Consider the following 113,523-nt stretch of genomic DNA (forward strand, 5'->3'; position numbering starts at 1 on the left):
CCGGTCTCGTCCTGGATCTCGATGTCGTGATGGGCCTCGGCCCAGTCATCCCCGACGAACAGCAACCCGGTTCCCTTCCCAGCTGTCGATCATTCAACAGAGCCTTCGGGAAGGATCGCGCACACCCTAATGGATCAGTGCTCGACGGCACGACATCCCACCGGTCGTCTCACCCTCCCAGCGAACCAGCGGCGACACGATCTAGGACTAGACCTCGATCATCAGGCCTGGCGAAACGAGTGCTCGACCGCTGGCGGCTCGGACACCAATCCATCACGGATAGAACCGGTGCAGCCCCATTAGGCGAAGACGATTGTCGTGTTGCTGTGGACGATGACGCGGTCCTGGAGGTGCCAGCCGACGGCGCGCGCCAGCACCGCCCGTTCGACGTGCCGGCCGATCCGGCGCAGGTCGACGACCTGGTGGCGATGGTCGACCCGTTCGATGTCCTGCTCGATGATCGGCCCGGCGTCGAGATCGACGGTCACGTAGTGCGCCGTCGCGCCGATCAGCTTCACTCCTCGCCGGGCGGCCGCGCTGTACGGGTCCGCGCCGACGAACGCAGGCAGGAAGCTGTGGTGGATGTTGATGATCCGGTCGGGGAACGCCGCGACGAACCGTGGCGTGAGGACCTGCATGTAGCGGGCCAGCACCACGAGGTCGACCTGGCCCGCCAGTAGCGCCAGCGCCCGCCGTTCCGCCTCGTCCCGGGTCTCCGGCGACACGGGGACGTGGTGGTACGGAATTCCCCAGCCCGCCGCGGTGTCGCGCAGGTCAGGATGGTTGGAGACCACCATCCGCACGTCCATCTCCAGCTCGCCGGAGTGGGTCCGCCACAGCAGCTCCTGCAGCGCGTGATCTGCCTTTGACACGAAGATCGCCACCCGTTGCCGCACCGCCGGCGTGGCCACCCGCCACCGCATCTCGGCGCCCGTCGCCAGCTGGGCCAACCCTTCCTCGATCGCCGGCAGCCCGGCCGCGAGATCCTCGCGGTGGAACTCGATCCGCAGGAAGAAGGTGCCGCCGAACGGGTCGGTGGAGTACTGCTGCAGCTCGGTGATGTTCGCGCCGTGCCGGAAGAGCAGGCTCGAGATGGCCGAGACGATGCCCGGCCGGTCGGGGCAGGTGACCAGCACCCGCCCGACGTCCCGGTACCGCTCGGCGTGCGCGGCCACCGCCGCCGGCGTCACCAGCGGCCCGCCACCGCCCGGCGCGCCCGCCCCACCGCCGCCACCAACCTCCGCCCGTTCGGTCACGGCCTCATCGTCGCCCGTCCCGCCGCCGCGGCCGGGGTTCCCACGCCGCCAGTGCCCAGGACGGCCGACAAGTGCTGACGTTCCGCCGCGCCCCGGGCCGGGTGGGCCATGGCGCCAGGGCCGTGGTCCCCCGTTTGCCGCCGTCATCGCGGGTTAGGTGGTCAGGAGACGGAACGTCAACGGGGCCGAACCGGGAGGACACGCATGACCACAGGCGGCGAAGTGGGCCGGGGCGAAACGGGGCGGGACGAAGTGAGCCGGATCGTCGTCGGCATCGACGGCTCGGAGGGATCGCGCGAAGCCCTGCGCTGGGCGATGCGCGAGTCCGAGCTGCACGGCGCCGAACTGCTCGTGCTGCTGGCCTGGCAGCTGCCGGCCGTCGGGCCCTACCTGCCGGCCATGCCGCTGGACGCGGGCGTCTGGGAGGAGAGCGCCCGCCAGGGGCTCAGCGAGGCGCTGGCCGCGGTGTTCGGGGACAAGGTGCCCGACGGGGTGCGCGCCGAGGTGCGTCCCGGCCCGCCGGCGTCGGTGCTCGTCGAGGCCGGCCGGGACGCGGACCTGGTGGTCGTTGGCTCGCGTGGGCACGGCGGATTCGTCGGCGCGCTGCTCGGTTCCGTGAGCACGGCGGTCGTCCATCATACGACCTGCCCGGTTCTCGTCGTACGGCCGCCATCCGAGCACGACGCGGACACGAAGCACGCGGACACCAAGCACTGAGCCGCCCGGAGCCCGGTGCGCCGAGCGACCCGGCACCGAGGCAGGCGCACCGAGCGGAAACCGGGCACGGAGACCGGCGACGACCGGACGAGACCCGGGGGTGGCGGCCCCGCCCGACGCGCGCCACAACCGGAGTGGGCATTCCGCGTGCGCCGGAACCGCCGCCGCCCGGACCGCCCGGCTGTTAACGTGACCGTCGTCACAGCCATGCCAGGGGGTCGCCGTGAATCCCGCTTCGCACGCCGCCGTCGCACCGGACAAGCCCGCGGTCATCATGGCCGGCTCGGGAGTGACGCTGACCTACCGCGAGCTGGACGAGCGCTCGGCCCGGTTCGCGAACGTCCTGGCCGCCGCGGGGCTGCGGCGCGGGGACGGCATCGCGCTACTGGCGGAGAACGACCAGCACTGTTTCGAGGTCTACTGGGCGGCCCTGCGCAGCGGGCTCTACGTGACTCCCGTCAACTGGCACCTCTCCCCCGCCGAGGTCGCCTACATCGTCGACGACTGCGAGGCCGCGGCGCTGATCGTCTCCTCGCGCCAGCGCGAGCTCGCGGCCCGGATCGTGGAAGCGACCCCCCGGGTCCGGCACCGGTATGTCTTCGCCTCGGCGGATGAGCCCGCCGCCGCCGACCAGCCGGGCAGCCAGCCTGCCGGCAACGTGGATGATTGGCTCGCCGCCCACGAAAGCTACGAGCGGGCGGTCGCCGGCGCGCCGGCCGAGCGGCCCGAGGTCGAGTGGGCCGGCGCCGACATGCTCTATTCCTCCGGCACCACCGGCCGACCGAAGGGCATCCGCCCACCGCTTCCCCAGTACCGCAGCGGCGAGCCCGGGATGATCCTGCCGCCGATGCTGCAGATGCAGTACGGGATGGGCCCGGACGCGGTCTACCTATCGCCCGCGCCGGCCTACCACGCCGCCCCGCTGCGGTTCGGCGGCGCGGTGCAGGCCCTCGGCGGCACGGTCGTGATGATGGAGCGCTTCGAGCCGGTGGCCGCGCTCGCGGCGCTGGAGAAGTACCGGGTGACGCACAGCCAGTGGGTGCCGACGATGTTCGTCCGCATGCTGAAGCTGCCCACGGCGGAGCGCGAACGTTTCGACCTGTCGGCCCACCGGGCCGCGATCCACGCCGCCGCGCCGTGCCCGCCCGACGTGAAGCGGGCGATGATCGACTGGTGGGGGCCGATCCTGTACGAGTACTACGCCGCCACCGAGGCGTCGGGCATCACGTTCGTCTCGTCCGAGGAGTGGCTCCAGCGGCCGGGGACGGTCGGCCGGTCCGCGCTCGGCGTCGTCCACATCTGCGCCGAGGACGGCCGGGAGCTGCCGACCGGCGAGGACGGCGTCGTCTACTTCGAGCGGGAGGCCCTGCCGTTCACCTACCACGGCGACCCGGCCGCGACCGCCGCCGCCCAGCACCCGGCGCACCCGACCTGGACGACGGTCGGCGACGTCGGCCACCTCGACGCGGACGGCTACCTCTACCTGACCGACCGGGCGACGTTCATGATCATATCCGGCGGGGTGAACATCTACCCGCAGGAGATCGAGAACGTGCTCGCGCTGCACCCGAAGATCCTCGACGTCGCGGTCATCGGCGTCCCCGACCCGGACCTGGGCGAGCGGGTGCACGCCGTCGTCGAGCCGGCGCCCGGCGTCGAGCCGGGCCCGGGCCTGGCCGACGAGCTGATCGCCTACGTCCGGGACCGGATCGCCCACTACAAGGCGCCGCGTGGCGTCGACTTCGTCGACGAGCTGCCGCGGACGCCGACCGGCAAGCTTCGCAAGAACCTGCTCCGTAAACGCTACTGGCCCGCAACCGCGGCCACCGGTTGAGTCAACCATGTGCCCGTGAGTTGTCGATCGACTACGGTTGTGCCGTCCGCACCGGAGATCGGCGACGGGGTGATGGTGAATGACGTCGGATGGACAGGCCCAGCAGGCCCGCAAGACCGTGGCCGAGCCGGCGGTGGGCATCGACTTCGGTACCACCAACTCGGCCGTCGGCATCTTCGAGCGCGGCCGGGTCCGGCTCGTGCCGAACGCCGAGGGAACGCTGACCACGCCCAGCGTCGTCGCGTTCGTCGCCGACGGGCCGCCGCTGGTCGGGGCCACCGCCCTGCGCCAGGCGGTCACCAATCCCGCGCACACGATCCGGTCCGTCAAGCTCCGGCTGGGCAGCGACTGGTCACACGAGCACGACGGCACCCGGTACTCGGCCGAGGAGGTCGCCGCGCTCGTGCTGAAGCGGCTGCACGCGGATGTGCGGGAATACGCCGGCAGCAGCATCGGCACCGCCGTCCTGACCGTTCCCGCCTACTTCAGCCACGTGCAGCGGCGGGCGCTGGAGGACGCCGCGCGGATGGCCGACATCGAGGTCGCGAGGATCGTCAGCGAGCCGACCGCCACCGCCATCGCGCACGGCCTGCACCGCGCGCAGGAGGAGCGGAGCCTCGTCTTCGACCTCGGCGGCGGCACGTTCGACGTCTCGCTCGTCGAGATCGGCGCCGGCGTCTGCGAGGTGAAGGCGACCGCCGGGGACAACCACCTCGGCGGCGACAACTGGGACCAGGCGATCGTCGAGCACTTCGTCGCACTGCTGCGCGAGCAGCACGGGCTGGACATCAGCCAGGACCTGACGGCACTCGCCCGGCTGCGGGAGGCGGCGGAGACCGCGCGGGTCGACCTGTCCGCGGCGACCTCCGCGAATGTCTATCTTCCGCACCTCGCCCGCACCGGCGACGGCTACGCGCACGTGGACGTATCCCTGACCCGGGGCGAGCTCGAGACCATCACCCAGTCCACCCTGGAACGCTGCCGCGGGCCGTTCGAGCGGGTGCTGCGCGACGGCGCATTACGGGCCAGCGAGATCGACCACGTGATCCTGGTGGGGGGCGCGGCCCGGATGCCGGCCGTGGGCGGGCTCGTCGAGAAGCTCGCGGGCAAGCCGCCGTTCCGCACCATCTCCGAAGGGGTCGTGACGGGCGCCGCCCTCCAGGCGGCGGGCCTCACCGGCCAGGTCAAGGACCTCCGCCTGCGCGACGTCATCCCGGCGTCGGTGGGCGTCGAACAGGTCGGCGGGCTGTACCTCCCCGTGATCCAGCGCAACACGACCGTGCCGACGCGGCGCCATCAGCTGCTCACGACCGCCGTCGACAACCAGTCCTCGGTCACCGTGCTGGTGGTGGAGTCCGAGGAGGACCGGGCCGGCCGGGACGACGCGATCGCCCTCGCCAGGCTGGACATCACCGGGCTGGCCCCGGCACCGGCGTTCGCGCACCGGATCGACGTCGCCTTCGACGTCGACGCCGGTGGCACGCTGCGGGTGACCGCCACCGACCTCGGGACCGGGCGCGTCGAGTCCCGCGTCATCGACCGGGCCAGCGCCCGCGCGGCGGCCCGGCCGCGACGCCTCCACGCCATCGACGGCGGCCCCGCCATCGAGAACCTGCCCATCGTGACGACGACCGTCGCCTACCCACTCGGCATCGAGATCGCCGGAGGCAGGTTCCGCGAGGTCATCACGGCCCGCAAGTCCGTACCGGTCCGCGAGACGGTCCTCGTCACGAACGCCGCGGACGACCAGGACGCCATCACCGTGCACATCGTGGAGGACGGCGGCTACTTCGTGCCCGGGGGTACCTTCCGGCGCGTCCGGCAGTTCGAGCTGACGGGCCTCGCGGCGACCGCGGCGCGCACGGCCCGCGTCGAGATCGTCCTGGCCGTCGACCGGCGCCGCCAGCTCACCATCCACGCCCGCGACCTGGCCGGCGGCAGCGAGCACACCGAGCGCGTCGATCTCGCGACGACGTTCCAGGAGCCGATCACCCTCGGCCCGACCGGCTCGGCCGGCAACCTGCCCCTCGTCTTCTGACGCGGGCGTCCTCTAACGCGGGGCTACGAGCAGGGCCTGGGCACCGACGCCGACCGGGCCGTCGAGGTCGGACAGCACGGTGGTGGCCAGGCCGGCGCCGCCGGGACTGATCGTCGTCGTCGCGTCGACGCAGATCCACTCGCCGACCGGCTCGCGGTGCAGGTGCACGGTGAGCTCCGGATTGATGAAGTACGTCGTGAGGAAATCCGTCTCGCTGGAGATCCCGTTGCCGTTGTCGGCGAGCGCCAGCACCCGCTGCAGCGGGCTGGTCTCCTCGCCGGCGACCAGCGGGTGACACAGCCGTCCCCACAGCGCGGCCGGCCCGGGCACGCTCATCCGGCCCCGGCCGGCCGAGCGCCATTCGATCGCGCTCGCGAACCCACGCAGGCGTCCCGGCCCGGGCACGCGCGGCGGCGGCGCCTCCGGCAGCGGCGGGGGCGGCGGGTGGCGCGGCGGCACACCCGTGCCATCGGCGCGCCTGACCCGCCAGGCGGTGGCGCGGGCGACGTCCCGGCCGCCGGCGGTGAGCACCGCCTCGACCAGCTCGACGCTGCGCCCCGGCCGGGCGACCTGGGAGCGCAGGCTCAGCTCGCCGACGGGAACCGGCCCGAGCAGCTCGGTGGTGAACCGCGCGATCATCATGTCCGGGCGCGGCGCGGTCCGCTCGACGGCCCGGACGAGCAGCGCGCTCGGCGGCCCGCCGTGCTGGGCTGCCGGGTCCCACGGCCCTGCCGTGTGCTCGGTCGCGAGCCAGCGCCCGTCACCCAGGTCCACATACAGGCTCGCGGCCGGTGCCATGGGCGGCGGACCACCCGGCGCCAGGGAGGGCTCGCTCGTCGTCGACACGCCACCGTCAGACACGGCCCGACCTTAGGCCGCTTCCACCCGACCCGTCCGGTCGGGTGATCCGCATCACAGCCGAGTGGCCAACCACGCGCGGGCCCTACCGGTCGGGCGCACCAGCGGCCGTCGCGACCACGGCGGAGGCGGGCAGCGGCGGCAACGGCAGCGGGAGGGCCGGGAGGCCGTCGATGCTCTGGCCGTTGAAGTCCTTCGCCGCGCAGTAGGCGGCGAACTCCTCGTCGGTCTTGCGGCCGAAGTACTCGCCATGCAGCGCACGGTCCCCGACCGGCTCCATCAGCGGCACCTTGTACCCGCAGCTGTCGCTGACCTGCTCGGCCGTCACCACGACGACGGCGCGCACCGACGGCTGGTCCGGCCGCGGGAAGCGGGCGAGCAGCGCGCCGAACCGCGGGTCGTCGCGGAACACCACGTCTCCGCGCCCGTGCACCCGCACGATCTTCGGCGGTCCCCAGAACGCGCACCACATGAGCGTGATCCGCCCGTTCTCCCGCAGGTGCGCGATCGTCTCGGCGTGGCTGCCGCCCAGGTCCAGATAGGCCACGGTGTGCTCGTCAAACACCGCGAACGTGTCCGCGCCGCCTTTCGGGGACAGGTTCACGTGCCCTTCCCCGGACAGCGGCGCCGTGGCCACGAAGAACACCGGCTGCGCCTCGACGAAGTCCCGCAGCCGCCCGTCGATCCGCTCGTAGACCTTTCCCATGCTCCGATCCTCGCTCCGCCGCGCGGCGCCGTCGCCCCGATTTTCGTAACCGCCGACACCTTTGACAGAGCTGTCGTCGTCGTGACGTTCATCGGGGGGCGATGTTGGGCATGGTCAGTTCGCACGGTCGATCGACCTGGCGCCGACGCGGCGCCGGGGCACGGCCGGGACAGCTCTCGGAAGGGGCGCAGGCGGCGTGGACCACGACACCTTCAGCACTGTGGCACTGGTCATCCTGACCGTGTTTGGTCTGGTCGCCCTCGCCCTCACGGGCGCGGGCGCGTACGTGCTCGTCAAGTACCGGGTACCGCTGCGCGGCGTCGTCACCGCCGTCGGCGCCCTCGTCTACCTCGTGTCCCCGGTCGACGCCGTGCCGGAGGCCCTGTTCGGCCCGTTCGGGCTCGTCGACGACGGCGGTGTCCTGCTCGCCGCGGCGCTGTATGTCGCCCGGCTGGTCGCCGCCAAGCGCGCGGCGGCGCCGGGCTCGGTGATCGACGGCGAGGTCGTCCACGGCACCGGCCGGACGCCTCGCGACCGCCGCCGCATCGGGAACTGACTCCCGGTTCGGCCCTACCGGCTCACCCTCCGCGGTTCAGGGGCGGGGCGGGCGGGAGCGCGGCCGGGCGAGGCTCGCCAGGTAGCGGTTGTAGGCCTCGAACTCGTCGTCCTCGCCGCTGTCCATCCGGGCGTCCTTCGCGCGGCCGTGGCGTTCCTCGGTCCGCGCCCACTGGAAGAACAGGGCGGCGAGCACGGCCAGCGACGGCAGCTCCCCGAAACTCCACGCCATGCCGCCGCCGACCTGCTGGACGTCGAGCAGCGAGCCGCCCCACGGCCGGTCGAGCAGCCGGTAGTACGACTCGCCGATCACCTCGTTCGACACCATCAGGATCACGCCGAAGAAGGTGTGCACCGCCGAGGCGAGGAACAGCAGCATGATCCGCGCCGGGTAGGGCGGCCGGCGCGGGCCCGGGTCGACGCCGATGAGCAGCCAGAAGAACAGGTATCCGACGACGAGGAAGTGGCACATCATCGCCAGGTGCGCGAGATGGTTGCGCAGCACCCAGCCGTACAGCGGCGTCAGGTACAGCGCGTACAGCGACACCGAGTACAGGACGAACGTGACCACCGGGTGGGAGACGAACGCCAGCCAGCGGCTGTTCACGACCCGCAGCAGCCAGGCCCTGGCGCTGCGGGTGGTGCCGGTGACCCCGGTCGGCAGCGTGCGCAGCGCGAGCGTCACCGGCGCGCCGAGCACCAGCAGCACCGGAGCCAGCATCATCAGCAACAGGTGCTGGGCCATGTGGACGCTGAACAGCACCCGGCCATAGGGGCCGAGCCCGCTGCTGGTCGCGAACGCGATGACGGCGAGTCCCAGCAGCCAGCTGACGGTGCGCCCGACCGGCCAGGACGCGCCCGCACGGCGCAGCCGGACAACCCCGGTCAGGTACAGCCAGGCGCCGAGCAGGACCACCGTGAGGAACAGCAGGTCGGGCCGGGCCTCGGTGACGATCCGGCCGGCGGCGAACGGCGGTGGCAGCGGGTAGCCGAGCAGCGAGACCACCGGATCATCGGCGGCACCGCCGTCGGCGGACGCCGGCGTCGGGGTGCGCGACAGGCCGGCGCCGAGCGCGACGGCCACACCCATCAGGGCGACCTCGGCGGCCCCGAGCCGCAGGAACGGCCGGCGCCGCGAGGGCGACGCGGTGAGGCGACGGATCGTGAACCGCCGGTGCGCCGCGCCGAGACCGGCGAGCGCGACGAGGGCGACCACCTTCGCGATCACCAGGTTGCCGTAGCGGCTGTCGACCAGCGCGCTCCAGCTGCCCACCCGGACGTAGGCGTTGACGACCCCGCTAAGGGCAACGACGACGAGGCACAGCCCCGCGAGCCCGCTGTAGCGGGTGACGGCGGTGACCAGCTCGCGTCCGGCGAGCCGGCGGCCACCGGCGAGCAGCGCCGCGAGCCCGCCCACCCAGGCCGCGACCCCGAGGACGTGCAGCCCACTGCTGACCGTCGCGAGATCATGGCCGCCCGAGCCGTGGGCGTGCCCGGTCATCGCGACCGGCAGCAGTGCGCCGAGCGCCAGCACGGCGAGCCATGCCGCCGTGTCCAGCTTGCGGGCCACCCCGGCCGCGACGGCGATCGCGAACGTGAGCCCGGCGACGATCAGCAGCGCCCGTGGCTGCGGCACCGCGTCGAGGACGTTGCCGACGTTGTGACGGCTCAGCGCGGCCGGCAGGGGACGCCCGATGAGGTCCGAGACGGTGAACGCGAACTGGGCGAGCGAGGCGACGCACCACACCCAGGCGGCGACGGACGCCCAGCGCAGCAGCCGCGTTCCCGCGACGCCCGGCTTGCCGCCGGCGGCCGGGAACAGGAACGCGGCCGCGAGCAGCGCCCCGACCGTGGCGACGCCGGCCGTGTCGCACAGCAGCCGGCTGATCGGCAGCCCCCAGCCGGTGAACAGCCCGGGGTCGGCCCCGGCGAGCTCGGCCGGGAGCCGCTTCGGCGCGCCGCCGCCGGCCTCGAGCACCACGACGAGCGTCACGAGCATCGCGACGGCGCCCGCCACCACACCGGCGACCACCGGCCACCGGCCCGAGCCGCCCTCGGCACCGTCCTCGGCTTCGGCACCGCCGTCGTCCTCGCCGACCGTCCCGGGCGGCGTGTCCGCGGTCATGGGCGTGCCAGCGGGCGAAACGGCGGGGACGACGGGTAGCTCGGCCGTCCCGGCCGTGGTGGCGCCCGGCGGACCGGCGTCCGGCGGACCGGCATCCACCGCGGCGGCGTCTGCCGGGCCAGCGTCGGCCAGGTCTGTGCCGGCGACGGCCGGCGCTCCCTCAGGTCCCATCGGAACTCCCCTGCCTGCGCCGGACCAACACCGCGAGGACGGCGCCGCCGACGGCGGCCAGCACGCCGGCGCCGACCGCGACCCCGACGATCAGGCCGGTGGACCATCCGTCGTCCGTATCCGTGTCCACCCACGAGATGATCACGCCGGTCGGTTCACTGACCACCACCGGCGTCGCGGTCGGTAGGGAGGCCGGGCCGGCGGCGGCGCTCGCGGTGGAGGACGGCGACGCGGGCTGTCCCGTCGCGGCCGTCGCGGTGAAGGAGATCTCGCCGTTGACCGGGTGCCCGTCAGCGGAGACCACCCGGTAGGCGAGCCGGTAGGTTCCCGCGGGCCGGTCGGCCACCAGCGGCTGGGTGACGATCGCGCCGTCGAGGACCGGTTCGCCGGCGGCGACGCTGGCGCCGTCAGGACCCTGGACCGCGACCGCGCCGAGGCCCAGCAGGTGCTGGGCGAACACCAGCTCGACGTGGTCCGGCGCGGTCGGCACGGTGGCGCCATTGGCGGGAGTGCTCGACTTCAGCTGCGTGTGCGCGCTCGCGGGCGCCGCGCCAGCGAGGACCGCGAGCGTCACCAGCCCGCCGACCAGCGCGGCGGCGAGGACGCCCGCGCCGGGAGCCGGCCGCCACCGGGGTGGTCTCCCGCTAGGGGCACCGGCGAGACCTGCCCGCCGTCCGGCAACCACTGCGCGCATCGGCGACTCCAGCCCCTGCCCCGCCGGGCGCGGCGACGGTCGACCCGGCTCCAGGACCGTGCCGCCAACGTTCACACCCACGCTCGCTTCTACGTCACGTCGAAGATACCTGGCCCACCGTCGGTCCTCCGGCTACCGCCAGCGGACGGCGATCAGCACGTTGACGAACGCGAGGCCCCCGGCCAGGTTCACCGGCGCCCGCCAGTCGGCCGCGCGCGCCACCCGCGGCGCCGCCACGCTACCGACGGCGTCGGCGGCGGCCAGCACGGCCAGCACGGCCAGCACGGCCAGCGCGGCCAGCGCCCGACAGTCGTTGTCGCGCCGCAGTCCAAGGTAGGCGACGACGAGGACCGCCGGTCCGACGACCAGCCTGACGCCGATCTTGGCGTCGTCGACGTCAGCGACGCGGGCCGGCGCGCCCGAGCCAGCCGTCGGCGGCCCGGGCCGGGCCCACCTCGATGACGTCGACCTCCATCGGCCCGACGCCCGACGAGTTGGTAGCCGACGTCCGGGCACCGGGCGCCACGGCTCGGGCTGGCCGGGGCCGGGCAGCGGTCCCGGAACGCACCGTGCTCGCGATACCGCCAGCGGCGGCCGCCAGGGTGACGACCGCGAGCAGAGCCAGCCCACGCCGGCCAGCCCGCACCGGCTCCTTCACGCTCTCCACCGGAACGGGTGTGGCACGCGGCGCCCTCCCAGCCGCCGCGTCAAGGGCGGCGGGCGGCGGCGTGCCACCGTCCCACGGTGTGCCATCGGCCCAGATGTAGCGAGAGCCTTCCGGGGCCATGGTCATCAGGACCAACGGCCGCTCCTCGGCCAGGCCTCCGCGAGTCCCGCCCGTATAGTCCGTCGTCGCGGCGGGGCCGGAGCCCACCGGTTCCGACGGCAGGTCACGCACCGTGAACAGGGTCAGCGGCGCGCACGCGCCTACCACCAGCAGGGCGCCGACCCAGGCGACAACCCGTCTCCGGGCGGCGGAGAAGGCGGCGACCACCAGCGCGCCGAGACCGAACGCGGCGATCACGACAGGCACCGTCGCGGCGTGGACGTTGGTGACGGGCGCCCTTTCGACCGCGTACGTGAGCGTCGCGCCGCCGATCAGGAGGCAGCTGGCATGGACCAGCACGGCGCCGCGCCACCAGCGCCGCGCCACCAGCGTGGTGCCGACGCCGAGCGTGGCCGCGACCGCCTGCGCGTAGAGCATTCCCCGAGTCGTGGGAAGGTCGCCCTGCACCAGCCGATCGAGGAACGCCACCCGCGCCGCGAGCGCCCCCGCGAGCCCGAGCAGCACCACAGCCGCGGTGGCGATCCCGGCACGGCGCCGCCCGGCCGCCGACACTCCCGCTCCCGCCAGCGGCGGTGCCGCGGCGGTCGATGGCGGCTGAGCGCCGGGACCCATCGTGACGTCCCTCAACGAATGTCCTCTCGAGATGTCGTCGGCCACGGATGATGGCGGCGGGGCGCCGTAGGTGCCGTCGGGCCTCCGCGTCGGGCGGGCCGCACGACCCGCCGGAACACGTCGGCCAGGTGTCGTACGGTCGCCCGTGCGCCACAGTCGCCCGCCCGGGGCGCCGATTGTGCCAGGAATACAACGTCCACCGACAACAGGGGTGAGAGAGGACGATCTGACCCGATGACCACGCTGCCTCCGGTGGCCACGGTCGTGGCGCGGACGCCGTGGGGGGACGCGCGCGGGGTGGATCTGGGCGCGGTGCGCGTGTGGCGCGGGCTCCCGTACGCGGCGGCGCCGCTCGGGCCGGCGCGCTTCCGGCCACCACGGGCGCCCGAGCCGTGGGCGGGGGAACACGACTGCTCGGCGTTCGGCCCGACGAGCCCGCAGCTGCGGCTGCCGGGGCTGCGGGGGCCAAGACGGCGCGCCCGGGCGCCACGCGGCTCCGAGGACTGCCTTTACCTGAACGTCTGGTCGCCGGGGCCCGGCGGGCCGCCCCGACCGGTGCTGGTGTGGATCCACGGCGGCGGCTTCGTCAGCGGCGCCGGCAGCTCGTTCGACGGGGCGCGCCTGGCCGCCCGGGGCGACGCCGTCGTCGTCACGATCAACTACCGGCTCGGCCCATGGGGCCACCTCGACCTGGCACCGGACGACGCCGACCCCACCGCGCCCGCCAGCATCGGGTACAACCTGGCACTGCTCGACCAGATCGCCGCGCTGCGCTGGGTGCGCGGCGCGGTGGGCGCGTTCGGCGGCGACCCTGGCCGGGTGACCGTCTTCGGGGAGTCCGCCGGGGCGATGTGCATCGGCGCCCTGCTGGCGGCACCCGCCGCCCGTGGGCTGTTCCACCGGGGGGTGCTCCAGAGCGGCGTGGCTCACCACGTCCGGAGCCTCGCGGCCGCCGAGACCGCCCGCCACCGCTTCGTCGGGCTGCTGGACCACCCACCGGCCGAGGCGTCGACGGCCGAGCTGGTCAGCGCGGGCGAGGCGCTGCTCACCGCACTGGCGGACCCGTTCCTGCCCACCCTCGACGGTGTCGTACTGCCCGAGGCCCCGATGGCCGCCGTCGCGGGCGGGTCGGGCCGGGACGTGCCGCTGCTGGTCACGTGGTGTCGCGACGAGATCGAGCTGTTCCTGGCGCTCGCACCGGGCGTGGTGCCGGTGGCCGAGGAGGCGCGGGCGCGGGCAGTGCTCGGCGACGACCGGTGGCGGCGGCTCCTGGCCCACTACGCCGAGCACCACGGCGCCCGCGCCCGCTCCGCGCTGCTGACCGACGTGGCGTTCGCCAGGCCGGCGGCGCGCCTCGCCGACGCCGCGCACGCCGCGGGCGGCCGCGCCTGGATGCTGCGCTTCGACCACCCCGGTGCCAGCGGGCACGTCGCGCACGGCGCGGACCTGCCGCTGACCTGGGGCCGGGCCGACGCCGCGAGTCCCGACCAGGACCGGCGGGTGGCCGCGCTGTGGCAGGACATCCTGCTGGCGTTCGCCAGCTCGGGCGACCCGGCGACCCCAGCCCTGCCGCCCTGGCCCCACCACGACCCCGGCCGCCGCCCGGTCCTGCTGCTGAGTGCCTCGCCCCGGGTCGCAGAGCGCCCCGACGAGCGCCTCCACGCCGCCTGGTCCACCCTGCCGCGGCCCTAGCCAGCTCCCGCGCCGCGAACTGTGGCCGACCGCGGTGCCCCAGGACACCACCATCGGCCACGCTAGGTGATCGACGATTGAACTGTGGTCGACTGCGGTGTCCATTCGGTCGATCACCGACCACGCTTCTCCACCCGGGGCGGCCCGTTGTTGCTCGTGTGTGACAGGTAGCTCAAGACGCGATAAATCCTGCCCGCCAGGTGCATGGTGCCGAGGGTGGCGGGCGTTGTCCGTGGGGTCGGTGCGGTCGTGGGCGGAAGGAAGATCGTGAGCTCCAGGTATGTGATCATCGGCGCCGGCGCGGTGGGCGCGAGCGTCGCCGCTCAACTGACCGAGGCCGGCGTCCCGGTGCTGGTGGTCGCGCGCGGCGCGAACCTGACCGCGCTGCGTGAGCACGGGCTGCGCTACCTGCGGCCCGAAGGGGAGCGGCGGGTGGCGCTCGACGTCGCGGCCGGCCCGGACGAGGTCCGGCTGCGCGCCGGCGACGTGCTGGTGCTCGCGACCAAGTCGCAGGATGCCGAGGCGCTGCTGGCCACCTGGGCCTGGCAGCCGGTCGACGGGGTGGAGCCGGGACCCGGCAGGGCCCCGGGCGAGCCCGCCACGGCGGCCGAGGTGCTGCCCGTCGTCCTGCCGCAGAACGGGATCGACAGCGTCCGCGGCGCCCTGCGCCGGTTCGTCACCGTGATCGACACGGTGGTCGTCATTCCCGCCACGCACCTGCGTCCCGGGGAGGTCGTCTCGCCGGGGACGCCGCAGGTCGGCGGCTTCGTCCTCGGGCGGGCGCCGCGCGGTGGCGGGCCGGGGTCGGCGCACCCGGGTGACCGGGTGGCGGAGCAGGTGGCGGCCGACCTGCGGCGCGCCGGGTTCGCGACGACGGTCGTCGACGACATCGGCCGGTACAAGGCCGGCAAGCTGCTCGGCAACCTCGCCTACAACCTGGACGCGGCCGTCGGACCGGGCCCGTTGCGCGACGCCGCGGTCGCCGCCGTCGCCGACGAGGCGCGCGCCGCGTTCGCCGCGGCCGGCATCGAGCCCGCCGAGCCGATCACGGCTCCCGGCCTGGACCTGTCCGGCTGGTCGATCAAGGAGATTCCTGGCTACGAGCGCTCCGGGAGCTCCACCTGGCAGAGCCTCGCGCGCGGTGCGTCGGTCGAGTCCGACTACCTCAACGGCGAGATCGTGCTGCTCGCCCGCCTACACGGGCTCGAGGCCCCGGTGAACGCGGCGATCGCCCGCTGGATCGCCACCGCCGCCCGCACCGGCGCGGCACCGTCGTCGCTCGGCGAGGCCGAGCTCGCCGCCGTGCTCGCCGCCGCCGGCCGCCCGCTCCCCGTCACGACGGCGACATCGGCCGCGGCATCGGCGACGGTGGGTGGCGACGCGGTCGGCAGCGACGCGGTCGGTGACGGCCCGGCGCCAGTCGCCGCCGTCCTCGTCGACCCCGAGCGGCTGCACAAGGAGCTGACCGCCGCCGACTCGCCGCTGCTGCTCGACGTCCGCTGGGCGCTCGGCGACCCGAACGGGCATGACCACTACCGCGCCGACCACCTGCCGGGCGCGGTCTACGTCGACCTGGAGACCGAGCTCGCCGCGCCGGCGGCTGTCCCCGGCGGGCGCCATCCGCTGCCCGACGCGGCGGCGCTGACCGTCGCCGCCCGCCGCTGGGGCCTGACCGCCGGTCGGCGGGTCGTCGTCTACGACGACAACGGCGGTCAGTCGGCCGCACGGGCCTGGTGGCTGCTGCGCTGGGCCGGCGTCGGCGACGTGCGCATCCTCGACGGCGCACTCGCTGCCTGGCGCGCCGCCGGCCTGCCGCTGGAGACCGGGGATGTGGTCCCGGCGCCGGGTGACGTACTGCTGCGCGGCGGCGCGCTGCCGACGCTGGACGCCGCGGGGGCGGCGCGGGTCGCCGTCGAGGGGATCCTGCTCGATGCCCGGGCCGGCGAGCGCTACCGCGGTGAGCTCGAGCCCGTCGACCCGCGCGCCGGCCACATCCCGGGCGCCCGCAGCGCCCCGACCGCGGCGAACCTCGACGAGCACGGCCGGTTCCTGCCGGCGGAGGAGCTGCGTGCCCGGTTCGCCGCCCTCGGCGCCGGCGAGGGCACAGGTGTCGTCGGTGTCTACTGCGGCTCCGGCGTCACGGCCTCCCACGAGCTCGCGGCGCTGGCCGTCGCCGGGATCGACGCCGTGCTCTACCCCGGGTCGTGGTCGGACTGGTCGTCCGACCCGGACCGCCCGGTCGCGACCGGAGCGAGCTGACCGGACCGGGACCGCCCATCCGGACGCGGGCGGCGGAACCGGGCGCGGGCGGCGACGGCGTGAACGAAGGAAGCGGAAGGCGATTCCGGTTGTCGTATCATCCGGAGCGCGATTCCGCTTGTCGCCCGCCTCTCGTCCGCCCGCGAACGGAGCCCCATGTCCGCCGAACCCGGCAGTCGCCGCCCTGGCAGCGCCGCGTCTTCAGGCCCCGACGCCGCCGCAGGCGAGCGCCCAGCCGCCGGCGCGCACCCGCGTCCGCGCACCCGCGGGCGCGGCAACACAACGGTGATCTTCGTCACGCTCGCGCTCGGCGCGTCCGCGTACACGGTGCTGCAGTCGCTGGTCCTCCCAGCGCTGCCCGTGATCCAGCACGATCTGCACACCTCGCAGGCGACGGTCTCGTGGCTGCTGACCGCGTTCCTGCTCTCCGCGTCGATCGCCACGCCGATCCTTGGCCGCATCGGCGACCTGTTCGGCAAGCAGCGGATGCTGCTGGTCGTCTTCGCCGCGCTCAGCATCGGCTCGCTGATCTCGGGGCTGACCGACTCGATCGGCCTGCTCATCCTCGCCCGGGTCATCCAGGGCTTGGCCGGCGGGATCTTCCCGCTGGCGTTCGGCATCATCCGCGACGAGTTCCCGCCCGCCAAGGTCCCCGCCGCGATCGGCCTGATGTCCGGCATGCTCGGCATCGGCAGCGGCCTGGGCGTCGTGCTCGCCGGCCCGATCGTCGAGGGGCTGGGCTGGCACTGGCTGTTCTGGTTCCCGCTGATGGTGTCCGGGCTCTCGCTGATCGCCACGATCTTCTTCATTCCCGAGTCGCCGGTGCGGGCGACCGGCTCGGTGAACCTGCCGGCCGCGGGCGCGCTCGCCGCGTGGCTGGTGGCGTTGCTGCTCGGTCTGTCCAAGGGCTCCACCTGGGGCTGGGCATCGAGCGGCACGATCGGTCTGTTCGCCGCCGCGGTCGCGCTGTTCGGTGTGTGGGTGCTGGTGGAGAGCCGCTCGGCGGTGCCGCTGATCGACCTGCAGGTGATGCGGATCCCGGCGGTCTGGTGGACGAACGCCGCCGCGCTGCTGCTCGGCATCGGGATGTACGCGACGTTCATCGTCGTACCGCCGCTGATGCAGACGCCGAAGAGCGTCGGCTACGGCCTCGGCGCGTCGGTGACGCTCTCCGGCCTGTACATGCTGCCGGGCACCGTCGCGATGCTCGTCCTCGGCGTCCTGATCGGCCGGATCACCGACCGGTTCGGCTCGAAGGTGCCGCTGGTGGTCGGCTCCGTGGTCGCCGCGGCGGCCTGCGCGCTGCTGGTCGTCGATCACGGCTCGCCGTGGAACTTCATCGTGATGTCGGGCGTGCAGGGCATCGGCATCGGCCTGGCGTTCTCCTCGATGGCCAACCTGATCATCCAGTCCGTCCCGATCGAGACGACCGGCGCCGCCACCGGCATGAACGCCAACATCCGCACCATCGGCGGGTCGATCGGCAGCGGCATCGTCGCGAGCGTGCTTGCCTCCGGCGGCCTGCCCGGCGGGTACCCGAAGGAGTCCAGCTACGTCACCAGCCTGGTGCTGCTGGGCGTGGCGACGCTGGTCGCGGCGCTGGCCGGCGCGCTGGTCCCGACCATGCGGGCCAGATCGGGCCGAACCGGGGGGACGACGAGCTCGCCGGTGCCCGCCGGGGCGGCCGGCGAGGCCGTGGCCGCTTCGGCGGCGAGTTGATCGGGCGCGGGCCTAGGCTGGTGGCATGAGCTCGGTGGCCTCCGTGGCCTCGCTGACGCCGGCCCCGGCGTCCGGCACATCGGGACCGGGGGCGGCGTCGCCGCGGGCCGAACGGCTGCGCTGCGACGCGGCCCGCAACCGGGAGCGGGTGCTGGCCGCCGCGATGGAGCTCTACCGGGAGCACGGCGGCGCCTTCACCGTCGAGGAGGTCGCGAGCCGTGCCGGCGTCGGGATCGGCACCGTCTACCGGCGCTTCCCGACGAAGAACGCGCTGCTCGACGAGCTGGCCCGCCCGTTCTTCGAGCAGCTGCTGACGACGGCGCAGGTCGCCTACGCCCACCCGGAGCCGGCCGAGCGGCTCGAGGTGTTCGTCCGGGCGATGGCCGAGCAGCACGCCACCGACGGCATCCGCTCGGGCCGGCTGTGGGACCCGGCTGTCGCCCGGCCGCTGCGCGACGAGTACGTGCGCACCGTCGAGCTGATCCTCGCGGACGGGCGCGCCGCCGGTCGGGTCCGCTCGGACGTCGGCCCCTATGACGTCGGCGTGCTCATCTGGACGCTGCACGGCCTCATCGACGCCACCCACCACGCCGCCCCGGTGATCTGGCACCGGTACCTGGAGCTGCTCCTCGACGGCCTGCGCCCCGGTGGCGAGCACCCGCTGGCGACCCGCCCCATCGCGCAGGCCGACTGGGAGGACCTCGTCGCGGCCGGCCCGGTCCTGCGCCTCGGCTGACGCCACCGGCCCCGGGCCAGAGCAGGCGGCGGGCGGCGGGCGGCTGGCAGGGGTCAGGGGACGGCGACGACCTCCTTGCCGAGCGGGAGGAGCGACACCGGGATCAGCTTGAAGTTGGCCAGGCCCAGCGGGATGCCGATGATCGTCAGGCAGAGCAGGAACCCGGTGACGAGGTGGCCGAGCGCCAGCCACCACCCGGCGAAGATCACCCACAGCACGTTGCCGACGAGCGACGGCGCGCCGGCCTCCGGGTCGTCGACCACCGTCCGGCCGAACGGCCAGAGCGCGTAGTTCGCGATCCGCAGCGACGCGATCCCGAACGGGATCGTGATGATCAGGATGAAGCAGATCAACGCGGCGACCGCGTAACCGATCGCCATCCACAGCCCGCACAGCACCAGCCAGATCAGGTTCAGCACGAGGCGCATCGCGTCCTCCTCTCCCCGGCGTTCCCCGTCATGGGTGTTCCCCCGCGTCCCGCCGGCCGCCGCGACCATCGGTCCGACTACGGCGGCCGGTCCGACTACGGCGGCCATTCCCGACGCGGTCGTCACTATTGTGGCCACCGATCGCGACGTCCACACCGATGTCCGGCATCCGTCAGTGAGTCCGCCCGGCGGGCGCCCCCAGGATGCCGTCCGGCGGTATGTCCGGGCCGTCGCGGGTACAGGGGAATCATGAGCGACTCGTTCACCCCGCCGGCGGCCGAGCGGGAACCGAGAAGCCGCGCCGGATCGAGGCCCATCCGACCACGGCAGAGCCCCGCGCCGCGCCCGTCGTGGTGGCTCGCGGACTGGCGAGCCTCGCCATCGGCCGCGCGCGCCCGCGCGGAAGCCGTCGAGGACCGCGCCGTCCTGGACCTCGACGTCCAAGACTTCGACGTCCAGGACTTCAGTGGCAACGACGTCGACGGCGAGGACTTCGACGCGCCGCTGTTCGCCGTGACCGAGCCGGCTCCGGTCGCCGTGACCGAGCCGACTCCGGCCGAGCCGGGACCACACCCCGATCCGGGCCCCCACCTGCCGCCCGACCCCACACCGCCGCAGCCGCCGCACACCCGGCCCACGCGCCGCGGCCGCGGCGGCACCCGGTCGGCCAACACCAGGTCACACGGGACGCGGGCCACCCTGTGATGGCCGGCGCCTCCACCGGCCGAGGCGCCGGCGACCCCGGTTCGTGCGATGTCTGCGTCGTTGGCGCCGGACCGGCCGGGCTGCTGGTGGGGCTGCTGCTCGCCCGCGCGGGAGTGCGGGTGACGGTGCTGGAGAAGCACGCCGACTTCCTGCGTGACTTCCGCGGTGACACCGTCCACCCGTCCACCCTCGACGTGCTCGACGACCTGGGGTTGGGCGACCGGGTCGACGCCCTGCCGGGCCGGCCGGTGCGCGAGCTGACCGCGACCTTCGCCGACGGCACCTACCGGGTCGCCGACTTCTCCCGGCTGCGCGTCACCCACCCTTATGTGCTCTTCCTGCCACAGTGGGACCTGTTGGAGATGCTCGCCGCGGCCGCCGCGGAGTATCCGACCTTCCTGCTGCTGCGGTCCCACGAGGCCACCGGCCTGATCTTCGACACACCGGGAGGACCGGCCCGCGGGGTCGTGGCGGCCGCTCCCGCCGCGCTGCCGGACGGGCCGGGGGCCGCGCCCCGCCAGGTCGAGATCCGCGCCCGGCTGGTCATCGGGGCGGACGGGCGGTATTCGACGGTGTGCGCGGCTCTCGACGCGGCCGGGCGGCCACTCACCCGCCAGGAGTTCGGCGCGCCGATGGACGTGCTGTGGTTCCGGCTGCCGCGCTGGCCCGACGACCCGGAGGGAGTCGCCGTACAGGTTGGCGCCGGCCGGCTGCTGGTGCTCATCGACCGCGGCCACTACTGGCAGACGGCGTACCTCATCCCGAAGGGCGGCAAGGAGGCGACGCTCGCGACCGGTACGGATGCGCTACGCGCCGGCGTCGCCGCGCTCGCGCCCTGGCTCGCGGGCCGGGTCGGCGCGCTCGTCGAAGCCGACGACGTCGCCTTCCTGCCGGTGCGGGTCAACCGGCTACGCCGCTGGCATTCCCCCGGCGTGCTGCTCATCGGTGACGCGGCGCACGCGATGTCGCCGGTCGGCGGGGTCGGTATCAACCTGGCGGTGCAGGACGCGGTCGCGGCGGCGCGGATGCTCGCCGCCCCGCTGCGTTCCAGCGTCGGGACGGACGAGATGACGAGGGTGCTGCGCGCCTTCCAGCGCCGCCGGTGGTTCCCGGCCGCGGGCACCCAGCTGTTGCAGCGCGGACTCGGCCGCGGCCTGATCGGCCCGGCACTCGCCGCCGACGTGCCGGTGCGAGCTCCGCTGCCGGTCCGCGTACTGGATCGTCAGCCGGTTCTGCGGAGCCTCGCCGGTCGCCTGGTCGGCGTCGGCCTGCGCCCCGAGCACGTAGACACACCCGTGCCGCGCGACCTGCCAACGTCCGTACCAGCCTCGCCGCGCTAGGCCAGGAAGCGCGGCGATTGACCGAACCTGCGCAGATCTTGTGGCCGGGCCGCCGTCGGCAGGGGCCTGATCGCCATCTGTGCACTCCAGTGGTCGTGATCCGGTCCCGCGGACAGCCATCGGAGGGCGGAAACCGCGATCAGCGACCGGCGCGGCAACCTGCTCAGGCTAAGCGCCGGGATCACCGGCAGGGGTAACACGGTCGGAGCGCGGCGGAGGTAGGACCAGGTCTGCTCGCTACACGCACGCTCACCCCGGCTGCACGGGCAACCTGGCCGATGGTCCACGTCTCGGCGGGCGGCTTCATGCTTCGACGCTAGAGCCTGACACAGTGACAGGATCAAGCGCGCGCAGCCCGGGCGAAGGTAACGATCCGGCCACCGTGCCGTCGGTCCCCACGATGGGATCCGAGTCACCATCTGGTACGTAGTTCGCCATTTCGGCGCGGGCACTGACCGACCAAGGCGCGGAGGTACGGCACCGCATTCCGCGGCTACGCAGGCCGCGCCACCTCGCCACCTCGCCGCCGCGCCGCCGCGCCGCCGCGCCGCCGCGCCGTGGCTGCTCGCGGCCAGCGGCCAGGACCCTCGCGAGTCCGGAGGCGCGCGTCTCGTTGGGCTCCGCCGTCGATGCCATTTGCCGGCCGTCGACGTCAGCTCACGGCCGTCGACGTCCGTTCACGACGTCGGATCGGCTTCGCCGATCGGGGAAGGGTCCCGGGCCGTGTCGGCGGGGGTCATGTCGTCGCGCAGGCCCTTGAAGGACGGGTGGCGCAGCCGGGCGTCGGGGGTCCAGTGCGCGTACTCGACCTCGGCGACCAGCTCGGGGCGCACCCAGACGGCCTTGCGGGCACGCGGCGCCGGCACGTCGAGGAACGGCGGGGTGTCCTGCCGCAGCGGCTCCAGCAGCCCGGCGAGCAGATCGAGGATGGCGTCGGAGAAGCCCGTCCCGACATGTCCCGCGTACCGGAACGCGATCCCGGCACCGACCTCGGCACCGGGCTCGCCGCCCTCCGCCCCGCCGGCATCCGCCCGGCCGGAACCCGGGCCGCCGGAGTTCGGACCGCCGGGGTCCGCGATGCCGACGAGCAGTGAGCCGATGCGGCCCTCCCGCCTGCCCGCGCCCGGCTCCCAGCCGCCGATCACCACGGTCTGGGTACGGATGTTCTTCGTCTTCACCCAGTCCGCGCCGCGCCGGCCGGGCTGGTAGACCGACGAACGGCGCTTGGCGATGACGCCCTCCAGGCCGGCGGCGGCGCTCGCGCGCAGCACCTCCGGCCCGTCGCCCGGCAGCGTGTCCGACAGTGTCAGCCCCGGGGACTGGCCGGCCGGGAACTGGGCAGCCGCGAGCTGGGCCAGCAGCGCGCGCCGCTCGTCGAAGGACAGGCCGGTCGTGGGGTGCCCCTCGAGGAAGAGCAGGTCGAAGACGAGGTAGCTCACCGGGATCTGGCGGGCCAGCCGGCGGGCCGCGGCCGCGTCGGCGACGTGGATCCGGTGTGCCAGCAGGGAGAAGTCGGGCCGGCCGTCGGGCCCGAAGGCGACGATCTCGCCATCGAGGACGGCCTGCGTCGCGCCGAGCGCGGCCCCGACCGGCCGCAGCTCCGGGAACGCGGCGGTCACGTCGCGCCCGGTCCGGCTGCGGGCCCGAACCCGGCCGCCCTCGACGAACGCGAGCACCCGCATCCCGTCCCACTTGACCTCGTACGCCCACTCGGGCCCCGACGGCAGCGGGCCGGCGACGGCGTACATCGGCTCCAGCGCGGCCGGCATCGGCTCCCGGGCCGGATCCTCGGGCGGGTCCATCCGGTGCACCATCCAGTCGTCCGGCCCGTACGGCGCGCCGCGGCGCCGGCTCCCCGCGCCGGCCTCCCGCCCCGACCGGCCTCCGGCACGGAAGAAGACGTAACGGCCGCGCACGCGTTCGCCGCTCAGCACGACCCTCACCTTGTCCGCGTCCCAGCTCTCCAGCTCATAGGTGCCGCGGTCCCAGATCTTCACCGCCCCGCCGCCATACTCTCCACGCGGGATGTCGCCGGCGAAGTCCGCGTACTCGATCGGGTGGTCCTCGGTCTGCTTCGCCAGGTGGTTGGTGTGCGGGTCGACGGGCAGGCCCTTCGGCACCGCCCACGAGACGAGCACCCCGTCGCGTTCCAGTCGCACGTCCCAGTGCAGCGCCCGCGCGTGGTGCTCCTGGATGACGAAGGTGTCGCCCCGCCCCGCCTGGTCGTCACCCGTGTGGTCGACCGCGTCGCCGTCCTCGTTCCCACCCGCGGGCGTCTCCACCGACTCAGCCGACGGTGCCGACTCAGCCGACGGTGCCGACTCGGCCGACGGCGTCGTCCCAGCCGGCGGTGCCGTCCCAACCGGCGGCGGTGACTCGTCCTGATCCGCCGGCGGCGTGGACGCGTCCAGCGAGGGAGCGGTGGGAATCGGCTCGGGGGTGCGCGCCGGGTCGCGCCGGGCGCGGTAGGCGTCCAGCGAACGCGGCTTCTCCGGCGTCACGCGCCCCACCCGTCCTTTCCCGGCGCCACCGCCGTCACCCCCGATGGCACCCGGCCACCTCCCGCGGGAACGCCCGTCGAGAAGCACGCCTTCTCCCCGCACCCGGCAGGGAAACGCGCTTGGGCACCACGTCCCCACAAGGAAACACACCGCGACCGGGCAGGCGGGCCCTGGTGCGCGGCCCGCCGCGGCGGGCCGCACGCGGGTTCCGGTACAAAGACGCGGTCCGCTCTTTGTCGTGGCAAATGCGAACGAGGTCTGTCATGTCGGACTCCGCCGTTCTGCAGGTGCTCATCGGGCTTGCCCTGGTGTTCGCCGTCTTCAGTGTCGCCGTCTCCCGGGTGAACGAGGCCGTGCTTGGCTTCTTCAACTACCGGGGACGCCAGCTGGAGGCCGAGCTACGCCGCCTCGCCTCGGAGGCCGTCCATCCCCGGGCCCTGCCCCAGGACGGCGCGGGGCGCGCGCGTGACATCACCGCCGAGCTGCTGGACGGCCCGCTGCGGGCCCTGCGGGCAGGCGGGGGCTCCAGCGTCTCCGCCGTCGGCGAGGCGCCACCGGCCCGCGGCTGGTTCGGCGCCGTTCGGCGAGCCCGCGACCTGCGGCTGCCGACCTACGTCTCGTCGACGGCGTTCGCGCGGGCCGTGCTCGAACTTGTCGAGCCGCCGGCGCGCGCCCTGCTGCACCGCGCCAGTCCCGCCGAGCTCGCGAGCGTCTTCCCCAGCGACGTCACGGACGAGCAGCGCGCTGCCTACACGGCCGCCTACCGCGCCGCCTACGACAGCCTGACCCCGGCGACCGCCCAGGCGCTGAACGCGGCCATGCCCGCTTCCAGCGAGGCCGGCCGCACGGTCACCACCGCGATCGTCGCGCTCCTGGCCCAGTCGCCGGACACGGCGATGCTGCCGCTGGGCGCGGAGATCGCCCTGCTGCCGGAGTCACCGCTCAAGATCGCGCTGACCGCGACCGCCGCACGGGCGGGCGCCGACCGGGACAAGTTGGTCGCGGAGCTCGCCCAGTGGTACGACGGCGCGATGGACCGGCTCTCCGGCTGGTACAAGCGCCGGATCGGCAAGTTCCTGCTGGTCTACGCCGTCGCGCTGACCGTCGCCTTCAACCTGGACGCGATCGGCCTGACCCGGGCGCTCTGGCAGGACAGCGCGCTGCGCGCGGTCGCCGTCTCCTCCGCCGAGACCCACGTACAGGCATCCACTCCCGCCGGTGGGGACGGCCCGTCCGGCGACGGCGCCGACGAGACGGCGGTCGAGGCGGTACGCGACATCGGCGCACTGCAGCTGCCGTTCGGCTGGACCCGGGCCGACGCGGCCACCGATCCCCGGGCCCTTCCCGACGACGCCGGCGGCTGGGCGCTGAAGGTGCTCGGCTGGCTGGTCGCCGCGGCGGCCCTGACCGTGGGGGCGCCGTTCTGGTTCGACCTGCTCGGCCGCCTCGTCAACATGCGCTCGGCCGGCCCCAAGCCGAAGCCCGCGGCCTAGCCTCCGAAGCCGAGCACCCCGGCCGGGCCGAAGCCGGTCAGGCCGGGGTGAAGGTGACGGGCAGGCTCGCCAGTCCCCGCATCCAGAGGGACTCCTCCCAGCGCAGCTCGGCCGCGGGTACGGCCAGGCTGAGGTCGGGGAGCCGGTCGAGCAGGACCTCGATGGCGGTCTCGGCGATGACCTCGGACAGCTCCTGCGCCGGGAACGGGCAGCGATGCGGGCCGTGGCCGAACGCCAGGTGCGCCTGGTTGCCGCCGACGCTGGCCGCCTGGTCCGGGCGGATGTGCGGGTCGGCGTGCGCGGCGGCGATGCTGAGCACCAGCATGTCGCCGGCCTGGACCTGGTAGCCGCCCAGCTGGCAGGTCCGGGCGGCCCAGTACGCGCTCAGGTTCGCGAGTGGGGGATCCTCCCAGAGGACCTCGCCCATCGCCTGTCCGACGCTGCGCCGGCCGCCGGCGAGCGTCATGGCGAACCGGGCGTCGGTGAGCAGCAGCCGCACCGTGTTGCCGATCCAGTAGGCCGTCGGCTGCTGCCCGGCGGTGAGCACGTACTGCATGTCCTCGACGAGCTGGTCGTCCGGCGCCGCCAGCGGGTGGTTGACCATACCGGAGGCGACGTCGAACGTCGGCCGCTCGCGCCGCTGCCGGATCAGGTCCTGCATCCGGGCCAGCAGCCGTCCGTAGGCGACCGGCGCCTCGGCCGTGAGGTCCATCAGCACGATGAGGTCGCGCACCACGGCCGACGCCTCGTCCAGCGGGATGCCCAGCAGCCAGCACACGACGTGCACGGGCATCCGCAGGGCGAACTCGCTCATCAGCTCGGCCCGGCCCGTGGCGGCGAACTCGTCGATCAGCAGGTCGGCGATCCGCTCGCAGCGCGACCGCAGCTCGAGCTGGTCGACGGCACCCAGCGCGTCGTGCAGCACGGTCGAGCGGCGTTCGTGTTCCTGGCCGCCCGACCTCATCACCGCCGCGCTGCCGAGGATCCACTGCAGCGACCAGTCCGCCGGGACGAGGTCGAGCGCGTTCCACGGCGTCTGCCGGTCGAACACCTCCGGGCGGGTCAGGACGTAGTGCATCTCCCGGTAGCTGAGCACCAGCCAGACCGGGAGGTCGCCCTCGAGCAGCGCCGGGGCCACCGCGCCGTGCCGGGCCCGCAGCTCGCGGAAGAACCCGGCCGCGTCCCGGTGGAACTCGTCGCCGTAGAGCCGGGCGGCGCCCACGTGCGCCGGGTAGCGGCTGGCCAGGACGGACGCGCGGTCCATGGCGGTGGTCAGATCAGTCATCGGGTCTCCCCCAACCCTCGAAGAGCCCGTCAGGAACCGAGGCCGGCCGGCGCACCATGCGCGGCCGGCGCACCATGCGCGGCCGGCGAGCCGTGCGCGGCGGTGGACAGCGCCAGCACATGGTCGACGAGCCCGATCAGGACCGCCTTGCTCGACTCGCGAGCACGGGCGTCGCAGTCGATCAGCGGCACCTCGGGACTGAGCGACAGCGCGTCGCGCACCTCGTCGAGCGAGTGGGCCGGCGCGCCGAAGTTGTTGCGGGCGACGACGAACGGCACCTTCTGGTGCTCCAGCCGGTCGATCGCGTACCAGGAGTCCTGGACCCGGCGGGTGTCGACCAGCACGACGGCGCCGAGCGTGCCGGCGAACAGCCGGTCCCACAGGAACCAGAACCGCTCCTGGCCCGGCGCCCCGAACAGGTAGAGCACAAGGTGGTCGTCGAGGCTGATCCGGCCGAAGTCGAAGGCGACCGTCGTGGTGTTCTTGCCTCGCAGCCCCGCGGTGTCGTCGATGCCGACGCCGGCCTCGGTCATGACCTCCTCGGTGGACAGCGGGCGGATCTCGCTGACCGCCCGCACCATCGTGGTCTTGCCGACACCGAACCCGCCGACGACGACGATCTTCAGGCCTTCGCGGACCGTCTCGCGCAGCGGCGCCAGCATCCGCGGCTCGGCGGGCTCGCCGCGCCCCGGGAAGAAGGCGGACCCGGCCCGCGGCGAGGCGGCCGTCCTAGAGCCGGCGGAGTCCAACGAGCACCTCTCTCAGCAACTCGGGGTGGGCGTACGGGAGTTCGACCGCCGAGCGGCGCGGCGCGGACCTGGCCGGCTGGCGGACCATGATGCGGCCGGCGTCGAGCAGGTCGCACAGCAGGATCCGGGTGACGCTGATCGGCAGGCGCAGGTGGGCCGCGATCTCCACGACGGCCCGCGCGGAGCGGCAGAACCGCAGGATGCCGGCGTGCTCCGACTGCATCCCCGGGCTGGGGTCGCACTCGGCGATGACGAGGGTGACCAGGTCGAAGGTGTCGACGTCCGCCCGGCTGCGCCCACCGGTGATCGTGTAGAGCCGGTCCGGGTTCTCCCGGTCGATGTTGCCGCGGGTCACGCCGGAGCCACCGTGGCCCTCAGGTCGCGGGCCGGCGCGCTGAGGTACTCGCCGATCTGCTCGACCAGCTCGTTCATGTTGTGGCCGATCACGCCCGCGTCGGCGTCCTCGGTGGCGATGACCGCGAGATGGGCGCCCTCGCCGGCCTCGACGATGAACAGCAGGCCGCCGTGGAACTCCGTCATGGACTGGCGGACCCCGCCGGTGCCGTCGCCGAACTCGGCGGACGCGCCGTGCGCGAGGCTCTGGATGCCCGACGCGATGGCCGCCAGTTGGTCGGCCGCGTCGACGGTGAGCCCGGAGGTGCGGCACATCTTCAGACCGTCCCGCGACAGCACCAGCGCGTGCCGGGCGCCCGGGGTGCGTTCGAGGAGGCTCTCGAGCAGCCAGTCGAGGTCGCGTTCGTTGGTCTTCATCATCGGGTCGCGGGGCCGCCGCGGGTCCGCTGCCCACGGCAGGTCGGCCCCTGCCTCCTATCTGGCTGGGTCGGTTGCTGGGTCGGCGGTGCCGGTGTCCTGCGCCGGCGGCTGGCCGGCGGTGCCGGCCGGGCCGGTGTCGGCGGACCGGGCCCGCGCGCCCGCCTGCTGGAAGGCGCCGAACCGCGCGCCGGGCGACGTCGTGGCCGCGGTCGGCCGGCTGGCCTCATCGGCGGGAGGGCCGTCCGGGGGAGCCGTCAGTGCCGCCACCGTGCGCGCGGAGCCGGCGAGCGTCTCGCCGCGGCCCCGCTTCGGCAGCGGATCCGGCTCGCCCGGCTGGCGCGCCGCCGCGCGCGCCGGAAGCGCCGCGGGTTCGCTGGGCTGCGCCGCCGCCGGCTGCCGGCCACTCTGCCCGGCGCCCGCCTGCCCCGCCGCCGCCGGCGCGTGCGCCCCGGGCAGCGGCGTGCCCTCCGGTCGCGGCTGGGTGATGAGCTGGCGGGGGACGATGACGATCACGCCGGTGCCACCGCGGGACGAGGGGCGGAAGGACACGGTGAGCCCGTACTTGCGGGCGAGCGAGCCGACGACGGCCAGGCCCAGGCGGGTGCCGGAAAGCGTGGTCAGGTCGAGCGCCTCGGCCGAGACGGCCCGCTCCGCCCGCCGCAGCGCCGCCGGGCCCATGACCAGGCCGCCGTCCTCGATGGTGACGACGATGCCGGCCTGGACCTCTTCGACGTAGACGTGCACCTCCTCCGACGGCGGGGAGAAGCTGGTCGCGTTGTCCATCAGCTCGGCGAGGGCGTGCATGACACCCTCGGCCGCGTAGCCGGCGACGGCGGCGGTGCAGGTCGAGTGCAGCCGGACCCGCTGGTAGGCGCTGATCCGCCCGAGCGCGCCGCGCAGGATGCTCTCCATGACGATCGGCTTGGTCCAGCGCCGGCCGGAGCGGGCGCCGGTGAGCACCGCGATGGAGTCGGCGAGCCGGCCGGCCTGGGAGACGCTGTGGTCGAGGCGCAGCAGGTCACCGAGGACCTCCTCGCTGTGCCGGTCCTCCATGTCCCGCAGGTCGGCGAGCATGCTGGTGGCCAGCGCCTGGACCCGGCCGGCGGCGTTCGCGCAGGCGGCCATCGCGGCGGCGCGCATCCGTTCGCCGCGGCCGACCTCCTCGGCCAGCGTCCGCAGGATCCGCTGCTCGGCGGCGTCGGACGGCGCCGGCCCGCCGCCCGCCAGCGCCTCCTGCGCCGAGATGCCGTCGCGCAGCTGAGCGACGATCTTCGGCAGGGTGTCGTCGGCGAGCTGGGTGAGCTCGGCTGCCCGTCGCTCGGCCTGGGCGTCGAGGGCCGCCACCCGGTCGGCGAGCCGCGCCGTGCCGGCCGCCTGGCGGATCGCGAGGACGACGGTCACGGCCGCGGCGGCCAGGCCCACGAGCACCGCGACACTGACCGAGGCCCGCGCGGACGACGGGGTCATCGCGATCGCGCACAGCGCGGCGACGGCGATGACCAGCAGCGCGGTGAGCAGCACGGTGCGGTTCGGGCCGGCGACGGGCTGGCGGCGCGCGGACGTGCCGGCCGAGAAGGTGTCGGCCCGCCCGCGAGCGGGCCCGAGTACACGTGGCATCGCGATCAGTTCCTCGTCCACATCGTCGTCCCGATCGTCGTCCCGGCCGCCCGGGCGGCCGCGCCGGCGGCGCACGCCCGGACCGGCGCGGCAGTGAGGCCGCCCGTCAAAAACTCTGGATTCACGGCCTCTGGATTCACGGCTGAGCGCGGCGGGTGCGCGGGCCGGCGCGGAATGCGCGACAGAGGCACAGCGCGCCCCGCAGGCTTTCTCGACACCGCGACCACTCCTCGGCCATCCCCCCGGACACGCAATGGAGCCGGCCGGCCGCGTGGGGCGTTTGACCCGGTGCGGGCGTTGGTCCCCTGTGCCGTCCGTCACCCGATGCTAGGGAGACCACGCGCACGGGCCCCATTCAGCCAGCGCCGCCACTGGCCGGCCGACCAGGGCCGAGTGGGTGACATGTGTTCACGTTGTTTCGCCGATGGACGCCGCGTTTCGATGCCCATCTCGCGGGGGGCCTGGATTTGGCAACCGGTAATAATCGGGTGATTACTCTGAACATCAGCACCGACTTGCCCCGGAATAGTCGTCGTGGGTGATCCTCGACGCGCATCCGGGACATTTCGCCAGCACCGCCGCGGCGCTCGCGCACTTGAACCTGGACAAATCGGGACCTTTGGTCTTAAGCGGCGTTCCCCGTCCGCCGGCCGCGCTGATCCCCGCCATCCAGGGCGCCATCGTCACAGGCAGCGACTGTCGGCGGGCGCGCCCACGGTCGCGAATGAACGATCTTGGGTCGCGCCACAACACCGAAGGCCACGCGGGAGACACGTCCGGTGTGCCGAGGTTTTCTCCTCGTTGCGTCGACGGCCAACCGTCGTCCCGGGGCGGTCGCCGAGCGCGGCCGGGCGCCTGAAAGCCCCGGTGGGCGGCCACTCGGACGAGCGGGCGGCCCACTCCGCCTCGGTGACGGTGAGTTCGGACGACGTGGCTTCGCGGGAGCTGGTGCGGCGGACTGTGGTTCGGCGGAATGGGTTCGGGCGTCAGCGACGCAGCAGGCGACCGGGGCCGCCCGGAACGACACGCATGGCGTCGGCCGGGGGGCGCCGGCCCGGCGGGAAGAGCGCGAGGACCGACCCGCCGAACCCGCCGCCGACCATCCGCGCGCCGGCCGCGCCGAGGTCCCGCAGGCGGGCCACCGTCTCCTCCACCTCGGGCACCGACACGTCGTAGAGGTCACGCAGGCTGGCGTGCGACGCGTCGAGCACCCGGCCGAGCTCCGGCAGGTCGCCAGCGCGCAGCGCCGCCACCGCGCCCCGGACCCGCTCGTTCTCCGCCAGCACGTGGCGCACCCGGCGGCCCAGGGGCTCGGGCAGCCGACCGGGCGCGTCCGGGTCCGCCTCGCGCAGCGAGCTGATCCCGAGCAGCTCGCAGGCGCGGGCGCACTCGGCCCTGCGGGTGTTGTAGCCGGACGCCGCGATCGCGTGCCGGACCCCGGAGTCGACCGTCACGAGCCGCCACCGGCCCAGGTCGAGACGCACCGCCTCGACGCCCGCCGGCACCGCCGCCGGACCGCCGCCCGTCCGGCCGGCACCGACCTGCCAGCGCCCCGGCGGGCGAGGCACGGCCCGCGCGGAAGGCGCCGCGGGCGCGGGCGGCGGTGCGGACGCGGGCGGCGGCCCTGGAGCGGGTGCCACCGCGGGGTCGGGAGCGGGCGCGCCGACGGGCGCCTGATCACCCGTGGGCACCTGACCGGCGGCCACGCCGGCGGCCGGGTTGGCGGCCACGTCGGCGGCCAGGGCCTGGATGTCCAGGCACAGGGCGTGGCCGGGCCGGCCGAACAGCGACGCGGTCTGGTCGAGCAGCCCGGTACGCGCGCCGACCCACTCGTTCTCCACCCGGGACAGCAGCCGGGCGAGCTGGCGGCGGTCCGGCTCGTCGTGCCCGCTGTGCGCCAGCAGCGCGAGCGCCAGCGCGACCTCGAGCGCCGCCGACGACGACAGGCCCGCGCCCCGGGGCAGCGTGCCGGTGACCGCCAGGCGCGCGGGCCGGACGGGGTATCCGGCCTCGGTGAGCAGGGCGACCACTCCGCGGGCGAACGAGCGCCAGCCCTCGGCGCGCGGGGGCACGGAGGCCGGGAACACGTCGTGCGAGCCGATGTCGACCGCGTGCACCCGCATCATGCCGTCCAGCGAAGGCCGTGCCCGCACCGTGACACCCAGCTCGATCGCGAACGGCAGGCACAGGCCGTCGTTGTAGTCGGTGTGCTCACCGACGAGGTTGACCCGGCCCGGCCCGAAGGCCACCGCCGTCACGGCCCCCCACCCGCCCCGGCCGGCGGGCCGGCCGCGGCGCACCCGGGACCGGCGCGGCGCGTCCACCGGCCCGTCCAGCTCGTCAGGCCCGTCCAGCTCGTCAGGCCCACCCAGCTCGCCCGGCCCACCCAGATCGCCCGGCTCCTGGCGAGAGGGCGAGCCGGAACCGGCTGACGCGGCACCCGCTGTCCTGGCGCCACCTCCCCCGGCGACCTGGCCGTCCGTCACGCATATGCGAACGCCCGGCATCCGCGAGACGATCCGCTGGCCCACCTGCGTGCGTCTCGCCGCGCCTCCGAGCCCGCCTAACCGGCGGCGCGCAGCAGGGCGGCGGCGCGCTCGGGCTCGACGTCGTTGATGTAGACCCCCATCGCGGACTCGCTGCCAGCGAGGTACTTGAGCCTGTCCGGGGCGCGCCGGTTGGAGAACACGCGCAGCCGCAGGTGTGCCCAGCGCCGGCCGGCCCGCACGGGGGCCTGCTCCCAGGCGGCGACGTAGGGCATCTTCACGCCGAGGACCCGGTCGAAACGGCGCAGGACATCCAGGTAGAGCGACGGGAACTCGGCCCGCTCGCCCTCGTCGAGGGCGGGCAGATCGGGAACATGCCGGCGCGGGTAGATCGACACCTCGAACGGCCAGCGGGCGGCGAACGGAACGAAGGCGATCCAGGCGTCCGTCGAGGCGACGACGCGGGCGCCGGCGGCCTCCTCAGCGGCGACGGCCTCGCAGTGCTGGCAGCATCCCCGCCGACGTGCGACGCGGATCATCGTCGCCAGCGGCGTCGGGACGAACGGGTAGGCGTAGATCTGGCCGTGCGGGTGGCCGAGCGTCACCCCGATCTCCTCGCCGCGGTTCTCGAAGACGAACACGCTCGCGACGGCGGGCAGGCGGCCGAGCGCCGCGGTGCGGTCGGTCCAGGCCGCGAGGACCGTCCCGGCCCGGCGCGGTGTGAGCGCCGCGAACGAGGCGTCGTGGTCGGTGGTGAAGCAGACGACCTCGCAGCGCCCCTCGCCGGGCCGGGCGGCGAACGGGCCGGCCAGCTCCCTCGGCCGGCCCGCCACCGACGCGGGCGGGCCACCCTCGCCGGGGCTCGGCGGGCCCAGCGCCGGCAGGCCCAGCGCGGGCAGGCCGAGCGCGGGGAATCGGTTCTCGAAGACCGCGACGTCGTAGTCCTCGGGAACCTCGGTCTCCCGGCCCGGCCGGCTGGGGCACAGCGGACAGTCTGCGACCGCCGGTAGATGCGTCCGCCCCTGCCGGTGCGCGGCGATGACCACCCACTCGTCGGTCAGCGGATCGTGGCGCAGCTCGGACGGCGGCCGGGCCACCGGCACGAGGCCGCGCCGGTCGGGATCGCCGTGGTGGCGGCCCGGCTCGTCGTCGAAGTAGATGAGCTCCCGGCCGTCGGACAGCAGCACCGCCGTCCGGCTGGCGCCAGCCTCGGTCACGTCCGCCGCCGTCACGCCGCCGTCACGGCCTAGACGGTACCGGTGCGCCCGATCACATCGACCGGTAGACCTCGGCCCGCGCGGCGCTGACCAGCCGGCGCCGAGCGAGCAGCCCGGCACCCGCGCACGCCAGCAGAACGATCAGGACAACTGGGCCTTCCCGCGCGAACCACGACGTCACCTCGGGCTCGCCGACGAAGAGCACCTCGGGATGCGGGACCGACAGGAACGCCCCGGCGGCGCCGACGACCATGAGCACCCGAGGGCGCGCCACCCCCCTGGCCATCACCAGCGGGACCATGCCCCAGACGAGGTACCACGGGTAGAGCACCGGCCCGAGCAGGGCGAGGCTGAGCAGCGCGAGGCCGCAGGTGGCCGGAACGTCCCGGTGGCGAACCGTGATGAGCAGCCAGCCGATCAGCAGCGCGGCCCCGGCCATCCCGGCGGCGCGGGCGAGGCCGAGCAGGTCGCTGCCCGGCAGCGCGGGGCCCGGCGTGTCGGTCACGATGGCGAGCAGGTTGGCGAGCGCCGAGACCGGCGAGTAGAGGCTCAGCCCGTGTGACGGGGTCGACGTGGCCCTGACCCAGCCCAGCCCGTCGGGCACCAGCAGCAGCGACAGGGCGGCCGCCGTCGCGGCGATCACGGCGAGGTCACGGATCACCGCCGTGAGCACCCGCGCCACAGGCCCCCGCGCCGGCCGGCCGGGCAGGGCGCCCGACCGCGGCCCACCCAGAGCGGCGCGCGCCGCCGGCTCCGGTTCCGCCGCCGGCTCCGCTGGCCCCTTCATCTCCGCCGGCTCGGCCGGGCCGACGGCCAGATCGGCCCACCGGCGGGCCAGCACCACGACCATGATCATGGCGGCCGGCCACTTGGTCAGGGCGGCGGCGGTGAGCAGGGCGAGGCCGAGGCCGACCCGCCCGCGCAGGGCGGCCAGCAGCCCCGCCGCGGCCAGCGCCATCATCACCGCCTCGAGGTGGACGGCACCGAGCAGTTCCAGCAGCACGATCGGCCCGCCGACGCCGGCGGCGAGCGCCCACGGGCGACGCTGGGCGGGCACCGAGCGGACCAGGCACCAGGCCAGCGCCGCGACCGCGACGGCGGCCACGATCCGCAGCAGGATGACCGACCGGACGACCTGGCCACCGGTCAGGGCGGCCACCGCGTGGAAGAGCCCCAGGCCGACGGGGCCGTAGGGCGACGGGGTGTCCCGCCAGATCGGGTCGGCGGCCAGCGCGGCAGGGTGGCTGCCGAGCAGCGCCGGCCCCGCCGCGTAGGGGTCGAGCCCGTTGGAGAGCATCGCGCCCTGGGCCACATAGCTGTACACGTCCAGGCTGAGGATCGGCGGGCCCACCAGCGGCGCGGCCGACCAGCAGCAGATCAGCACCGCGACGCCGCGCAGGGACAGCTCGCCGCGCTGGCTGCGGCGGCACGCCCACCACCAGGCCCCGACGAGCAGGGCCGCGCCGAAAAGCAGCACCACCGGCAGCAACGACGGCTTGTCGACCGCGACCGGGTCGAGCAGCCCGAACCAGGCCGTCGGCGGGCGCACGACGGGCCCGAGCGCGAGGCGCCCACCGGTGACGACGACGAGGGTGGCGCCCAGGGCACCGACCGCGCCGCCGAGCGCGAGCGTGCCCAGATGCCGCGCCCGGCGGCCACGGGGGCTCGCCCCGCCGGTCCGCGGGCCGTCACTCCGCGGGCCGTCCGCCGACTCGTGGCCGGCGGTACCGTCGTCGGTTCCGCCCGCGTTGGTCGCGCCAGCGTCGGTTCCGCCGGCTTTCGCCGCGTCATGGACCTGGCGGCGCCTGGTTTGCCTGTCCGGCCTGGTATCTCCCATCGCGACGTGGACGCTGCCAGCCGTGTCGCACACGCAGACGGACCCGGAGCGGACCCCGAGTGAACAGCGCGGTACCGGAGAGGTCGCCAGCGCCATCGACGTGATGCCAGTCACATGGATCGTGAAGCTGCCAGCGAGCCGTCACAACGCGGTCACAGGCCGCAGGGATCTCGCCGCGAAGGTCACAGTGGAAATACGGAGCGCGATATCGGCGCCCCCTGGCTCCTCTAACCTCGGTGTTGGACGTCGAGAACCAGCCAGCGCGCCCAGGCGACGCACGGCGAAAGGAGACGCCACGTGACGAGGGCCTCGGCTGCCGCGGGCGACATCCCGGCCCCCAGGACGGCGCCCGCGACGGTCATCCCGGCCGGCAGGGCGCCATGCCCGCCTCCTACCCGGCCCGCCGTCGTCTCACCCAGCGGCGCCAACGCGGCCGGTTTCGATCCAGCCGGTTTCGACGTGTGTGAGTACCTGGACGGCCTCGGCGCGTTCCTCGCCGGCGTCGCGAACGTCGTCATGCAGCTGAGCTGGGCGCCCGTCGGCCACGGCGTGATGGAGAGCCAGGTGCCGACCGGGCGGCTCACCCACCATCCGGTGAAGCGCTTCCGCACGACGCTGACCTACATCGCCGTCGCCATGCTCGGCACCGACGAGGAGCGCGCCCAGTACCGGGACGCGGTGAACTCGGCCCACCGGCAGGTCCGTTCCACCTCCGCGAGCTCCGTGCGCTACAACGCGCTGTGGCCGGAGCTGCAGCTGTGGGTGGCGGCCTGTATGTACCGGGGCGCCGTCGACGTCCACACCCGGCTGCACGGACCGATCGAGCCGGCGGCCGCGGACGCGTTCTACCGGCACGCCGCCCGCTTCGGCACGACCCTGCAGATGCGCCAGCGGATGTGGCCCGCCGACCGGGCCGCGTTCGACCTGTACTGGGAGGAGGCGCTCGGCCGGGTCGCCATCGACCCGGCCGTCCGCGCCTACCTGCACGGCCTCGTGACCGGCCGGGGGATGCGCTGGCCGTTCAGTCTTGGCCCGCGCCGGCTGATGATGTTCGTGACGACCGGCTTCCTGCCGCCCAGGTTCCGCGAGGAGATGCGGCTGGCCTGGTCCGCGGCCGACCAGGCCCGGTTCGACCGGACGCTGCGCCAGCTCGGCACCGTGCAGCGCCGCCTGCCCCGGTTCGCCCGCCTCTTCCCCTACAACCTGCTGCTCCTGGACATGCGCCTGCGCCGCCGGCTGGGCCAGCGGCTGGTCTGACCTCCCCAGCCGCTGGCCGTCCGCCACTGCGCCGACCCGCACAGCGCCGGCCTGCGCTCAGCCGACCTGCGCACTCAGCCGGCGTGGACGGGGGCGCCGGCGGCGGCCACGTCCGACTTCTTTGCCTTGACCAGGATGACTACCGTGACGAGCGCGGCCGCCATCAGCACGGCGCTCCAGAGGAAGGCCGTGGTGTAGCCCTCGATCTGGGACTGTGCCTGCGCGGCCGGGCCGATGCCGTGGCTGCCCAGGTAGTTCGTCACGACGGTCGCGTAGACGGTGTTGAGCAGCGCGATGCCGAGCGAGCCGCCGACCTGCTGGGTCGTGTTGACCAGGGCGCTCGCGACGCCGGCGTCGTGGTCCGACACACCGATCAGCGACAGGCTCGACATCGGGACGAACGCCATGCCCATGCCGAGGCTGATCAGGAGCTCCGCCGGCAGGACGTGCGAGGCGTAGCCGGTGTGCAGCCCGACCTGGGTGAGCAGCAGCAGGCCGACGACGGCCATCACGCCACCCACGACCATGGGCGACTTCGGGCCGACTCGCGGCAGCAGCTGGCTCGCGATGGCCGCCCCGAAGATGATCCCGCCGCTGAACGGCAGGAAGGCGAACCCGCTGCGCAGCGCGCTGTAGCCGAGCGTCTGCTGGAAGTAGAACGTCATGAACAGGAACATCGCCAGCAGCGCCGCGCCGAAGAACAGCGACGCGAGGAACGAGCCGCCGCGGTTGCGCTCGAGCACGACCCGCATCGGCAGCAGCGGCTTCGCCGTGCGCAGCTCGATCACGACGAACACCGCGCACAGCACGACCGCCGCCACCAGCAGGGAGACGGTCACCGCCGAGCCCCAGCCGTCGTCGGCCGCCTTGGTGAACCCGTACACCAGCGCGACCAGGCCGAGGGTGATCGTCGTCGCGCCCGGGATGTCGTAGCTCGGCTTGCCCTCGGCGCGGCTCTCACGGACGACCGAGATCGCGGCGACGGCCGTGACCACCGCGATCGGGACGTTGACGAACAGGCACCAGCGCCACGAGGTGTACTCGGTGAGCAGGCCGCCGACGATCAGGCCGATCGCGGCGCCGCCGCCGGAGATGCCGCCGTAGACGCCGAACGCGCGGGCGCGCTCCTTGCCGTCGGTGAACGTCACGGTGATGAGGGAGAGCGCGGCCGGCGCGAGCACCGCCGCGCAGGCGCCCTGCAGGGCGCGGGCGCCGAACAGCATCGCCGCGTTCGGGGCGAACCCGCCGAGCGCGGACGCGGCGGCGAAGCCGAACAGGCCCCAGATGAAGGCCCGCTTGCGCCCGGCGAAGTCGGCGATCCGCCCGCCGAGCAGCAGCAGGCCACCGAAGGCGAGCGTGTAGGCGGTCATCACCCACTGCCGGTTGGCGGTGGAGATGTCCAGCGCGGCCTGCGCGTGCGGGAGCGCGAGCGTCACGATCGAGCCATCGAGCACGACCATGAGCTGGGCGACGGCGATGACGGCGAGCGCGATCCAGCGGCGCGGGTCGGGTTCGCCGGCCGCCCCGTGGACCGATGCGTCGGCGGCCGGCGAGGCGGCGACCGCCGCGGCCGGCGCCACGGGCTGGGCCGGGATCACCGGCGCGGTGGCCCTGTGGTCGCCACCGTCACCCGAGGGTGTGACGTCGGTGGTTGTGGTCACTGTGTCTCCGTGTCTTCTGGGGAGGCTCCGGAGCCGCGAGGGGTGCATCGTCGCGTCTTCTCGGCGTGGGGTCTGGAATGCCGCCATGGACGTCGGTGGTTGCCAGTGGTCGGGAGCGGACGCCGGGTCACGGGCCGCACGCGGATCAGGCGAGGCGGTAGTTCACTCCCAGATAGTACGGCATCGAACAGAGCTGGCATCAAACTATCGTGATCAACTACACTCACGCCATGAAGGCCCGCACCCACGGCGCCGACGCGGGCACGCGCACCGAAGCCGCCCCGACCATCGACGTCCTCCCAGTCATTGACGACGCTCCAGCCACGGATGTGACAGTCGACGCCGGCGCGGCCGCCCTGGACTACGCGGCCGAGCCCGCCGAGTTCTGCACCGTCCCGGAGGGCGCGGCCCCAGAGGATGGACCGGACCAGGTCGACGAATTCATCGAAGGCTGGTCTCGGGAACGCCCGGACCTGGACGCCGACACCATCAGTGCCCTCGGTTGCTTCGGCCGGATGAAGTGGCTGACCAAGAACCTCGCGACCATGGCCGAACAGGTCATCCGCCGGCACGGCCTGAACGCCGGCGAGTTCGACGTCCTCGCGGCGCTGCGGCGTTCCGGCCCGCCGTGCACGCTCATCCCGTCGCAGCTCTCGTCGCTGCTGATGATGTCACGCGCCGGCATGACCAACCGGTTGGACAGGTTGGAGAAGAACGGCCTGGTCGAACGGACCCTCGACCCCGAGGACCGGCGCAGCTTCCGGGTCCACCTCACCGACAAGGGCCGCGCCGTCATCGACGCGGCGGTCACCGAGCACGCCCAGATCGTCGGCCGGTTCAGCGCGGTCCTCTCCCCCGACCAGCGCGCCAGCCTCGACGAGGCGCTGCGGACGCTGCTGCGCGCCTTCCCCTGAACACCCCACGGTTCTAACTGTCAAAAGGCGATCTTCTGGTCGTCCGACCCCTGGTACCTCCGAGGACAGGGGCCGCCAGCCCTCTATAGTGCGGGCGGTGGCGGAACAGCTGGACGGCACGGTGGCGCTCGTGACCGGCGCGAGCAGCGGCATCGGTGCGGCGGCGGCACGCGAGCTCGCCCGCCAGGGAGCGGCCGTGGCGCTCGCCGCGCGCCGGGCCCACCGGATCGGCTCACTCGCCGCCGAGATCACCGCCGCCGGCGGCGAAGCGCTCGCGATCGAGACCGATGTCACAGACCAGTCCCAGGCGATCGCCGCCGTCAAGCGGACCGTCGCCGAGCTCGGCCGGCTCGACACGGTGATCAACAACGCCGGCGTGATGCTTCTCGGCCCCGCCGTCGGCGCGCCCACCGAGGAGTGGGACCGGATGGTCCAGCTGAACATCCAGGGCCTGCTCTACGTCGCCCACGCCGCGCTGCCACACCTGCTTCGGGCCGCCGAGAGCGAGCCGCGGCGGGTCGCCGACCTGGTCAACATCAGCTCGGTCGCCGGCCGGCGCGCTACCGCCTTCTCCGGGGTCTACAACCTCACCAAGCACGGCGTGAACGCCTTCACCGAGGCGCTGCGCCAGGAGGTCACCGAACGGCACGTCCGGGTGTCGGTCGTCGAGCCGGGCGCTGTCGAGACCGAGCTCACCCACCACCTGCGCCCCCAGATCCGCGAAACCGCCCGGCAGCGGTTCGCGAACGTGGAGATGCTGCACGCCCAGGACATCGCCGACGCGATCTCCTACATCGTGACCAGGCCGCGCCGGGTCTCCGTCAACGAGATCCTCATCCGCCCCACCGACCAGCCCGGCGCCTGAGCCTCCGAGCCCGGTCCCCTGCGCCGCCAACCGGCTGCGGGTGGCGACCGACTGACTACTCGATGCGCTGACCGCCCGCCAACCCGCCCAGCCGAGCCTCCTGCCGGCCGGAACCGCCACCATCGCCCTCGCAGGCGACCCAGATCTACGGCTGACCGCCGCGGCGGCTCCCCCGGCCCGCCGCCGCGGCTCCGGGAACAGCCGGGCCATCGAGACGACCCGGGCGATCGAGCGGTGGGCCGATGGGCCTCGTCGTCTCGGGGTCGAACGGCGCCGGCTCATCGCTCCCGGCCTCCTCGACGTCAGGCCCTGGCACGTCGACCTCGTCCATGTCGGCTTCGTCGGCGCCCGCTTCGTCGACATCGTCGGCGGCGGGCTCGATCTCAAGCTCGTCGACGCCGGGCTGGTACGCCTCGGGGCCGCCGTGGGCCCACTCGATGAGCTCGCGCGCCAGATCGTCGAGCGCTTCCTGCCCGCCGGCGAGCCGGACGAGCCGACCGCGCAGCTCCTCGAGGCTCGGCCGCGCGGCCGGGTCGGCGGCGATCATCGCCGCGAGCAGCCTGACCAGCTCCTCCGGGACGCCGGACAGGTTCGGCGGGGTGTACGGATCGACGATGGCCTTGAGCAGCGACGACGCGGCCCGGTCCGGGTAGAGAATGTGCCCGCTCGCCGCGTACACCAGGGTCGCGCCCAGCGCGTAGACGTCAGCCGCCGTGGTATCGGCCTGGCCAGCCACCTGCTCGGGGGCCCGGTAGGCCGGCCCGAACGGCTCTGTCAGCACGGCGAGCCCAGCATCGATGGTCTTCGGCCCGTCCGGGCCGAGAATGACGTTGCGTGGCTTGAGGTCGCGATGCAGCGACCCGGCGTCGTGCAGCTCTCCCAGCGCGTCCGCCAGCATGATCCCGAGGGCGGCGGTCAGCGGCGCGTCCAGCGGGCCCTCGCGCAGCACGTGCTCGCCCAGCGTGCGGCCCGGGACGTACTCGGCCGCGAGCCAGGGCGGGTCGCCGTGCAGGTCGGCGTTGTCGAGCCGGGCGGCCCGCGGGCCCGTGACCCGGTACAGCGCCCGGACTTCGGCGGCCAGCCGCCACCGGGCGTCGGCGCGCGCCAGCAGGTCCCGATTGATCACCCTGAGCGCGACGCACTCCCCGGCCGCCGACCGGGCGAGATAGACCCGTCCCGCCCCACCGACGCCAAGCCGCGCGTCGAGCCGGTACCGACCAACCACCTCCGGGTCGGACGGCAGCAGCGGCTCCGCCACCATCTCCTCCGCCACCGCGGCCCCCCGGACCGCCTGCCAACGATCTGCGCCACCCACCATGCCACGGACCCCGGGGCGGAGCTGCAAATAGGGCCAAATAGGGCGATGAAGTCCGCAGCCGCGTGCGGGTGACTAGCGCTGTGCTGCCGGGACGCGGGCGAGCCGGTCCGACAGGGTGGCGATCTCCTCAGCGGAGTACGACAGGTGGATCCTGGTCGTCGACGCCGGGCGGGTGGCCAGCGACAGACCGGGGCGCCACTCGCCGGCCGGACGGATCGGGCGTGGGGTGAACCCGCCGCCGCAGTTCGGACAGACGTCGCGCAGCCTGCCGACGCAGTCGGCGCAGAAGGTGCACTCGTAGCTGCAGATCATCGCGTCCGGGGCGCCGGCCGGCAGATCCTTGTCGCAATACTCGCAGTTTGGTCGCAGTTCGAGGGCCATCAGCCGATTCTTGCCGAGCACATCGCGCTCGCAAGGTCCGGCCGCACTCAGCCGAACACCCAGCCGAACACCCGGCCGGACACGCGGGCGGCCGCGGCAGGCGAGGGCAGGTGTGGGCGCACGCGCCGCACGATTCCGACGGCGGCAGTCGGAATCCCGACTGTCCGCACCCCCGCCGGGCGGCGACGCTGAGGCCATGCCGCTCGCGACTCCATCGACACCGGCCACGCCGGCCACGCCGGCACCGTCCACGCCGCCTACGCCGTCCAGGCCCCTGCTCGTCGACGTCGTCGTGTTCGACGGGGTCGACGAGCTGGACGTCGTCGGCCCGCTGGAGGTCTTCCGCGACGCCGAGCGCCGTGGCTGCCCGCTGACCAGCCGGCTCGTGACCCGCACCGAGGCCGGCGAGGTCGTCGGGAGCTTCGGGCTTCGCTTCCGGTCGGACGCCGTGCTCGAGCCCGGCTGCGACGTCCTGGTCGTCCCGGGTGGGAACTGGATCGCCCGTGGCGAGACCGGGGCCTGGGCGGAGGTCCGCCGCGGCGAGCTGCTCCCGCCGTTGCGCGCCGCGGCTGGGCGGGCGTCCGTGACGGCGGGCGTCTGCACGGGCACCCTCGTCCTGGCCGCGGCCGGCCTCGTCGGCGGCCGGCCGGCGGCCACGCATCACGGCGCCGCGGCGGACCTGGCCGGCTACGGCGCCGCCGTCACCGACGCCCGGGTCGTCGACGACGGCGACCTCGTGACCGCCGGCGGCGTCACCAGCGGCATCGACCTGGCCCTCTGGCTCGTCGAGCGCTTCTTCGGCGCCCACCACGCGGACGCCATCGCCGACCGCCTGGAGTACCACCGCGCCCGGGCCGTGACCGTCGAAGCGGCCGCCGCGCCCAAGGACCGCGGGGCGAGAACCTAGGAAGCTCCTGGGGAACGATCGTCACGGGCGAGCGTCGCAACACCGACGAGCGCGCCAGATCATGGTTCAGTTCATGATCCGGTGGATGTTTGCCGCTCTGGCACGCAAGAACGCAATCACCCTGGGAACGTCTTGACGATCGCGGAGTCAACCCCGCTTGGAGCCCGGCCCGAGCTCGGTCGGGGTGCCGCTCGTGCGGTCGGGCGTTCATCCTGTCCGACGTCAGAGTCACAACCAGCGCCGTTTGGCGCCCCTGACGTCTGACCCGACGCCCGGGATCCCCCGGCGCCTGCCACGACGCAGAACGGAGGCGACCGGGGTGGCGCTGCGCGCCGCCCGCTCATCCATCCATGGGCTGTGGCGGGCGGGAAGCCAAGGATCCGCCCCACAAGCCATGACCGGATCCGATGAGGGATCTGAGTAATTAGGGTTCCTCGTTCTGGCGCCGACAGGCCCACCGGATCGCCACTGGGCTCCAGCACCGCCGGTCACCAGCGGCTCTCCCCGGCCCACGTGCAGGCCGAGTCGGGTCTGATCACTCGAAGAGCCGAGGCACCACCTCGCGGCTGGTGCGCCCGGCGCCGCCCGGCGGGGCCCGCTGCCCGCTCGGGGATCTCCGTCCGGCCGGCATGTGAGGCGACCTTATGATCCTAAGGATTGTGACGGGGGACGCGGCAGAAAATGACGCAGCGGCACAGGATGCCAACTCTTCGCTATCGTCTGGTAACAGAATGGTGGCGGACTTCCTGTTCAGCTATGTCGACTCGGACCGGCCCTGGGCCGAGTGGCTCGCCTGGGAGCTCGTCGAGGCGGGGTACCTGCCCGCGGTGCGGGCCTGGGATCTCGTTCCTGGTCGGCTGGTCCTCGACTGGGAGAACCAACGGGTGTCCACGGCACGACGCACGCTGGTAGTGCTGTCGCCAGACGCGCTGGACTCGCGAGAACTCGTGGCGCAGTGGGAGGCCGCGTTCAGCGCCGACCCACTGGGAGAGGACCGCCGGCTGGTACCGGTCGTCGTGCGGCGCTGCTCCCCGGCGGGTCTTCTCGGCGGCCGCGTCCCGATCGACCTGGCCGGACTCGACGAGCACGAGGCTCGGGAGAAACTGCTAGCCGGGATCAAGGCGGTGGTGCTGGGCCCTCGTAGGCCGGCCGTGAGACCGCCGTTTCCCAGGCCGGAGCACGAGCGCGCGGGCGGGTCGCGGCCCGGATATCCCGGCGTGCGGCTCCCAGCCGAGATGACGGATCTGCTGGCCAGGGTCGCGCAGGCCTACCGGGAACGCTTCCCAGGCGCGTCGGTCACCCGCGCCGTCGGTCCCGGTGGCCGGGTCCGCTACCTGCGGGTCCGGGCCGACGTCGAGGGCAGGACGCGCCGCTGGCCTGTGGGAGTCCACGATGGCGACCTCGACGAGGCGGCGTTGGCGTCCTTCGTCGACGAGGTGCACACCGTGTACGAGAGACGCATCCCGTACGTCGAATCCGAGCTGGTCCACAGCGGGCGTCTCACCGACGAGGTCCTGGCCGGCAAGGCCCGCAGACATGGGGTGCAGCTGCTCAGCGTCCTCGCCGCGGAGCGAGGCTGGGACCCGACTGGCTACCGCGACCGTCTGGCCGCCAGCCTGGCCGACGACCGGATCTATCCTGCGGACCTGTACGTCCCGCAGCGCTACGCCGTCGTCCGGTTCGGTGAGCCGGAGGCCGAGCCGCCCCGGGACGACGTCCTCGGGACGATCGAAAACTGGCTCGACGTCCGCGACCCCCGGCTCGTGCTCGTGCTCGCCGATTTCGGCCTCGGGAAGACCTTCCTTGCCCGGGAACTGGCCCGCCAGCTCCCGGAGCGGCTGCCGCGGCTGACCCCGATGCTGATCAACCTGCGGGCCTTCGAGAAGAGTCACAGCCTCGACACGGTGCTCGCCGTGCATCTGCAGGAGTCAGGCGAGGACGGGGTGCGCGTCCAGGCGGTGCGGCGGATGCTGGACCGCGGCGAACTGTTGCTGATCTTCGACGGATTCGACGAGCTGGCGGTGCGACTGACCTACGATGCCGCCGCCGACCACCTGCGGATGATCCTCTCGGCGGTGTCCGGCCGCGCGAAGGTGCTGCTGACCAGCAGGACCCAGCATTTCGCCCACGACGACCAGTGGCGTACCCCGCTCGCCGAGCAGGTCGAGCGCGTCCCGGTGGCCCGCACGGTGGTCCGGCTCGCCGACTTCGACGACGCGCAGATCCTGGATTTCCTCACGCGTTCCTTCACCCGGTCGCCCGACCCGGACGAGCCGTCGCCGTGGGAGGCGGCGCGCCAGCGGATGGACCTGCTGGCCGTGGTGCCCGACCTGCGCGGGCTGTCCCGCACACCGCGCATGCTCGAGTTCATCGCCGCCCTGCCCAAGAAGGACCTGGAAGCCGCCCGCTCGGCGGGCGGCATGGTCACCAGGACCGACCTGTACCGGGTGCTCGTCGACCGCTGGCTGGACTTCGAATCCCGGCGGAAGCGCCCCAGTCCCGGTTCCCGGCCCGGCCTGGACATCAGCCAGCTCCGGACGGTGGCGATCGCCATCGCCGAACGGCTCTGGGCCGGCGGCCGGCTGGGCCTGGACCTCGTGGAGCTCGCCGCCGTTGTCGAGGGGGCGCTGCCCGGTCTGGGCACGACGAGCCTGCGGACCGCGGAGGCGGTGTTCTCGGTCGGGTCGGGGAGCCTGCTGGTACGTGATGAGGCCGACCTGTTCTGCTTCCTGCACTCCTCGGTGCTGGAGTTCCTGATCGCCGAGGCCATCGCCCGGCAGTTCGACGCCGACGGCGACAGTGTTCTGGCCCGCGCGGCGGCGATGTCCGAGCTGGTCGTCGACTTCCTCGTCGGCGCCGCGTCCCGTCCGGTGCTGGAACGCTGGGTCCGCGGCGCGCTGGCGGGCCCGCGCGGCGCACCCGGTGCAGCCGGCGCATCCGGCGCCGCGGTCGCCCGTGGGAACGCGCTCGCCGTCGGCAGGCGTCTCGGGATGCCTGTCGGGCGTGACCTGGCCGGGCTGGATCTGCGCGACCTCGACCTGTCCCGCGAGACCCTGCGCCATGCCGACCTGCGCGGCGCCGTCCTCGCGGGGGTGCGCCTGGGCGACGTCGACCTCACCGGCGCCGACCTTCGCGGCGCCGACCTGCGCGGCGCCACGCTGGTGCGCCCTCGCCTCGCCGGAGCCGAGCTCGCGGACAGCCGCTGGCATGGGGCCGCGCTGCTGGCACATGATCTGGACCCCGCGGACCTTCCCGCCGAACTCGCCCCGGCCGCCGTCACCGGTCGCGACGCCGTGGAACCGATGCTCCTGCCCGCGGCGACCGCGATCCTCACGCTTTCCTGGTCCCGCGATGGGAGCCTGGTCGCCGCGACGTGGGGCTCCCAGCTCGTCGTGACCACCGCGGACCTGCGTCCACTGCGCGTGCTGTCCGGCCACCATGGCGGGGTGTTGGCCGCGGCGTTCGCCCCGGACGGCACCACCCTCGCCAGCGCGGGGAACGACCGCACCGTCCGCCTGTGGGACGTCGCCACCGGCCGGGAGACCCGCACCCTCACCGGCCACGGCGATGGGGTGCTGGCGGTGGCGTTCTCCCCGGACGGACGCACCCTCGCCAGCGCGGGGAACGACCGCACCACCCGGCTGTGGGACGTCGCCACCGGCCGGGAGACCCGCACCCTCACCGGCCACCGCGGCGTCGTGCGGTCGGTGGCGTTCTCCCCGGACGGCAACGCCCTCGCCACCGCCGGAAGCGACGCCACCGGGCGGCTCTGGGACCTCGTCACCGGCCAGGAGACCCGCACCCTCACCGGCCACGACGGCGTCGTGTGGTCGGTGGCGTTCTCCCCGGACGGCGACACCCTCGCCACCGCCGACGACGCCGCCGGGCGGCTCTGGGATCTCGTCACCGGCCAGGAGACCCGCACCCTCACCGGCCACCGCGGCGTCGTGTGGTCGGTGGCGTTCTCCCCGGATGGCAACGCCCTCGCCACCGCGGGAGACGACGGCACCGCCCGCCTGTGGGACGTCGCGACCGGCCGGGAGACCCGGACCCTCACCGGCCACCGCGGTGGAGTCCGGTCGGTGGCGTTCACCCCGGACGGGCGCATGCTCGCCACCGCCGCGGACGACGCCACCGGACGGCTCTGGGAGGTGGCCACCGGCCGGGAGATCCGCACCCTCACCGGCCACCAGGACTGGGTGATGTCGGCGGTGTTCGCCCCCGATGGCCGCACCCTCGCCACCTCCGGATGCGACTGCATCGCCCGCCTGTGGGACGTCGCCACCGGCCGGGAGATCCGCACCCTCACCGGCCACCAGGACTGGGTGCGGTCGGCGGCCTTCACCCCGGACGGGCGCATGCTCGCCACCGCCGCGGACGACGGCACCGCCCGCCTGTGGGACGTCGCCACCGGCCGGGAGATCCGCACCCTCACCGGCCACCAGGACTGGGTGCGGTCGGCGGCCTTCACCCCGGACGGGCGCATGCTCGCCACCGCCGGAAGCGACCGCACCACCCGGCTCTGGGACGTCGCCACAGGCCGGGAGATCCGCACCCTCACCGGCCACGGCGGTGGGGTGCTGGCGGTGGCGTTCTCCCCGGACGGCAACACCCTCACCACCGCGGGGAACGACCGCACCGTCCGCCTGTGGGACGTCGCCACCGGCCGGGAGACCCGCACCCTCACCGGCCACCGCGGCGTCGTCTGGTCGGTGGCGTTCTCCCCGGACGGCAACGCCCTCGCCACCGCCGGAAGCGACGGCACCGCGCGCCTCTGGGATCTCGCCACCGGCCAGGAGACCCGCACCTTCAGCGGCCACCGCGGCATCGTCTGGTCGGTGGCGTTCACGCCGGACGGCGGCAGCCTCGCCACCGCGGCGGACGACGGCGTCGCACGGCTCTGGGAGGTGGCCACCGGCCGGGAGATCCGCACGATCGCCGGTCATCAGGACTGGCTGCTCGGGGTGGCGTTCTCTCCGGACGGACGCACCCTCGCCACCGCCGCGGACGACGGCACCGCACGGCTCTGGGACGTCGAGTCGGGGCTGCTGGTCGCCACGTTGACGGGCTTCGGTGACGGTGGTTGGGCGGCGTTGCTACCGGACGGGTCCTACCAGCTGGAGGGCGACGCCGGCGACCGGTTGTGGTGGGTGATGAAGCAGCGACGGTTCGCGCCCGGAGAACTCGATGGGCTGGCTCCCGAGGTCCGCCGGCGTGGGTGGGACGAGCCAATCGCGCGGTAGACGGCGACCAGGCGACGAGACCCGGCGGTCGCGTCGCCCGGCCGGGTATCCGCGTGCTATGACACCGCCCACATCGACAGCCCACGAACAGGCATATTGCGCCCACCGCAACAAGGCTGTTGCGGCGTGAGGGACCAATCCGGGACCGTGCTGTGCCAAACGGCCCGCATCTCTGGCTTTGCCGGTCCCGGAGGCTCCCGTGCAGTTCTCGTTGTTCTATCCCGTGGCCGTCGCCCGTAGCGACCAGCTCGGCACCGGTCTTCTCGGACTCGACAACGCGCTCTATGGCACCGCGATCGCGGAACTCAGGGAACAGGCGGTCTGCGCGGACGAGTACGGCTGGACGTCGCTGATGCTCGCCGAACACCATTTCGAGGTCGAGGGCTACCAGGTGACCCCGAACCCGCTGATGCTCAACGTCTATCTGGCGCAGCACACCACACGGCTGCGCCACGGCCAGATGGGGCTCGTCCTGCCCAACTGGAACCCGCTGCGGCTCGCCGAGGACATCGCGATGGCCGACCACCTGACCGGCGGCCGCCTCGACATCGGGCTCAGCCGCGGCTATCAGACCAGGTCCGTCGGCACGCTGGCCCAGCACCACGGAGTCGGCGCCGCCGGCACCGACCGGGCCGAGGCCGAGGCGCGCAACCGGGAGGTCTTCGAGGAGTGGTTCGAGGTCATGCACCGCTCCTGGACGCGGGACCTGTGGTCGTACTCCGGCGCGTTCATCCAGGTCCCGCCGCCGGGCCTCGCCTGGCCGCACCCGATCTCGGCGCGGCTCGGCGCCGGGATCACCGACGGTGAGGTCACCCAGGTCGCGACGGTTCCCAAACCGCTGCAGACGCCGCACCCGCCGCTGTTCACCACCCTGACGCAGAGCCCACGCACCCTCGACTGGGCGGCCCGGGTGGGCAGCACCATCGTCACGATCGCCACCGATCCGGGGATGACCCGCGGCCTGTTCGAGGCCTACGCGGCGGCGGCCGCGACCCATGGCCGCGAGGTCCGCGTCGGTGAGTACCGCCGCGACGGCGGGGTCGCGCTGTGCAGGATGCTGGCCGTGGGTGCCACGCACGAGGAGGCGTGGGAGACGGCGCGGCAGAGCGTCGTGTTCGCTACCGACTGGCTCGGCGAGTTCGGTTTCTTCGAGGCCTGGCGGCTACCCGGCCAGGTGGGCCCGGTACCTCGCACGCTCGAGCAGATGGTCGCCGCCGGCGCCATCCTCGTCGGCACTCCGGACGAGGTGGGCGAACAGATCGAGAAGCTGCGTGACGCGACGGGCGTCGAGTACATCATCTTTCAGGGCATGGGTGGTCTGGTCGAGCACCAGCGCATGCTCGACACGATCTCGCTGTTCGGCGAACGAGTGATCCCGGCGCTGTCGGCGCGGGAGACGCCACCCGCGAGCGAGATCCCGGCATCGGCGGTGCGCTGATTCTTTTCGGCGAAAAGAGACCGCCGGGCGCTTGGGCGTGCGAGCCTGATCGCACGGGCGAGGTCTTGGTTTCTCGGCCTGGGTTGCGTGCGTGCAATGAATCGTAACGCGTCGGAAACAAACATCCGCTGGAACCCGTCCTTGTCGAAGTCAGCCACTGCGGTATGTGAAGGAGCCATGAGCGTCGACGGACACTCGAGCCGGATGGACGGGGTGCGCTCGGTCGACCGGGCCTTCAACGCGTTGGAACTGCTCGTCGAGGCCGCGCCGCACACGGTGCGAGTGGTGGACGTGGCCGCTCGGATTGGAGCGGATCCGGCGACCGCGTCCCGTCTCCTGGCGACGTTGACCAACCGCGGCTACGCCAGCCGCACGCCGCAGCGGCGCTACACGGTCGGGCCGCGCTCGCTACGGATGGCATCCGGCTGGGTGGAGCGTCTCCAGGTGGCGAGCGCGGGGCCGATGGAGCGGATGTCGCGCGCCACCGGCGAGGTCGTCATGCTCACCCAGTTGCTCGGTACGCACGCCGTGCCCATCGCGAGCCGGGTGCCGCCGGGCCGGGGCGTCGACTCGCTTCCCGCCTTCGACGACGGCATTCCCGGCGACGGTGGCATGGGCGCCGCCTACCCCGTCTGGGCAACGGCGGCCGGGCGCGCGCTGCTCGCCGCCCTGCCGCCGGTGGAACGGCGCCGGGCGTTGCCACTCGAGCCGTATCCCAGCTTCACCGCCCGGACCCCGACCAACTGGCCCGACCTCCGTGACCTGGTGCGGACCGGCGTACGTGACGGCATGCATTTCGAACAGGGTGAGGCGGTCGCCGGACTCTGGTGCTACGCGCTGCCATTACCCCGGGGCACCCAGGGCGAGGTCCTCTCGCTCTCCGTCCTCGCCACCGGCGACCTGAACCCGTCCAGGCATGCCCGCATCCTGCGCGCCCTGCGCGCCGAAAGCCGAACGCTGGGCGACCACATCGCGCTCGTTCCCACCCCGTAACCCCGGCGGCGCTCACGCCGCCCCCGCCAAGAGGTCGGCCGCGGGCTGCCTGAGGCATACCGACTCGACAAGCCCGGCGTCTACCGCCGGCCCGACGTCTACCACCAGCGCCGATCGGGCGTGGTCATGCAGCCCTTCCGCCCGCGAGCGGTTGGTCGGGTAGGCGCCGGTGCTGCATGAGGACATAGAGCGAGTCGTCCCAGCTGAGCCGGCCGCCGGCACGGGTGTGGATCGCGTGAGGCGCCACCTGCCCGACCGCGCCGGCGAGCGTCTCGGCAGGCCGGGCACCCGGGTCGAGACGGGGCGCCGGCAGGAGGACGAATCCATCGATCCCCGGCTCGTCGATCCCCGGCTCGTCGATCTCCCGCTCCGCGGCGGTCGGCCCGGCAGCCCCATGCCCGGCGGAGTCAGTCCGGTCCGCGGCCTCCGGGCCGGTTCCGACGATCTCGCCGCCCGCCCCGCCCGCCCCGCCCGCCCCGCGCACGGCGAGCAGGGTGTCCGCGTCGATGTGCACGGTCAGCGTGTGTACCTGGTCCAGCAGGCCGGGTGCCGGACGACGCAGAAACCCATCCGCCAAGACCACCAGCGCGTCGGCGTCGGCGCGACGGTCGCGCGGCGCGACCACCACTTCTCCATCGGACAACGCCGCCTCGCTCCCGGCCGGCGCAGAGACGTCGTCCAGGCTGGCCCGAGCCGCGTCGATCGCCGCCGCGAGCCGGGCGCCTTCCTGGGCCGTCAGCACCGCTGACAACCGAAACAGGCCATCCGAACGGGTACTCCAGGTCGCCTTCCGCGCCGCCCGCTGCGCGGTGGGGTCGGCCGTCAACTGGTGATACCGCGACGCCAGGCGTTCCAGCTGCCCCGCCGAGCAGTGCAGGGCATGCGCCAGCCAGGTCGACTCCGTATCCGCGTCAGCGACCCGTGCCACGGCGCGCACCTTCGAGTACGACAGCTGTCCCGCCGCGAACGCCGCCCGCACCGCCGGCAGCTTCTCCAGCGCGCGCCCGACCGCCACGTGCTCCTGCGCCGTGCGCACGCTCAGCCCGCACCGCCACGCCAGCCAGTGCCCGCACGACGCCATCCCCAGCCCCGACCAGCCACCCCGGCGGTCGAACTCCGCGAGCAGCAGCAACATCCGACACGTCGCCGCCGCGATCCGCCCCGCCCATCCGCAGATCTCCCGCTCCAGCACCTCCAACGGTGCCGAGTCCGCATCACCCGCCTGGACCGTCACCTCGTCAAAGGCCGCCGGACCAGTCGTCGCCGGACCAGTCGCCGCATCGATCATGAGAGTGGCCATCAAGATCCCCCAGGTCCAAGGGCTGGATCAACCGCACGCCAAGGCTCCCACCCGCCTCCGACAATCTCGGGACGCCGAGCCCTCCCCCGTCAGGTGCTCGCCATGACCGCGTCCACTACCGCGACCGCGACCGCGGCTGCGGCTGCGGCTGCGGCTGCGGCTGGATCTTCGCCGGCTCTCGGGAGGCGACAGGCAGCAAGCCCGGCCGAGCGTGCCGGTCTTCCATCAGCGGCTCTGATCCACCATGCGCCGATCTTCGCGTTCCGCGGAACGCGAGTGGGGCGAGGCAGAGCGCACGGAACCCGGGCCAGGCGGGGTCGGCCGCGGCGCCCTGCGCCTCCACCATGCGCCGATCTTCGCGTTCCGCGGAACGCGAGTGGGGCGAGGCAGAGCGCACGGAACCCGGGCCAGGCGGGGTTGGCCGCGGCGCCCTGCGCCTCCGCCGCCGGAACAGCGCTCGCTCCCGCCGATCGAGCGGCAGCCGGGCGGGCGAGCGGCTGCCGGGCGGGCGAGCAGCGGCCACTACCTCCGCGGAACGATGGTCGGGCGGCGGAGGAGGGCGACTGAGAGAGTAGGAGCCGGGGAACGGACCAGGACGCGCAGGCGGGCTAGGAGCGCGCGCCGGAGGAACGACAGTGGGAACTGGCGGAAAAGGCACCGTGATCACCCTCGCCCTTCCTCGCCCTGAGTTTCCCGGCCCTGAGTTTCCCGCCGTGACCGGAGAGAACGCCGTGACCAGAGAGAACGCCGTGACTGGAAAGAACGAACGGAACGACGTCGACGACTTCGGGGGGATCAGCCGCGGCGGGGCGGTCCTTGTCGTGACGGCCGTGACCATCGCGCACCCCTGGCAGGCGCTCAGGGAGCTGCTCGCGCTCGCCCGTCGCCTGGGCCGCCGCGCGCTCAATCTCGCCATGGCCCCCATCGTGCTCGTGGCCGCGGCCCTCTGGGGGCGCCGAGGAGACCGACGTCCGACCTTCGAGGACTACCTGCATAACGTCCGCGACGAGGTTGACCACCCGCGACCGACATCGACGGTCACGGATACCGAGCTCCCGCAGGCTCCGCCGGGAGACTCGCGGCAGGGGTAGACGTCACCTCGCCGCCGGCCCAATGTCCTCGGTCGAGCGGTCGAGCGGTCGAGCGGTCGAGCGCCGAGCAGCGGAGCCGTGGGGCAAAAGTAGAAAGGCCGGAGGTCGTCCGCAGGCAGCCGGCCCCACCGCCAGGACGCGCGTCAACCGCTCCCGCGGCCGGGCCGGAACCACCAGAGTCAGGTGGCCCGGCTCGCGGAACCGTCGGGCATTGCCGAGGCGGACGCCACTTCGAGGCCGGCTACTTCCCAGCCGGGCTACTTGGCAGCCGAGCGGAGCGCCTCCAGTGCCTCGTCCGCATGCTTGTTCATGGCGAACTCGGACTCGATACGCGCCAGCACCACGCCGTCCGCGCCGAGGACGAAGGTGGCGCGCTTGTTCGGGCCCCGCTTGCGGCGGACGCCGAACGCGTCGGCGATCTTCCGGTCCGTGTCGGCGATGAGTGGGAAACCCAACGAATGCTTCGCGCTGAAGGCCGCCTGCTTCTCGACGTCATCGGCGCTGATTCCGACGAGGCCGGCGCCGACGGCGGCGAACTCATCGGCCAGGTCACGGAAGTGGCAGCTCTCCTTGGTGCATCCGTAGGTCATCGCCGCCGGGTAGAAGAAGACCACCAGTGGCCCCTTGGCCAACAGGTCGGCCAGGCGCAGGGTCGCGCCCGTCTCGTCCACTCCGGACAGATCCTCGATGTGGTCGCCGACGTTCATTTCCGGCTGATCCTCTCCTCATTTGGTCGGCAGCACCGGCCGCCGGACGAGCACTCCGTGTCCGTGCGCCAGTTGTCTGGTCCGGGCCGAGCCACCACACGCCGACGCGGTCCGTCACGGCTCCCGGTGCCGACGCGTCGGGTGGCGGGACGTATCCGTTGGCTCACGGCCTATCAGGTAAGCCCCAGGGCGCGGGCGATGTTCCCAAGCCGCCGGCGTTTCTCGAGCCGCCCGCACGCCTGCATTTCCATTCCGGCGGTGACAACGCCTGGACGCCCCCGGTACCGGCCGTCGCAGCCTCGCGGCCTCGCAGTTTCGCGACCTCGCGCCGCCCGCGGGCCGTCATTCCGGCCGACGGGCCTCGACCAGGAACCGCTGGGCGTGGGTGACGAAGGGACCGTCCTGGCGGATCCGTTCGTGCAGCGCGAACAGTCGGTCCCGGTAGCGGTCGACGGTGAAGCCCGGGATCGTCCAGAGGACCTTGCGCAGGAAGTGGACGACCGCGCCGACGTCGTTGAAGGTGGCGCGTAGCGCCGCCTGGCGCAGGTCGACCACGACGAGCCCGGCCGCCTCGGCCTCCCGGACGGCCCGGTCGGAGCTCCGGGCGTCGCCGATCGGCTGGGGACCCATGAGGAAGTCGATGAGCTCGCGGTTCGAGCCGGCGCCGATCTGCTGGGAGAGGTAGCTTCCCCCGGGCCGCAGCACCCGGGAGATCTCGCTCCACCCGGTGACCACCGGATGCCGGCTCACGATGAGGTCGAAGGATCCGGCGACGAACGGCAGGGCGCCGTCGTCCGCCGCCCCGACCACATGGACCCCGCGGGGGCGCAGCCGGTCCCGGGCGAGCCGCCGGTTTGGCGGCCAGGACTCCGTCGCGGCCAGCCTCGGCGGCACCCGGCCGGCCTGGCCCAGCGCCCAGCCGAACACCTCGCCGCCCCCGGTCTGCACCTCGAGCACGGAGTCGACGGCGCCGATCCGCCCGGCGATGGTCCCGGCGTAGCCCCACGGTGCCCGTTCCTCGGTGGCCCTCCCCGCGAACCAGGAGAAGTCCCACCCCTCGACCGGAACGGACGCGCCTTCCTCGATCAGCTCCTCGAAGGTCCCGAGTCCGTCCACACCGCCCGACGCTACCGAGCGGCGGCACCCCGCGAACCCGGGGCGGCCCTCTCAGGCTGGCTCGCCCGCGACGACGACGCCGTTCTCGTAGGCGAGTACCACGGCCTGGACCCGGTCGCGCAGACCGAGCTTGGTGAGGACGGCGCCCACGTGGCTCTTCACCGTCGCCTCGGTCACGACCAGACGCCCGGCGATCTCGGTGTTCGACAGTCCGCGGGCGATCAGTACCAGCACCTCACGCTCGCGTGGCGTCAGGGCGTCGAGCAGGCCGGGCGGCGTTGGCGGCGTGGGCGGCCGAGCGCGCGCGGCGAACGTCTCGACCAACCGCCGGGTGATGGCGGGCGACAGCAGCGCGTCGCCGGCGTTCAGCACGCGGATCGCCTCGATCAGGCGTTCGCGGGAGGCGTCCTTGAGCAGGAACCCGGCCGCGCCCGCGCGCAGCGCGCCGAACACGTACTCGTCCAGGTCGAAGGTGGTCAGGATGAGCACCCGCGGCGGTGGGGTGAGCCCGCCGGCGGTCAGGCGGGCGGTGGTCTCCACGCCGTCCATGCGCGGCATGCGGATGTCGAGCAGGACGACGTCGGGCCGCAGCTCCTGAGCGCGTGCGAGCGCCTCCTGGCCATCCGCCGCCTCGCCGACCACCTCGAAGTCGTCCTGGGCCTCGAGAATCAACCGCAGGCCTATCCGGATCAGCTCCTGGTCGTCCACGATCAACAGGCGGATGCTCATCCGGTACTCGTTTCCGGGAGGCGGACGGCGACGCGGAACCCGCCGCCGGGGCGGGGCCCGAACGCCAGCTCGCCGCCCAGCACGGCGGCCCGCTCCCGCATCCCGATGAGACCGTGCCCGGCCGGGCCGACGGTCACGGGCGCGTTCCCAGGCGCGTTCCCGGGCACGTTTTCGGGGACGGCCACGGGGGCGTTTGCGGCGGCGCCGAACGCCGCCGCCCGCATCGGCTCGGTGGCCGTCCCGTCGTTGACCACCTCGATGTCGATGCCTTGGTCACCATAGGCGAGTCCGACCGTGACCTGGCTCGGGTGCGCGTGCTTCACGGCGTTGGTCAGCGCCTCCTCGATGATGCGGTAGGCGGACAGCTCCAGCCCTCCGGGCAGCGGGCGCCGCTCCCCCGTCACCCGCAGCTCGACGGGGATCCCCGCGGCACCGTACTCGGCTACGAGCCCGTCCAGGTCTCCCAGGCAGGGGGCGGGTCGGGAGTCGGCGGGCGTTCCCGGGGCGCGTAGCACGGTCAGCATCCGGCGGAGCTCGGTGAGGCTCTGCTCTCCGCTGGTCTCGACCCGTGCCAGCGTGTCGTCGGCCCGGTCCGGTGAGGTGCGCAGCACGTCCCGGGCGCCGCGCACGCCGAGCAGCATCACGGTCACCGAATGGGCGACGATGTCGTGCAGCTCGCGGGCGATCGACGCGCGTTCCTCGTGGGCCGCGATCCGGGCGAGCTGGTCCCGCTCGCGCTGGAGATGGCGGGCGCGTTCCTCGAGTGCCCGGACGTAGCGCCGGCGGGTCCGCGCGTAGCAGCCCAGCGCCAGGGCACCCGCCGTCACCGGGACGGAGACGATGGACCACACCGCGAGCAGTACCGAGGTCGGCACGAAGGCGACGAGCCCGAGCCGCCAGTCGTCACGTTCGCCGATCGAGTAGAGCGCCACCAGGACGGGCACCCCGGCCGGCGCGTCCCCGGTGGCCATGAGAGTCCCGGCCAGGGCGAGCGTCGCGAGAAGCACCAGCCACGGTGCTCGGCGGCGGGCCGTGAGCAGGGCACCGGAGCCGACCGCCAGCAGCACCGTCGACACGCGCGCGGTGTGGCCGTCGTCGAGGAGGAGGCTGAGCTCGGCGACCGTGGCGGCCACCGCGACGAGGAGATCGAAGGCCAGCGCGCGCCGGTTGCGGGGGCCGTCCTCCCGCGCGTCGCGCGGTGCCAGGACGGCCGCCCGTACCCGTGCCCAGACGGGGCTCCACCCCTCGTGGTCCCGCCTCCGCCGCGGCCCAGCCTCCTCGGCGGTCATGCCAGGTCGCGGCGACGTTCGCCGGCCAGCGCCGCGGCCAGGAGCCCCACCGTCCACGTGCCCAGGACGATCGCGGCCGCGAGCAGGGAGATCCGGTCCGGCCCGTGGGACATGCGGGTCAGCACCGCGACCGCGCCGAGCGGCGTGTAGTCCGACCCGCCCGCCCGGACGAGATCGATCATCGGGTTCACGACGAAGGTCAGGACCAGCGCACCCACTACGGCCAGGACCTGGTTGCGGATCAGCGCCCCGACGGCCACACCGATCAGCACCGCCAGCACCGAGGACGCCAGCAGTCCCACCGCGACACCGGCCGCCTCACCGGCGCCCAGCGCGGGCCCGGGCTGCCGGGCCAGCAACGGCAGGCCCGCGCCGAGCGACACCCCCGCCATCAGCAGCCCGACGGCCAGGCCGGCGACCGCGTAGGCCGCGGCGCGCCCGAGCAGCAGCAGGGCCCGGGAGGCGCCGGAGGCGAGCGCCGCCGGGGCGGCGGTGCGGTGGCGGTACTCGCCGGCGGCGCCGACCGCGCCGAGCAGGAGCAACAGGATCGGCATGCCGGAGAGGGCCTCCTCCTTCTCCCCCACCTCGTCGAGCGTCCCCGAGGCAACAGCGACGAGCACGACGTTGGCGGCCGTCAGGACGACCGAGGCAGCCGCGAAGGCCGGCGCCGTGCGCGTGCTCAGAATTTTGATCAGCTCACCGCGGACCAGCCGGTTCATGCGTCCCGCGCTCCGGTCAGGTTAAGGAAAATGTCCTCGAGCGACGACCCCCGCGCGGTGAGGGCACCGATCGGGCCCTCATGCGCGACACGTCCCCGGTGGATGACGATGACGTCGTCGACCAGCCGCTCGGCATCGAGTAGCGAGTGGCTGGAGAGCAGGACGGTGCGGCCGGCGTCCGCCCGTTCCCGCAGCAGGGTCCGCAGCCACCGGATCCCATGCGGGTCCAGCCCGTTCGTCGGTTCGTCCAGCATCAGGATGTCCGGATCCGCCAGCAGCGCCGCCGCGAGCCCGAGCCGCTGGCGCATACCGAGCGAGTACTTTCCGACCGGGCGGCGGGCGTCCCGCTCCAGGCCGACCAGCGTGAGCACCTCGGACACCCGCGTTCGGGGCAGCCCGGCCACGGCCGCCAGCGAGCGCAGGTGCGCGTGGGCCGTGCGGCCCGGATGGGCGCCGCAGGGCTCGATGAGGACCCCCAGCGTGCGCGCGTCCCCGGTGCGCGCCGACCGGCCGTGCAGCAGCACCTTCCCGGCGTTCGCCCTGGCCAGTCCACTGATCACCTTGAGTACCGTGGTCTTCCCGGCGCCATTGGGACCGAAAAAGCCGGTGATGGCGCCGCTACGCACGCTGAAGGACACATCCTCGATCGCGGCACGCCCGCCGTAGCGTTTCGTCAGCCCTTCGGCGGCTATCGCGGCCTCGGTCGTGGCGGCCGCGGGCGATTCAGCCGTTCGTGAGATTTCCATGGTCGGAAGAATCCAGCCGGGCGATCTCGCGGTCATCGGTACGCGGACTGATCTCTGGATTCGACCGCGGGCGGAGGCCCGGCGGCGGCCGCTGCGCCCAGGGACGGAGACGGGCGGGCGACGCGGCGCGATCGGCGCGAACAGACCGGGCCGCACGCTGTCTGTCAAAATCTACACATCTGTGGTAATTCGCGTGACTAATGACCTGAGGATGGGGAAGAGAAACAGCATTGAGTGCCCGCGGGACGACGCGGACGACGAAGGAGCGCAACGCCATGCGGCGACACCTGCACGATGGTCGGCCCGATCTGGACCAGGCATCTCCCGAGCAGCCTCGCGGCGGCCCGGTCGCCGGCGGCCCGGCCCGGCTGCGCCCAACCCCCGGCCGCGCTCCGGCCCGCGCCGCGACGAGCTCTCGGACCGACACCGTCGCGAGAACGGGCGATGCCGACACCGTCGCCGGAGGCACCGTCGACGGGCACAGCGTCAACGGACACAGCGTCAACGGACACGGGGACGGGGACGACGTCGAGGTCGGTCGTCGCTCCGTCGACGAGCCCGACGGCCGCCAGCTTCTCGCCCTGGTCGACGGCGTCCCCGACTACGACTATGTCGCCCATACGGCCACGTTGCGCGGAGTCGTGCGGCAGCGTCTCGTCACCCGGGCGCTACGTACCCATCTGCCGCCCGCCCCCGCCCGCATCGTCGACGTCGGCGGCGGGACCGGCGTCCAGGCGCTCGCGCTGGCCAGCCTCGGCTACGAGGTGACCGTCTGCGAACCGGATCGGCGGATGATGGCCGAGGCCACCCACGCCGTCGCCGCCGCGCCCCGGGCCGTCCGGGACCGGATCCAGCTCGTCCAGGGCGATGGCCTCGACGTGGCCAACCTGGTGGGACGCGACTTCGACGCGGCCCTCTGCCACGGGGTCATCATGTTCATCCCGGAGCCGGAGGAGCTCCTGCGCGTCCTCGTCGACGTGACCCGGCCGGGCGGCACGATCTCGGTCGTCGGCAAGAACGGCCCTGCCCTGGCGCTGCGCGCCGGCCTGCAGGGGCGCTGGAGCGATGTGCTGGAGCAGCTCGCGGACGCCGGCGCCGGCGATTCCGGCGCCCCCGGCCGGGCGCCCGGCGACCATCACGACCGTGATGACCAGGCGGCGCGCCGTGACACCGACGGCACGCACCCCGGGCCCGTCGTGCTCGGCCCGGCCCCGACCAACCGCGGCGACGACCCGTCCCACGTCCGGGCCGTGCTCGCCGCCGAGGGCGCCGAACCGCTCGCCTGGTACGGGATCAGGACGTTCACCGACCACCTGGCCGACGAGCCCCCCGGTGCCGACCTCGACGAGGTCGTCGACGCCGAATGGCTCGCGGGCTCCCGCGACCCCTATCGGCAGCTTGCCCGCCTGGTCCATCTCGTCCACCGCCGCCGGCCCTGAACCGCCGATCGCGACCTCGGCCGCGGCGACTCGGGGCGCCGCGGCCGGCCGGACGGCACGAAGCCGCCGGCACCGGTCGTCAGCCGGTCGACATGTCTTATCAGCATGGTGACAATGCCGCTCCGGGCGGAGGGCAACGCTTTACGGTCGGCGTTGTGAAGCAGCAGAAGGTCATCGTCGTCACCGGGGCGAACGGCGGTATCGGTGCAGCGGCTGCGCGCGAGCTGGCGCGGCAGGGGCACCGACTGGCGCTGATCGGACTCGAGCGGGCGGACACCGAGCGGATCGCGGCAGAGCTCGGGGCGACGGCATACGTCGCGGATTTCTCCTCGTTCGCGCAGGTGCGCGAGCTGGGCCGGCGGCTGCTGGCCGACCTGCCACGCATCGACGTCCTGGTGAACAACGCCGGGATGATGAGCGGCGCGCGGCGCGCGGTCACCGAGGACGGCAACGAGTGGACCCTGCAGGTCAACCACCTCGCGCCGTTTCTCCTGACCCAGCTGCTCGCGCCGCGCCTCGCCGAGTGGGACGGCCGGGTGGTCGTCACGGCCAGCCTGATGAGCAGCAGCCGACTCGCCCGTTTCGATCCCGAACGGATGGTCAACGGCCGCCGCTATCGGGCGCTCGACGCGTATGCCGCCTCAAAGCTGGCGAACATCGCGTTCGCCGCCGAGATGCCCGAACGAATTGGCGGGGTCCGGGCGGTGTCGTTTCATCCGGGCATCGTGCGCACGAACTTCGGGGCCGAGGGCCCGATGTTCGTGCGCACGTTCATGCGCTCCCCGTTCCGCGCGCTCCTGCGCTCGCCCGAGCAGGCCGCCGACACGCTGGTGTGGCTCGCCACCGTCGAGGGCACGCGGCTCGTCGACGGCGCCTACTACTTCGACCGCCGTCCGGCCCAGCCGAACCCGCTCGTGTTCGACCGCCGGTTCCGGCGCGCCCTGTGGCGGCGTACGTCCGAGCTGGTGAACGCGACTGGGGCGCACGCGCCCATGGCCGAGGCCGGCCAGGTCAACGCGGCGTCGGCGGCCGCGGCGCTGACCGATGCGGCCCACACAGCCAGGTTGGACGCGGCCCGGTTCGAGGCCGTCCGGCTGGACGCGGTGAGCGCGGCGCTGGCCAACGTTCGGCAACGTGCCGGCGAACCCGACTCGCTGACCGCCGGCGCTCTCTGAGACGGACGAGGGGCCCGGGGGCGGCTTTCGCCGCCCCCGGGCCCCTCGTCGACTGCTGCGCCGGCTACGCGGCCGCCGCGTGCTTCGCGGCGTAGCGACGGGCCCACTCGGCGCGGGGGACGATGGCCGTCTCCACGTCGGTGGCGGTCGCGCGCAGAGCGCCGACCGTGGCCTTCTCCTTCGGGATCTGCGCGAACGTGTCCCAGTTGAAGAAGCGGGAGGCGTTCTCCCAGGTGATCTTGTTGATGTCCGCGTCGTCGGCGCCGGCGTTGTTCAGCTCGTTCAGGACGAACTCGGGAGCGGTCGGCCAGATCGAGTCGGAGTGCGGGTAGTCGCACTCCCAGGCGATGTTGTCGATGCCGATCTCGTGGCGCAGCTTCAGCGTGGTCGGGTCGGTGACGTAGCAGGCCAGCGTGTGCTCGCGGAAGACCTCGCTCGGCAGCCTTCCGCCGAAGTCCCGGCGCAGCCAGCGCTGGTTCGTGTAATGGCGGTCGCAGCGGTCCAGGTAGAACGGGATCCAGCCGATGCCGCCCTCGGAGAACGCGAACTTCAGGTCGGGGTAGGAGCGCATCGCCGGGCCCCACAGGACGTCCTGCGCGGCCAGCGCCGAGATCTGGCAGGCCAGGATGATCAGGTTGTCGATCGGCGCGTCCGGCGCGCCCTTGATGGCGCCGAAGCCCTGGCCGATGTGCAGGCACCAGACCAGGCCGGTGTCGGACATCGCCTTGAAGACCGGGCCCCAGTAGTCGATGTCGTGGTAGCTCGGCAGGCCTTCGAGGTGGGGCTGCTCGGGCATCGTGACGGCCTTGACCCCGCGGGCGGCGACCCGGTGGATCTCGTTGACCATCAGCTGCGGGTCCCAGGTCGGCACCAGCGCGATCGGGATGAACCGGCCCGGGTAGGCGCCCGCCCAGCCGTCGACGTGCCAGTCGTTGTACGCCTCGATCATCGAGACGGTGATCTCGTCCTTGTAGTGGGTGAGATGACCGGCAGAGAAGCCCGTGAAGGTCGGGAAGCACATCGAGGCGAGGATGCCGTTGCGGTCCATGTCGCGGACGCGGGCGTGGATGTCGTAGGCGCCGGGACGCATCTCGGCGAAGCTCGCCGGGTTCTTGTCCCACTCCTCGGCGGGCCAGGAGACGACGGCGTTCAGGCCGGAGACGCCGGTCGGGCGGCCGCGGTAGATCCACCGCTCGATGCCGTCCTCGCCCTTCTCGACGTGCGGCGCGAGGTCCGCCCACTTCGCCGGCACACGGCCGTCGAACATGTCCGGCGGCTCGACCACATGATCATCGATGCTGACCAGGATCATCTCGTCGATGTTCATCTGGCACTTACCTCCTCAAACGCGGGGCGACGGGGCCAGGCGGCTGGGCACGGAAGAACATCGGCCTGTGCCTGACCCTCAGCTAGTTGTACGCTTCGTCACCATGTCCGTCTCCGCACGTTCGGCCAGGAATCCCACCGAAACGGCCACGGACCAGGCTACGGCACAAATCGTCGACGCGAGGTGGCTGGCCGAAAGCCCGCGGTCACGGTTCTCGCCGGGACCACCCACCACCGACCAGGGGCGGATCCACCGTGGCACGGTCGACCTGCGCCAGGGTGGGGCCGCGCTTGGCGGCGGCTACCAGTACGAGGGCGAGCGGCTGGTCACCGGCTGGCACTCACACGACATGCACCAGATCGAGTACGGCGTCTCCGGCGTCGTCGAGGTGGAGACCGCCGCCGGCCACTACCTGCTGCCGCCGCAGCAGGCCGCCTGGATCCCGGCGGGCCTGGAGCACCAGGCGACGATGAACGCCGCGGTGCGCACGGTGTCGGTGATGTTCGACCCGCGCATCGTGCCGTACCCCGGCGACCGGGCCCGCATCCTCGCGGTCTCCCCGTTGATCCGGGAGATGATGCTCTACGCCCTGCGCTGGCCGATCTCGCGGCCCGAGTCCAACGAGGTCTCCGACGGGTTCTTCCGGACGCTCGCCCACCTGGTCGCCGAGTCGCTCGATCACGAGGAGCCGCTGAGCCTGCCGACCTCGACCGACCCGGTGGTGGCGGCGGCGATGGTCTACACCCGCGAGCATCTCGACACGGTCACCGCGGCCGCGGTGAGCCATGCGATCGGGGTGTCCGAGCGGACGCTGCGCCGCCAGTTCGCCGCCGAGCTGGGCATGCCCTGGCGCGGCTACCTGCTACAGGCCCGGCTGCTGCGGGCGATGGCGCTGCTCGCCGAGCCGGGCCCTTCGGTGCTGGACGTGTCGCTGGCGGTCGGCTTCGAGAACGTCAGCGCCTTCGCCCGCGCGTTCGCCCAGCGCTGCGGCGAGACCCCGTCGGCCTACCGCCGCCGCGTGGCCGGCGCGCCAGGCTGATCACGCGCCAGGCTGATCACGGGCCCGGCAGGGTTATCTGGACCTCCGGGCTGGCGGCGATCGACGGGGCGCTGGTGTCGGCGATCCGGCGCGCGACGCGCCACCACAGGGCCAGCTGGGCGAGTGCGAGCAGGATGGCGAACGGGAACAACGTCCACGCTCCCGCGACCTGCAGCAGCGTGCCGGCCAACCAGGGCAGCAGTGCGCCGCCCACCAGCCCGCCGGCGGTGAGCACCCCGATGGCGGTCGGCACGAGGCCCGCGGAGGTCAGGCGCGGCGTGACCGCCATGGCCGTCGGGAAGATCGGGCCGAGGAAGAAGCCGAGCAGCAGGAACGCGGCGCTCGCCAGGCCCGCCGTGCCCGGCGCCGCCCACGCGAGCACGCCCGCGACCGTCGTCCCGGCCATGCACGCGTACATCAGGCCGGTCTGGGTCAGCCGCAGCCGGGCGGTGACCGGGGTGGTGAGGAACCGGCCGGCGGTGAGGCCGAGCCAGTACCCGCTGGTCGTGTAGCCCGCCAGCAGGCCGGAAACGGACCGTTCCTCGACAAGGTAGGTATAACCCCAGTTTCCGACGGCGATCTCCAGGCCGACGTAGACGGCCAGCATGCCCGCGCCGAGCAGCACCGCCGGCTGGCGCAGCACCGCGGGAAGGCCAGCGGCCGGCCGCCCGCCGCCGCCCGCCGCTGACCCGGTCGACCCGTCCGGGGGTGCGGACGCGGTCAGCAGCGGGTCGGCGGCGGGTGCCGGGAAGGTGACGGCGGCGGCCAGGAGTGTCGGCGCGGTGACGACCGCGAGCACCAGCATCACGGTCGGCCAGCCGGTGAACGTCAGCAGCCACGCCGCGAGCAGCGGGCCGATCAGCGCGCCGACGCCGAAGAAGGCGTGCAACCGGTTGAGCAACGCCGTCGACCCCGGCCGAGCGGTGAGGTAGACGTTCAGGACGCATTCCAGCAGGCCCGTCGCGAAGCCCATGAGCAGCGACAGCACGACGAACACGAGGAAGGGCGGCCGCGTCGAGGTGAAGAGCCACGCACACAGGAGCAGCGCGCCGAAGCCGAGCAGCATGCGCCGGGTACCGAGCCGGCCGACGATGGGTCCGGTCAGCGAGCTGGCGATGACGTAGCCGGCCGCGCTGGTGAAGAACGTCGCGCCGATCGTCGCCTCGTCCACGCCGTAGTCGGCCATCTGCGCCGGCAGCAGCACGCCGCCGACGCCGGCGGAGATACCGAACACCACGAACAGCGCATAGGAGACGGCCACCGACGCCAGCCGCGTCGCCGACCACTTCTCCGCGACGGTGGCACTCGCGGCGGTGGCCCCGGTCCCGCCCTCTGTCCCAGCCGCGGCTATGACGACTCCCTCGCGCGTCCGCCGGCCGGGCCCGGCCGGCGACGCCGCCCGCGGAAACCGGCCTGTAACGAGTTCACCATCACGGCCGGGCCCCGTGGCGGATTCGAGTGCGAGCACCGCCTCGATGATCACCAGATCGTCCCTGAGACCGTCTGTGAGCGCGCCCGGCCACCGGGTTAAATTCCACCGTGCCGTCAACGAGACTGTCCAGAACGCTCTTGTCCCGGCTGTCGAACGGACACGCCCTGGTCGCGCTCGCGATTGCCGCGGTCGTTCTGCCCGTCGTGGCGGCCGGATGCGCAAAAGGGAAGGCACCCGCTTCTTTTCCCTATCTCGACCCGGCGGTGCCGGTCGACCAGCGGGTTTCCGACCTGCTCGGCCGGATGACGCTGGACGAGAAGGTCGGCCAGATGACGCAGGCCGACCGTGGCGCCGTCGCCAAGGACCCGTCCATGGTCACGTCACTCGGGCTCGGCTCGGTGCTGTCCGGTCCGGCCCTGGTGCCAGCCGACGACACCCCGTCCGCCTGGGCCAACCTGGTCGACGGCCTCCAGTCGCGCGCGCTCACCACCAGGCTGCGGATTCCGCTGCTGTACGGCACCGACTCGGTGCACGGGGACAACAACCTCATCGGCGCCACGATCTTCCCGCACAACATCGCGATGGGCGCGACCCGCGACCCGGACCTCGTCCGCGAGGCGGCGCGGGTCACCGCCACCGAGACCAGGGCGACCGGCCCGCAGTGGGTCTTCGCGCCCTGCCTGTGCGTCTCCCGCGACCTGCGCTGGGGCCGCACCTACGAGAGCTTCGGCGAGGACCCGAACCTCGTCATCCAGATGGAGACGGTCCTGGAAGGTCTCCAGGGCAAGGGCACCGGGGATCTCGCCGACCCGACGCGCGTTCTCGCCACCGCCAAACACTTCGCGGGCGACGGCGACACCGCCTACGGGACGTCCACCAGTTTCGCGTACACCATCGACCAGGGCGTCACGGTCACCGACCGCGCCCACTTCGACCAGGTCGACCTCGCGCCCTACGTGACGGCCGTCGAGAAGTACCACGTCGGCAGCATCATGCCGTCGTACTCCAGCGTCGACTGGACGGAGGACGGCGTCGGCAACCCGGTGCGGATGAGCGCGAACAAGGAGCTGCTCACCGACGTCCTCAAGGAGAAGATCGGGTTCGACGGGTTCCTCGTCAGCGACCTGATGGCGATCCAGCAGCTCCCCGGTGACTACGCCGCCCAGGTCCGTGCCGGCGTCAATGCCGGGATCGACATGTTCATGGAACCCAACAGCGCGCCGCGGTTCGCCCGGACGCTGCTGGACGAGGTACGGGCCGGGCGGGTCCCGATGTCGCGCATCGACGACGCGGTGGGCCGGATCCTCACGGCCAAGTTCGAGCTGGGCCTCTTCGAGCGTCCCTTCACCAACCGCGGGAACATCGGCACGGTCGGCTCGCCAGAGCACCGCGCCGTCGCCCGCCGGGCCGTCGCCGCGTCGCAGGTGCTCCTGAAGAACGACGGCGACACGCTGCCGCTGCGGTCCTCCCAGCGCGTCTACGTGGCCGGGGTGAACGCGAGCGACCTCGGCAACCAGGCGGGCGGCTGGACCGCCACCTGGCAGGGAGCCCCCGGGAACACCATCCCCGGGACCACGATCCTGCAGGGCGTTCAGCATTACGCAGCGAACGTGACCTACAGCGCCGACGCGTCCGCGCCGACCGCGGGCCACGACGTCGGCGTCGTCGTCATCGGCGAGACTCCGTACGCGGAGGGGTTGGGCGACGTCGGCAACGGCCACACGCTGAACCTGTCCGGCACCGACCGCGCGAACATCGACCACGTGTGCGGCGCCATCAGCACCTGCGTCGTCCTGGACGTCGCCGGCCGCCCGCAGATCGTCACCGACGAGCTCGCGAAGATGGACGCGTTCGTCATGTCGTGGCTGCCGGGCAGCGAGGGCGCCGGCGTCGCCGACACCCTGTTCGGCGACCGCCCCTACTCCGGTCGCCTCCCGGTCACCTGGCCGCGCGCCGAGTCCCAGGAACCCATCAACATCGGCGACAAGGACTACGACCCGCTCTTCCCCTACGACTACGGCCTGACCACCGCCCGTCGCTGACCGGGCGGCTGTCAGTTCGTCGTGGCGCCGCCGTTGAGGTTGATGGTCTGCCCGGTCAGCCAGGACGCCTCCGGGGAGGCGAGGAAGACGACCGCGGCGCCCACGTCCTCGGGGGTGCCGAGGCGCTTCGCCGGGACCGAGGCCGCCAGGTGGGCGGTGACCGACGCGTCGCCCCGGGCCGCGTTGTTCATCAGTCCGAGGGCCAGGCTGTTCGCCGTCACGCCCTGGGCCGCGACCTCCTGGGAGAGGTGCCGGATGAAGCCCTCGATGCCGCTCTTGCCGGTGCCATAGACCGCGACGCCGATGTTCAGGCCCGTGCGGCCGGCGCCGGAGGAGATCTGCACGATCCGTCCCCAGCCCGCCGTGCACATGTCCTCGAGCACGGCGTGAATGCAGTGCAGCGAGCCGTAGATGTTCAGGTCGATCGGCCCACGCCACCGGGCCGGGTCGAGCTGGCGGAACGGGACGGCTCCCATGTCCGGGTGAATGCCGGCATTGTTCACCAGGATGTCGACGGGCCGGCCGACCTCGGCCCGGATCCGCGCCACCGCCGCCCGCACCGCGTCGGCGTCCAGGACATCGAACGCGATCGCGATCGCCGTCCCGCCGGCCGCCTCGATCTCCTTGCGCGTGGCCTCGGCCCGCTCGAGAGAAAGATCGTTCACGGCGACCATGGCCCCCTGGGCGGCTAACGCGCGCGCCGCGCCCGCGCCCATGTTCTGCCCAGCCCCGGTCACCAGCGCCACATGCCCCGCCAGTTCGAACATCCCGCACCTCTCCCCTACTAGAACTCTGTTCTCGCCGCCCGCTTCGGAGAAGGGTACGGTGCCCCGATGATTGGGCGCGAGGAACGGCGGGCCACGCAGGTGCCGTCGATAGAGAACTGGAACCGGCTTCTTGAAGGGCGGGTCGCCGTGGTCACCGGGGGTGGCGACGGGATCGGCGGCGCCATCGCTCGGCTGTTCGCCGAGCATGGCGCTCTCGTCGAGGTCGCCGAGATCGACCCGGAGCGGGCCGAACGGTTACGCGCCGAGGTGACGGGTGCGGGCGGGACGGTACGCGCGCACGTTGTCGACGTCAGGGCCGAGCAGGACGTGGCACGGCTGGCGGACACGGTGCTCTCCGAGCACGGGCGGGTCGACGTGCTGGTGAACAACGTCGGCGACTACCGGCCGCTGGCGCGGTTCCCCCAGTCGTCGACCGAGTCGTGGCGGCAGATGTACGAGACCAACCTGCTGCACGTCTTCGCCGTCACGCGCGCGTTCATCCCGTCGATGATGGAGCGGCGTAGCGGGAGCATCGTCAACATCCACTCGGTCGAGGGGATGCGCGGCTACCCGGGTGACCCGGTCTACGGCGCCATGAAGGCCGGCGCAGCCCATTTCACGACCGGCCTGGCGGTGACCATGGGCCGCCACGGCATCCGGGTCAACGGAATCGGCCCCGACCTCACCCAGACGCCACAGGTCGACTACCTCACCGGCTACGAGGACCACGACGACCTCTGGGCCTCCTGGGCGCCCGTCGGTCGGCTCGGCTGGCCCGAGGACCAGGCCCGCGTCGCGCTCTTCCTCGCCAGCGACCTCTCGTCGTTCGTCACCGGCCACAACATCCCCGTCGACGGCGGCACGAAGGCCGGCGCCGGCTGGTTCTACTCGCCGAAGGAAGGCCGCTTCGTCAACCGCCCCAGACACCTGTGACCGGGCGGCACAGCCGCCAGCACGGGGCAGGCCCGCCTAGTTCTCAGGGGTGCCGGCGGGGGTGAGGTCACCGGCGCGGGCGGACTCGCGTGCACGGGCGGCCTGCATGGTCTGGTCGATGAGGACGGCGATGGTCATCGGGCCGACGCCGCCGGGGACCGGGGTGATGTAGGCGGCGCGCTCCGCGGCCGGGGCGTATTCGACATCGCCCTGGTTGTCGGCGTAGCCGGCGTCGACGACCACGGCGCCGGGCTTGATCCAGTCACCCTTGATCAGGGCCGGACGACCGACGGCGGCGACGACGACATCGGCACGGGCGACGTGGTCGGCCAGGTCCGCGGTGCGGGAGTGGCAGTAGGTGACGGTGGCGTTGCGGGCCAGCAGCAGCATGCCGACCGGCTTGCCGAGGATGGGGCTGCGCCCGACGACGACGGCGTGCTTGCCGGCCAGCGGAATGTCGTAGGCGTCGATCAACGCCATGATCCCGCCCGGCGTGGCCGACCGGAAGCCGCCCTCGTCGAACGCCATCATCGCGAACGACGTCCTCGTGACGCCGTCGACGTCCTTCGACGGGGCGATCGCCTCGAAGGCCGCCCGCTCGTCGATCTGGTCAGGCACCGGGTGCTGCAGCAGGATGCCGTCGACCTCCGGGTCGGCGGACAGCTCCCGGATCGCCTCGATCAGGGTCTCCGTCGAGATCGACGCGTCCAGCTCCAGGCGGCGCGACTGCATGCCGACCTTGGCGCAGCGGTTCGCCTTCATCCGGACATAGGTGCGGGAGGCCGGATCGTCGCCGACGAGCACCGTCGCGAGCACCGGGACGCGGCCGTGGGCGGTGACGAACTCGGTCACCTCCCGCTCGACGCGATCAAGAATCGCCGTCGACTGGGCCCTGCCGTCAAGGATCTGCGCGGTCATACGGTCTCGGTCTCCTGGGAGTCGGTCCTGGCGCCGGGCGCGCCGCGATGCCAGGCTACGGCGCGGGCGAGCACCAGGCGTGCCACGCCAGCCCGGAACGGAGGGGATCAGGGGTGGGTGACGGGCTTCCGCGGCCGTTCGGTGACTACCAGGTGGAGATCTACCTCCAGGGCCTGAGCGGTGTCCTGCCGACGCTGCCGATGGTCTTCGACGAGCTGGAGCGGCGGGCGGCGAGCGCGCTGTCACCGTCGGTCTGGTCGTATGTGGCCGGTGGGGCGGGTGACGAGGCGACCCAGCGGGCCAACCACGCGGCCTTCGGCGGCTGGGGACTGGTACCGCGGATGCTGGTCGGCGCGACGGAACGCGACCTGTCGGTGGAACTGTGGGGTCGGCGGTGGCCGGCACCGGTGTTCCTCGCGCCTATCGGCGTCATCGGGTTGTGCGCGCAGAGCGGGCACGGCGACCTCGAGACCGCCCGGGCAGCGGCCAGGGCCGGCGTCCCGATGGTCGCCTCGACGCTGACCGTTGATCCGCTGGAGGAGGTCGCGGCCGAGCTCGGCGAGACACCGGGTTTCTTCCAGCTGTACACGCCCAAGGACCGCGAACTCGCCGAAAGCCTGGTGAGCCGCGCCGAGCGGGCCGGTTTCGCTGGCATCGTCGTCACCCTGGACACCTGGGTCACCGGGTGGCGGCCCCGCGACCTGGCCACGTCGAACTTCCCGCAGCTGCGCGGACACTGCCTGGCGAACTACTACACCGATCCCCGGTTCAGGGCGATGCTCGGCGCCGACCCCGCGTCCGACCCTCAGGCCGCCGTCCTGCAGTGGGTGATGACGTTCGGCCACGCGGTGACCTGGGACGACCTGCGCTGGCTGCGCTCGCTCACCAGGCTCCCGCTGATCCTCAAGGGGATCCAGCACCCGGACGACGCCCGCCGCGCCGCCGACGCGGGCGTCGACGGCATCTACTGCTCGAACCACGGCGGCCGGCAGGCCAACGGCGGCCTGCCCGCCCTCGACTGCCTGCCCGGCGTCGTCGCGGCGGCGGGCGGCCTGCCCGTCCTGTTCGACTCGGGCATCCGCTCCGGCGCCGACGTGGTCAAGGCGCTGGCCCTGGGCGCGTCCGCGGTCGGGATCGGTCGGCCATACGCGTACGGCCTCGCCCTCGGCGGCGTCGAAGGCGTCATCCACGTGCTCCGCTCCATCCTCGCCGAGGCCGACCTGATCATGGCCGTCGACGGCTATCGCGCCCTGGTCGACCTCACTCCGGACGCTCTGCGCCGCGTCAGCGGCTAGGCGGCAGGGTCAGCTGTTGGTCTCGATGTAGTCCGCCGCGTCCTTGCTTTTCGTGTTCACCCCTGCGCCGGCCTGGTGGTCGGCGTAGAACTGCAGCCACCGCATTGCCAGCTGGTGACGCAGTTCCGGGCTGGTGCTCTTGATGAAATCCGGGATCGCCTCGCGTTCCTCCTCGTCCAGGTGTTTGCCGTTCTCGGTCCGGGCCTCACCCACCGCCTCGAACCAGACCTTGCTCCCGGCCCGGTGGGAGCGGGCCTCGGCGACCGCGTCGCGGATCTTGTTGTGGTCATCGATCGCGTCCTCGGTCTCGTCTTCCGGATCACCGGCTTCACCCTTCTTCAGCAGAGTCGGGTAGAACACCGTCTCCTCCGCGTCCGCGTGGGTGTCCAACCGGATCGCCAGCACCTCCCACACCGCCTTCAACTCGGCGTTGCTGGTGGCGTAGTCGAGGTAGAAGAACTGGCGCCGCAACCAATCGTGATCCGCGTAGACCAAATCGACAATGTCAGCCATACAAGATCTCCCTAATTTGTTGATCCACGGTCATCGTTACCACCGGCGATCACCGCCCAAACGCTTTGATGGCCGCCGCCCGATGCGCGGGCGGGCCTGCTGGTCGCCTGCCGGTGCGCATACGGCCGGAGGCCGGTCGAGGCTGGGTGGCCGGTCGAGGCTGGGTGGCGACGCGCTCGCCACCGTTCGTGGCGAACCGGCCCGCCGGGTCCATACCTACGCGCGCGGACGCCGCGCCCAGGCGACGCGCGCCCCGCCACCTCGGCCGGCCCCTGACTGGGGCGGCGGAAAATAGCGTTTCACGGCGCGAGATTTCAGCAATTGAGCGGGATTAGGCGGAGGTCCGCCGGGTAGACCCCTCGGCAGCAGACATCATCAACAGGCGGGAAAGTGAACATGGGTATTATCGCGTGGATCGCGCTCGGTCTGGTCGCCGGAATCATCGCCGAAAAGCTGACCGGTGAGCGGACGAGCTGGGTGGTCGCCGGGGTCGTCGGGATTGTCGGCGCCCTGCTGGGTGGCTGGCTCGCCAAGGTGATTTTCCATGTGCACTCGCTGAACACGTTCTTCAACATCTCCACCTGGATCACCGCGATCGTCGGCGCCGTGGTTCTCCTGCTCATCGTGCGCGCGGTGACCGGCGGCCGGCGTGGAGCCCGGATCTAGCACCACAGGAAGATCGCCGATCCACCTCCGCGCGATGTTCCCGCGCCGTCTCCTCGGGCTCGTCGCCGATGGGGCGGAGATCGGCGGCCGACCCGACCTCGGGCCGGCCGCCGACTTCGCGTTGGTGGGTCGCGGCCCCGACAGGGCCCGACCGTTCCACGCCATCCGTGTGACTCTCGTCGAGAGCAATGCCGCCGCAACGCGGCGGAGCATCCGCAGGGCACCGGTTTCGGCCCGCGGTGAGCAAGGGGAGGACGGAGTGACTCGGCACCGGCAACGTCCACCCGCCCATCCGCGTCCCGTCCTCACCGCCTCGCGGCCCGACAAGTCCGGCCTGAATCGGACGCCATCTCGGACGCGGCTGCGACTCCTCACATGATGACCGAGCGGATCGAGGAGTTCAGGATCGGGCGTGATCCCATGGCCGTCCGGGACATGCGCCACGCCGTGCGCCGAATGTGCTGCAGCGCCGATCTACCCGCCGATACCTGCGATACCGCCATGCTGCTGACCAGTGAGACCGTCACCAACGCGATCGTGCACGCAGGCACGTCCGCGCGCCTGGTCATCCGGGCCTCATCGGGCTGTATCCGCGTCGAGGTCACCGATGACAACAACCGCTCACCCACCACCGCCCCCACCAGGACCGACGCGACGCATGGCCGGGGCATCGGGCTGATAGACACCCTCGCGACCCGCTGGGGCATCCAGCGACACACCCATGGAAAAACCGTGTGGTTCGAGATCGTCCCGGAATCCTCGATCGCGCCGCACCACCTGGTCCTGCCGCCAACCGGCTGACGCGCCGGCCTCGGTGGCGTTGGGCCGGCCAACCGGGGCGGGCCGGCGCGGGGCCGGACGGACGGTTATCCGGTGGGGACGTGCAGGATGAGCAGAGCGGTGTCGTCGGTAGCGTGGCCCTCGGTGAATTCCAGAATGGCGGCTTCCAGGGCGTGCGCGAGGTGCGCGGCGCCCTGGCCGCCGTTGGCGTGCAGGACGTGGCGCAGCCGGGTGTCGCCGAAGAACTCCCGTGTATGTGGGTGGCGTGCCTCGGTCACGCCGTCGGTGTAAAGCAGGAGGCTGTCGCCGGGTCGCAGCGCGAAGCGGGTGTCGGTCAGGTCGGGATCGGGCACGATGCCGAGCGCGGTTCCCGGCTCACCCACGGCGCTGATCCCGCCGTCGGCACGGCGCAGCAGCGGTGGTTCGTGGCCGCCAAGCGCAAGACTCCCGTGGACCGAGCCGTCACCCCGCGGCGGGTGCAGCACCGCGTAGATCGCCGTAAGGAAGCGATGATCGTCGACTCGTTGCGTCGCCAGAGCGTCGTTCAGGTGTGCCAGCACCTGGGCGGGTGACCGTTGCCGGGTCGCGGCGGCCCGGATCGTGTAACGCGCCAACGCCGTCACCTTCGCCGCGTCGAGCCCCTTGCCGCAGACATCGCCCAGCGCGACGCCCCACAACCGGTCGTGATGCGGGAACAGGTCATAGAAGTCGCCGACCACCTCGGTGCCGCTCGCCGTGGCCGGGAGGTACCGGGCAGCGATCTCGACGCCGGGCACGGCCGGCAGCATCGGCGGCAGGAGGCTGTCCTGCAAGGTGCGGGCCAACGCCACGGCCTGCGTCGCGCTGCGCTGGGCACGACTCGCGGTCTCTCGAAGCTCCACCTCGCTGGAGGCGGCCTTCGCCAGACCGGAGATCGTCAGAATGTCCCGGTCACTCCACTGCCGGCTGCGGCGGTCCACCGCGCACAGCGTGCCCAGGATCAACCCGTCGGGCGAGCGGACGGGAAACCCGATCCAGGCGCCGATGCCCATCGACGCCACCGACGGGTTGTCCCTGGTCCGAGGATCGACCGCCGCGTCCGTCACGATCAACTCGGCGCCCGAATCGATGACGTACTGGCAGAAGCTCTCACTGACCGCGTTCTGCCGCTCGGCCGGGTCGGTCACATCGACACCGATACAACTCTTCCAGAACGAACGACGATCATCGACGAGCGTGACGAACGCCCACGGCGTCCCCAGCAGCGCCGCCGCCAAGCCAGAAAGGTTGTCGAACGGCGCTTCCGCCGGCGTGTCCAGCAAGCCCGTGGCCCGCACCGCCGCAAGCCGGCGCGGGTCGAACACGGCACGTGGCAACGGAGCGCGGTTCTCCAGGGTCAGAACGTCAATGGCGGCCATTTTAGGGCAGCGCCCGCTTCGCGCGGCGCGCAAAGCGGCCGAACTCCCCCGCGGCCGCTTACGGTCCACGGCGTCGGCGAGGTTCGCAGTCTGGACGGGACCGTCACCCGCCTCCGCCGGTCCTCGCCCTCCGCCTCACGCCGACCGGTCTGAGCCGGCCCGTCTCAGAGGCCACGTCGCTGCCCCCGCCGCGCTTCCGGCAAGGTCGTGCGCACCGTACGCCGGGCCGACACCCGCGCCGGCCGCTGCCCAATCGGGTTCGACCGGGCGCACGGCGAGATCGACCCGTTGATCGCGCGGGCCTCGGAACCTACGCAGCAGGTACCGGTGGGCCGGCTTTTCCACGGTGTGGTGCAGGAACGCGCCAAGTGCGATGGAGAAGGAAAAACCCGCGAGTATGGCGAGAGCCGCCGCGGGCGCGCTGGCCGTGTCGAACCAGCCGAGTTCGGTGACGACCGCGAGTGCGCCGGGGTGGATGAGATAGAAGGCGTAGGAGACCACGCCGAAATAGACGAGAGGGCGGGCACTCGCGATGGGTACTCGGCGGCCGTCCGCCTCCCGGGTGGCGACCAGGAAGATGATTGCCGCGAACGACGGCAGGGTGAGGGTGTCGATGAGCCCCGAGTGGTCACCATAGCGGTACCCGAGCATGATCGGGACCGCTAGCCAGGCGGTCGCGAGGACGGCGAGCGTCCGGCGCTGTCCCGCTGTGCCGCGCACGCCGTCCTGCGCCAGAAGGCCCAGCACGATACCGAGGACAAACTCGCCGACCCGCACCGCCGGGTTGGCGTAGAGGGCGAGGTCGAGGCGGGAATCCACCACGCCGGCCAGGCAGGCCACGGCCGCCGTCGGCAGGACGACGAGGAGGGCCGCGCGGATCCGGGCCGCGTTGGTCCGGGCCACGAGCCGCTGGTAGACGAGTGGGAAGACGAGGTAGAAGAACGCCTCACAGGACAGCGACCACAGCACTGCGCCGCCCCAGCCGAAGTAGATGGACTGGGTGGGAATCCAGGCCTGAACGAGCAAAAGACTCGGAAGAATGGCGGCGGGTTTCGATCCGAAATCGCCGATCATCCCAAACCGCCAGGCGACGACGAGCCACAACACGATCGCGACGAGGTACAGCGGGTAGATCCTGGCGAACCGACGCCAGTAGAACTGGGCACGTGTCCCCGGACGGGCAGACCAGGTGAGCACGAATCCCGAGAGCATGAAGAAGAACATGACACCGACGTATCCGATGTTGCCGAGTGGCACCATGGGAATTGCTTCCTCGACATCCGCGTCGATGTGGCGGACAAACACGAGGGTGGCGGCGGCGCCTCGGAGACCGGTCAGCGACGGCAGGTCGCGGCGAGCCTGAGATCGCGGGGTAGCTCTGGGTCTGGACGCGGCCCGGTGGCGGCCGGACGATGGCGACATCCTCTCGGTCACCGTGCCCTTCTCGATTGTCGGGAGACATGCAGGGGCGGTCGGCGCCGGTGCGGAGGAGGACCGTGCCAGTCACACGGGCGGGCTGGTGTCATGCGCGGCGCACAGCCGGATGCCACCGTGAACACCGAGGCAGACACCAGCCGCGGCGCCGGATCAGGTCGTGACGGCACAACCCGACGCGACCGAGGCAGCGGACCACCAGGAGCTCGCGCCTCCGGCTCGCCCCAGTCCTGCCCTTCGATTCACGACCGCCCGGTCCGGGATCTTGCTGGCCGCCATGGACCAACCCTACCCATACGTTAATGTCAGGTTCGCCTGGACTGGCGCAATGCTACTACAGCCGAGTAGATGATTACTCGGCGTGAGAGTCCTCGGTCACAAGGGACACGCAGTAGCCGGACGCCGCATATGTCGGGCGGCCCGGGGTGTGACGTCAGCCCGCGGTCGGGAGGGCGGAAGGCAGCCCGCTCGGGGCGCCCATCCGCCGACGGGACCCTGTCGAGAGGGTGCCCGGGGTGCGCCTCCCCGAGTGCGCGGCGACCCATCTGTTGACAAACCCGATCGGGTTGGTCGACTATCGGAATCGTGTCGACGACTGATTACAGCGGAGGGCTGACCTCGCGCCGTTGCGTCGACTTCAAGCGCATCTGTAGCGCTCTGTGTTCGAGCTGACGACCAGGCGCATCTCGACGCCCTGACCCCTGGGGCAGCTGGCCGCGTGCCACCCCGCCGCGTGCCCACTTCTCGCTGGCCGCCGTCTCACTGGCGCCGTCTCACTGGCGCCTTGTCGCGTGCCCACGCTGTGGCACATCCACGCCACCCAGTTTTCTTGTCGGCCTTCGGCTCCCGGCGGCCGCAGCCTGGCTGCGGCTTGTGTTCGCCGAGCAGATGAATGCCCACAGCGGGATCGGCTACCTCATGATCCATGCACCGACGTTCTTGCGGTCGGACGTGATCGTGCTCTGTCTCCCTGTACGGAGTCTCACACCCCCGCCCACCTCGCTAGGAGATCCGTCCATGACCGTCACCACTGAGGCAGCGGCCGTCGCCGGCGCCATCCCGACCGTGTCCTCGCCGCCCGACGTGCCGTTCGAGGTCGTCCCGCTCTCGGGCAACCTTGGTGCCGAGATCCTCGGCCTCGACCTGCGCACCCTCGACGACGGCGTGACCGCGGCGGTCCGTGCCGCCTGGCTTCATTACAAGGTGGTCTTCTTCCCTGGCCAGAACCTGACGCCGCGGGAGCACCTCGCCTTCGCCCGTCGCTTCGGCGAGCCGACGGAGGGTCACCCGGTCATCCCCGGTCTGGCCGACCAGCCCGAGGTGTTCCAGATCGACTACACCCAGGTCAGGGAGCTGGCGGCGGTCTACGGCAATGTCAGCGACGTGTCACGCGGACTGGACTGGCATACCGACGTGACCTTCGTGAAGCGCCCACCGCTCGGCTCGATCCTCCGTGCGGTCGAGGTGCCCCGGGCCGGGGGCGACACGCTGTTCTCCAACCAGGAGGCCGCGTTCGACGATCTCAGCCCGGCGCTTCAGGGGTTTCTGAGCACGCTGACCGCCGTCCACGACGGCGAGGACCAGTTCAAGGCCGTCCTCGACCTGCTCGGCGAAGGCCGTTGGGAGGGCAAGACCTTCACCAAGCTCGAGGCGGTCGAGCACCCGGTCGTCCGCACGCACCCGGAGACCGGAAAGCGGTCGCTGTTCGTGAACCCGGGCTTCACCTCCCACATCAAGGAGCTGCAGCGCGCCGAGAGCGACGCGCTGCTCGCGTTCCTCTACCAGCACTCGGTACGCCCCGAGTTCACGGTGCGCTACCACTGGCAGCCGGGGACCATCGGCTTCTGGGACAACCGCGCGACCCAGCACGCCGTCGTCGGCGACTTCGGTGACGCGCACCGCGTGATCCAGCGCGTCACCCTGCGAGGCGACGAACCCCGCTGAAGTTGCTGGTGGCGCCGGCGCTGGCGGCGGTGCTGGCGGCGGTGCTGGCGAGCTGGCGGCGGGCCCGGAGGTTGAGCCAATCGCCGGCGAGGATCGGGGCGAAGCGGGCCGGGTTGTCGGCGGTGACGCAGGTGGGGACGGGCTCGATCAGGGTGCCGGGGTAGGCGTCGACGAAGTAGGCGACGCTGCGGCGCGCGGCCGGTCCCGTGGCGTTCGCCGGCGGAGGCAGCACCCGGTGCAGGGTGGAGGTCCAGCGGTCGTTGGTCCACATCGCGAGCAGGTCACCGATGTTCGCCACCAGCTGCCCCGGTCCGGGGTTCACATCGCGCCATTCGTCGCCTTGCCGGATCTGGAGGCCGGGCACGCCGTCGGTCCACAGCAGGGTGAGCACGCCGAAGTCGGTGTGCTCACCGCGACGGAGCTGGCCGGGCAGCGGGTCCCCGGCGTCGGCGGGGCGGGTGTAGAAGTTGGCCCGGGTCGACAGCGGCGCGTCGAGGCACAGGTCGACGAGCCAGCGTTCGCCCATGCCGAGCGCGAGGCCCATCGCGCCGAGCACCGCGCCGGCGAGCCGCGCCATCGCGGTCTCGTAGGCGCGGTACGCCCACTCCCAGCCGGCCGGGCGGGGCGGCCACGCGTTCGCCGGGTACCAGGCTCGGTAGTGATCGAACGGCGCGCGGTCGGCGTCGGACCGGCTGAAGCTCATCGCCTCGAACAGGTCCGGCGGGGTCCGGTTGTCCTCGGCGTAGGCCGACGCCTCCTCGCCGAAGGCGGTGTAGCCGATGTTGTTGCCGTCGGGGACCTTGCGCGCGACGCAGGCGAGTTTCTCCGCCACGGGCAGCGCGAAGAACTCGTCGCAGCGCGTCACGAACGCGCCCATGATCGCGTCCGGCACGCCGTGGCCCTCCAGCAGCAGGAACCCGGTCTCGCGGCAGGCCCGGTCGACGGCCGCGGCGACCGCCTCGCGCCCGGCCGCCTCGCCGGACCACCATCCGCTCAGGTCCACCGGCGCGTCATGCACCGAGCTCTCAGACATTCAGCGCGGCCGTGACGGTGTGGTAGCCGAGCTCCTTGCGGGAGATGTGCTCGCCCGCGACGACCGGGCTGTAGTCGGGCCTGCCCGCGGCGACGGGGAGGGCGGGGGCGACGAGGGCGTCGGGGTTGGGCTGCTGGAAGTAGGCGACCGAGTAGCGGCCGACGCTCGGGTCCTCGCCCTTGACGACGCGGTGCGGGGTGGCCGGCAACAGGCCGCCCGTCCAGCGCTCCAGCATGTCGCCGATGTTGATGACCAGCGATCCGGGGATGAACGGCACCTGCCACCAGCGGCTGTCGGCGAACACCTCCAGCCCGCCCGGCTCGCTGGGCCGGTAGAGGAGGGTGAGCGCCCCGTGGTCGGTGTGCGGGCGGTTGCGCAGCATCGGGCTGTCGGCGAGGCCCCCGACGCGGGGCGGGTAGTGGTTGGCGGCGAGGTTGTTGAAGTGGCGGTCGAACTTGTCGGCGAACCAGTCGCGCGGCAGGCCGACGCCCAGGGCGACGAGCTCGAGGAGCCGGTCACCGAGCGCGGTCATCGCCCGGTAGTAGTCCTCCCACACCGGCCGCAGCGACGCGGGGCGCTCGGGCCACAGGTTCGGCCAGCGCCACAGCTTGGCCTGCGGGCTGCCCACCGGGTAGTCACCCACCGGCTCCAGTTGGTTGATCAGTAGCGACTCCATCAGGTTCGGCGCGCGCGCCGGTCCCGACTGGTCAGGTACCGGCTCGTAACCCCGGATCACCTCGGGCGCGGGGAAACCGACCCGCATCTTCTCGTCCAGCGGCAGCGCGAAGAAGTCCGCCGACTCAGCGCAGAACCGCTCGAACAGGCCGAGGTCGACCTCATGGCCGGTGATGACCGCGAAGCCGGTGTGCCGGAAGGATTCGACGAGGCCCTGGGCGCCCGCGGCCCCCCCCGCCGAGCCCGCCGGCGCGCCGATCGCGGCGCTGACGTCGACGACCGTCACCGTCGCGACGCCGGCGCTGGCGTCGCCGTCGGTCGAGCGATCCTCGATGAAGATCGCCGACGGCGACGACGGCGACGGCAGGTCGGCGGCCTCGACATCGTTCATGTGCACGCTCCTTCGCGTCGTGGCCGCCCGACCGGGCCGCCGCCTGGCTCCGGCCCGCCTCCCGGGAGAGCGGGAGGCGGGCCGGGATCGAGAGATGGCGTCAGGACTTGGCGAGGCCGATCTTGCTGAAGTCGACCTCGAAGGCGCCGATGTTGTGCGCCTCCGGAATCCCGGAGATCCACTTCTGGGCAAGGATCCAGTCGTTGTTGTTCGACAGGTGCAGATAGCAGCCGTTCTGGCTGTAGGTCTGCGCCGCCTGGACGTAGGTGTTGACGTCCCCGGTGGCGACCGCCTTGTCGAGCAGCTCGTTCACCTCGGGCAGCTCGCACTGCAGGAAGTCGATGCCGCCGGCGTTGTCCCAGAAGACGTGACCCCACATGTAGGGGTCACCGCCGTCGGGGCCGTTGGAGGCGTCGACGAAGCTGTCCGGGCCCTTGGTCGGGTCCTCGGACCAGGTGAACACCTGGTCGGTGGTGTAGCCCTGGACCTTCGCGTCCAGCCCGTCCGCCGTCAGCGCCGCGGCGATGATGTTGGCCATCTTCTGGCCGTTCGGCTGGTTGGTCTGGAAACCGACGACGAGGCTCTTGTCGGCGGCCGTCTTGGCGTAGGCCTGCATCACCGACGGGTCGTAGCTGATGTTCTGCTTGTCGGCGCCGCCGGGAATCATGCCGCGGGCGTAGACCGTCGTCGCCGGCGAGGCGAACTTCTCGCCGAGCACCTGCGAGACCAGCTGCTCCCGGTTGATCGCCTGCAGGTAGGCCATGCGGGCGTCGCGGGTGGCGAAGAAGTCCTTGTTCGGGTTGGTGGTGATCTGCGCGGCCGCCAGCTGCGGCAGGAAGTAGTTGTCGACGTTCTTGTCCGCGTACCGCGGGATCGCCGACGACGGGAGCGCGTTCACGACCAGGTGGACGTCACCCTTGTCGAACGCCAGCTGCAGCGCCGAGGCGTCGGTGTAGACGGGCAGCCGGATCGTCTTGAACGGGGACGTCCCGCCCCAGTACTTCGCGTACTGCGTGAGCACGTACAGCTGACCCACGTTCGCGGTGGTCAGCTCGTAGGGGCCTGCGCCCAGGTCGTGGGTCTTGAGGTAGGTCTGCGCCTGGTCGCTGCCCGCGTGCTCGGTCAGGCCCGTCGGCGAGAGCATCTTCGGGCCGAACGGCGAGGCCAGGTAGTTCAGGAAGGCCGCGTTCGGCTGCTTGAGGTGCACGACCGCGGTGAGGTCGTCCGGCGTGTCGACCGACGACACGATCGCGGCGAGGTAGGCGGGGCCGCCCTCGAGCGACGCCTGCCGGGCGATCGACGGCATGACCGCGGCCGAGGTGAACGAGGTGCCGTCGTGGAACGTCACGCCGGAGCGCAGGTGGAACGTGTACGTCAGCTTGTCGTCGCTGACCTCCCACGACGTCGCCAGCTGCGGGGCGATCTTGACCTGGTCGGTGTTGTTCTCGTACGTGACCAGACCGTCGTAGACGTTCTTCATGATGGCGATGCCGTTGCCGGCGTAGAAGATCGCCGGGTCGGGCGGCATGCCGATGTCGCCGAGCAGGCCGACGGTCAGCGTGCCATCGGTCGGCGGCGCGCTGACCGCGTCGCCGTCCCCTCCCGAGCCGCCGCCTCCGCAGGCGGCGAGGGTGGCCGCGAGCACGGCCGCGGCGGCCCCCAGGGCGGCGGCTCTGGCCGAGCGCCGTCCGAATGTTCGAGTCATGCGTCCAGTCCAATCAACGAGCGGGCGAAAGCGACGTGTGGGTGACGTGCGGGCAATGCGGCGGGTCACGGTCCGCGGGTCACAGGACGAGAGGTCACAGAACGAGGGGGCAGGACATGGGGTCACGAGGCGGGACGGTCACAGCGCGAGGCGCGGGTCGGCGACGGTCTGCAGGACGTCGACCAGCGCGTTCGCGACGATGTAGATGGCGCCGAGCAGCAACGTCACGCCGGCGATCGCCGGGAAGTCGGCGCTCGCGATGCTGTCGGACAGGTACGAGCCGATCCCGGGCCAGCTGAAGATCTTCTCGACGACGACGACGCCGGCGAACATCGCGCCGAGCTGCAGGCCGGACATCGACAGCGCCGGGCCGAGCGCGTTGCGGACCACGTGCCGGCCGAGAACTCCGGCCTCGGTGACGCCCTTGGCACGGGCGGTGCGGACGTGGTCGGCGCGCAGCGTCGTCTCGATGCTGGACCGCAGGATCCGGCCGATGGCGATCGCCGGCGCGATCGCCAGGGTCAGCGCCGGCAGCAGCAGATGGCGCAGCGCAGCGCCGAACTGGCCGGGGTCGGCGTGCAGCAGGCTGTCGAGCAGCATGAAGCCGGTCGGCGTCGACGTGTCCGCGCCCCGGCCGGCCGCGGGCAGCCAGCCGAGCTCGGAGTAGAACAGCACGATCCCGAGCAGGCCGACCAGGAACGCCGGCGCGGACGCGAACACCAGCAGCACTCCGCGCAGCGGGCCCGTGCCGCGGACGCGCAGCGCGCCGGAGAACGCGTACCCGGCACCGAGCAGCGCCGCCAGCACGAAGGCGGCGAACACCAGCTCCAGCGTCGCTGGGAAGAAATGCCAGAGATCGCCCGCCACGCCGCGGCGGGTGCGCAGCGACGTGCCCAGGTCGCCCTGGACGGCGTGGCCGACGTAGCGGAAGTACTGCTCGAGCAGCGGCCGGTCCAGGCCCAGCCGGTGGCGGACCTGCGCGATCTGGTCCGGTGAGGCCTTCGCGCCCAGGTAGGCGGCCGCCGGATCGGAGTCCGACAGGTGCGACAGCACGAACAGCACCAGCAGCAGGATCAGCAGCAGCCCGACGGCGACGCCGCCGCGGCGCAGCGCGAACTTGGTCATGACCGGCCTCCGAGCAGCCGGCGCAGCGCGTCGCCGCTGAGGTTGGCGATCAGCGTCAGGGCCAGCACCGCCAGCCCGGGGATGATCGGCACCCATCTCTGGCCGAGCAGCTGGTCGAGGTTGCCGGCCGTGTCGGCGCCGAGCTCGGCCGCCGGCTGCTGCTGGCCGAGGCCGACGAACGACAGGCCGGCGAGCAGCAGGATGACGTTGCCGATGTCCAGGCTCGCGCTCACCACGGCGCTCGGCACGACGCCGGGCAGCAGGTGGCGCAGCAGCAGCCGCAGCGGGCCGACCCCGGCGAGCCGCGCCGCCTCGACGTGCGGCCGCGCCGCCAGCGCCCGCGTCTCGCCGCGCACGATCCGGGCGTAGTACGGCCACCAGACGATCGAGATCCCGACCAGCGTGTGGGCCAGGCTCGGCCCGAGCGCGGACACGATCGCGATCGCGACCAGCGTGCCCGGCATGGCCAGGAACAGGTCGGTGCCGCGCATCAGCACGCTGTCGACCCAGCCGCCGAACGCGCCGGCGACCAGCCCCACCGTCCCGCCGACGGCCAGGCCGACGAGGACGACGAGGAGCGCGGACAGCCAGCTCGCCCTGATCCCGAACAGCACCCGGCTCTCCAGGTCGCGGCCGATCGAGTCGGTGCCGAGCAGGTGGTGCGGCGACAGCGGCCCGAGCGCCAGGTCGCCGACGGGGGCGATCGGGTCGTAGGGCGCGAGGACGGGGGCGAGCAGCGCGACCAGGGTGACCAGGCCGAGCAGCCCGACCAGCCCCCAGTCGGCCCAGCGGGACCGAGACTGCCACAGCCGGCCGGCGCCGAGACCGAACCGGCCGCCGAACCGGGCGGGGACGGCGGCGACCGTGCTCATGCGCGCTCCCCGGCGTCGAGACGGAAACGGGCGCTCTCACCCGACGGCGCGCCCGCCGGGGTGAGGCGTGGGACCGCGGCGAGCAGCGCCCGGGTGCGCTCGTGCGACGGAGTGGTGAGCACGGTGTCGGTGTCACCGATCTCGACGATCTCGCCGCCCGCGACGACGGCGATCCGCTCCCCCATCAGCCGGGCGACCGCCAGGTCGTGGGTGACGAACACGACCGCCATCCCGAACCGGGCGCGCAGGCCGCGGATGAGGTCGAGCACGCTGGCCGCGAGCGACGCGTCGAGCGCGCTCGTCGGCTCGTCGCACAGCAGGACGGCGGGCGGGACGAGCACCGCGCGGGCCAGGCAGATCCGCTGGCGCTGGCCGCCCGACAGCTCGGCCGGCCTCGCCCCCAGCACCGCCGGCGGCAGGCCGAGCAGGTCCATCGTCTCGGCGATCCGGGCAGCCGTCCCCGCCCGGCCGAGTCGCAGCGGCCGCAGCCGCTCGCGCAGCAGGCTGCCGACGGTGAGCCAGGGCGTCAGCGACGAGCCGGCATCCTGGAAGACCATCTGCGCCTCGCCGCGCAGCACGGCGCGCCCGTCGCTCGGCTGGGTGAGCCCGGCGATGACCCGCAGCAGCGTCGACTTGCCGGACCCGCTCTCCCCCACGATCGCCAGCGCCTCGCCCGCGGCGACGTCGAGGTCGACGCCGCGCACCGCGTGCACCACGTGCTTCGGCCCGCGGCCGCCGCGCGTGGTGAACCGGCAGTGCAGGCCGCGGATCTCGACGACCGGCGGCCCAGCGGGCGCCGACACCGCCGTCGTCGGCCCCGCCGCCACGGCGACGGCTGGGACGGCCGGGACGGCCTCGGCCCGCGGGGCCGGAACGGTGGTGGCCGGGGCCGGGGCCGCCGCGACGTCGGACGCGGGGCGCCAGCAGGCCCGCCAGTGGCCGGGACGGTGCTCCTGCGCCGGCGGCTGCTCGACGGCGCAGCGATCGACGGCCAGCGGGCAGCGGGTGTGGTACGCGCAGCCGACGAGCCGCGCGGCGACGTCACCCGGCTCCGGTGGCAGGGTTCGCAGCGCGCCGGAGCGCGGGGTGTCCAGGTCGAGGCGGGAGCCGAGCAGGCCCGCGGTGTACGGATGGACGGCGTCGGCGAGCACGTCGCGGGTCGGCCCCGCCTCGGCGACGCGGCCCTGGTAGAGCACCACGATCCGGTCGGTGATCTGGGCCGCGACCGCGAGGTCGTGCGTGATGAACAGGACGGCGCAGCCGAACTCGTCGCGCAGTTCGGCGAGAAGCGCGAGCAGCTGCGCCTGGACGGTCACGTCCAGCGCCGTGGTCGGCTCGTCGGCGATGACGAGCGCCGGCCGCCCGGTGAGCGCGATCGCGGCCATCACCCGCTGGCGCAGCCCGCCCGACAGCTCGTGCGGGAACGCCCGCAGTCGCCTCACCGGCTCGGGGACGCCGACCGCGGTGAGCAGCCGGACGGCCTCGCCGGCGTCGCCGGTGACCTCGGTGATCTGCCGGCCGACCCGCATCGTCGGGTTCAGCGACGTCATCGGGTCCTGGAAGATCACACCGAGGTGCTCGCGGCGCAGCCGGCGCCGCTGCGCGGGCGTGCCACGCACCGGGTCGGTGCCGGCGACCTCGACCTCGCCGCCGACGCGCGGCCGGGCCGCGGCCGGCAGCAGGCCCATCAGGGTCAGCGCCAGCACGCTCTTGCCCGAGCCGGACTCGCCGACCAGCCCGACGATCTCCCCGGGTGCGATGTCGAGGTCGACGCCGCGCAGCACCGGGGACGTCACCCCGCCCCGGGTGAGCGCGACCGTCAGCCCGCGCCCCCGCGCCACCGGCCGACCCGCCGAGGGCTCCGTCGAGGGCTCCGTCGCCGACGCCGCCGCGACCTTCGTCGGGGCCGCCCGCCTGGCCGTCACCTCAGCCATCGCCGCCACCCAGATCGTCGATGCCGCCGAGGCCGCCGAGGCCGTCACCGAGACCGAGGCCGAGGTTGAGGCCGCCGACGGTGGTGGGCCCCGCCGGCGGGGGCGCCAGGGCGGCGAACGCGTCGTGGATCTCGCCGGGCCGCGCGAACCAGGCCCGGTCACGCCGGGACGCCAGGTGCTCGAGCGCCCGGGTGACCTGGCGCAGCCGGAACGGCGCGCCGGAGACGAACGAGTGCAGGACGACGCTCATCACCAGCGGCTGGCCCTCGGACGCGGCCAGCAGTTCGTCGAACTCGTCGACGATCATGTCGGCGAACGTGGCCGCGTCGACCTGACGGCCGATCATGGTGGTGCTGTCGTTGAGCTCCAGCGCGTACGGGATCGCGAGCAGCGGCCCGGCGGCCGCGCGCAGCCAGACCGGGCGGTCGTCGGCCCGCAGGTCCAGCAGGTACCGGTACCCGGTGGCGGCGAGCAGGTCGACGGTGTCCGCGGTGTGGGTGAGCCACGGGCTCGACCAGCCGCCGGGGCGGACGCCCTCCTCCTTCTCGATGCGGCTCGCGACCGCCTCGAGGTAGTCGCGTTCCTGGCCGGGCGGCAGGTCGGCGAGCGAGTCGGAGTTCGACACCCCGTGCCCCACCAGCTCGGCGCCGGCCGCGCGGGCCGCGTCGGTCACGGCCGGGGCGGCGTCGTAGACGCCGGTGTTGAGCAGCAGGGTCGGCGGGATGCCGTGCGCGCGCAGCCGGTCGAGCAGGCGGAACACACCGACCCGGTTGCCGTAGTCGCGCCAGGCCTCGTTGACCAGGTCGGGCTGGGGCACGCCGGGCAGCAGGTCCTCGACGTGGCCGTCGCCCGGCCGGTAGTCCTCGACGCCGACCGCGACGTAGACGGCGAGGCCGTGCCCGCCGGGCCAGCGACCGGGCGACGGCGAGGTGATCGGGTCGTAGGGGTAGCGGCGCGCCCCGCGAGGTCCAGGGTGTCCGGTCACAGGCCGCCTGCCCATCTCGTCATGCCGACGTCGACGCCGGCCGCCTGGCGGACCATCCGCTGGTAGGTGGGGTAGAGCCGGCCCGCGCCCGCCCGGTGGGCGAGCAGGGCGGGGCGCTGCGCGGCGAACAGCTCCCTGGCCTCGGCCAGCAGCGCGGCCTCGTCGACGCTGGTCACCGTCCCGTGCTCGGCGACGACGACGCCGTCGACCATGGTCAGCGCGACGCCGCCGCCGGACTCGCAGTAGACGAGCTGGCCGGCGAGGTCGCCCAGCGGGGTGAACGCCGGCGAGTGCAGGTCGAGCAGCGTGAGGTCGGCGAGGCAGCCGGGCGCGACGCGGCCGAGCTCGCCGGAGCGCAGCATCGCCGCCGCGCCGCCGGCCCACAGCGCGTCGAGCACCTCGGCGGGCCGCGGCCAGCGCTCGCTGTCCAGGCCGGTGATGTTGTGGATCAGGCCGGTGGTCTTGACGACGTTCCACATGTCGGCCGCGTCGTTGCAGATCGCCTCGTCGACGCCGAGGGCGACCGGGATGGCGCGGTCGAGCATCGCCCGCAGCGGCATCACGCCGCTGCCCAGGCGCAGGTTGCTCACCGGGTTGTGGACGACGACCGCGCCGGCGGCGGCGATGGCGTCGAGATCGGCGTCGTCGGTCCACACGGCGTGGATGACGTTGGTCCGCTCGGTCAGCAGGCCGAGGCCGGCGGTGTACTGGACGAGCGAGCGGCCGGCGAAGCGCGGCTGGGCGGCGGCGAGCACCCGCTGCGCCTTGGTCTCCAGCATGTGGGCGTACAGCGGGACGTGGTGGCGGGCGCTCAGCTCGTCGAGCGCCTCGAAGTACTCGACGCTCACCCGCTGCGGCGCGGAGATCGACACGGCCGCCGTCAGCCGGCCGTCGGCGGCGCCGTGCCAGGTGTCGAACAGGTAGGCGTAGAGCTCCAGCAGCTCGTCGCGCGAGCGGGGGCCGGGGGCCAGGACGTCGTCGCGCAGGCCGGCGGGCGCGAGGTCGGCGAGGAACGGGAGCTTGTCGGCCTCGGGCAGCTCCGGCTGGTCGAGGGCGACGGCGGCGCGGATGCCGCAGTCGGCGTAGGCCGAGGCGACCGCGTCGATGATCTCCGGGTCGGGCCAGGGCATGAAGAACGCGTCGTCCTGGACGGACGTGGTGCCGGTGCGCAGCATCTCCAGCGCGGCCAGCATGGTGCGCAGGTAGGCAGCGCGGGGGCTGGGGCGGGGCGCGTCGGCCGGCGTCTCGAAGAGCATGAACAGCTCGAGCGGCATGCTCGGCAGGTCGCCCTTGAGGTGGTTGGCCGGCGAGTGGAAGTGCGCGTTGACCAGGCCGGGGACCAGCAGGTGATGCCCGCGCCCTTCGACGACCCGGTCGGCGCCGTGGGGACCCTCGGTGTCGGCGGCGGTGCCGACGGCCGTGCCGACGGCGGTGATCCGGTTGCCGATGACGTGGACGTCAGTCGGGCCTACGGCGTGCCCGGGGGCGCCGGCCTGATAGACGAGGACGTCGCGAAACAGGGTGGAGGTCACGCGGGCACCGGCCCGAGCCGCGACGGCGGCGCGTAGGTGGCGGCCCGCGAGGTCGACAGGTTCTGGGCGAGCAGGCCCTCGGCCATCGTCACGGCCGCGGCCACCCCCTCGACCACCGGGACGTTCAGCAGCTCCGTCAGCGGCCCGACCAGGTCCGCGAGCCCCGCGCAGCCGAGCACGATCGCCTCGGCCGCGTCCGCGTCGAGCGCCGCCCTGGCCTCGGCGGCGACCGCGCCCAGCAGGTGCAGGGAGCCGTCGTGGACCTCGGCCACCGGTTCCTCGATGGCCCGCACCGTCGCCCGGTGGGCGAGGCCGGTGTCGCGCAGCACCCGGTGGGACTGCTCCCGGGTGCGCGGCGGCAGCGTGACGACGCTGAAGCGGGCCGCGATCAGGGCGGCGGTGAACAGCGCCGCCTCGGTCATGCCGACGACCGGGCCGCGGGCCGTCTCCTTCGCGGCGGCGAGCCCGGTGTCACCGAAGCAGGCGACCACGTAGCCGTCGACGCCGGCGGCCTCCCCCGCGCGCACCTGGTCGAGAACGGCGAGCGCGCCGTAGACCTCGTCGGTGTTGCTCTCGACCGAGTCGACACCGTGGGCCGCCGTCGAACCGACCAGCCGGGTAGCCGGGGCGGCGGCCGATCGGGCGCCCGCCAGCACGGCACGCGTCATCGACGCGGTCGTGTTCGGGTTGACGATCATGATCGTCCGGGGAGCCGTCACGCCACAAACGGTATACAGCTTGCCGTTTCGGCCAGGAAAAATGTGCGCTAAGTTCCCGTACTACCAGCATCAACTCCCAAAAGATCATAAAAACGGTATTCAATCTGGCCTGACACGGCCGATCCGGCGCGCCAGTCAGCAGCGGCCGGCCGCGAGGTCGCGAAGCGGACGACGACCGGCGCGCCGGAAATGGGACGATGAAGCCACCGGGCTGTCGGGACGGCCGGGAGGGACTGGAGGGTCGATGGCCACGCCGATCGCGTCAACGCGGGACCCGAAGGTCTTCGCGGAGTCGCTGTCCCGGCGGATCTACGACGAGCTGCGCGAGGGCATCATCCGCGGCCGCTACCCCCAGGGCAGCCGGCTCGCCGAGCAGCGGCTGGCCGAGGAGCTGCGCGTCTCCCGGGTGCCGCTACGCGAGGCGGTGCCGCTGCTCGCCGTCGACGGCTTCGTGCGGACGCTCCCGCGCCGCGGCGCGGTCGTCACGACGTGGACGCTCGACATGGCCCACGAGCTGTTCGACCTGCGGCTGTGCATGGAGGTCGGCGCCGCCCGGTTCGCCGCGCGCCAGGTCGCGCTCGGCCAGTCCGTCGAACCGCTGCGGGCCGCGCTCGAACGCTGCCGGGACGGGGTCCGCACCGGCGACCCCTACCGGATCTCGGGCGACAGCACCGAGTTCCACGAGGTGGTCGTCGCCCTCACCGGCAACTCGCTGATGCGCTCGGTGATGCGCTCGGTCACCGGCCGGATGATGTGGCTGTTCTACCTGACCTCCGAGCTCAACCCTGATGACGCGCTGGACGGCCACGAGGAGCTGCTGCGCGCGGTCGAGTCGGGCAACGAGCGGGTCGCGGAGAGCATCGCCTACGCACACATCGAGCGCGACCGCGACGAGTCCATGCGCGTCCTCGTGGAACAACGCGGCGTCCCCGTCGAGCAGGGCGACGTTCCCGACCTCCGCGCCCCTTAGCGGCGGACCGCCGGGCGGGCGAGGCGGGTGAGGATCTCGGCCTTGGCGCGCAGCTCGGCGTACTCGGCGGCCGGCACCGAGCTCCAGGTGATGCCACCGCCGGCACCGTAGGTCGCGAGGCCGGCGGCCCGGTCGACGAGCGCGGTGCGGATGGGGACACTGAAGCGAGCCTCGAAGGAGGCGGCGCCCGGTGGCGCGACCATGCCGATCGCCCCGCAGTAGACCCCCCGGGGGCCGTCCTCCAGCTCGCGGATCAGTTCCATCGTCCGCGCCTTGGGCGCACCGGTGACCGAGCCGCAGGGGAACAGCGCCCGGAACACGTCGACGAGCCCGGCCTCGGGGCGCAGCGCCGCGGCGACGCCCGAGGTCAGCTGGTGCACGGTCTCGTAGCGCTCCGCGCGGCACAGCGACGTCACCCGGACGCTCCCGGTGGTCGCGACCCGGGCGAGGTCGTTGCGCACCAGGTCGACGATCATGATGTTCTCGGCTCGTTCCTTCTCGCTGGCGCGTAACGCGGCCACGATCGCGGCGTCCTGGGCGGGAGTCTCCCCGCGGCGCGCGGTGCCCTTCATCGGCCGCATCCGCACGGCGCGCCCGCTGGTCTCGAAGAACAGCTCCGGGCTCGCGCTCGCGACGGCGAAGCGGCCAAGGTCGAGGTAGGCGTTGTAGGAGCCGCGCTGGCCAAGCGCCAGGTCGGCGTACAGGGACCGCTCGTCGCCCTCGGTCTCGGCGGTCAGCCGGGTGGTCAGGTTGCACTGGTAGGTCTCGCCGGCGGCGATCTCGCGACGCACGGCCTCGACCCGCGCGGTGTGCTCGTCCTCGTCCCAGGCCGCGGCCCATTCGCCCACCCGGTAGGCGCCGAGATCGCTCGCGCGCACCGGCGGAACGAGCCTGGGCGGCGGGGAGACCCCGAACCAGGCCAGCGGCAGGCCAGGCACAGGCGCGTCGACCGCGAGCGCCGGGTCGAGCCCCGCCGCCGCCTCGTAGGCGACGAAGCCGTAGGCCCACCAGCCGTCGGCGGCGGCGGCCTCGACGTCGGCCAGCAGTCCGGTGACGTCGCCGGGCCTCGCCGCCTCCAGGGTGAAGGCCGTCCGCGGGAACTCCCAGGCCACCCCGGCACTCAGATCGTCGAACCTCGCGTAAACGGGCGCCATCGTCTCCTCCCTGTCCAGCATCCCCCCATGGCGACGGGACGTGGCCCGTCCACCGACGAGGCTGCCGACGGACGGCGGCGGCGGACCCCATGGGCCGACCGCCGCCGAGACGGTCTACGAGGCCCGGCGGGCGGACAGCGCGGCGCGCAGCATCGGGATCTGCAGCGGCATCCGGGCCCAGGCCAGCGCGGCCAACGCGACGGCCCGCGGCTGGCCGTCGTCCTCGCGGGCCCGGCTGGTGGCGTCCAGCGCCATCTGCAGGTTGCCCGGCCACACGCCCAGGAGCACCGCGGCACTCGCCGGGCCCGCCCAGGACGCCTTCGTCAGCAGCCCCACCGCGCAGACCAGCTCGGCGACGCCGCTGACGTAGACGATCTCACGAGGGCGCGGCAGCGCCCGCGGTATCAGAGGCTCGAAGAAGGAGGGGCGCACCAGGTGCACCGCTCCACTGACCAGGAACGCCCCGGCCACCAACGAGGGGCTCGGCCGGGTGAACCGCTCGGCATTCATGCGGATATCGAACCACCGCGAGCCGCCACACGCGCTCGGCCGGTGAGCCGCGACCTTCTAGGCCGCGGGTGCGGGGACGCGGTCGAGGAAGCCGATCACGGAGCGGATGCGGCCGTCGGGGTCGAGGGTGAGCACGTCGAAGCCGGCGACCGGCGCGGAGCCGTCGGCGCCGACCAGCTCCCAGCCGAAGCGGGCGACGTCGTGGTGGCCGTCGACGGTGCCGGACAACCGGAACCGGTGTCCCGGGAACTGCGCCTGGACGGCGCCGATGAGGCCGAAGATCTCCCGGTGGCCGGTGACGCTAGCCAGCGGGTCGGTGTAAGCGCCGTCGTCAGCCCACGCCACGGCGACAGCCGCCGCGGTTCCCGACGGCTCGGTCGCGTTCCAGGCGGCGAGGTATCGCTCGACGGCTGTCTCGTGCGCACTCATGGCGGTCTCCCCACTGCTTCCAGGAAATGCCACCGGAAATCTCCCGGGTTCCTGGCCGGACGTTCCGGCACGGCAACCATCTCCCGGTTCGGGAAACGGGTCGATTACCACCCGGGTAATGGCCAGGGCCGGGGCAGGACGCGTGGCGGCCGGGTGGGCTCGCCGCCGAATCACCCGGCTCGGCGGACATCCGGGATGGGGTCGCCGGGCGTCGTCACGCGCAGGGCGGGCGTGGCCGCCGGGCGCCCTCGCCGGGCGTCGTCGCCGCGCGTGGCCGCCGGGCGTCGTCGCCGCGCGTCGTCGCCGCGCGTCGTCGCCGGCGCGGGCGGTTGGCCGCGATCGGATCGCGTGTGACCTCGCCGACCGCGGATGGTTGCCCACCAGGATCGCGCGCACACGGAGCATCACCACCGGGCTGGCGCGCCGTCACCCGCCGAGAACATGCGGCGATATTGGACGGTTCCCCGTCTCCCGAAGGTGCCGTCAGACCTGCATAAAGCCCGGTTGGTCGCCAGATTGATACCGATGCCTCCCGGTGCGCCGGGAGAAGGCGGTACTCTGCCGCTTCACACCTTGCCTTCCGAGGTGTTCGGGGCTACGCACGAAACGAGGGCACCACCGTGTTCCAAATCATCTGGATCGTGATCGCCGGTCTGGTCATCGGCGTTCTGGCGCGCGCGGTGCTGCGCGGGCGGCAGCACCTGCCGGTGTGGCTGACCATCGTCGCCGGCATCATCGGCGCGCTGATCGGCAACGTCATCGCCAGCGCGATCAACGTCCGGGACACCGGCGGCGTCGACTGGGTCCGTCACATTCTCCAGATCGCCGTGGCCGCCGTCGCGATCGTCATCCTGCAGCCCATCTGGAGGTCCCGCTCCAGCCGCAGGTAGCCGCGAACCGTTGACCGCCATGGCGGCGTCCTCCCCAGGGGAGGACGCCGCTTTCGCGTCTACGGCCGCGGACGGGCGCCGCCCATGTCCGCGGAGGCCGGCGGAGGCCGCCAGCGGCCGGGCCTACGCGTCCGCCCAGTCGGGGCTGTCGATGCCGTGGACGGGCGACTCGAGGCCGCGGTCGGGCCAGGCGACGATCCCGTCGCCGGTGACGAACCGGCAGACGCAGCCCGCTATCCGCCAACCGTCGGCGGTCCGGACCAGCTCGTCGCGGTAGAAGGTATGGCGCAGCGCGCCGCTGTGCCGGTTGACGAACAAGGCGTTGCGGACGGTGCGTATCCGGTCTGGCCCGTCGGCCTCGATGACCGGCGGCCCGGCCATGTGCAGGCCGCGCTGGGTCCCCTTGAACAGCCGGCGCAGGTCGTCGTGGCCACGGTACGTACGCCCGTCCACGTCGTAGACGGCGTCCGGGGTGAACAGAGCCACCCAGCCCTCGACGTCGACGATGTCGAGCAGCACGCAGTAGCGCGCGAGCAGGCCGGTGATGGCCAGTTGGTCCGCCGCTAACGGCTCCTCAGGAGAGTCGGCCACATTCGCTCCCGTCCACGAGGTGTGGCCGGCGCACCGACACTCCACCCGACACCCGAACCGACACCCGACCCGCCCGGCACTCGACCAACTTGTGAGCTGCGTCACGTCAGTGTAGACCGTCTGGCGCACCCCCGCCCCGCCTTTCCACGCCGAAGTCTCAGGCGGGTGGCCGACCTGGGCCGTCGCGGCCGACCTACCGCCGGCCGCCGAGCGGGGCGGCGGGGGTGAAGCGGACGGGCATGGACTCGATGCCGGAGACGAAGTTGGCGGCACGGCGAGGCAGCGGGGCGGGTGCGGCGAGCTCCAGATCGGGCAGCCGGGCCAGCAGGCGGGTGAACATGGTCGTCAGCTCGTGGCGGGCCAGCTGGTTGCCGAGACAGAAGTGCGTGCCGAAACCGAACGCCAGATGGTCGTTGGACGCGCGGGTGACGTCGAAGCGCTCGGGATCCTCGAAGATCCTCTCGTCGAAGTTGGCCGACTCGTAGAGCAGCAGCATCTGCTGGCCGGCCTTGAGCTCGGCGCCGTACCAGGCCTCGTCGGCGACGACGGTGCGGCACATGTTCTTCACCGGCGAGACCCAGCGCAGCATCTCCTCGACCGCGGCCGGGATCCGCTCGGGTTCGGCGGCGAGCAGGTCCCGCTGGTCGGGATGCAGCAGCAGGGCCTCCATCCCGCCGGACAGCACGTGACGGGTGGTCTCGTCACCGCCAATGAGGATCAGCAGCGACTCGCCGTACACCTCCTGGTCGGCGAGCCGGTCGCCGTCGATCTCGGCGTGCACGAGGACGCTGACGAGGTCGTCCGTCGGCTCGGCCTTACGCTGCTCGACGACGCGGGTGATGTGCTCGGTCCAGCCGGCGAACGCCTCTCCCGAGCGGGCGAGCTGCTCGGCGGACACGTGGGCGTCGAGCGCGCTCAGCATGTCGTCGGACCAGCGCAGCAGCGTCGCCCGGTCCTCGGGGGCGACGCCGAGCATGTCGCCGATCACGATCATCGGCAGCGGGGCGGCGAGGTCACGGACGAAGTCGCACTCCCCCGCCTCGCAGACCTGGTCGATCAGCAGGTCGCAGACTCCGGTGAGGTACTCGTGCCGCGAGCCGACCCGGCGCGGGGTGAAGCCCTTGTTCCCCAGCTTGCGGCGCTTGGTGTGCTCCGGGTCGTCCATGTCGATCATGTGGGGGATGGCGCCGGTGCGCGGCCGGGAGCCGCCGGCGCTGGAGAAACGGCGCGGGTTCCGCTCGGCCTCCAGCACGGCCGCGTAGCTGGCCACGCCCCACAGGCCGCTGTGCTCGTCGAAGAAGACCGGCTCGTTGGCCCGCAGCCAGGCGTATACGGCATGCGGGTCGCCGTGGTCGCCGGCGTAGAAATGGCCGTCGAGCAGGTTGAGGTCGGGCCGCACGGCCGGAGCTGTCATCGGGCGCCCTTCGGGTTCGGGCCGAGTCGGGCGCCGCGCGCCCGACAGCCAGGCGGGTGGGAGCGGTCAGGCCAGGCCGGTGGCGTCGAAGACCCAGGACAGGTCGCCGGCGGCCATGCTCTCCTGCCAGCCGGGCGGGGCCGCCGCCATCAACGTGTTCATGTCCCAGTAGTCGCGCCAGAGGACGATCACACCGTCGACGACGCGCTGGATGGACACGAACGGGAGAGTGACCTTCTCCCCCGTCGGCCAGCCCCAGTGCTCCTCGTGCTCGGTGACGACGAGGTCTCCCTCGGCCACGAACCGCGAGTCGCCGTGGCTGTACTCGGACAGCCCGGCCAGTCCCATCCTGAGCCGGGCCTCGATGCTCTCCGGCCCGCGGGCCGCCGCCGCGGCCGTCGTCGGCACGTCGTAGTAGATCGACTCCGGCCCGAAGAAGCCTCGGATGCGCGGCCAGTCCCGCGCGTACAACGCCTCCCAGAACGCGGCCGCGACCTCCCGAGGAGCCGCCGAGTCACCCATCCCGTCCTCCTGTGACCTCATGAGGCGCATACGGTCACGGCCACGAGCACGCGGAGCGCGCCGGCGAACCGGTGACCGGCGTCACAAGCCGCCCACTTTGTTTACTTTATACATAGCCCAGCCGGCGATCAACACGCTTCGACATCTCCGGCGGCGTCGAGGGATCGCCGACCGGGATGGGTGCTGACCTCCGCCTGGCCGAGGAAGCGACCAGGCGAAGGCGCCGGGCGTTCCTACGCCATCTGGTCGGAGATCGGCTCGTCGGCGACGGGCTCGCCCGAGGCGGGCTCGGCCGTGGCGGCCGCGCGGCGGCGCTTGACGTGGCGGGCGGCGAGGATGATCAGGGCGACCGCGACGACCGCGGCGATGATGTAGGACGGACCATGGAAGGCGTTGGCGATCTTCTCCCAGTGATCACCGACGGCATAGCCGGCGATGCCGAGGGCGGCGGTCCACGGGATGCAGCCGAGGGTCGTGTAGACGCCGAAGCGCAGTGGGGGCATCGCCGCGATGCCGGCAGGCAGGGAGATGAAGGTGCGGATGACCGGCAGCAGCCGGCCGACGAGCACCGACGCCGCGCCGCGCCGCTCGAACCACCGCTCAGCCTTCTCCAGGTCGTGTTCGCGCAGGAAGACGTAGCGACCGAAGCGGCGGATCACGGCCGGTCCGCCGAAACGGCCGACCGCCCAGGCGACGTAACTGCCGACGACGTTGCCGACGACACCGGCGATGATGACCAGCACCAGGCTGGGATGCGCGTCCTCGATCGCCCCGGCCGCCAGCGCACCGCCGATCAGCATGATCACCTCAGAGGGGATCGGGACGCAGGCGGACTCGAGGGCCATCAGCAGGAAGACCGCGAGGACCCCGTGGTTGGCGATGAAGTGCTGCACGGGTGCGTTCGCCTCTCCTGAGAGCAGTGGATCGAGAACTCGTGTCGTCGCCCGCCCGCCCGAGGGCGACGCGCGCGGCGCGGGTCGCGCCGACGGGCAGGCGGCGGACCGCGAACTGGGTCAGCGTACGGGTCTCGGAACAGCGAACGAGAAAGCGGGTCGGCACATCCCCGCGGGCTCGGCCGGGACGCCGTCGGTGCCGGGCGCCGGCCGGTCGACGCCAGCCGGGTCCGCCTCGGCCGGGCCCGCTGCCAGCACGGTCTACGCCAACAGGGTCTACGCCAGCAGGTCTGCGCCTCGAGGCCGGCACCGGCGGCTCCTAGGATCGCCGGCATGGAGCGACGAGTTCTGGGGCGGACGGGGCGGCCGGTGTCGGTCGTCGGGCTGGGCACCTGGCAACTGGGAGCCGACTGGGGGAACGTCGACGAGGACGGCGCGCTCGACGTGCTGGCGGCGGCCACCGAGGCGGGTGTCACGCTGTTCGACACCGCCGACGTCTACGGCGACGGGCGCAGCGAGCAGCTCATCGGCCGGTTCCTGCGGGAGCATCCCGGGTCGGGCGTGGTGGTGGCCACGAAGATGGGCCGCCGGCTCGCGCAGGTGCCGGAGAACTACGTACTCGCCAACTTCCGCGAGTGGAACGACCGGTCCCGGCGCAACCTCGGGGTCGACCGGCTCGATCTCGTCCAGCTGCACTGCCCCCCGACCTCGGTCATCACGGGCGGCGAGGTGTACGACGCGCTCGACACGATGGTCGAGGAGGGACGGATCGCGAGCTACGGGGTGAGCGTGGAGACCGTCGCGGAGGGGCTCGCCGCCGTCAGCCGGCCAAACGTCGCCAGTGTCCAGATCATCCTCAATGCCTTCCGGCAGAAGCCGCTGGAGGAGTTCCTGCCCGCGGCGCTCGCCGCCGGGGTCGGCGTGCTCGCCCGCGTCCCGCTCGCCTCCGGCCTGCTGTCCGGGCGCTACGACGAGAACACCGTCTTCGACCCGTCCGACCACCGCGCCTTCAACCGGCACGGCGAGGCGTTCGACGTCGGCGAGACGTTCGCCGGGGTGGACTACCAGGTCGGGGTCGAGGCGGCACGTGAGTTCGCGGCGCTGTCCGGCCACCCGGCCCGACTGGCGCTGCGCTGGGTGATCGACCAGCCGGGCGTCACCACCGTCATCCCCGGGGCCCGCAACCGGGCGCAGGTCGCCGACAACGTCGCGGCCGCGGCCGCCCCGCCACTCGACGCCGCGACGGCCGCCGCCGTCCGCGACCTTTACGACCGCCGCATCCGCGGCCTCGTCCACCACCGCTGGTAGCCGACGCCCCGGGAGACCGGGTGGGCCGGACCTCCACGTGTGACGGCCGGCCCCGCGGCCGGGTGCCCGGCGCGCCAGCATCGGGCACCGGGCCACCGTTACTCGGCCGGAGTCGCCCGGCCGCGGCCGGTTGACCGGAGCCGGTCAACCGCCGACCGGCGCCGTAGCCTCACCCTTTGCGTGCGCGACCGCCCAGGTCAGGGCGAAGTCGGCGATCTCCTCCCACCCTTCCTGAGCGGGCAGCAGGTGCGCGTAGCCCGGGTACTCCTTCACCTCGGTGACAGTGGCGGTCGACTTGTAGTGCTTGGCGTTCGACCGCTGGACCGCCGGCGGCATGATGTGGTCCTCACCGCCTGAGATGAACAGCAGCGGGGCGCGGTCGTCGTTCTTGTAGTCGACCCAGGCGTCGTGGTGGCCGGGCTCGAAGTTCGCCAGGACGCCGTTCCACACGATCCCGCCAGGAGCCGGGATGGCGTAGCGCTCGTACATCCGCAGCGACTCCTCCTCGGTGAACGTGTTGGTGAACGCGTACCGGAACTGCTCGTGGGTGAACCCGACCGCCTTGTGCCGGTTCGCCGGGTTCTTCAGCACCGGCAGGGTCGAGCGCAGCTGGGACAGCGGCGCGACGAGCACGCCCTCGGTCGGCGCCGAGTTGAGGGCGACCCCGGCGGCCCCGTAGCCGCGGTCGAGAAGGATCTGGGTGAGGGCACCGCCCGCCGAGTGCCCGATCAGGATCGGCGGCGTCGGGAGCGCGCCGATGACGGCAGAGAGATGGTCGACGACCTGGCGCAGCGTCAGGTCGTCCATGATGCTCGGGTCCGCGTTGATCGCCTCGACCTCGATCTCGAAGCCGGGGTACGCCGGCGCGACCACCGTGTACCCCTGGCTCTCGTACCGCTCGACCCAGTGCTCCCAGCTACGGGGTGTGACCCACAGGCCGTGGATGAGAACAATCGTGTCGGGCTTTCCCGTGTCAGCGCTCATGGATGTCACGGTAGGAACCACGTCGTCGGGCTCGCTTCCGTCGGATGACTACAGCGCGGTAGAGGAAGTTCGGCGGTTACCCGGGCACGCGCGACCGGGCGTCAGTCAGATGACACAAGTCGCGGAGCCTCGGCTCTGGCGCTCTGACGCCCTGACGCCCTGGCGCCCAGGGGCGCGGCCGGCGCGGCACGCGACCCGGGGGCGAGGGTCGCCGCCGCCCGGCCGCCGCCGCCCGGCCACCGAGGGCGACGGCGGCACTGTCGCGGCCGAGCACTGGACTTTTGGGCGGAAGTGTCGGGGCGCGGTGCGGCATTATGCAGTGCCATGAGCGCCGAGACCCTCGAGCACCGTCCGAACGGATGGGAGCTACGGCGCGAGCGCGTCGCCCGACAGCTGGAACGCACGGCGCTGACGCTGTTCGCGAGCGAGGCGCCGCAGGACGTGACGGTCGAGCGGATCGCCGCGGCCGCCGGGATCTCGATGCGCACGTTCTTCCGCTACTTCGCGAGCCGCGACGAGGTGCTCGCCTCGCTCCCGCGCAGCCTGATCGAGCTGCTGTGCGCCCGGGTCCGCGCCCGTCCGCCGCACGAGTCGCTGGTCGAGGCGTTCTCGGCCGCCGTCCGGGAGACGAACCACGAGCGTGAGGGCGACCGTGAGTTGCTGCTCACCTGGGGCCTCGCGGTGCACCGCTCGCCGGAGACCGTCATGCTGGCGCTGGCCCGCGGCACCGTCAGCACCTCCGCGGCCTTCCAGGCCGCGGTCACCGCCCGCCTGGGCGTCGGCCCCGACGACCCGCGTGCCGGCGCCTACGCCGCCGCCCTGTCCGGCGTGGTCAGCTACGGCTTCGAGCGCTGGGTCGCCCACGGCGGCACCGACTCCCTGTCCGCGACCCTCCTCGACGCCCTCGCCACCCTCCCCGACCTGCACTGACCGCGCCCGCGCGGCGAACCGTGGCCGATGGTCGACCGCGCGTACACGACCATCGACCACAGTTGGTGATCAGGACTGGGATCGCGGTCGACCATGGTGTCCCTGGAGTCGATGATCGGCCACGGTTCGCCGGTCGTCAGACCATCGCGTCGACGGGCTCGCCGAACGGCAGCCAGCGGACGCGGTCACGCAGGTCCACCGGGGCGCTGGCAAGGGTCCGCTCGACGTCCGCGCGGCCCTGCTTGAAGTGCCGCCAGCCCTCGTAGTGGACCGGGAAGGCGACGGCCGGCTCGGTGAGGCGCAGCAGCGTGACCGCCTCCCGGGCGGTCATGCTGTAGTGCACCGGGCCGGTCAGCGAGAAGCGCACGCAGCCCAGGTGAAGAAGCATCGCGCCGATCCGGAAGCGCTCGGCGACCTGGCGCACGCCCTTGAAGAGCACGGTGTCCCCGGTCACCCACAGCACGCCATCCCGCTGGCCCTCCCAACGCAGCGCGAACCCGATCACATGGCCGGCGACCGGGCGGGACAGCGGCGGGCCGTGGCGCGCCGGCGTGGCAGTGATCTCGATCGTGGTCCGGCCGGGTGCCTCCAGCCGCGTGACCTCCCACGGGGCCAGGCCCCGTGCGGTGACCGCGCCGCCGCTGCCGGCCGCGAGGCGGCGGGCGCCGGGCACCGTCGTGACGACGGTGCCGACGGACGGGAGCAGCGCGCGCCCGGCGTCGTCGAGGTTGTCGCCGTGGTGGTCGTGGCTGAGCAGGACGGCGTCGACGGGGCCGAGGTCGGCGGCGGACAGGGCCGGGCCGGCGAGCTTGCGTGACGACGTGCCCAGGCCGAATGGGTAGACGCGGCCGGGCGGGTCGAACGTCGGGTCCACGAGCAGCCGCCAGCCGGCCGCCTCGATCAGCACCGTCGGTCCGCCGATATGGGTGATACGGATCTTGTCGCTCATGCGGGTCCTCGCCTTCCGGGCTACGGCGGCGTGTCGGTGCCGGCGTCGCGCACCCGTCCCGCCGGTCGGCGCGCACGGCCAGGCCTGGACGCCGATGCCGCGTCAGCGTCGCAGGTAGGAGCCGTTCCGCTCATCTGTCATCTGACTCGGCCGATCACCCAGCGGCCCACGGAGTCGCCGACCGCCGACCCCAGGCCTCGCCTACTCGGCGTCCACGGCGTGGGCGGCGAGCGCGTCGCGCAGGGCCGCTCTGGAGGTGATGCCCAGCTTCGGGAAGATCCGGTAGAGGTGGGCACTGACGCCGCGGTGCCCGACGCCGAGCCGCTCGCCGATCTGCCGGTTGGTCAGCCCGGTCGCCGCGAGGTGGGCGATCTGGAGCTCATGGGGAGTCAGCGACTCCGGCCGACCCGTGTGAGGCCGGTGGTCGGCGACACCACCGCCCGCGGGCACGGCGTGACGCGGCGATGGGACCGTCACCCCGGCGGCCCGCAGCTCGCCTCGGGCGCGCGCCGCCCAGGGCAGGGCACCGAGCCGGTCGAACGTCTCGAGCGCGGCGTGCAGCGGACGGCGCGCCCGTGTGACCTCCCGCTCTCGCCGCAGCCATTCGCCATAGCCGAGCAGCAACCGTGCGTGATCGAACGGCCATTGGTCGGCCCGCGGCGCGGCGAGCGCGGACTCGTAGCAGGTCCGCGCCGCCGCGGAGCGCTCGGCCGCGGCCACCTGGGCGCGCGCCCCGGCGACCAGCAGGGCGAGCCGCGGCGAGATGGCCGGCAGGTCCGCGGCGGTGGCCACGGCGACATGCGCCCGCGCCTCCTGGAGCCGCCCGGTGCGCACCGCTGCCTCGACCAGGTCGCCGACGGTCCACAGCGCCTGCGGGACATAGGAGGCCAGCACCCCCGGCGGACTGATCCGGGCGGCGTGAGCGTACGCCTCCTCGTAGTCGCCCTGGCCGATCGAGACCAGAGCGCGGATGTGCGAGCCGAGTGTCAGGTGCGCCAGCAGCCGGCGCGGCTGCGCCCAGGCGGTGATCGCGTCGCTCCTCGCCACCGCCGCGGTGACGTCGCCGCGGGCCGCGGCGACCGCGGCGAGCACATAGCGGAAGCGGGACGAGAACAGCTGGTAGCCATGCGCGTCGGCCAGTGCCAGGCCCTCGCCCGCGTCGGCCACCGCCTCGTCCCACCGACCGCGCAGGTAGTGGTCGAAACAGAGGAAGGTCAGCCCGCCCACCACGTGGACAACCGCGCCGCCGTCGCGTTCCCGCTCGACCATCCGCCGGCACAGGTCGGCGTACTCGCCAAGCGCGTCGACATACTGCGCCGCGAGGCAGAGCCGCAGGACCAGCCTGGGTACCGGGTCGAAGGGCAGTGCCGCCGCGAGCTCCCGCAGCCGCTCCCGGGCGCCGTGCGCGGTGTTGGCGGGATCTCCGAGCGCGTCGTGACAGACCAGGGTGAGCCCTCCGAGCACTCCGGGGAGGCGGCGCCGGGCGGCGGCGAAGGTCTCCCACAGCTCGGCCCGGCCGCCGTGAGCGCACACGACGAGCAGCATGCTGGCGGTCTCGTCGGCCCAGTCGTCGGCGGCGGCGGTGGCGGTGGCCGTGGCAGCGGTGCCGTCGGCGGTGGCAGTGGCGGCGGACACGGTCGCGGCGTCGAGCGCGGCGCCCAACAGCCGATGGGCGGTGTCGACGTCACCGAGGCGGAAGGCGAGCAGGCCGGCCTCGGTAGCCGCGCCGTGGGTTGACCGGGAGGCAGCGCCTGCCCGATCAGCCGGCCAGAGCGGGCCGTAACCGGGCTGGCCGGCGGCCCCGACGACGGCCTGCGGGCGCTGCGTGTCCGTCGGTCCGGCCGGCCCCGGCGAGTCGGGCGGGACGAACGGGCCCAAGGCCGCGCCGGCGTCGTCGGCGGCGACGACGCCCGCGGCGGCGGGATGCAGCCGGCGAGCGTCGGCGAGCAGCTCGTCGGCCATGTCGAGCCGCCCGCAGTTGCTGGCGTGGTAGGCCGCCTCGGCGAGGCGGCGGGCGCGGTCGACTGGCGTGGGGGTGAGACCGACGGACCGCAGCAGGATGCGAATGGCCTCCGCCGCGTTGCCGCGGCGCGCGGTCCGCCGCGCGGACTCCTCCAGCGCGGCCGCGATCCGCTCGTCCTGCCCGACGGCGGCCTCCGCGAGGTGCCAGGGCCGCCGGTCCGAGTCGACGGGAAGCTCCCGGGCCAGTCGGCGATGCGCGTCGCGGCGCTCCGGGACGGACGACATCTGTACGACCGCCGACCGGATCAGCGGGTGCAGGAAGGCTACCCGCCCGGTGCTGGGGTCGGGGCGGACCAGGCCCGCACGCTCCGCCGGCGCCAGGTCGTCGACCGTCGCGGCGACCGCGGGTCGACCGGGCCCGGCGGCCTCGGCACCATCGACACCAGCGCCATCAACACCAATGCCATCAGCACCAGCGCCATCAGCACCAGCGCCGCGTGCGCAGGGTTCGCCCCTCACGACGGCGAGCAGAGTGCCCAGCTCGGCGACGGGCTCGAGCGCGGCGCCCAGGAGCAGCGCGCGGGTGACGGCCGGCAGGCCCCGCAGCCGGACGGCGAACGCGGCCTGGAGCCGGGCACTCATCGGCAGCTGCGGCGGCATCAGGTCACGGCCAGCGCGCTGCGCCGGGGTGAGCAGGGTCGGCAGCTCACGCAGCGCCAGCGGGTTGCCAGCCGCGTCGGTCAGCAGTCGTTCGCGGGCGGCCGGCGCGAGCCCCGGATGGTGGGAGTCGAGCAGCACCCCCGCCGCCTCGTCGGGCAGTGGCGTGACCGGCAGCTCGGGCAGGCCGATCTGGTCGAAGACGGTCCCACCGGACGGGCGCGCCGCCGTCAGGAAGAGGACCGGATGCCCGGTGATCCGACGGGCGACGAAGCCGAGCACGGTCGCGCTGGCACCGTCGATCCAGGAGACATCGTCCACCAGCAGGAGCAACGGCTGGAGGCGCGTCGCGGTGACGAGCAGCGCGAGCGCCCCGGCCGCCACCACCAGCGGGTCCAGGTACGGCCCGTCGGCCTGGCCCAGCACCTGGTCGATCGCGGTGCGCTGCCGCTCCGGCAGGCCGCCCACCAGGTGCCGCAGCGGGAACAGGAGCTGGTGCAGCGCGGACAGCCCGATCTCGGCCTCGAACTCGACGCCCGAGACGCGCAGCACGCATACCCCGGCCGCCGCGGCCCGTGCGGCGGCCTTGTCCAGCAGCGCGGTCTTGCCGATTCCCGGCTCCCCACGCAGCATCCAGGCGGCGCCGGACGTGCCCAGGCCGGCGAGCAGCATGTCGACCAGTTCGAGCGCCTCGGCCCGGCCGAGCAGCTCGCCGTCCGCTGCCCGCCGCGGACTCGAGTCAGGCGGCGGGCCGACTGGTGCTGGCGAGTCACCGCCGGCGGGGACCTCCGGCCAGTGCGCGCCGGGCGAGCCGCTGTCAGGGCCGGCGAGGTCAGACCCAGCCACGGTGACCACCCCCCGTTCCGCGGTGTCGGTCCTGGCCCGGCATCTACCAACGGGCCGCCGCGCGTTCGGGCACACCGCCCGAAACGCCACCATGATCGTAGGCACGGGCCCGCCGCGGCCACAACGCGACGGCTACGACGGCGCGGACGTCACAAGTCGGCGGACGCACTCCTTCAAGGAAGACGGACAGAGCCTAGGAGCCGACCATCGCGGCGGAGACGTCCCAGAGACGGGCGGCGCTCTGCGGGTCGAGAGCGTGGGGGGCGACGCCGAAGCGGTCGCCAGGACCGGCGACCGTGGCCTCGCCGCAGTCCTCGAAGTACCGGCCGCCGACGCCCTCGAGCAGCGGGGAGACCGCGACCAGGACGGAGGTCGCCGCGCCCTGCGCGACGCTCTTGGGAGCGCCCGGCTTGCGCGCCGCGTACCCGGTGCCGCCTGCGGGCTCGCCACCCGCGGAGCCAGCGGCCTCCTTGGCGGCCACGGCGGCGGCGGAGCCGATGCTGATCCGCTTCAGCTCCTCGCGGGAGAGGTAGCGGCCGAGGTTGGTCGCGATGGTACCGGGGTGCACGGCGTTGGCGGTGATGCCGTCGTCGGCCCAGCGGCGGGTCGCCTCGACGGCGAACAGCACGTTCGCCGTCTTCGACTGGCCGTAGGCGACCCACGGGTTGTACTCGCTGGTCGTGAAGTGGATGTCGTCGAAGAGCACCGGCGAGCGCAGGTGCGCGGCGGAGCTCACGGCCACGACCCGGGCGCCGCCGGCCGCCGCGAGCGCGCCGCGCAGGCCGGTGGCGAGCGTGAAGTGGCCCAGGTGGTTGGTGGCGAACTGGCGCTCCCAGCCCTCGGCGGTGCGGACGAGCGGCGAGGCCATGATCCCGGCGTTGTTGACCAGGAGGTGCAGCGGGCCGGCCCAGGCGGCGACGAACGCGCGCACGGAGGCCTGCTCGGTGAGGTCGAGCGGGGCGACGGTGACGTCGCTGTTCCCGGTGGCCGCGACGAGGTCGGCGGCGGTGCGCTCCCCCGCGGCGACGTCGCGGACCGCCAGGGTGACGGCGGCACCCGCGCCGGCGAGCGCCCGCGCGGTCTCCGTGCCGATGCCGGAGGACGCGCCGGTGACGACGGCGCGCCGGCCGCCGAGGTCCACCCCGGCCACGACCTCGGCCGCGGTCGACGCCGCGCCGAAGGGGGTCACAATCCTCGTTGGCGTCATCGCCCGTCCCGTCCGTCTCGTCCGCGCGCTCCGACGGGCCCGGCCAGTCATGCGACAGGCCCGCGGCGAGATCCCCCGCCCGGGCGACGACCCTAGACGCGCCCGCCGTCCCAGCGCAACTCGTTCTCGCTGGTCAGCAGGCGCTATTCAGTTGGCGAGAGCACCACTCTCGCGGAGGTGTGTCGGGCGGAGCGGTCGCCCGGGGCGTCGCCGCCCCGGGCCGGAACCAGCATGGAATCAACCAGGTCACGCCAAGCGGAACCAGCGTGGCAGCGGCCAGGTCAGCCGGTGGTGAGCTCGGCCAGGGTCGAGGCGACCTGCGCGGGCGAGGGCATGTCGGCGATCTGCGCGGCCACGCCCTTCGCCTTCTCGGCGTAGCCGGGATCGTCGAGCAGCTCCCGGGCCTCGACGAGCACCGCCTCGGCATTCAGCCGGTCGGGCATCAGCAGCCGGCCCGCGCCGATCCCGGCGAGGGTGAACGAGTTGACGAACTGGTCGGAGCTCTGCGGCAGCGCCAGCTGCGGCACGCCATGGGCCAGCGCGGTCAGCAGCGAGCCCGACCCGCCGTGGTGGACGAGCAGGTCGCAGGCGGGCAGCACCAGCGACAGCGGCTGCCAGCCGACGTCGAGCACCCCGTCCGGCAGCTCGCCGAGGCGCTCGGCGAAGGCCGGCTCCACCCCGACGACGACCTCCGCGCCGAGCGCGGGCAGGCCGGCGGCGAGCTCGCCGAGCACGGCGACGAAGTCGCGGAACCGCATGTGCGGCACCAGGCTGCCGAAGGTCAGCAGGATGCGCGGCCCGCTCCGCTTCGCCAGCGCCCAGTCGGGCAGGACGCCCGGGCCGTTGTAGGGCACGTACCGCGACGGCAGGCCGTCGGGGTCCTCGTCGCCGGCGATGCTCGCCGGGGCGACCTTCACCACCGCGTCCGGCTCCGGCAGGCCGTCGAGGCCGAGCTCGGCGAGTTCGCCGGCCAGCTCCTGGGCGGTGAACGGCAGGCTGCGCGGCAGCGAGGTGATGCCCCAGTTGTGGCGCACCCAGGGGATGCCGCGCAGGGCGGCGACCAGCGGGCCGGCGATCTCGCTCGGCTCGGCGACGACCAGGTCGGGGCGCCAGCCATCGATGATCGCCTCGGTCGCCGGCAGGGTGCGGGCCGCGAGCCGGCCCCACGCCTTGCCGCCGGAGACCATCAGCTCGTCCGGGGTCGCCGGCGGCGGCACCGGCCGGCCCTCGCGGTCCACCATCATGATCTCGGTGAGGCCGAGCGGCGGCCCGGTGACGGCGACCGGGAGACCGGCGGAGGTGACCGCGTCGACCAGGCTCGCCGGCGTGGCGACCAGGACCTCGTGACCCGCGGAGCGGAAGGCGTGCGCGAGCGGGACCATCGGGTAGAAGTGGCCGTGCATCGGAACGGTGGTGAACAGCACCCTCATTGGGTTCCCCCTTGTAGATCGGTGGTGGTCAGCTCCCCGCGCGGGCGGGGCGGGCGCGCCGCGGCACGGGGACGAGCGCGCGGCGTCGTGATGGATGGCCAGGCTGGTGAACCGGCGGGATGCCGGCCAGCGGGCGGGTCAGATGGTGACGTCCGTGAGCCGGCCGGTAGCACCGTAGGCGGCGACCTCCTCGTAGATCACCGGCCGGCGGTCGGGGTCGTGCAGGGAGCGCAGCGGTGACGTGGTGGGCTTGTGCCTGGCGTCCTGCTCCCAGGCGACGAAGTCGGCCATGTTGGTCCACTCGCTGACGACGACGAACCGGCTGGGGTCGTGGATCGAGCGCATCAGGTGGTTGCCGAGCAGGCCAGGGGTGCCGACCAGCTCCGCACTGATCTGGTGGTAGACCTCCTCGACGGCCTCCGGCCTGTCCTCCGGCGCGGCGGCCCAGATCATGACTCGGACCTTCATGCGGCACCCACCGGCGTGCGCAGCGACTCCACGGCGGGGGTCTCGGCCTCGGTCGCCGTCGGGGCGGTGGCCGGGGCCGGGGCCGGGGCCGCGCCCGCGGCGCCGGGCAGGTAGGCCAGCAGGGCACCGCTGACCATGGAGCCGCGGGCCCGCAGCGGGTGCAGGATCTTCCGGTGCTCCAGGTGGCCAGGGGTGGCCTCGAACTCGCGGAACAGCCGCTCGTTCACCCAGTCGCTCACGATGTAGTAGGTGCTCGGCTCGTCGGCCGAGCGGACGAGCCACTGCCCGAGGTTCGCCGGGTGGCCGGTGACGCCGTCACCGATGCGCAGCCAGGTCCGCTCGAACTCCTCCTCGCGCCCCGGGTGGATGTGCATGGTCAGCATCACCCGGAACGGCAGGTCCGCGGCGGGTGGCCCCGCGCCGGGGCCCTCCGTCATCTCGGCGTCGTAGTCGCTTCTGGCCATCAGATACCTCCATCGACTGAGTAGTTGGCGCCGTTGACGTAGCTGGAGACGTCGCTGGCGAGGAACAGCACGACCGCCGCGACCTCCTCGGACGTGCCGAGGCGGCCAAGCGGGATCCGGCTGACGTAGCCCTGGCGGACCGCGTCGGGCATCCCGTTCGCGTGGTCGGTCTCGGTGATGCCGGGAGTGACCAGGTTGACCCGGATCCCCCGGGCGCCGAGCTCCTTGGCCAGGGACCGGGTCAGGCCGATCAGTCCCGCCTTCGCCGCCGTGTAGTGCGCGCGCAGCGGCACCCCGACGACGCTGCCGGAGCCGACGTTGACGACCGCGCCGGAGTCGCCCAGCAAGGGCAGCGCCCCCTGGGTGACCAGGTGGGTGACGGTCAGGTTGGTGGTGAGGACGGCGTTCCACTCGTCGAGCGGAAGCCGGTCGTAGGGGACATGGCTGATCGTGCCGACGTTGTTGACGACGATGTCGAGGCCGCCGAGGTGCGCGCCGGTCGCGTCGAGCAGCGCGGTGATCGCGGCCGGGTCGGCCGCCTCGGCGATCATGACCAGGTGGTTGCCCCCGGTCTCCTTCAGCTCGCGGCGCAGGCTCTCGGCCGCTTCACTCTCCTGTTGGTGACTGACGACGACGTGGGCGCCGGCACGTGCCAGGCCGAGGGCGACCGCGCGGCCGATGCCACGGGTCCCGCCGGTCACCAGCGCGCGCTTGCCAGCCAGGTCGGCGAACATTGGGCTCCTTGTCTCGGGGTCTGCGTCTGAGGCTGTGGAGAGTGCTCAGCCAGTCGTTGTCGGTCGGGCCGGTCGGGCCGGTCGGGCCGGGTGGTGCGAGGTTGTCGTGCGGGGTGGGTCGTGCGGGGTGGGTCGTGATCTTCAGGCGGGGCGGCGCAGGATGAGGACGCTGTTGAAGCCGCCGAAGCCTCGGGCGACGACCATCGCCACCCTGGCGGCGCAGGGCCGCGGCTCGCGGACCAGGTCCAGCCCGTAGGCGGGGTCCGGCTCGTCCAGGTTGCCGACGGCTGGCAGCACCCCGTCGCGCAGCGCGAGCAGCGCCGCCGCCGCCGCGAGCGCCGAGCCACCGGCGCACAGCCGGCCGAACAGGCCCTGCGGCGCGGTCACCGCCACCGAGCCCGCGCCGAACACGTCCCGCAGCGCCGCCGCCTCCAGCGCGTCGAGGTCGCGCGAGCCGGCGCCGTCGGCGAAGACGACGTCGACCTCGCCCGGCGCGACGCCCGCGTCCGCGAGGGCCCGGCGCATCGCGGCGGCGAGCCAGGCGGGGCTGGCGGCCGGGCGGCTGTGGTGGTGGGCGTCGTGCGTGGCGGCGTAGCCGGCGATCTCGCCGTAGACCTTCTGCGCGCCCCGCTCGGCGGCAGCGGCCGGGTGCTCGACGAGCAGCGTCGCGCCGCCCTCGCCGGGCAGGTAGCCGCCCGCGCGCACGTCGAACGGCTTGTACGCCAACCGTGGGTCGGCGGCGGTGCTGACCCGGCCGCTGGAGAGGTGGCAGGTCAGCGCGTACGGCGTCAGGCCCGACTCGGCGGCGCCGGCGAGCACGCTCGCCGTGCCCCGGCGGATCGTGCGCCTGGCCTGCGCGAGGCTGTCGATCCCGCCGGTGCCGTCGGCGACCACGACCCCGCTCGGACCCTTCAGGCCGTGGCGGATCGAGGTCTGGCCGGTGGTCGCCGCGTAGAACCAGGCGATCGACTGGTAGACCGACACCGCTGTGCGGCCCCGGGTGTGCAGGCGGGACAGCTCCTTCTGGCCGAAGTCGTTGCCCCCCGAGCCGGCCCCGAAGATCACCGAGGTCTCGTAGGGGTCCCGCGTCGCCGGGTCGTAGCCGGCGTCGGCGAGCGCGAGCCTGGTCGCCGCCATGCCGAACCACGTCCAGCGGTCGGTCTGCACGATGAACCGGTTGTCCAGGTGGTCGACCGGGTCGAAGTCAGGGACCTGGCCGGCGAGCCGGGCGGCGTAGGGGGACGCGTCGAACCGGGTGATCGGGGTGATCGCCAGCTCGCCGCGCAGCGTCGCCGCCCAGAACTCCTCGACGCCGACGCCACCCGGGGCGACCACGCCGAGGCCGGTGATGACCGGCCGGGCCAGCGGCGACTCCTCCCCCGCCGCCGGCCCCGTGCCTGGCGCCAGAACGGTGCCCGGGGTTCCCGCAAGATCGTCGAACGGGGTCCCTGCCGGATCGGCGAAGCCCGGGGTCCCTGCCGGATTGGCGAAGCCAATCTGGGAGGTCTGCTGGGAGGTCGTGATCTGGGAGGTCGGGGTCATGCCGCCCACCCCGGGGCGGTGAGCACGATCGCGGACTGGAAGCCGCCGAAACCGCTGCCGACCGAGAGCGCCACGTCCACCCTGTGGTCGCGGGCGATGTTGGGCACGTAGTCGAGGTCGCACTCCGGGTCGCGAGTGGTCCAGTTCGCGGTCGGCGGGACGACATCGTGCTCGATCGCCAGGGCGCACGCGGCGAGCTCGATCGAGCCGATCGCGCCGAGCGAGTGCCCGACCATCGACTTCAGCGAGCTGACCGGCACCTGGTAGGCGTGTGCCCCGAGCGACCGTTTGAAGGCGGCCGTCTCGTGCCGGTCGTTCTGCTTGGTGCCCGACCCGTGCGCGTTGACGTAGTCGACGGCGCTCGGGTCGACCCGGGCCTCGTCGAGGGCGAGCCGGATGGCCTCGGCCATCTCCCGGCCGTCCGGACGCAGGCCCGTCATGTGGAAGGCGTTCGAGCGGGACGCGTAGCCGCCGACCTCGGCGTAGATGTGCGCGCCACGGGCGACGGCCCGCTCGTACTCCTCCAGCACCAGGACGGCGCTGCCCTCACCCATGACGAACCCGTCCCGGCTCGCGTCGAACGGCCGGGAGGCGTGCTCCGGGTCGTCGTTGCGCGCCGAGGTCGCCCGGATCGCGTCGAAGCAGGCGATCGAGATCGGCGACAGCGGGGCGTCGGAGGCACCGGCGATCATGATGTCCGCCTCGCCGTCGACGATCAGCTGATGGGCGTAGCCGACCGCGTCGATGCCGGAGGTACAGCCGGTCGACACGACGAACGCCGGGCCGTGCGCCCCGAACCTCGTCGCGACCTCGGTGGCCAGACAGCTGGGAACCAGCGCGTGGTAGAGGAACTGGCTGCCGTAGCGCGGGTCGACCTCCCAGTAGCGGCCGCCGTCGCTGACCGCGACGTACTCGTTCTCCAGCCGGGTGGTCGCCCCGACGGCGCTGCCGAGGCTCACCCCGACGACCGGGCCGGCGCCCGGTACGGCGCCGTCCACGTCCTGGCTGGAGAACTCCAGGCCGGAGTCCGCGACCGCCTCGGCGGCGGCGACCAGCGCGAACTGGACGAACCGGTCGTTGCGAGCCACCTCGCGGGGACTCAGGCCCGCGACGAGCGGGTCGAAGTCGCACTCGGCCGCGACCTGGGAGCGAAACGGCGTCGGGTCGAAGAGCGACAGCCGCCGCGTCGCCGTGCGACCGTCGGTGATCATCGCCCAGAACTCCTTACGGGTGGTACCGCCCGGTGCCACCACACCGACGCCGGTGATGGCCGTGCGTCTGCGTGTCATGCGGTGCCCACGTGAGGATGCGGTGCCGCCGCCTGGGCGGCGGACAGTACCTCGGTGTCGACGTGCCCGAGGTCGGGCCGGGGCGCGAGCGGGCCGGAGCAGAAGACGAAGAACGCCTCCTCGGCGCCGTTGTTGACCAGCCGGTGCCGGGTCCCGACGGGGAGGTGGACACCGCTCTCGGCGGGCAGCAGGTACTCCTGCCCGTCAAGCTGGATCGTCACCTCGCCGCGCACGCAGAAGAGGAACTCCTCCGAGTACGGGTGCCAGTGCTCGGTGACGATCTCGCCGGGTGCGAGCGTCAGCGTGCCCATGAAGCCGGCCTTCGAGCCGACGGTGGCCGGCGACAAAATCGTGCGGATGTCACCGCCTCGGCGACGGTTGGCGGGGACGTCATGGATCGACTTGATCTTCGGAGCCGCGACCGTGGCGGTGGGCGGGGTCACCGGACGCTCCCGGCGGTGGCAGTGGCGGCGGCGGCGGACGCCTGGCGCGCGGCGTTCTCCACCTTCTCCTTGATGGCCGCCTGCTCCCGCGGGGTGTTGGTGTTGATGCGCACCACCATTCCGGCGGTGTCGACGGGCGCGGCCGGCTTCATGCGGAAGTCCTGAACCCAGCGCATCCGGGTGCCGGTGCCCTCCGGGAAGTACGTCCACTCGATGTGCATGAACTCGAACGGGCCGGTCTCGACGCGGTAGGCACGCACCCGGTGGCTGTCCGGGTCGAGGGTCCGCTCGGAGACCCAGCTCCACACCTGGCCGTTCTCGTCGGGATGCATCGTCAGCCGGAATTTGAAGGTGTTGTCCCTGGACTCGAGAATCTCAACAGACGCGTACTCGGTGAACAGACGGGGCCAGTTCTCCAGGTCGTTGGTGAGAGTCCAGACGGTTTCGATGTCCGCGTCGATCCAGATCGAGTTGTCGGTGTGCCCGTTCACGGGGGTCTCCTCGGGAGTAGGTACTGCCTCAAGGACGGTTGGGCTGGTTTCGCGGGGCATGGGCGCCGGGCCGGCCGGCCGCGCGCCTGAGCCGGCGCCGACGAGCGGGCAAGGGCCTGGTAGCGTCGATTCTTGGCTGGTGACTCTGGGGACCGCTGGTGACTCTGGGGACCAGGGCCGCCGGGTGCGCGAAGGAGGAGCATTTCGCGCACCCTTTGGGCCTCTAGCCGGCGGCGAGCGCGAGGTTCACGGCATCAAGGATGTCGGCCAGGGTGTAGCCGGGCGGCGGGTCGGCGGGCAGTTCCACCCCGCACGAGCCGAACACCTCCGACTGCAGTTGCAGGTAGGCCAGCGAGTCCAGGCCGATGTCCTCGAACGTGACATCGAGCGTCGCCGGCAGGTCGGACTCGGGAAGGCCGGCCTGGGTGACCAGGAAATCGAGCAGAGCGGCGGAGTCCCACTGCTGGGGCACAGTTATCCCTCCTCTGGAGCGTACCTATCCAAGGATTACCACTGACTATGGCCCGTGAGTACCCGAACCAGCGAACAATGTCGCCGCCGTCACTTTCCTGCCAACTCGCCGGGTGCTTGACCGAGAGTAGCGGCAGGTGGGGCCAATAAAGGGCGCGCAAAGACGCCCCGCGGCCACCGACCGGAAAGCAGGCAGCTTGATGCCAGGCACCAGGCGAATGCCGAATTGAAGGAGCAGCCGGCGGGAAGCCGTCGCGACCGATCCGCGCGCGTCTTCTCTCACCTTTGGCGAGAAGACACCCGCGGCATTCGGCGCCGGCCGGGCGGGGTGCGTGGGCCGGCGACCCGGCTACGAGCCCCGGTTGGTCCGGCCAGGGCTGGGAATGGTGACCCGGTCGGTGCTGAACGCACGCGGGTGGCGGGAGTGCTCCCACGGGCGCGAATGGTCAGGCGGCACCTGGGGTCACGAGGCCTCGGCGCGGGAGGTGGGCACCGCCGTCGCCGCGAGGCGTGGCGCGCACGGCGCTGGCGCCGCGCAGGGTGACGCGGCGCCAGCCGGGCTGGCACCGGACGGATCCGGCGCGGGTCAGCTGCCACCACGCGGCGGTGGCGGGCCGGCGGCCGGCGGCGGACCGCCACCGGGCACCGTCAACGGGCGGAGTCCGCCCTCCAGGTGTAGAAGCTCCTGGCCATCGCGTCCCGCGGGCCGCGCCACGTCGCCGGGTCGTACGCGGTGATGTACTTCGCCAGCTTGGTGTTGACGTCGACGAACAGCGGATGGTCCCGCACGTCGGCGAGCGGCGCCTGAATGCTCTCTTCCGCCTCGATGAGGTGGAAGTACAGCCCATGGAAGGCGAACAGCTCCCGGCGCGACACCCCGACGAGGTGGGGCAGCTCCCCGCCGTCGGACTCGGCAAAGACCTCCGCCACGGATTGCTCATCCGACGGGTTCATCCGAGCGACGATCAGCGTGCGGTGGCTCACCGCGCACCTCCCGCTGGGCACTGCGCGGGGGTACGCGGTTGGGTTGTCGACACTTTCTCTCCTCACAGCACTATCTATCGGTCGAGCAGGCCGAGCCGCGAGAACCGCTCCGATGGCCGGCGGCGCGGGGGCCGAGGCGGCCGTTGCGACGCTGACGAGGCCGATGTGCTGTTTGGGCCTGGCGCCGCGTCCGGTCCCGGATGCGGTGTCTCGCAGGAAGTCTGTGCCCAGCCGACCCGCTTCGTCCGGCGTTCCCGGACGCCCCCCCTTGGCAACTAGTTGCGCTGGCACACTGTTGCCACAACTAGTGCCCTTTACCCGGCGGTGTTACAACCGTCCTTACCCGGCCTGGCATCCACCGGGTCCTGCCCGCGCCACCCGCGCCAGCGGCGCCGCCACAACCAACCCCTGCGTTACAGCCAGCCCCGGCGCTTCGCCAGGATGCCGGCCTGGAAGCGGCTGCGGGCCTCCAGGCGGCGCATCAGGTCGGCGACCATCCGGCGGACCGTGCGCACGGAGACGCCGAGCGAACGGGCCGCCGACTCGTCCTTCGCTCCGTCGGCGAGCAACTGCAGCAGGAGCAGCTCCGCCGGCGACGGCGGTGCGTCGGCATCCGCGTCGCCCGACCGGTCGCCCAACCTGCCGTCGGGCTCCTCACCCGGCTCGTCCGACCAGTCGGAGTCGTCCTGGCCGCCGTGCCCGGCCTGCCCCGGCACGCCTCGCGGGTCGCCGAGCTGGCCGGACATCACGCCCGCGGCGGGCCGGGCGCCGGCCAGCGCGAGCTCGCCGCTCTCCTGGCCGAGGCCGAGGCCGCCCGCGCCGCCGGGACCGGAGGTCCTGGTAGCACCAGGGGTACCGGCCGGGCCGGCCGGGGCGCCGAACCGGTCGGCGTTCTCCCACAGCTGCTCGAACAGCGCGGTCGCCAGGCCGGCGAGATCCGTACCACGGACGACCATGGCGGCGAGGTCGGCACCGGGCGCCGCGCCGGCCGGCCCGGGGCCGCCCGGACCGGCCGCACCCGCGCCGCCCGTACCGCCGATGAGCCGCACGACGC

At 73.1% G+C, this 113,523-nt stretch carries 97 protein-coding genes (1 of these 97 running past the window's edge); 32 read left to right on the forward strand and 65 right to left on the reverse strand.

The genetic code is table 11. The features are described from left to right. Nucleotides 1-299: 299 nt before the first annotated feature. Entirely contained in the window at nt 300-1,256 is a 957-nt protein-coding gene (gene purU / locus FRCN3DRAFT_RS0235640) for a formyltetrahydrofolate deformylase (protein ID WP_232794351.1), read from the reverse strand. A gap of 204 nt (nt 1,257-1,460) precedes the next feature. On the opposite strand from purU, the gene FRCN3DRAFT_RS0235645 reads away from it, so the two are divergent. From FRCN3DRAFT_RS0235645 to FRCN3DRAFT_RS47820, 3 genes are all read left to right on the forward strand, one after another. After that, a complete protein-coding gene (locus tag FRCN3DRAFT_RS0235645; protein ID WP_007518118.1) occupies nt 1,461-1,973 on the forward strand; it encodes a universal stress protein in 513 nt (170 codons plus the stop codon). Nucleotides 1,974-2,196: 223 nt separating this feature from the next. Further along, nucleotides 2,197-3,807: an acyl-CoA synthetase gene (locus FRCN3DRAFT_RS0235650; protein WP_007518119.1), complete on the forward strand. Its 1,611-nt coding sequence runs from the start codon at nt 2,197-2,199 to the stop codon at nt 3,805-3,807. Between the two features lie 79 nt (nt 3,808-3,886). After that, nucleotides 3,887-5,845, forward strand: coding sequence for an Hsp70 family protein (locus FRCN3DRAFT_RS47820; protein WP_007518120.1), 1,959 nt, complete (start codon nt 3,887-3,889; stop codon nt 5,843-5,845). 12 nt (nt 5,846-5,857) lie between these two features. Here the strand turns inward: FRCN3DRAFT_RS47820 and FRCN3DRAFT_RS0235660 are convergent, their stop codons facing one another. Both FRCN3DRAFT_RS0235660 and FRCN3DRAFT_RS0235665 read right to left on the reverse strand, forming a co-directional pair. Next, nucleotides 5,858-6,706, reverse strand: coding sequence for a thioesterase family protein (locus FRCN3DRAFT_RS0235660; RefSeq protein WP_232794352.1), 849 nt, complete (start codon nt 6,704-6,706; stop codon nt 5,858-5,860). Nucleotides 6,707-6,788: 82 nt separating this feature from the next. Next, nucleotides 6,789-7,409 carry a pyridoxamine 5'-phosphate oxidase family protein gene (locus FRCN3DRAFT_RS0235665; RefSeq protein ID WP_007518124.1) on the reverse strand — a complete coding sequence of 207 codons (621 nt, stop codon included), beginning with the start codon at nt 7,407-7,409 and terminating at the stop codon, nt 6,789-6,791. 196 nt (nt 7,410-7,605) lie between these two features. On the opposite strand from FRCN3DRAFT_RS0235665, the gene FRCN3DRAFT_RS47825 reads away from it, so the two are divergent. Next, nucleotides 7,606-7,965, forward strand: coding sequence for a YkvA family protein (locus FRCN3DRAFT_RS47825; RefSeq protein ID WP_007518125.1), 360 nt, complete (start codon nt 7,606-7,608; stop codon nt 7,963-7,965). Nucleotides 7,966-8,001: 36 nt separating this feature from the next. Here the strand turns inward: FRCN3DRAFT_RS47825 and FRCN3DRAFT_RS0235675 are convergent, their stop codons facing one another. The 4 genes from FRCN3DRAFT_RS0235675 to FRCN3DRAFT_RS0235690 all read right to left on the reverse strand — a co-directional run bounded on the left by FRCN3DRAFT_RS0235675 (nt 8,002) and on the right by FRCN3DRAFT_RS0235690 (nt 12,353). Then, nucleotides 8,002-10,260: a bifunctional copper resistance protein CopD/cytochrome c oxidase assembly protein gene (locus tag FRCN3DRAFT_RS0235675; protein WP_007518127.1), complete on the reverse strand. Its 2,259-nt coding sequence runs from the start codon at nt 10,258-10,260 to the stop codon at nt 8,002-8,004. Beyond that, a complete protein-coding gene (locus tag FRCN3DRAFT_RS0235680; RefSeq protein ID WP_007518129.1) occupies nt 10,250-10,954 on the reverse strand; it encodes a copper resistance CopC family protein in 705 nt (234 codons plus the stop codon). The genes FRCN3DRAFT_RS0235675 and FRCN3DRAFT_RS0235680 overlap by 11 nt, the downstream gene beginning before the upstream one ends. 132 nt (nt 10,955-11,086) lie before the next feature. Beyond that, complete coding sequence (locus FRCN3DRAFT_RS54520; protein ID WP_007518130.1) at nt 11,087-11,239, reverse strand: hypothetical protein; 153 nt, start codon at nt 11,237-11,239, stop codon at nt 11,087-11,089. A 112-nt stretch (nt 11,240-11,351) separates the two neighbouring features. Continuing rightward, a complete protein-coding gene (locus FRCN3DRAFT_RS0235690; RefSeq protein ID WP_007518132.1) occupies nt 11,352-12,353 on the reverse strand; it encodes a hypothetical protein in 1,002 nt (333 codons plus the stop codon). Between the two features lie 234 nt (nt 12,354-12,587). On the opposite strand from FRCN3DRAFT_RS0235690, the gene FRCN3DRAFT_RS0235695 reads away from it, so the two are divergent. The 4 genes from FRCN3DRAFT_RS0235695 (at nt 12,588) to FRCN3DRAFT_RS0235710 (ending at nt 18,759) form a co-directional block, all read left to right on the forward strand. Next, a complete protein-coding gene (locus tag FRCN3DRAFT_RS0235695; protein ID WP_007518134.1) occupies nt 12,588-14,045 on the forward strand; it encodes a carboxylesterase/lipase family protein in 1,458 nt (485 codons plus the stop codon). Between the two features lie 267 nt (nt 14,046-14,312). Further along, nucleotides 14,313-16,304: a rhodanese-like domain-containing protein gene (locus FRCN3DRAFT_RS0235700; protein ID WP_007518135.1), complete on the forward strand. Its 1,992-nt coding sequence runs from the start codon at nt 14,313-14,315 to the stop codon at nt 16,302-16,304. Between the two features lie 156 nt (nt 16,305-16,460). After that, a complete protein-coding gene (locus FRCN3DRAFT_RS0235705; protein ID WP_007518137.1) occupies nt 16,461-18,023 on the forward strand; it encodes an MFS transporter in 1,563 nt (520 codons plus the stop codon). A gap of 25 nt (nt 18,024-18,048) precedes the next feature. Beyond that, complete coding sequence (locus tag FRCN3DRAFT_RS0235710) at nt 18,049-18,759, forward strand: TetR/AcrR family transcriptional regulator (protein WP_007518139.1); 711 nt, start codon at nt 18,049-18,051, stop codon at nt 18,757-18,759. Nucleotides 18,760-18,812: 53 nt separating this feature from the next. Here FRCN3DRAFT_RS0235710 and FRCN3DRAFT_RS0235715 read toward each other — a convergent pair whose 3' ends face one another. Next, the gene (locus FRCN3DRAFT_RS0235715; protein ID WP_007518140.1) at nt 18,813-19,187 is read right to left on the reverse strand and encodes a YccF domain-containing protein; all 375 of its coding nucleotides are present in this window, start codon (nt 19,185-19,187) and stop codon (nt 18,813-18,815) included. Between the two features lie 249 nt (nt 19,188-19,436). On the opposite strand from FRCN3DRAFT_RS0235715, the gene FRCN3DRAFT_RS0235720 reads away from it, so the two are divergent. Continuing rightward, entirely contained in the window at nt 19,437-19,892 is a 456-nt protein-coding gene (locus FRCN3DRAFT_RS0235720) for a hypothetical protein (protein WP_007518142.1), read from the forward strand. Continuing rightward, complete coding sequence (locus tag FRCN3DRAFT_RS0235725; protein ID WP_007518143.1) at nt 19,892-21,232, forward strand: FAD-dependent oxidoreductase; 1,341 nt, start codon at nt 19,892-19,894, stop codon at nt 21,230-21,232. Before FRCN3DRAFT_RS0235720 ends, FRCN3DRAFT_RS0235725 begins: the two co-directional genes overlap by 1 nt. Nucleotides 21,233-21,909: 677 nt before the next feature. On the opposite strand, the gene FRCN3DRAFT_RS0235730 is transcribed toward FRCN3DRAFT_RS0235725, so the two are convergent. Beyond that, nucleotides 21,910-23,733, reverse strand: a complete 1,824-nt coding sequence (locus FRCN3DRAFT_RS0235730) for a DNA polymerase ligase N-terminal domain-containing protein (RefSeq protein ID WP_035931112.1) — start codon at nt 23,731-23,733, stop codon at nt 21,910-21,912. A gap of 263 nt (nt 23,734-23,996) precedes the next feature. Here FRCN3DRAFT_RS0235730 and FRCN3DRAFT_RS0235735 point away from each other — a divergent pair, with 263 nt between their 5' ends. Continuing rightward, nucleotides 23,997-25,226 carry a hypothetical protein gene (locus FRCN3DRAFT_RS0235735; protein WP_007518145.1) on the forward strand — a complete coding sequence of 410 codons (1,230 nt, stop codon included), beginning with the start codon at nt 23,997-23,999 and terminating at the stop codon, nt 25,224-25,226. Between the two features lie 37 nt (nt 25,227-25,263). Here FRCN3DRAFT_RS0235735 and FRCN3DRAFT_RS0235740 read toward each other — a convergent pair whose 3' ends face one another. The 8 genes from FRCN3DRAFT_RS0235740 to mptB form a co-directional block, all read right to left on the reverse strand. Beyond that, the gene (locus FRCN3DRAFT_RS0235740) at nt 25,264-26,511 is read right to left on the reverse strand and encodes a cytochrome P450 family protein (RefSeq protein ID WP_007518147.1); all 1,248 of its coding nucleotides are present in this window, start codon (nt 26,509-26,511) and stop codon (nt 25,264-25,266) included. A 29-nt stretch (nt 26,512-26,540) separates the two neighbouring features. Then, a complete protein-coding gene (locus FRCN3DRAFT_RS47830) occupies nt 26,541-27,260 on the reverse strand; it encodes a GTP-binding protein (protein WP_007518149.1) in 720 nt (239 codons plus the stop codon). Next, nucleotides 27,241-27,615 carry a DUF742 domain-containing protein gene (locus FRCN3DRAFT_RS0235750; RefSeq protein ID WP_007518151.1) on the reverse strand — a complete coding sequence of 125 codons (375 nt, stop codon included), beginning with the start codon at nt 27,613-27,615 and terminating at the stop codon, nt 27,241-27,243. The genes FRCN3DRAFT_RS47830 and FRCN3DRAFT_RS0235750 overlap by 20 nt, the downstream gene beginning before the upstream one ends. Further along, nucleotides 27,612-28,031 (reverse strand): roadblock/LC7 domain-containing protein, encoded by a 420-nt coding sequence (locus tag FRCN3DRAFT_RS0235755; RefSeq protein WP_198536230.1) that lies wholly within the window; start codon nt 28,029-28,031, stop codon nt 27,612-27,614. The genes FRCN3DRAFT_RS0235750 and FRCN3DRAFT_RS0235755 overlap by 4 nt, the downstream gene beginning before the upstream one ends. Nucleotides 28,032-28,088: 57 nt before the next feature. Next, entirely contained in the window at nt 28,089-29,651 is a 1,563-nt protein-coding gene (locus FRCN3DRAFT_RS47835) for an ATP-binding protein (RefSeq protein ID WP_083401504.1), read from the reverse strand. 986 nt (nt 29,652-30,637) lie between these two features. After that, entirely contained in the window at nt 30,638-32,158 is a 1,521-nt protein-coding gene (locus tag FRCN3DRAFT_RS50195) for a galactokinase (RefSeq protein WP_131803470.1), read from the reverse strand. A gap of 56 nt (nt 32,159-32,214) precedes the next feature. Then, entirely contained in the window at nt 32,215-33,354 is a 1,140-nt protein-coding gene (gene galT, locus FRCN3DRAFT_RS0235770; RefSeq protein WP_007514222.1) for a galactose-1-phosphate uridylyltransferase, read from the reverse strand. Nucleotides 33,355-33,406: 52 nt separating this feature from the next. Further along, on the reverse strand, nt 33,407-35,191 hold the full coding sequence (gene mptB / locus FRCN3DRAFT_RS47850; RefSeq protein ID WP_198536198.1) for a polyprenol phosphomannose-dependent alpha 1,6 mannosyltransferase MptB: 1,785 nt from the start codon (nt 35,189-35,191) through the stop codon (nt 33,407-33,409). Between the two features lie 297 nt (nt 35,192-35,488). Between mptB and FRCN3DRAFT_RS0235780 the strand changes: the two genes are divergently transcribed. Then, the gene (locus FRCN3DRAFT_RS0235780) at nt 35,489-36,448 is read left to right on the forward strand and encodes an oxygenase MpaB family protein (RefSeq protein WP_007514224.1); all 960 of its coding nucleotides are present in this window, start codon (nt 35,489-35,491) and stop codon (nt 36,446-36,448) included. A 74-nt stretch (nt 36,449-36,522) separates the two neighbouring features. Here the strand turns inward: FRCN3DRAFT_RS0235780 and FRCN3DRAFT_RS0235785 are convergent, their stop codons facing one another. After that, entirely contained in the window at nt 36,523-38,109 is a 1,587-nt protein-coding gene (locus FRCN3DRAFT_RS0235785; RefSeq protein ID WP_007514225.1) for an MFS transporter, read from the reverse strand. Between the two features lie 209 nt (nt 38,110-38,318). Between FRCN3DRAFT_RS0235785 and FRCN3DRAFT_RS47855 the strand changes: the two genes are divergently transcribed. Then, nucleotides 38,319-39,023: a MarR family winged helix-turn-helix transcriptional regulator gene (locus tag FRCN3DRAFT_RS47855; RefSeq protein ID WP_007514226.1), complete on the forward strand. Its 705-nt coding sequence runs from the start codon at nt 38,319-38,321 to the stop codon at nt 39,021-39,023. Nucleotides 39,024-39,120: 97 nt separating this feature from the next. Beyond that, on the forward strand, nt 39,121-39,888 hold the full coding sequence (locus tag FRCN3DRAFT_RS0235795) for an SDR family NAD(P)-dependent oxidoreductase (protein WP_027141244.1): 768 nt from the start codon (nt 39,121-39,123) through the stop codon (nt 39,886-39,888). A gap of 145 nt (nt 39,889-40,033) precedes the next feature. On the opposite strand, the gene FRCN3DRAFT_RS47860 is transcribed toward FRCN3DRAFT_RS0235795, so the two are convergent. Both FRCN3DRAFT_RS47860 and FRCN3DRAFT_RS0235805 read right to left on the reverse strand, forming a co-directional pair. Beyond that, nucleotides 40,034-41,161, reverse strand: coding sequence for a serine/threonine-protein kinase (locus tag FRCN3DRAFT_RS47860; RefSeq protein ID WP_051467406.1), 1,128 nt, complete (start codon nt 41,159-41,161; stop codon nt 40,034-40,036). A 117-nt stretch (nt 41,162-41,278) separates the two neighbouring features. Further along, a complete protein-coding gene (locus FRCN3DRAFT_RS0235805; protein WP_027141245.1) occupies nt 41,279-41,587 on the reverse strand; it encodes a DUF1272 domain-containing protein in 309 nt (102 codons plus the stop codon). Nucleotides 41,588-41,783: 196 nt separating this feature from the next. Here FRCN3DRAFT_RS0235805 and FRCN3DRAFT_RS47865 point away from each other — a divergent pair, with 196 nt between their 5' ends. The 4 genes from FRCN3DRAFT_RS47865 to FRCN3DRAFT_RS0235825 all read left to right on the forward strand — a co-directional run bounded on the left by FRCN3DRAFT_RS47865 (nt 41,784) and on the right by FRCN3DRAFT_RS0235825 (nt 50,168). Further along, nucleotides 41,784-42,494, forward strand: a complete 711-nt coding sequence (locus FRCN3DRAFT_RS47865; RefSeq protein WP_007514230.1) for a DJ-1/PfpI family protein — start codon at nt 41,784-41,786, stop codon at nt 42,492-42,494. 731 nt (nt 42,495-43,225) lie between these two features. Beyond that, entirely contained in the window at nt 43,226-47,737 is a 4,512-nt protein-coding gene (locus tag FRCN3DRAFT_RS47870) for a TIR domain-containing protein (protein ID WP_051467407.1), read from the forward strand. A 199-nt stretch (nt 47,738-47,936) separates the two neighbouring features. After that, nucleotides 47,937-49,175: an LLM class flavin-dependent oxidoreductase gene (locus FRCN3DRAFT_RS50200; RefSeq protein ID WP_007514232.1), complete on the forward strand. Its 1,239-nt coding sequence runs from the start codon at nt 47,937-47,939 to the stop codon at nt 49,173-49,175. A 177-nt stretch (nt 49,176-49,352) separates the two neighbouring features. Then, a complete protein-coding gene (locus FRCN3DRAFT_RS0235825; protein WP_027141246.1) occupies nt 49,353-50,168 on the forward strand; it encodes an IclR family transcriptional regulator in 816 nt (271 codons plus the stop codon). 124 nt (nt 50,169-50,292) lie between these two features. Here FRCN3DRAFT_RS0235825 and FRCN3DRAFT_RS52210 read toward each other — a convergent pair whose 3' ends face one another. Beyond that, nucleotides 50,293-51,456, reverse strand: coding sequence for a DUF222 domain-containing protein (locus tag FRCN3DRAFT_RS52210; protein ID WP_083401508.1), 1,164 nt, complete (start codon nt 51,454-51,456; stop codon nt 50,293-50,295). 761 nt (nt 51,457-52,217) lie between these two features. Here FRCN3DRAFT_RS52210 and FRCN3DRAFT_RS0235835 point away from each other — a divergent pair. Then, complete coding sequence (locus FRCN3DRAFT_RS0235835; protein WP_131803477.1) at nt 52,218-52,559, forward strand: hypothetical protein; 342 nt, start codon at nt 52,218-52,220, stop codon at nt 52,557-52,559. Between the two features lie 257 nt (nt 52,560-52,816). On the opposite strand, the gene FRCN3DRAFT_RS0235840 is transcribed toward FRCN3DRAFT_RS0235835, so the two are convergent. The 6 genes from FRCN3DRAFT_RS0235840 to FRCN3DRAFT_RS0235865 all read right to left on the reverse strand — a co-directional run bounded on the left by FRCN3DRAFT_RS0235840 (nt 52,817) and on the right by FRCN3DRAFT_RS0235865 (nt 57,865). Continuing rightward, nucleotides 52,817-53,266 carry a peroxiredoxin gene (locus FRCN3DRAFT_RS0235840; protein WP_007514236.1) on the reverse strand — a complete coding sequence of 150 codons (450 nt, stop codon included), beginning with the start codon at nt 53,264-53,266 and terminating at the stop codon, nt 52,817-52,819. Between the two features lie 342 nt (nt 53,267-53,608). Then, nucleotides 53,609-54,382, reverse strand: coding sequence for a class I SAM-dependent methyltransferase (locus FRCN3DRAFT_RS0235845; protein ID WP_007514237.1), 774 nt, complete (start codon nt 54,380-54,382; stop codon nt 53,609-53,611). A gap of 51 nt (nt 54,383-54,433) precedes the next feature. Next, on the reverse strand, nt 54,434-55,111 hold the full coding sequence (locus FRCN3DRAFT_RS0235850) for a response regulator (RefSeq protein ID WP_007514238.1): 678 nt from the start codon (nt 55,109-55,111) through the stop codon (nt 54,434-54,436). Further along, nucleotides 55,108-56,400 (reverse strand): sensor histidine kinase, encoded by a 1,293-nt coding sequence (locus tag FRCN3DRAFT_RS0235855; protein ID WP_007514239.1) that lies wholly within the window; start codon nt 56,398-56,400, stop codon nt 55,108-55,110. The genes FRCN3DRAFT_RS0235850 and FRCN3DRAFT_RS0235855 overlap by 4 nt, the downstream gene beginning before the upstream one ends. Further along, a complete protein-coding gene (locus FRCN3DRAFT_RS0235860) occupies nt 56,397-57,119 on the reverse strand; it encodes a hypothetical protein (protein ID WP_007514240.1) in 723 nt (240 codons plus the stop codon). Before FRCN3DRAFT_RS0235860 ends, FRCN3DRAFT_RS0235855 begins: the two co-directional genes overlap by 4 nt. Continuing rightward, complete coding sequence (locus FRCN3DRAFT_RS0235865) at nt 57,116-57,865, reverse strand: ABC transporter ATP-binding protein (protein ID WP_007514241.1); 750 nt, start codon at nt 57,863-57,865, stop codon at nt 57,116-57,118. Before FRCN3DRAFT_RS0235865 ends, FRCN3DRAFT_RS0235860 begins: the two co-directional genes overlap by 4 nt. Before the next feature lie 275 nt (nt 57,866-58,140). Here FRCN3DRAFT_RS0235865 and FRCN3DRAFT_RS47885 point away from each other — a divergent pair, with 275 nt between their 5' ends. Together FRCN3DRAFT_RS47885 and FRCN3DRAFT_RS47890 are read left to right on the forward strand one after the other, a co-directional pair. Further along, a complete protein-coding gene (locus FRCN3DRAFT_RS47885) occupies nt 58,141-59,304 on the forward strand; it encodes a methyltransferase domain-containing protein (RefSeq protein WP_007514242.1) in 1,164 nt (387 codons plus the stop codon). Nucleotides 59,305-59,459: 155 nt separating this feature from the next. Next, complete coding sequence (locus FRCN3DRAFT_RS47890) at nt 59,460-60,479, forward strand: SDR family NAD(P)-dependent oxidoreductase (protein WP_063630330.1); 1,020 nt, start codon at nt 59,460-59,462, stop codon at nt 60,477-60,479. A gap of 64 nt (nt 60,480-60,543) precedes the next feature. Here FRCN3DRAFT_RS47890 and FRCN3DRAFT_RS0235880 read toward each other — a convergent pair whose 3' ends face one another. Further along, on the reverse strand, nt 60,544-61,806 hold the full coding sequence (locus FRCN3DRAFT_RS0235880; RefSeq protein WP_007514244.1) for an amidohydrolase family protein: 1,263 nt from the start codon (nt 61,804-61,806) through the stop codon (nt 60,544-60,546). Between the two features lie 103 nt (nt 61,807-61,909). On the opposite strand from FRCN3DRAFT_RS0235880, the gene FRCN3DRAFT_RS47895 reads away from it, so the two are divergent. Further along, entirely contained in the window at nt 61,910-62,845 is a 936-nt protein-coding gene (locus FRCN3DRAFT_RS47895; RefSeq protein WP_007514245.1) for an AraC family transcriptional regulator, read from the forward strand. 16 nt (nt 62,846-62,861) lie between these two features. Here the strand turns inward: FRCN3DRAFT_RS47895 and FRCN3DRAFT_RS0235890 are convergent, their stop codons facing one another. After that, nucleotides 62,862-64,328 carry an MFS transporter gene (locus FRCN3DRAFT_RS0235890; RefSeq protein ID WP_007514246.1) on the reverse strand — a complete coding sequence of 489 codons (1,467 nt, stop codon included), beginning with the start codon at nt 64,326-64,328 and terminating at the stop codon, nt 62,862-62,864. Nucleotides 64,329-64,384: 56 nt separating this feature from the next. On the opposite strand from FRCN3DRAFT_RS0235890, the gene FRCN3DRAFT_RS0235895 reads away from it, so the two are divergent. Beyond that, a complete protein-coding gene (locus FRCN3DRAFT_RS0235895) occupies nt 64,385-66,319 on the forward strand; it encodes a glycoside hydrolase family 3 protein (protein WP_007514247.1) in 1,935 nt (644 codons plus the stop codon). Between the two features lie 11 nt (nt 66,320-66,330). On the opposite strand, the gene FRCN3DRAFT_RS0235900 is transcribed toward FRCN3DRAFT_RS0235895, so the two are convergent. Further along, nucleotides 66,331-67,086 carry an SDR family NAD(P)-dependent oxidoreductase gene (locus FRCN3DRAFT_RS0235900; protein WP_007514248.1) on the reverse strand — a complete coding sequence of 252 codons (756 nt, stop codon included), beginning with the start codon at nt 67,084-67,086 and terminating at the stop codon, nt 66,331-66,333. Nucleotides 67,087-67,152: 66 nt separating this feature from the next. Here FRCN3DRAFT_RS0235900 and FRCN3DRAFT_RS0235905 point away from each other — a divergent pair, with 66 nt between their 5' ends. Further along, complete coding sequence (locus FRCN3DRAFT_RS0235905; RefSeq protein ID WP_007514249.1) at nt 67,153-68,019, forward strand: SDR family NAD(P)-dependent oxidoreductase; 867 nt, start codon at nt 67,153-67,155, stop codon at nt 68,017-68,019. A gap of 36 nt (nt 68,020-68,055) precedes the next feature. Here the strand turns inward: FRCN3DRAFT_RS0235905 and FRCN3DRAFT_RS0235910 are convergent, their stop codons facing one another. Continuing rightward, nucleotides 68,056-68,937, reverse strand: a complete 882-nt coding sequence (locus tag FRCN3DRAFT_RS0235910; RefSeq protein ID WP_007514250.1) for a bifunctional 5,10-methylenetetrahydrofolate dehydrogenase/5,10-methenyltetrahydrofolate cyclohydrolase — start codon at nt 68,935-68,937, stop codon at nt 68,056-68,058. A 113-nt stretch (nt 68,938-69,050) separates the two neighbouring features. On the opposite strand from FRCN3DRAFT_RS0235910, the gene FRCN3DRAFT_RS0235915 reads away from it, so the two are divergent. Next, entirely contained in the window at nt 69,051-70,232 is a 1,182-nt protein-coding gene (locus FRCN3DRAFT_RS0235915) for a lactate 2-monooxygenase (protein ID WP_007514251.1), read from the forward strand. 9 nt (nt 70,233-70,241) lie between these two features. Here FRCN3DRAFT_RS0235915 and FRCN3DRAFT_RS0235920 read toward each other — a convergent pair whose 3' ends face one another. Continuing rightward, nucleotides 70,242-70,745, reverse strand: a complete 504-nt coding sequence (locus FRCN3DRAFT_RS0235920; RefSeq protein WP_007514252.1) for a hemerythrin domain-containing protein — start codon at nt 70,743-70,745, stop codon at nt 70,242-70,244. A gap of 396 nt (nt 70,746-71,141) precedes the next feature. On the opposite strand from FRCN3DRAFT_RS0235920, the gene FRCN3DRAFT_RS0235925 reads away from it, so the two are divergent. Together FRCN3DRAFT_RS0235925 and FRCN3DRAFT_RS47900 are read left to right on the forward strand one after the other, a co-directional pair. Further along, complete coding sequence (locus FRCN3DRAFT_RS0235925) at nt 71,142-71,411, forward strand: GlsB/YeaQ/YmgE family stress response membrane protein (RefSeq protein ID WP_007514253.1); 270 nt, start codon at nt 71,142-71,144, stop codon at nt 71,409-71,411. A 378-nt stretch (nt 71,412-71,789) separates the two neighbouring features. Continuing rightward, a complete protein-coding gene (locus FRCN3DRAFT_RS47900) occupies nt 71,790-72,212 on the forward strand; it encodes an ATP-binding protein (protein WP_232794353.1) in 423 nt (140 codons plus the stop codon). A gap of 65 nt (nt 72,213-72,277) precedes the next feature. Here FRCN3DRAFT_RS47900 and FRCN3DRAFT_RS0235935 read toward each other — a convergent pair whose 3' ends face one another. Both FRCN3DRAFT_RS0235935 and FRCN3DRAFT_RS47905 read right to left on the reverse strand, forming a co-directional pair. Continuing rightward, on the reverse strand, nt 72,278-73,588 hold the full coding sequence (locus FRCN3DRAFT_RS0235935; protein WP_007514255.1) for a PP2C family protein-serine/threonine phosphatase: 1,311 nt from the start codon (nt 73,586-73,588) through the stop codon (nt 72,278-72,280). Between the two features lie 135 nt (nt 73,589-73,723). After that, nucleotides 73,724-75,010: an acyltransferase family protein gene (locus FRCN3DRAFT_RS47905; protein WP_083401514.1), complete on the reverse strand. Its 1,287-nt coding sequence runs from the start codon at nt 75,008-75,010 to the stop codon at nt 73,724-73,726. Nucleotides 75,011-76,039: 1,029 nt separating this feature from the next. Between FRCN3DRAFT_RS47905 and FRCN3DRAFT_RS0235945 the strand changes: the two genes are divergently transcribed. Then, nucleotides 76,040-76,966, forward strand: a complete 927-nt coding sequence (locus FRCN3DRAFT_RS0235945) for a TauD/TfdA dioxygenase family protein (protein ID WP_007514257.1) — start codon at nt 76,040-76,042, stop codon at nt 76,964-76,966. On the opposite strand, the gene FRCN3DRAFT_RS0235950 is transcribed toward FRCN3DRAFT_RS0235945, so the two are convergent. From FRCN3DRAFT_RS0235950 to FRCN3DRAFT_RS0235990, 9 genes are all read right to left on the reverse strand, one after another. Next, nucleotides 76,938-77,969 carry an isopenicillin N synthase family dioxygenase gene (locus tag FRCN3DRAFT_RS0235950; protein WP_232794354.1) on the reverse strand — a complete coding sequence of 344 codons (1,032 nt, stop codon included), beginning with the start codon at nt 77,967-77,969 and terminating at the stop codon, nt 76,938-76,940. The two genes, FRCN3DRAFT_RS0235945 and FRCN3DRAFT_RS0235950, sit on opposite strands and share 29 nt — an antisense overlap. A 22-nt stretch (nt 77,970-77,991) precedes the next feature. Beyond that, nucleotides 77,992-79,065, reverse strand: a complete 1,074-nt coding sequence (locus FRCN3DRAFT_RS0235955; RefSeq protein WP_007514259.1) for an isopenicillin N synthase family dioxygenase — start codon at nt 79,063-79,065, stop codon at nt 77,992-77,994. A gap of 100 nt (nt 79,066-79,165) precedes the next feature. Continuing rightward, nucleotides 79,166-80,770 carry an ABC transporter substrate-binding protein gene (locus FRCN3DRAFT_RS0235960; RefSeq protein ID WP_007514260.1) on the reverse strand — a complete coding sequence of 535 codons (1,605 nt, stop codon included), beginning with the start codon at nt 80,768-80,770 and terminating at the stop codon, nt 79,166-79,168. A 138-nt stretch (nt 80,771-80,908) separates the two neighbouring features. Beyond that, the gene (locus FRCN3DRAFT_RS0235965) at nt 80,909-81,895 is read right to left on the reverse strand and encodes an ABC transporter permease (protein WP_007514261.1); all 987 of its coding nucleotides are present in this window, start codon (nt 81,893-81,895) and stop codon (nt 80,909-80,911) included. Then, on the reverse strand, nt 81,892-82,767 hold the full coding sequence (locus tag FRCN3DRAFT_RS0235970) for an ABC transporter permease (protein ID WP_007514262.1): 876 nt from the start codon (nt 82,765-82,767) through the stop codon (nt 81,892-81,894). Before FRCN3DRAFT_RS0235970 ends, FRCN3DRAFT_RS0235965 begins: the two co-directional genes overlap by 4 nt. Then, on the reverse strand, nt 82,764-84,701 hold the full coding sequence (locus tag FRCN3DRAFT_RS47910; RefSeq protein WP_007514263.1) for an oligopeptide/dipeptide ABC transporter ATP-binding protein: 1,938 nt from the start codon (nt 84,699-84,701) through the stop codon (nt 82,764-82,766). The genes FRCN3DRAFT_RS0235970 and FRCN3DRAFT_RS47910 overlap by 4 nt, the downstream gene beginning before the upstream one ends. Then, complete coding sequence (locus tag FRCN3DRAFT_RS0235980) at nt 84,694-85,686, reverse strand: polysaccharide deacetylase family protein (protein ID WP_007514264.1); 993 nt, start codon at nt 85,684-85,686, stop codon at nt 84,694-84,696. The genes FRCN3DRAFT_RS47910 and FRCN3DRAFT_RS0235980 overlap by 8 nt, the downstream gene beginning before the upstream one ends. Then, a complete protein-coding gene (locus FRCN3DRAFT_RS0235985; protein ID WP_007514265.1) occupies nt 85,683-87,218 on the reverse strand; it encodes an amidohydrolase family protein in 1,536 nt (511 codons plus the stop codon). The genes FRCN3DRAFT_RS0235980 and FRCN3DRAFT_RS0235985 overlap by 4 nt, the downstream gene beginning before the upstream one ends. Further along, nucleotides 87,215-87,937 carry an aspartate/glutamate racemase family protein gene (locus tag FRCN3DRAFT_RS0235990; RefSeq protein WP_232794355.1) on the reverse strand — a complete coding sequence of 241 codons (723 nt, stop codon included), beginning with the start codon at nt 87,935-87,937 and terminating at the stop codon, nt 87,215-87,217. Before FRCN3DRAFT_RS0235990 ends, FRCN3DRAFT_RS0235985 begins: the two co-directional genes overlap by 4 nt. A 244-nt stretch (nt 87,938-88,181) precedes the next feature. Here FRCN3DRAFT_RS0235990 and FRCN3DRAFT_RS0235995 point away from each other — a divergent pair, with 244 nt between their 5' ends. Next, nucleotides 88,182-88,907, forward strand: a complete 726-nt coding sequence (locus tag FRCN3DRAFT_RS0235995) for a GntR family transcriptional regulator (RefSeq protein WP_007514268.1) — start codon at nt 88,182-88,184, stop codon at nt 88,905-88,907. Here the strand turns inward: FRCN3DRAFT_RS0235995 and pabB are convergent. The 3 genes from pabB to FRCN3DRAFT_RS0236010 form a co-directional block, all read right to left on the reverse strand. Then, nucleotides 88,904-90,061, reverse strand: coding sequence for an aminodeoxychorismate synthase component I (pabB, locus tag FRCN3DRAFT_RS0236000; protein ID WP_007514269.1), 1,158 nt, complete (start codon nt 90,059-90,061; stop codon nt 88,904-88,906). The two genes, FRCN3DRAFT_RS0235995 and pabB, sit on opposite strands and share 4 nt — an antisense overlap. A 114-nt stretch (nt 90,062-90,175) precedes the next feature. Continuing rightward, nucleotides 90,176-90,571, reverse strand: a complete 396-nt coding sequence (locus tag FRCN3DRAFT_RS0236005; RefSeq protein ID WP_007514271.1) for a DoxX family protein — start codon at nt 90,569-90,571, stop codon at nt 90,176-90,178. Nucleotides 90,572-90,628: 57 nt separating this feature from the next. After that, on the reverse strand, nt 90,629-91,000 hold the full coding sequence (locus FRCN3DRAFT_RS0236010; RefSeq protein ID WP_007514272.1) for a nuclear transport factor 2 family protein: 372 nt from the start codon (nt 90,998-91,000) through the stop codon (nt 90,629-90,631). Between the two features lie 620 nt (nt 91,001-91,620). Here FRCN3DRAFT_RS0236010 and FRCN3DRAFT_RS0236015 point away from each other — a divergent pair. Beyond that, on the forward strand, nt 91,621-91,890 hold the full coding sequence (locus FRCN3DRAFT_RS0236015) for a GlsB/YeaQ/YmgE family stress response membrane protein (RefSeq protein WP_007514273.1): 270 nt from the start codon (nt 91,621-91,623) through the stop codon (nt 91,888-91,890). A 123-nt stretch (nt 91,891-92,013) separates the two neighbouring features. On the opposite strand, the gene FRCN3DRAFT_RS0236020 is transcribed toward FRCN3DRAFT_RS0236015, so the two are convergent. The 4 genes from FRCN3DRAFT_RS0236020 to FRCN3DRAFT_RS0236035 all read right to left on the reverse strand — a co-directional run bounded on the left by FRCN3DRAFT_RS0236020 (nt 92,014) and on the right by FRCN3DRAFT_RS0236035 (nt 95,310). After that, complete coding sequence (locus FRCN3DRAFT_RS0236020; protein WP_007514274.1) at nt 92,014-92,481, reverse strand: nuclear transport factor 2 family protein; 468 nt, start codon at nt 92,479-92,481, stop codon at nt 92,014-92,016. 193 nt (nt 92,482-92,674) lie between these two features. Next, nucleotides 92,675-93,895 (reverse strand): cytochrome P450, encoded by a 1,221-nt coding sequence (locus FRCN3DRAFT_RS0236025; protein WP_007514275.1) that lies wholly within the window; start codon nt 93,893-93,895, stop codon nt 92,675-92,677. A 66-nt stretch (nt 93,896-93,961) separates the two neighbouring features. Further along, nucleotides 93,962-94,417, reverse strand: coding sequence for a nuclear transport factor 2 family protein (locus FRCN3DRAFT_RS0236030; RefSeq protein ID WP_007514276.1), 456 nt, complete (start codon nt 94,415-94,417; stop codon nt 93,962-93,964). A gap of 233 nt (nt 94,418-94,650) precedes the next feature. Then, on the reverse strand, nt 94,651-95,310 hold the full coding sequence (locus FRCN3DRAFT_RS0236035) for a DedA family protein (RefSeq protein WP_007514277.1): 660 nt from the start codon (nt 95,308-95,310) through the stop codon (nt 94,651-94,653). Between the two features lie 333 nt (nt 95,311-95,643). On the opposite strand from FRCN3DRAFT_RS0236035, the gene FRCN3DRAFT_RS0236040 reads away from it, so the two are divergent. Beyond that, nucleotides 95,644-96,618 carry an aldo/keto reductase gene (locus tag FRCN3DRAFT_RS0236040; RefSeq protein WP_007514278.1) on the forward strand — a complete coding sequence of 325 codons (975 nt, stop codon included), beginning with the start codon at nt 95,644-95,646 and terminating at the stop codon, nt 96,616-96,618. 144 nt (nt 96,619-96,762) lie between these two features. Here FRCN3DRAFT_RS0236040 and FRCN3DRAFT_RS0236045 read toward each other — a convergent pair whose 3' ends face one another. Next, on the reverse strand, nt 96,763-97,602 hold the full coding sequence (locus tag FRCN3DRAFT_RS0236045; protein WP_007514279.1) for an alpha/beta hydrolase: 840 nt from the start codon (nt 97,600-97,602) through the stop codon (nt 96,763-96,765). A gap of 324 nt (nt 97,603-97,926) precedes the next feature. Between FRCN3DRAFT_RS0236045 and FRCN3DRAFT_RS0236050 the strand changes: the two genes are divergently transcribed. After that, the gene (locus tag FRCN3DRAFT_RS0236050; protein ID WP_007514280.1) at nt 97,927-98,532 is read left to right on the forward strand and encodes a TetR family transcriptional regulator; all 606 of its coding nucleotides are present in this window, start codon (nt 97,927-97,929) and stop codon (nt 98,530-98,532) included. A gap of 136 nt (nt 98,533-98,668) precedes the next feature. On the opposite strand, the gene FRCN3DRAFT_RS0236055 is transcribed toward FRCN3DRAFT_RS0236050, so the two are convergent. From FRCN3DRAFT_RS0236055 to FRCN3DRAFT_RS58345, 14 genes are all read right to left on the reverse strand, one after another. Beyond that, nucleotides 98,669-99,481, reverse strand: coding sequence for an MBL fold metallo-hydrolase (locus tag FRCN3DRAFT_RS0236055; RefSeq protein ID WP_007514281.1), 813 nt, complete (start codon nt 99,479-99,481; stop codon nt 98,669-98,671). 201 nt (nt 99,482-99,682) lie between these two features. Further along, the gene (locus FRCN3DRAFT_RS47915) at nt 99,683-102,946 is read right to left on the reverse strand and encodes a helix-turn-helix transcriptional regulator (protein WP_158072949.1); all 3,264 of its coding nucleotides are present in this window, start codon (nt 102,944-102,946) and stop codon (nt 99,683-99,685) included. 193 nt (nt 102,947-103,139) lie between these two features. Further along, nucleotides 103,140-104,153 (reverse strand): SDR family NAD(P)-dependent oxidoreductase, encoded by a 1,014-nt coding sequence (locus tag FRCN3DRAFT_RS0236065; protein WP_007514284.1) that lies wholly within the window; start codon nt 104,151-104,153, stop codon nt 103,140-103,142. Nucleotides 104,154-104,434: 281 nt separating this feature from the next. Further along, nucleotides 104,435-105,583, reverse strand: a complete 1,149-nt coding sequence (locus tag FRCN3DRAFT_RS0236070; RefSeq protein WP_007514285.1) for a nucleotide disphospho-sugar-binding domain-containing protein — start codon at nt 105,581-105,583, stop codon at nt 104,435-104,437. Between the two features lie 138 nt (nt 105,584-105,721). Beyond that, nucleotides 105,722-106,051, reverse strand: a complete 330-nt coding sequence (locus FRCN3DRAFT_RS0236075; RefSeq protein ID WP_007514286.1) for an antibiotic biosynthesis monooxygenase family protein — start codon at nt 106,049-106,051, stop codon at nt 105,722-105,724. After that, nucleotides 106,048-106,515 (reverse strand): antibiotic biosynthesis monooxygenase family protein, encoded by a 468-nt coding sequence (locus FRCN3DRAFT_RS47920; RefSeq protein WP_007514287.1) that lies wholly within the window; start codon nt 106,513-106,515, stop codon nt 106,048-106,050. The genes FRCN3DRAFT_RS0236075 and FRCN3DRAFT_RS47920 overlap by 4 nt, the downstream gene beginning before the upstream one ends. Continuing rightward, complete coding sequence (locus FRCN3DRAFT_RS0236085) at nt 106,515-107,249, reverse strand: SDR family NAD(P)-dependent oxidoreductase (RefSeq protein ID WP_007514288.1); 735 nt, start codon at nt 107,247-107,249, stop codon at nt 106,515-106,517. Before FRCN3DRAFT_RS0236085 ends, FRCN3DRAFT_RS47920 begins: the two co-directional genes overlap by 1 nt. Nucleotides 107,250-107,390: 141 nt before the next feature. Then, complete coding sequence (locus FRCN3DRAFT_RS0236090) at nt 107,391-108,791, reverse strand: beta-ketoacyl synthase N-terminal-like domain-containing protein (protein WP_007514289.1); 1,401 nt, start codon at nt 108,789-108,791, stop codon at nt 107,391-107,393. Then, nucleotides 108,788-110,080, reverse strand: coding sequence for a beta-ketoacyl-[acyl-carrier-protein] synthase family protein (locus FRCN3DRAFT_RS0236095; RefSeq protein ID WP_027141250.1), 1,293 nt, complete (start codon nt 110,078-110,080; stop codon nt 108,788-108,790). The genes FRCN3DRAFT_RS0236090 and FRCN3DRAFT_RS0236095 overlap by 4 nt, the downstream gene beginning before the upstream one ends. After that, nucleotides 110,077-110,523, reverse strand: coding sequence for a cupin domain-containing protein (locus FRCN3DRAFT_RS0236100; RefSeq protein ID WP_007514291.1), 447 nt, complete (start codon nt 110,521-110,523; stop codon nt 110,077-110,079). Before FRCN3DRAFT_RS0236100 ends, FRCN3DRAFT_RS0236095 begins: the two co-directional genes overlap by 4 nt. Next, nucleotides 110,520-111,014, reverse strand: coding sequence for an SRPBCC family protein (locus tag FRCN3DRAFT_RS0236105; protein WP_007514292.1), 495 nt, complete (start codon nt 111,012-111,014; stop codon nt 110,520-110,522). Before FRCN3DRAFT_RS0236105 ends, FRCN3DRAFT_RS0236100 begins: the two co-directional genes overlap by 4 nt. 223 nt (nt 111,015-111,237) lie before the next feature. Continuing rightward, entirely contained in the window at nt 111,238-111,486 is a 249-nt protein-coding gene (locus FRCN3DRAFT_RS0236110) for an acyl carrier protein (protein WP_007514293.1), read from the reverse strand. Between the two features lie 647 nt (nt 111,487-112,133). After that, nucleotides 112,134-112,469, reverse strand: coding sequence for a TcmI family type II polyketide cyclase (locus FRCN3DRAFT_RS0236115; RefSeq protein ID WP_007514294.1), 336 nt, complete (start codon nt 112,467-112,469; stop codon nt 112,134-112,136). Between the two features lie 413 nt (nt 112,470-112,882). Further along, nucleotides 112,883-113,523: the 3' portion of a LuxR C-terminal-related transcriptional regulator gene (locus FRCN3DRAFT_RS58345; RefSeq protein WP_007514295.1), read on the reverse strand. Its footprint extends 808 nt past the window's final position; the window shows 641 of its 1,449 coding nt (coding positions 809-1,449); its start codon lies off the right edge, out of view; the stop codon is at nt 112,883-112,885.

It is taken from the genome of Pseudofrankia saprophytica (assembly GCF_000235425.2).
Taxonomy (GTDB): domain Bacteria; phylum Actinomycetota; class Actinomycetes; order Frankiales; family Frankiaceae; genus Pseudofrankia; species Pseudofrankia saprophytica.

Bases quoted from the DNA above. Each gene is read 5' to 3' on its own strand.
- FRCN3DRAFT_RS0235645 (WP_007518118.1), top strand. From the start codon at position 1,461: ATGACCACAGGCGGCGAAGTGGGCCGGGGCGAAACGGGGCGGGACGAA.
- FRCN3DRAFT_RS47820 (WP_007518120.1), top strand. From the start codon at position 3,887: ATGACGTCGGATGGACAGGCCCAGCAGGCCCGCAAGACCGTGGCCGAG.
- FRCN3DRAFT_RS0235665 (WP_007518124.1), bottom strand. From the start codon at position 7,409: ATGGGAAAGGTCTACGAGCGGATCGACGGGCGGCTGCGGGACTTCGTC.
- FRCN3DRAFT_RS0235675 (WP_007518127.1), bottom strand. From the start codon at position 10,260: ATGGGACCTGAGGGAGCGCCGGCCGTCGCCGGCACAGACCTGGCCGAC.
- FRCN3DRAFT_RS0235680 (WP_007518129.1), bottom strand. From the start codon at position 10,954: ATGCGCGCAGTGGTTGCCGGACGGCGGGCAGGTCTCGCCGGTGCCCCT.
- FRCN3DRAFT_RS0235690 (WP_007518132.1), bottom strand. From the start codon at position 12,353: ATGGGTCCCGGCGCTCAGCCGCCATCGACCGCCGCGGCACCGCCGCTG.
- FRCN3DRAFT_RS0235695 (WP_007518134.1), top strand. From the start codon at position 12,588: ATGACCACGCTGCCTCCGGTGGCCACGGTCGTGGCGCGGACGCCGTGG.
- FRCN3DRAFT_RS0235705 (WP_007518137.1), top strand. From the start codon at position 16,461: ATGTCCGCCGAACCCGGCAGTCGCCGCCCTGGCAGCGCCGCGTCTTCA.
- FRCN3DRAFT_RS0235710 (WP_007518139.1), top strand. From the start codon at position 18,049: ATGAGCTCGGTGGCCTCCGTGGCCTCGCTGACGCCGGCCCCGGCGTCC.
- FRCN3DRAFT_RS0235715 (WP_007518140.1), bottom strand. From the start codon at position 19,187: ATGCGCCTCGTGCTGAACCTGATCTGGCTGGTGCTGTGCGGGCTGTGG.
- FRCN3DRAFT_RS0235720 (WP_007518142.1), top strand. From the start codon at position 19,437: ATGAGCGACTCGTTCACCCCGCCGGCGGCCGAGCGGGAACCGAGAAGC.
- FRCN3DRAFT_RS0235725 (WP_007518143.1), top strand. From the start codon at position 19,892: ATGGCCGGCGCCTCCACCGGCCGAGGCGCCGGCGACCCCGGTTCGTGC.
- FRCN3DRAFT_RS0235735 (WP_007518145.1), top strand. From the start codon at position 23,997: ATGTCGGACTCCGCCGTTCTGCAGGTGCTCATCGGGCTTGCCCTGGTG.
- FRCN3DRAFT_RS0235740 (WP_007518147.1), bottom strand. From the start codon at position 26,511: ATGACTGATCTGACCACCGCCATGGACCGCGCGTCCGTCCTGGCCAGC.
- FRCN3DRAFT_RS0235755 (WP_198536230.1), bottom strand. From the start codon at position 28,031: ATGAAGACCAACGAACGCGACCTCGACTGGCTGCTCGAGAGCCTCCTC.
- FRCN3DRAFT_RS47835 (WP_083401504.1), bottom strand. From the start codon at position 29,651: ATGCCACGTGTACTCGGGCCCGCTCGCGGGCGGGCCGACACCTTCTCG.
- FRCN3DRAFT_RS50195 (WP_131803470.1), bottom strand. From the start codon at position 32,158: ATGCCGGGCGTTCGCATATGCGTGACGGACGGCCAGGTCGCCGGGGGA.
- mptB (WP_198536198.1), bottom strand. From the start codon at position 35,191: ATGGGAGATACCAGGCCGGACAGGCAAACCAGGCGCCGCCAGGTCCAT.
- FRCN3DRAFT_RS0235805 (WP_027141245.1), bottom strand. From the start codon at position 41,587: ATGGCCCTCGAACTGCGACCAAACTGCGAGTATTGCGACAAGGATCTG.
- FRCN3DRAFT_RS47865 (WP_007514230.1), top strand. From the start codon at position 41,784: ATGCCGCTCGCGACTCCATCGACACCGGCCACGCCGGCCACGCCGGCA.
- FRCN3DRAFT_RS47870 (WP_051467407.1), top strand. From the start codon at position 43,226: ATGGTGGCGGACTTCCTGTTCAGCTATGTCGACTCGGACCGGCCCTGG.
- FRCN3DRAFT_RS0235825 (WP_027141246.1), top strand. From the start codon at position 49,353: ATGAGCGTCGACGGACACTCGAGCCGGATGGACGGGGTGCGCTCGGTC.
- FRCN3DRAFT_RS52210 (WP_083401508.1), bottom strand. From the start codon at position 51,456: ATGATCGATGCGGCGACTGGTCCGGCGACGACTGGTCCGGCGGCCTTT.
- FRCN3DRAFT_RS0235840 (WP_007514236.1), bottom strand. From the start codon at position 53,266: ATGAACGTCGGCGACCACATCGAGGATCTGTCCGGAGTGGACGAGACG.
- FRCN3DRAFT_RS0235850 (WP_007514238.1), bottom strand. From the start codon at position 55,111: ATGAGCATCCGCCTGTTGATCGTGGACGACCAGGAGCTGATCCGGATA.
- FRCN3DRAFT_RS0235855 (WP_007514239.1), bottom strand. From the start codon at position 56,400: ATGACCGCCGAGGAGGCTGGGCCGCGGCGGAGGCGGGACCACGAGGGG.
- FRCN3DRAFT_RS0235860 (WP_007514240.1), bottom strand. From the start codon at position 57,119: ATGAACCGGCTGGTCCGCGGTGAGCTGATCAAAATTCTGAGCACGCGC.
- FRCN3DRAFT_RS0235865 (WP_007514241.1), bottom strand. From the start codon at position 57,865: ATGGAAATCTCACGAACGGCTGAATCGCCCGCGGCCGCCACGACCGAG.
- FRCN3DRAFT_RS47885 (WP_007514242.1), top strand. From the start codon at position 58,141: ATGCGGCGACACCTGCACGATGGTCGGCCCGATCTGGACCAGGCATCT.
- FRCN3DRAFT_RS0235880 (WP_007514244.1), bottom strand. From the start codon at position 61,806: ATGAACATCGACGAGATGATCCTGGTCAGCATCGATGATCATGTGGTC.
- FRCN3DRAFT_RS47895 (WP_007514245.1), top strand. From the start codon at position 61,910: ATGTCCGTCTCCGCACGTTCGGCCAGGAATCCCACCGAAACGGCCACG.
- FRCN3DRAFT_RS0235900 (WP_007514248.1), bottom strand. From the start codon at position 67,086: ATGTTCGAACTGGCGGGGCATGTGGCGCTGGTGACCGGGGCTGGGCAG.
- FRCN3DRAFT_RS0235905 (WP_007514249.1), top strand. From the start codon at position 67,153: ATGATTGGGCGCGAGGAACGGCGGGCCACGCAGGTGCCGTCGATAGAG.
- FRCN3DRAFT_RS0235910 (WP_007514250.1), bottom strand. From the start codon at position 68,937: ATGACCGCGCAGATCCTTGACGGCAGGGCCCAGTCGACGGCGATTCTT.
- FRCN3DRAFT_RS0235920 (WP_007514252.1), bottom strand. From the start codon at position 70,745: ATGGCTGACATTGTCGATTTGGTCTACGCGGATCACGATTGGTTGCGG.
- FRCN3DRAFT_RS0235925 (WP_007514253.1), top strand. From the start codon at position 71,142: ATGGGTATTATCGCGTGGATCGCGCTCGGTCTGGTCGCCGGAATCATC.
- FRCN3DRAFT_RS47900 (WP_232794353.1), top strand. From the start codon at position 71,790: ATGACCGAGCGGATCGAGGAGTTCAGGATCGGGCGTGATCCCATGGCC.
- FRCN3DRAFT_RS0235935 (WP_007514255.1), bottom strand. From the start codon at position 73,588: ATGGCCGCCATTGACGTTCTGACCCTGGAGAACCGCGCTCCGTTGCCA.
- FRCN3DRAFT_RS47905 (WP_083401514.1), bottom strand. From the start codon at position 75,010: ATGTCGCCATCGTCCGGCCGCCACCGGGCCGCGTCCAGACCCAGAGCT.
- FRCN3DRAFT_RS0235945 (WP_007514257.1), top strand. From the start codon at position 76,040: ATGACCGTCACCACTGAGGCAGCGGCCGTCGCCGGCGCCATCCCGACC.
- FRCN3DRAFT_RS0235955 (WP_007514259.1), bottom strand. From the start codon at position 79,065: ATGAACGATGTCGAGGCCGCCGACCTGCCGTCGCCGTCGTCGCCGTCG.
- FRCN3DRAFT_RS0235960 (WP_007514260.1), bottom strand. From the start codon at position 80,770: ATGACTCGAACATTCGGACGGCGCTCGGCCAGAGCCGCCGCCCTGGGG.
- FRCN3DRAFT_RS0235965 (WP_007514261.1), bottom strand. From the start codon at position 81,895: ATGACCAAGTTCGCGCTGCGCCGCGGCGGCGTCGCCGTCGGGCTGCTG.
- FRCN3DRAFT_RS0235970 (WP_007514262.1), bottom strand. From the start codon at position 82,767: ATGAGCACGGTCGCCGCCGTCCCCGCCCGGTTCGGCGGCCGGTTCGGT.
- FRCN3DRAFT_RS47910 (WP_007514263.1), bottom strand. From the start codon at position 84,701: ATGGCTGAGGTGACGGCCAGGCGGGCGGCCCCGACGAAGGTCGCGGCG.
- FRCN3DRAFT_RS0235995 (WP_007514268.1), top strand. From the start codon at position 88,182: ATGGCCACGCCGATCGCGTCAACGCGGGACCCGAAGGTCTTCGCGGAG.
- pabB (WP_007514269.1), bottom strand. From the start codon at position 90,061: ATGGCGCCCGTTTACGCGAGGTTCGACGATCTGAGTGCCGGGGTGGCC.
- FRCN3DRAFT_RS0236005 (WP_007514271.1), bottom strand. From the start codon at position 90,571: ATGAATGCCGAGCGGTTCACCCGGCCGAGCCCCTCGTTGGTGGCCGGG.
- FRCN3DRAFT_RS0236010 (WP_007514272.1), bottom strand. From the start codon at position 91,000: ATGAGTGCGCACGAGACAGCCGTCGAGCGATACCTCGCCGCCTGGAAC.
- FRCN3DRAFT_RS0236025 (WP_007514275.1), bottom strand. From the start codon at position 93,895: ATGACAGCTCCGGCCGTGCGGCCCGACCTCAACCTGCTCGACGGCCAT.
- FRCN3DRAFT_RS0236030 (WP_007514276.1), bottom strand. From the start codon at position 94,417: ATGGGTGACTCGGCGGCTCCTCGGGAGGTCGCGGCCGCGTTCTGGGAG.
- FRCN3DRAFT_RS0236040 (WP_007514278.1), top strand. From the start codon at position 95,644: ATGGAGCGACGAGTTCTGGGGCGGACGGGGCGGCCGGTGTCGGTCGTC.
- FRCN3DRAFT_RS0236045 (WP_007514279.1), bottom strand. From the start codon at position 97,602: ATGAGCGCTGACACGGGAAAGCCCGACACGATTGTTCTCATCCACGGC.
- FRCN3DRAFT_RS0236050 (WP_007514280.1), top strand. From the start codon at position 97,927: ATGAGCGCCGAGACCCTCGAGCACCGTCCGAACGGATGGGAGCTACGG.
- FRCN3DRAFT_RS0236055 (WP_007514281.1), bottom strand. From the start codon at position 99,481: ATGAGCGACAAGATCCGTATCACCCATATCGGCGGACCGACGGTGCTG.
- FRCN3DRAFT_RS0236065 (WP_007514284.1), bottom strand. From the start codon at position 104,153: ATGACGCCAACGAGGATTGTGACCCCCTTCGGCGCGGCGTCGACCGCG.
- FRCN3DRAFT_RS0236070 (WP_007514285.1), bottom strand. From the start codon at position 105,583: ATGAGGGTGCTGTTCACCACCGTTCCGATGCACGGCCACTTCTACCCG.
- FRCN3DRAFT_RS0236075 (WP_007514286.1), bottom strand. From the start codon at position 106,051: ATGAAGGTCCGAGTCATGATCTGGGCCGCCGCGCCGGAGGACAGGCCG.
- FRCN3DRAFT_RS47920 (WP_007514287.1), bottom strand. From the start codon at position 106,515: ATGGCCAGAAGCGACTACGACGCCGAGATGACGGAGGGCCCCGGCGCG.
- FRCN3DRAFT_RS0236085 (WP_007514288.1), bottom strand. From the start codon at position 107,249: ATGTTCGCCGACCTGGCTGGCAAGCGCGCGCTGGTGACCGGCGGGACC.
- FRCN3DRAFT_RS0236090 (WP_007514289.1), bottom strand. From the start codon at position 108,791: ATGACCCCGACCTCCCAGATCACGACCTCCCAGCAGACCTCCCAGATT.
- FRCN3DRAFT_RS0236095 (WP_027141250.1), bottom strand. From the start codon at position 110,080: ATGACACGCAGACGCACGGCCATCACCGGCGTCGGTGTGGTGGCACCG.